The organism is Acinetobacter sp. V89_4, assembly GCF_029967875.1.
Taxonomy (GTDB): Bacteria; Pseudomonadota; Gammaproteobacteria; order Pseudomonadales; family Moraxellaceae; genus Acinetobacter; species Acinetobacter oleivorans.
In genome coordinates this window covers 115,343-230,685 of record NZ_JASCAI010000016.1, presented here as the reverse complement: position 1 = coordinate 230,685, position 115,343 = coordinate 115,343, and the positions used below count along the sequence as shown (strand labels likewise).

At 39.9% G+C, this 115,343-nt stretch carries 106 protein-coding genes and 2 pseudogenes (2 of these 108 running past the window's edge); 56 read left to right on the top strand and 52 right to left on the bottom strand.

Annotated elements, in window-relative coordinates; genetic code table 11:
* Positions 1-2,180: the 5' portion of an Rne/Rng family ribonuclease gene (locus QLG01_RS05405; RefSeq protein WP_282495982.1), read on the bottom strand. The gene continues 1,171 nt to the left of window position 1, outside the view; 2,180 of the gene's 3,351 nt are visible here — the first part of the coding sequence; it begins with the start codon at positions 2,178-2,180; its stop codon lies beyond the left edge, outside the window.
* A 721-nt stretch (positions 2,181-2,901) separates the two neighbouring features.
* Between QLG01_RS05405 and QLG01_RS05400 the strand changes: the two genes are divergently transcribed.
* The 4 genes from QLG01_RS05400 to QLG01_RS05385 all read left to right on the top strand — a co-directional run bounded on the left by QLG01_RS05400 (position 2,902) and on the right by QLG01_RS05385 (position 5,922).
* Entirely contained in the window at positions 2,902-3,834 is a 933-nt protein-coding gene (locus QLG01_RS05400) for an RluA family pseudouridine synthase (RefSeq protein WP_282495981.1), read from the top strand.
* Positions 3,831-4,505 carry an HAD-IA family hydrolase gene (locus QLG01_RS05395; RefSeq protein ID WP_282495980.1) on the top strand — a complete coding sequence of 225 codons (675 nt, stop codon included), beginning with the start codon at positions 3,831-3,833 and terminating at the stop codon, positions 4,503-4,505. The genes QLG01_RS05400 and QLG01_RS05395 overlap by 4 nt, the downstream gene beginning before the upstream one ends.
* 69 nt (positions 4,506-4,574) lie before the next feature.
* Positions 4,575-5,267, top strand: coding sequence for a YafY family protein (locus QLG01_RS05390; protein WP_192455166.1), 693 nt, complete (start codon positions 4,575-4,577; stop codon positions 5,265-5,267).
* Positions 5,268-5,316: 49 nt separating this feature from the next.
* Positions 5,317-5,922: a glutathione S-transferase family protein gene (locus tag QLG01_RS05385; protein WP_151988878.1), complete on the top strand. Its 606-nt coding sequence runs from the start codon at positions 5,317-5,319 to the stop codon at positions 5,920-5,922.
* A 58-nt stretch (positions 5,923-5,980) separates the two neighbouring features.
* On the opposite strand, the gene QLG01_RS05380 is transcribed toward QLG01_RS05385, so the two are convergent.
* Positions 5,981-6,658 carry a DUF1345 domain-containing protein gene (locus QLG01_RS05380; RefSeq protein ID WP_049837944.1) on the bottom strand — a complete coding sequence of 226 codons (678 nt, stop codon included), beginning with the start codon at positions 6,656-6,658 and terminating at the stop codon, positions 5,981-5,983.
* Positions 6,659-6,924: 266 nt separating this feature from the next.
* On the bottom strand, positions 6,925-7,830 hold the full coding sequence (gene hcaR / locus QLG01_RS05375) for a DNA-binding transcriptional regulator HcaR (RefSeq protein WP_004794873.1): 906 nt from the start codon (positions 7,828-7,830) through the stop codon (positions 6,925-6,927).
* A 644-nt stretch (positions 7,831-8,474) separates the two neighbouring features.
* Here hcaR and QLG01_RS05370 point away from each other — a divergent pair.
* Complete coding sequence (locus QLG01_RS05370; protein ID WP_282495979.1) at positions 8,475-9,527, top strand: MBL fold metallo-hydrolase; 1,053 nt, start codon at positions 8,475-8,477, stop codon at positions 9,525-9,527.
* 71 nt (positions 9,528-9,598) lie between these two features.
* Here QLG01_RS05370 and katG read toward each other — a convergent pair whose 3' ends face one another.
* The 3 genes from katG to QLG01_RS05355 form a co-directional block, all read right to left on the bottom strand.
* Positions 9,599-11,755 (bottom strand): catalase/peroxidase HPI, encoded by a 2,157-nt coding sequence (gene katG, locus QLG01_RS05365; RefSeq protein WP_282495978.1) that lies wholly within the window; start codon positions 11,753-11,755, stop codon positions 9,599-9,601.
* A 516-nt stretch (positions 11,756-12,271) separates the two neighbouring features.
* Positions 12,272-14,566, bottom strand: coding sequence for a phosphoenolpyruvate--protein phosphotransferase (gene ptsP, locus QLG01_RS05360; protein ID WP_004794867.1), 2,295 nt, complete (start codon positions 14,564-14,566; stop codon positions 12,272-12,274).
* A gap of 85 nt (positions 14,567-14,651) precedes the next feature.
* Positions 14,652-15,137, bottom strand: a complete 486-nt coding sequence (locus QLG01_RS05355; protein WP_004794866.1) for an RNA pyrophosphohydrolase — start codon at positions 15,135-15,137, stop codon at positions 14,652-14,654.
* A 182-nt stretch (positions 15,138-15,319) separates the two neighbouring features.
* Between QLG01_RS05355 and QLG01_RS05350 the strand changes: the two genes are divergently transcribed.
* Positions 15,320-15,970, top strand: coding sequence for an HAD family hydrolase (locus QLG01_RS05350; protein WP_151988875.1), 651 nt, complete (start codon positions 15,320-15,322; stop codon positions 15,968-15,970).
* Positions 15,971-16,024: 54 nt separating this feature from the next.
* Here QLG01_RS05350 and QLG01_RS05345 read toward each other — a convergent pair whose 3' ends face one another.
* A complete protein-coding gene (locus QLG01_RS05345) occupies positions 16,025-16,621 on the bottom strand; it encodes a hypothetical protein (RefSeq protein ID WP_282495977.1) in 597 nt (198 codons plus the stop codon).
* Positions 16,622-16,716: 95 nt separating this feature from the next.
* Here QLG01_RS05345 and QLG01_RS05340 point away from each other — a divergent pair, with 95 nt between their 5' ends.
* Positions 16,717-16,953 carry a hypothetical protein gene (locus QLG01_RS05340; RefSeq protein WP_282495976.1) on the top strand — a complete coding sequence of 79 codons (237 nt, stop codon included), beginning with the start codon at positions 16,717-16,719 and terminating at the stop codon, positions 16,951-16,953.
* 12 nt (positions 16,954-16,965) lie between these two features.
* Here the strand turns inward: QLG01_RS05340 and QLG01_RS05335 are convergent, their stop codons facing one another.
* Entirely contained in the window at positions 16,966-17,826 is an 861-nt protein-coding gene (locus QLG01_RS05335) for a LysR family transcriptional regulator (protein ID WP_049837940.1), read from the bottom strand.
* Between the two features lie 115 nt (positions 17,827-17,941).
* A complete protein-coding gene (locus QLG01_RS05330; protein ID WP_282495975.1) occupies positions 17,942-18,196 on the bottom strand; it encodes a DUF2061 domain-containing protein in 255 nt (84 codons plus the stop codon).
* 236 nt (positions 18,197-18,432) lie between these two features.
* On the opposite strand from QLG01_RS05330, the gene leuC reads away from it, so the two are divergent.
* From leuC to leuB, 4 genes are all read left to right on the top strand, one after another.
* Positions 18,433-19,851: a 3-isopropylmalate dehydratase large subunit gene (leuC, locus tag QLG01_RS05325; protein ID WP_282495974.1), complete on the top strand. Its 1,419-nt coding sequence runs from the start codon at positions 18,433-18,435 to the stop codon at positions 19,849-19,851.
* Between the two features lie 18 nt (positions 19,852-19,869).
* Complete coding sequence (gene leuD, locus QLG01_RS05320) at positions 19,870-20,517, top strand: 3-isopropylmalate dehydratase small subunit (RefSeq protein WP_003654711.1); 648 nt, start codon at positions 19,870-19,872, stop codon at positions 20,515-20,517.
* Between the two features lie 112 nt (positions 20,518-20,629).
* Positions 20,630-21,214, top strand: coding sequence for a hypothetical protein (locus tag QLG01_RS05315; protein WP_005302052.1), 585 nt, complete (start codon positions 20,630-20,632; stop codon positions 21,212-21,214).
* A gap of 38 nt (positions 21,215-21,252) precedes the next feature.
* The gene (gene leuB, locus QLG01_RS05310) at positions 21,253-22,332 is read left to right on the top strand and encodes a 3-isopropylmalate dehydrogenase (RefSeq protein WP_004640985.1); all 1,080 of its coding nucleotides are present in this window, start codon (positions 21,253-21,255) and stop codon (positions 22,330-22,332) included.
* Positions 22,333-22,388: 56 nt separating this feature from the next.
* On the opposite strand, the gene QLG01_RS05305 is transcribed toward leuB, so the two are convergent.
* Positions 22,389-22,796, bottom strand: a complete 408-nt coding sequence (locus QLG01_RS05305) for a hypothetical protein (RefSeq protein ID WP_250374821.1) — start codon at positions 22,794-22,796, stop codon at positions 22,389-22,391.
* Positions 22,797-22,970: 174 nt separating this feature from the next.
* On the opposite strand from QLG01_RS05305, the gene QLG01_RS05300 reads away from it, so the two are divergent.
* The gene (locus tag QLG01_RS05300; RefSeq protein WP_151988871.1) at positions 22,971-23,342 is read left to right on the top strand and encodes a lysozyme inhibitor LprI family protein; all 372 of its coding nucleotides are present in this window, start codon (positions 22,971-22,973) and stop codon (positions 23,340-23,342) included.
* 51 nt (positions 23,343-23,393) lie between these two features.
* On the opposite strand, the gene infA is transcribed toward QLG01_RS05300, so the two are convergent.
* Entirely contained in the window at positions 23,394-23,615 is a 222-nt protein-coding gene (gene infA / locus QLG01_RS05295; protein WP_001284370.1) for a translation initiation factor IF-1, read from the bottom strand.
* A 263-nt stretch (positions 23,616-23,878) separates the two neighbouring features.
* Here infA and QLG01_RS05290 point away from each other — a divergent pair, with 263 nt between their 5' ends.
* Complete coding sequence (locus QLG01_RS05290) at positions 23,879-24,889, top strand: AraC family transcriptional regulator (RefSeq protein ID WP_005302061.1); 1,011 nt, start codon at positions 23,879-23,881, stop codon at positions 24,887-24,889.
* Positions 24,890-25,155: 266 nt separating this feature from the next.
* Here QLG01_RS05290 and truA read toward each other — a convergent pair whose 3' ends face one another.
* The 5 genes from truA to asd form a co-directional block, all read right to left on the bottom strand.
* Positions 25,156-25,953, bottom strand: a complete 798-nt coding sequence (gene truA / locus QLG01_RS05285; RefSeq protein WP_192835799.1) for a tRNA pseudouridine(38-40) synthase TruA — start codon at positions 25,951-25,953, stop codon at positions 25,156-25,158.
* 14 nt (positions 25,954-25,967) lie between these two features.
* On the bottom strand, positions 25,968-26,939 hold the full coding sequence (locus tag QLG01_RS05280; protein WP_282495973.1) for an asparaginase: 972 nt from the start codon (positions 26,937-26,939) through the stop codon (positions 25,968-25,970).
* A gap of 55 nt (positions 26,940-26,994) precedes the next feature.
* The gene (locus QLG01_RS05275; protein ID WP_282495972.1) at positions 26,995-28,287 is read right to left on the bottom strand and encodes a hypothetical protein; all 1,293 of its coding nucleotides are present in this window, start codon (positions 28,285-28,287) and stop codon (positions 26,995-26,997) included.
* 59 nt (positions 28,288-28,346) lie between these two features.
* Complete coding sequence (locus QLG01_RS05270; protein WP_282495971.1) at positions 28,347-29,696, bottom strand: hypothetical protein; 1,350 nt, start codon at positions 29,694-29,696, stop codon at positions 28,347-28,349.
* Positions 29,697-29,844: 148 nt separating this feature from the next.
* Positions 29,845-30,963, bottom strand: coding sequence for an aspartate-semialdehyde dehydrogenase (gene asd, locus QLG01_RS05265; protein WP_004794839.1), 1,119 nt, complete (start codon positions 30,961-30,963; stop codon positions 29,845-29,847).
* Between the two features lie 187 nt (positions 30,964-31,150).
* On the opposite strand from asd, the gene QLG01_RS05260 reads away from it, so the two are divergent.
* Complete coding sequence (locus QLG01_RS05260; protein WP_282495970.1) at positions 31,151-32,260, top strand: endonuclease/exonuclease/phosphatase family protein; 1,110 nt, start codon at positions 31,151-31,153, stop codon at positions 32,258-32,260.
* 688 nt (positions 32,261-32,948) lie between these two features.
* A complete protein-coding gene (gltP, locus tag QLG01_RS05255) occupies positions 32,949-34,235 on the top strand; it encodes a glutamate/aspartate:proton symporter GltP (RefSeq protein WP_004794835.1) in 1,287 nt (428 codons plus the stop codon).
* 58 nt (positions 34,236-34,293) lie between these two features.
* On the opposite strand, the gene QLG01_RS05250 is transcribed toward gltP, so the two are convergent.
* From QLG01_RS05250 to QLG01_RS05235, 4 genes are all read right to left on the bottom strand, one after another.
* Positions 34,294-35,394 carry a glycosyltransferase family 4 protein gene (locus QLG01_RS05250; RefSeq protein ID WP_282495969.1) on the bottom strand — a complete coding sequence of 367 codons (1,101 nt, stop codon included), beginning with the start codon at positions 35,392-35,394 and terminating at the stop codon, positions 34,294-34,296.
* 265 nt (positions 35,395-35,659) lie between these two features.
* Positions 35,660-36,595, bottom strand: a complete 936-nt coding sequence (locus QLG01_RS05245; RefSeq protein WP_013199017.1) for a lauroyl acyltransferase — start codon at positions 36,593-36,595, stop codon at positions 35,660-35,662.
* Between the two features lie 116 nt (positions 36,596-36,711).
* Positions 36,712-37,344 carry a LysE family translocator gene (locus QLG01_RS05240; protein ID WP_282495968.1) on the bottom strand — a complete coding sequence of 211 codons (633 nt, stop codon included), beginning with the start codon at positions 37,342-37,344 and terminating at the stop codon, positions 36,712-36,714.
* Positions 37,345-37,580: 236 nt separating this feature from the next.
* Positions 37,581-39,491 carry an ATP-binding cassette domain-containing protein gene (locus QLG01_RS05235; RefSeq protein WP_111855546.1) on the bottom strand — a complete coding sequence of 637 codons (1,911 nt, stop codon included), beginning with the start codon at positions 39,489-39,491 and terminating at the stop codon, positions 37,581-37,583.
* Positions 39,492-39,523: 32 nt separating this feature from the next.
* Here QLG01_RS05235 and QLG01_RS05230 point away from each other — a divergent pair, with 32 nt between their 5' ends.
* Positions 39,524-39,769, top strand: coding sequence for a SlyX family protein (locus tag QLG01_RS05230; RefSeq protein WP_005302092.1), 246 nt, complete (start codon positions 39,524-39,526; stop codon positions 39,767-39,769).
* A 55-nt stretch (positions 39,770-39,824) separates the two neighbouring features.
* On the opposite strand, the gene QLG01_RS05225 is transcribed toward QLG01_RS05230, so the two are convergent.
* Positions 39,825-40,835, bottom strand: a complete 1,011-nt coding sequence (locus QLG01_RS05225; protein ID WP_005302094.1) for a zinc-binding alcohol dehydrogenase family protein — start codon at positions 40,833-40,835, stop codon at positions 39,825-39,827.
* 99 nt (positions 40,836-40,934) lie between these two features.
* Between QLG01_RS05225 and QLG01_RS05220 the strand changes: the two genes are divergently transcribed.
* The 10 genes from QLG01_RS05220 (at position 40,935) to QLG01_RS05175 (ending at position 49,892) form a co-directional block, all read left to right on the top strand.
* Complete coding sequence (locus tag QLG01_RS05220; protein WP_005302097.1) at positions 40,935-41,312, top strand: helix-turn-helix domain-containing protein; 378 nt, start codon at positions 40,935-40,937, stop codon at positions 41,310-41,312.
* A gap of 148 nt (positions 41,313-41,460) precedes the next feature.
* Entirely contained in the window at positions 41,461-41,910 is a 450-nt protein-coding gene (locus QLG01_RS05215) for a hypothetical protein (RefSeq protein WP_004794821.1), read from the top strand.
* A 35-nt stretch (positions 41,911-41,945) separates the two neighbouring features.
* The gene (gene topA, locus QLG01_RS05210) at positions 41,946-44,582 is read left to right on the top strand and encodes a type I DNA topoisomerase (RefSeq protein WP_282495967.1); all 2,637 of its coding nucleotides are present in this window, start codon (positions 41,946-41,948) and stop codon (positions 44,580-44,582) included.
* An 88-nt stretch (positions 44,583-44,670) separates the two neighbouring features.
* A complete protein-coding gene (locus tag QLG01_RS05205) occupies positions 44,671-45,429 on the top strand; it encodes a hypothetical protein (RefSeq protein WP_282495966.1) in 759 nt (252 codons plus the stop codon).
* A gap of 135 nt (positions 45,430-45,564) precedes the next feature.
* Complete coding sequence (locus QLG01_RS05200; protein WP_034596457.1) at positions 45,565-46,137, top strand: HdeD family acid-resistance protein; 573 nt, start codon at positions 45,565-45,567, stop codon at positions 46,135-46,137.
* Between the two features lie 115 nt (positions 46,138-46,252).
* Entirely contained in the window at positions 46,253-48,232 is a 1,980-nt protein-coding gene (locus QLG01_RS05195; RefSeq protein ID WP_282495965.1) for an ATP-dependent helicase, read from the top strand.
* A 72-nt stretch (positions 48,233-48,304) separates the two neighbouring features.
* A complete protein-coding gene (locus tag QLG01_RS05190; protein WP_282495964.1) occupies positions 48,305-48,544 on the top strand; it encodes an RNA-binding protein in 240 nt (79 codons plus the stop codon).
* Positions 48,545-48,553: 9 nt separating this feature from the next.
* On the top strand, positions 48,554-48,916 hold the full coding sequence (locus QLG01_RS05185; protein WP_282495963.1) for an ASCH domain-containing protein: 363 nt from the start codon (positions 48,554-48,556) through the stop codon (positions 48,914-48,916).
* Positions 48,917-48,997: 81 nt separating this feature from the next.
* Positions 48,998-49,501, top strand: coding sequence for a DUF6586 family protein (locus QLG01_RS05180; protein WP_004794811.1), 504 nt, complete (start codon positions 48,998-49,000; stop codon positions 49,499-49,501).
* Between the two features lie 112 nt (positions 49,502-49,613).
* Positions 49,614-49,892 (top strand): hypothetical protein, encoded by a 279-nt coding sequence (locus tag QLG01_RS05175; RefSeq protein WP_002114792.1) that lies wholly within the window; start codon positions 49,614-49,616, stop codon positions 49,890-49,892.
* 35 nt (positions 49,893-49,927) lie between these two features.
* Here the strand turns inward: QLG01_RS05175 and QLG01_RS05170 are convergent, their stop codons facing one another.
* The 4 genes from QLG01_RS05170 to QLG01_RS05155 all read right to left on the bottom strand — a co-directional run bounded on the left by QLG01_RS05170 (position 49,928) and on the right by QLG01_RS05155 (position 53,809).
* Positions 49,928-51,637: a cation:proton antiporter gene (locus tag QLG01_RS05170; RefSeq protein ID WP_013199008.1), complete on the bottom strand. Its 1,710-nt coding sequence runs from the start codon at positions 51,635-51,637 to the stop codon at positions 49,928-49,930.
* Between the two features lie 151 nt (positions 51,638-51,788).
* Positions 51,789-51,944, bottom strand: a complete 156-nt coding sequence (rpmG, locus tag QLG01_RS05165) for a 50S ribosomal protein L33 (protein WP_003654787.1) — start codon at positions 51,942-51,944, stop codon at positions 51,789-51,791.
* A gap of 12 nt (positions 51,945-51,956) precedes the next feature.
* Positions 51,957-52,193, bottom strand: coding sequence for a 50S ribosomal protein L28 (gene rpmB, locus QLG01_RS05160; protein WP_000048256.1), 237 nt, complete (start codon positions 52,191-52,193; stop codon positions 51,957-51,959).
* Positions 52,194-52,360: 167 nt separating this feature from the next.
* Positions 52,361-53,809 carry a coniferyl aldehyde dehydrogenase gene (locus tag QLG01_RS05155; protein WP_049837925.1) on the bottom strand — a complete coding sequence of 483 codons (1,449 nt, stop codon included), beginning with the start codon at positions 53,807-53,809 and terminating at the stop codon, positions 52,361-52,363.
* A gap of 112 nt (positions 53,810-53,921) precedes the next feature.
* Between QLG01_RS05155 and QLG01_RS05150 the strand changes: the two genes are divergently transcribed.
* The 5 genes from QLG01_RS05150 (at position 53,922) to QLG01_RS05130 (ending at position 57,749) form a co-directional block, all read left to right on the top strand.
* Positions 53,922-54,614, top strand: a complete 693-nt coding sequence (locus QLG01_RS05150; protein WP_005302132.1) for a TetR/AcrR family transcriptional regulator — start codon at positions 53,922-53,924, stop codon at positions 54,612-54,614.
* 75 nt (positions 54,615-54,689) lie between these two features.
* Positions 54,690-55,553, top strand: a complete 864-nt coding sequence (gene purU, locus QLG01_RS05145; protein WP_004794803.1) for a formyltetrahydrofolate deformylase — start codon at positions 54,690-54,692, stop codon at positions 55,551-55,553.
* Positions 55,554-55,932: 379 nt separating this feature from the next.
* Entirely contained in the window at positions 55,933-56,682 is a 750-nt protein-coding gene (locus tag QLG01_RS05140; RefSeq protein ID WP_013199006.1) for an energy transducer TonB, read from the top strand.
* A 42-nt stretch (positions 56,683-56,724) separates the two neighbouring features.
* Positions 56,725-57,345 carry a MotA/TolQ/ExbB proton channel family protein gene (locus tag QLG01_RS05135; RefSeq protein WP_198307495.1) on the top strand — a complete coding sequence of 207 codons (621 nt, stop codon included), beginning with the start codon at positions 56,725-56,727 and terminating at the stop codon, positions 57,343-57,345.
* Positions 57,345-57,749 carry a biopolymer transporter ExbD gene (locus tag QLG01_RS05130; RefSeq protein ID WP_003654800.1) on the top strand — a complete coding sequence of 135 codons (405 nt, stop codon included), beginning with the start codon at positions 57,345-57,347 and terminating at the stop codon, positions 57,747-57,749. Before QLG01_RS05135 ends, QLG01_RS05130 begins: the two co-directional genes overlap by 1 nt.
* A 57-nt stretch (positions 57,750-57,806) precedes the next feature.
* On the opposite strand, the gene msrA is transcribed toward QLG01_RS05130, so the two are convergent.
* The 7 genes and pseudogenes from msrA to lgt form a co-directional block, all read right to left on the bottom strand.
* Positions 57,807-58,331: a peptide-methionine (S)-S-oxide reductase MsrA gene (gene msrA, locus QLG01_RS05125; protein WP_151821250.1), complete on the bottom strand. Its 525-nt coding sequence runs from the start codon at positions 58,329-58,331 to the stop codon at positions 57,807-57,809.
* A gap of 100 nt (positions 58,332-58,431) precedes the next feature.
* Positions 58,432-59,487, bottom strand: a complete 1,056-nt coding sequence (locus QLG01_RS05120) for a DUF4105 domain-containing protein (RefSeq protein WP_282495962.1) — start codon at positions 59,485-59,487, stop codon at positions 58,432-58,434.
* A 14-nt stretch (positions 59,488-59,501) separates the two neighbouring features.
* Positions 59,502-60,011, bottom strand: a complete 510-nt coding sequence (locus QLG01_RS05115; RefSeq protein WP_004794794.1) for a dihydrofolate reductase — start codon at positions 60,009-60,011, stop codon at positions 59,502-59,504.
* Between the two features lie 44 nt (positions 60,012-60,055).
* Positions 60,056-60,898 carry a thymidylate synthase gene (gene thyA, locus QLG01_RS05110; RefSeq protein WP_005302144.1) on the bottom strand — a complete coding sequence of 281 codons (843 nt, stop codon included), beginning with the start codon at positions 60,896-60,898 and terminating at the stop codon, positions 60,056-60,058.
* Between the two features lie 47 nt (positions 60,899-60,945).
* Positions 60,946-61,378: pseudogene (locus tag QLG01_RS05105) on the bottom strand (hypothetical protein).
* Positions 61,379-61,389: 11 nt separating this feature from the next.
* Positions 61,390-61,749, bottom strand: coding sequence for a hypothetical protein (locus QLG01_RS05100; RefSeq protein WP_009392979.1), 360 nt, complete (start codon positions 61,747-61,749; stop codon positions 61,390-61,392).
* Between the two features lie 79 nt (positions 61,750-61,828).
* Positions 61,829-62,647, bottom strand: coding sequence for a prolipoprotein diacylglyceryl transferase (lgt, locus tag QLG01_RS05095; protein ID WP_282495961.1), 819 nt, complete (start codon positions 62,645-62,647; stop codon positions 61,829-61,831).
* Positions 62,648-62,740: 93 nt separating this feature from the next.
* On the opposite strand from lgt, the gene QLG01_RS05090 reads away from it, so the two are divergent.
* Positions 62,741-63,520 carry an NRDE family protein gene (locus QLG01_RS05090; RefSeq protein ID WP_282495986.1) on the top strand — a complete coding sequence of 260 codons (780 nt, stop codon included), beginning with the start codon at positions 62,741-62,743 and terminating at the stop codon, positions 63,518-63,520.
* A gap of 49 nt (positions 63,521-63,569) precedes the next feature.
* Here the strand turns inward: QLG01_RS05090 and QLG01_RS05085 are convergent, their stop codons facing one another.
* From QLG01_RS05085 to QLG01_RS05065, 5 genes are all read right to left on the bottom strand, one after another.
* Positions 63,570-65,903: a PhoX family phosphatase gene (locus QLG01_RS05085; protein ID WP_282495960.1), complete on the bottom strand. Its 2,334-nt coding sequence runs from the start codon at positions 65,901-65,903 to the stop codon at positions 63,570-63,572.
* Between the two features lie 177 nt (positions 65,904-66,080).
* Positions 66,081-68,261: an alkaline phosphatase PhoX gene (locus QLG01_RS05080; RefSeq protein ID WP_282495959.1), complete on the bottom strand. Its 2,181-nt coding sequence runs from the start codon at positions 68,259-68,261 to the stop codon at positions 66,081-66,083.
* A 175-nt stretch (positions 68,262-68,436) separates the two neighbouring features.
* Positions 68,437-69,207, bottom strand: a complete 771-nt coding sequence (gene tatC, locus QLG01_RS05075) for a twin-arginine translocase subunit TatC (protein WP_005302163.1) — start codon at positions 69,205-69,207, stop codon at positions 68,437-68,439.
* Complete coding sequence (gene tatB, locus QLG01_RS05070; RefSeq protein ID WP_005302167.1) at positions 69,204-69,638, bottom strand: Sec-independent protein translocase protein TatB; 435 nt, start codon at positions 69,636-69,638, stop codon at positions 69,204-69,206. The genes tatC and tatB overlap by 4 nt, the downstream gene beginning before the upstream one ends.
* A gap of 12 nt (positions 69,639-69,650) precedes the next feature.
* Complete coding sequence (locus tag QLG01_RS05065) at positions 69,651-69,869, bottom strand: Sec-independent protein translocase subunit TatA (protein WP_004794775.1); 219 nt, start codon at positions 69,867-69,869, stop codon at positions 69,651-69,653.
* Positions 69,870-70,120: 251 nt separating this feature from the next.
* Between QLG01_RS05065 and QLG01_RS05060 the strand changes: the two genes are divergently transcribed.
* Positions 70,121-70,996 carry a permease gene (locus QLG01_RS05060; RefSeq protein WP_282495958.1) on the top strand — a complete coding sequence of 292 codons (876 nt, stop codon included), beginning with the start codon at positions 70,121-70,123 and terminating at the stop codon, positions 70,994-70,996.
* Between the two features lie 189 nt (positions 70,997-71,185).
* Here the strand turns inward: QLG01_RS05060 and rdgB are convergent, their stop codons facing one another.
* From rdgB to QLG01_RS05025, 7 genes are all read right to left on the bottom strand, one after another.
* Entirely contained in the window at positions 71,186-71,812 is a 627-nt protein-coding gene (gene rdgB, locus QLG01_RS05055) for an RdgB/HAM1 family non-canonical purine NTP pyrophosphatase (RefSeq protein ID WP_282495957.1), read from the bottom strand.
* 174 nt (positions 71,813-71,986) lie between these two features.
* Positions 71,987-72,574, bottom strand: coding sequence for a tetratricopeptide repeat protein (locus QLG01_RS05050; protein ID WP_013198993.1), 588 nt, complete (start codon positions 72,572-72,574; stop codon positions 71,987-71,989).
* A complete protein-coding gene (metW, locus tag QLG01_RS05045) occupies positions 72,571-73,164 on the bottom strand; it encodes a methionine biosynthesis protein MetW (RefSeq protein WP_001217230.1) in 594 nt (197 codons plus the stop codon). The genes QLG01_RS05050 and metW overlap by 4 nt, the downstream gene beginning before the upstream one ends.
* On the bottom strand, positions 73,164-74,324 hold the full coding sequence (locus QLG01_RS05040; RefSeq protein WP_049837917.1) for a homoserine O-acetyltransferase: 1,161 nt from the start codon (positions 74,322-74,324) through the stop codon (positions 73,164-73,166). The genes metW and QLG01_RS05040 overlap by 1 nt, the downstream gene beginning before the upstream one ends.
* Before the next feature lie 83 nt (positions 74,325-74,407).
* The gene (gene leuA / locus QLG01_RS05035; protein ID WP_282495956.1) at positions 74,408-76,105 is read right to left on the bottom strand and encodes a 2-isopropylmalate synthase; all 1,698 of its coding nucleotides are present in this window, start codon (positions 76,103-76,105) and stop codon (positions 74,408-74,410) included.
* Positions 76,106-76,563: 458 nt separating this feature from the next.
* Positions 76,564-77,247 carry a Fe2+-dependent dioxygenase gene (locus tag QLG01_RS05030; RefSeq protein WP_199943599.1) on the bottom strand — a complete coding sequence of 228 codons (684 nt, stop codon included), beginning with the start codon at positions 77,245-77,247 and terminating at the stop codon, positions 76,564-76,566.
* A 107-nt stretch (positions 77,248-77,354) separates the two neighbouring features.
* A complete protein-coding gene (locus tag QLG01_RS05025) occupies positions 77,355-79,643 on the bottom strand; it encodes a TonB-dependent siderophore receptor (protein WP_282495955.1) in 2,289 nt (762 codons plus the stop codon).
* A gap of 414 nt (positions 79,644-80,057) precedes the next feature.
* On the opposite strand from QLG01_RS05025, the gene tig reads away from it, so the two are divergent.
* From tig to QLG01_RS05005, 4 genes are all read left to right on the top strand, one after another.
* The gene (gene tig, locus QLG01_RS05020; RefSeq protein WP_151821260.1) at positions 80,058-81,392 is read left to right on the top strand and encodes a trigger factor; all 1,335 of its coding nucleotides are present in this window, start codon (positions 80,058-80,060) and stop codon (positions 81,390-81,392) included.
* A gap of 192 nt (positions 81,393-81,584) precedes the next feature.
* Positions 81,585-82,190 carry an ATP-dependent Clp endopeptidase proteolytic subunit ClpP gene (gene clpP / locus QLG01_RS05015; RefSeq protein WP_003654845.1) on the top strand — a complete coding sequence of 202 codons (606 nt, stop codon included), beginning with the start codon at positions 81,585-81,587 and terminating at the stop codon, positions 82,188-82,190.
* Between the two features lie 105 nt (positions 82,191-82,295).
* A complete protein-coding gene (gene clpX / locus QLG01_RS05010; protein WP_005302193.1) occupies positions 82,296-83,609 on the top strand; it encodes an ATP-dependent Clp protease ATP-binding subunit ClpX in 1,314 nt (437 codons plus the stop codon).
* Between the two features lie 152 nt (positions 83,610-83,761).
* Positions 83,762-84,478 carry a DUF2846 domain-containing protein gene (locus tag QLG01_RS05005; RefSeq protein WP_282495954.1) on the top strand — a complete coding sequence of 239 codons (717 nt, stop codon included), beginning with the start codon at positions 83,762-83,764 and terminating at the stop codon, positions 84,476-84,478.
* Between the two features lie 24 nt (positions 84,479-84,502).
* Here the strand turns inward: QLG01_RS05005 and QLG01_RS05000 are convergent, their stop codons facing one another.
* The 5 genes and pseudogenes from QLG01_RS05000 to QLG01_RS04980 all read right to left on the bottom strand — a co-directional run bounded on the left by QLG01_RS05000 (position 84,503) and on the right by QLG01_RS04980 (position 90,446).
* Complete coding sequence (locus QLG01_RS05000; RefSeq protein ID WP_151768602.1) at positions 84,503-85,057, bottom strand: DUF2059 domain-containing protein; 555 nt, start codon at positions 85,055-85,057, stop codon at positions 84,503-84,505.
* A gap of 143 nt (positions 85,058-85,200) precedes the next feature.
* The gene (locus tag QLG01_RS04995; protein ID WP_005302199.1) at positions 85,201-86,727 is read right to left on the bottom strand and encodes a fumarate hydratase; all 1,527 of its coding nucleotides are present in this window, start codon (positions 86,725-86,727) and stop codon (positions 85,201-85,203) included.
* Between the two features lie 228 nt (positions 86,728-86,955).
* A complete protein-coding gene (pta, locus tag QLG01_RS04990; protein ID WP_005302202.1) occupies positions 86,956-89,100 on the bottom strand; it encodes a phosphate acetyltransferase in 2,145 nt (714 codons plus the stop codon).
* A 41-nt stretch (positions 89,101-89,141) separates the two neighbouring features.
* Entirely contained in the window at positions 89,142-90,344 is a 1,203-nt protein-coding gene (locus QLG01_RS04985; RefSeq protein ID WP_005302205.1) for an acetate kinase, read from the bottom strand.
* Positions 90,326-90,446: pseudogene (locus tag QLG01_RS04980) on the bottom strand (hypothetical protein). The gene QLG01_RS04985 and the pseudogene QLG01_RS04980 overlap by 19 nt, the downstream one beginning before the upstream one ends.
* A gap of 659 nt (positions 90,447-91,105) precedes the next feature.
* On the opposite strand from QLG01_RS04980, the gene edd reads away from it, so the two are divergent.
* The 4 genes from edd to QLG01_RS04960 all read left to right on the top strand — a co-directional run bounded on the left by edd (position 91,106) and on the right by QLG01_RS04960 (position 95,684).
* Complete coding sequence (gene edd, locus QLG01_RS04975) at positions 91,106-92,959, top strand: phosphogluconate dehydratase (RefSeq protein WP_282495953.1); 1,854 nt, start codon at positions 91,106-91,108, stop codon at positions 92,957-92,959.
* Between the two features lie 20 nt (positions 92,960-92,979).
* A complete protein-coding gene (gene eda / locus QLG01_RS04970) occupies positions 92,980-93,609 on the top strand; it encodes a bifunctional 4-hydroxy-2-oxoglutarate aldolase/2-dehydro-3-deoxy-phosphogluconate aldolase (protein WP_005302210.1) in 630 nt (209 codons plus the stop codon).
* Positions 93,610-93,795: 186 nt separating this feature from the next.
* The gene (locus QLG01_RS04965; protein ID WP_151988847.1) at positions 93,796-95,154 is read left to right on the top strand and encodes a gluconate:H+ symporter; all 1,359 of its coding nucleotides are present in this window, start codon (positions 93,796-93,798) and stop codon (positions 95,152-95,154) included.
* A 17-nt stretch (positions 95,155-95,171) separates the two neighbouring features.
* Complete coding sequence (locus QLG01_RS04960; RefSeq protein WP_005302215.1) at positions 95,172-95,684, top strand: gluconokinase; 513 nt, start codon at positions 95,172-95,174, stop codon at positions 95,682-95,684.
* A gap of 70 nt (positions 95,685-95,754) precedes the next feature.
* Here the strand turns inward: QLG01_RS04960 and QLG01_RS04955 are convergent, their stop codons facing one another.
* A complete protein-coding gene (locus QLG01_RS04955) occupies positions 95,755-97,020 on the bottom strand; it encodes a glutamate-5-semialdehyde dehydrogenase (RefSeq protein ID WP_151767324.1) in 1,266 nt (421 codons plus the stop codon).
* A 299-nt stretch (positions 97,021-97,319) separates the two neighbouring features.
* On the opposite strand from QLG01_RS04955, the gene QLG01_RS04950 reads away from it, so the two are divergent.
* Positions 97,320-98,633, top strand: coding sequence for an alpha/beta hydrolase (locus tag QLG01_RS04950; RefSeq protein WP_282495952.1), 1,314 nt, complete (start codon positions 97,320-97,322; stop codon positions 98,631-98,633).
* Between the two features lie 56 nt (positions 98,634-98,689).
* On the opposite strand, the gene QLG01_RS04945 is transcribed toward QLG01_RS04950, so the two are convergent.
* Together QLG01_RS04945 and nagZ are read right to left on the bottom strand one after the other, a co-directional pair.
* Positions 98,690-99,532, bottom strand: coding sequence for a class I SAM-dependent methyltransferase (locus tag QLG01_RS04945; protein WP_224973925.1), 843 nt, complete (start codon positions 99,530-99,532; stop codon positions 98,690-98,692).
* A 360-nt stretch (positions 99,533-99,892) separates the two neighbouring features.
* Positions 99,893-100,912, bottom strand: a complete 1,020-nt coding sequence (nagZ, locus tag QLG01_RS04940) for a beta-N-acetylhexosaminidase (RefSeq protein WP_282495951.1) — start codon at positions 100,910-100,912, stop codon at positions 99,893-99,895.
* Between the two features lie 192 nt (positions 100,913-101,104).
* Between nagZ and QLG01_RS04935 the strand changes: the two genes are divergently transcribed.
* From QLG01_RS04935 to QLG01_RS04870, 14 genes are all read left to right on the top strand, one after another.
* Positions 101,105-103,288 carry a carboxy terminal-processing peptidase gene (locus QLG01_RS04935; protein ID WP_004794726.1) on the top strand — a complete coding sequence of 728 codons (2,184 nt, stop codon included), beginning with the start codon at positions 101,105-101,107 and terminating at the stop codon, positions 103,286-103,288.
* Positions 103,289-103,426: 138 nt separating this feature from the next.
* Positions 103,427-104,716, top strand: coding sequence for a glycosyltransferase family 1 protein (locus tag QLG01_RS04930; protein WP_282495985.1), 1,290 nt, complete (start codon positions 103,427-103,429; stop codon positions 104,714-104,716).
* 24 nt (positions 104,717-104,740) lie between these two features.
* On the top strand, positions 104,741-105,292 hold the full coding sequence (locus QLG01_RS04925) for a phosphatase PAP2 family protein (RefSeq protein WP_005302237.1): 552 nt from the start codon (positions 104,741-104,743) through the stop codon (positions 105,290-105,292).
* Positions 105,293-105,391: 99 nt separating this feature from the next.
* Positions 105,392-105,592, top strand: coding sequence for a Fe-S cluster assembly protein IscX (gene iscX / locus QLG01_RS04920; RefSeq protein WP_003654869.1), 201 nt, complete (start codon positions 105,392-105,394; stop codon positions 105,590-105,592).
* 113 nt (positions 105,593-105,705) lie between these two features.
* Positions 105,706-106,137, top strand: a complete 432-nt coding sequence (gene ndk, locus QLG01_RS04915; protein ID WP_003654870.1) for a nucleoside-diphosphate kinase — start codon at positions 105,706-105,708, stop codon at positions 106,135-106,137.
* Positions 106,138-106,260: 123 nt separating this feature from the next.
* Entirely contained in the window at positions 106,261-107,496 is a 1,236-nt protein-coding gene (gene rlmN / locus QLG01_RS04910; RefSeq protein WP_199943620.1) for a 23S rRNA (adenine(2503)-C(2))-methyltransferase RlmN, read from the top strand.
* A gap of 15 nt (positions 107,497-107,511) precedes the next feature.
* Positions 107,512-108,312, top strand: a complete 801-nt coding sequence (pilW, locus tag QLG01_RS04905; RefSeq protein ID WP_198307475.1) for a type IV pilus biogenesis/stability protein PilW — start codon at positions 107,512-107,514, stop codon at positions 108,310-108,312.
* Positions 108,303-109,094 carry a helix-turn-helix domain-containing protein gene (locus QLG01_RS04900; protein WP_005302244.1) on the top strand — a complete coding sequence of 264 codons (792 nt, stop codon included), beginning with the start codon at positions 108,303-108,305 and terminating at the stop codon, positions 109,092-109,094. The genes pilW and QLG01_RS04900 overlap by 10 nt, the downstream gene beginning before the upstream one ends.
* Positions 109,095-109,115: 21 nt before the next feature.
* Complete coding sequence (gene ispG / locus QLG01_RS04895; RefSeq protein WP_004698760.1) at positions 109,116-110,231, top strand: flavodoxin-dependent (E)-4-hydroxy-3-methylbut-2-enyl-diphosphate synthase; 1,116 nt, start codon at positions 109,116-109,118, stop codon at positions 110,229-110,231.
* Positions 110,228-111,520, top strand: coding sequence for a histidine--tRNA ligase (gene hisS, locus QLG01_RS04890; protein ID WP_013198977.1), 1,293 nt, complete (start codon positions 110,228-110,230; stop codon positions 111,518-111,520). Before ispG ends, hisS begins: the two co-directional genes overlap by 4 nt.
* A 27-nt stretch (positions 111,521-111,547) precedes the next feature.
* Entirely contained in the window at positions 111,548-112,246 is a 699-nt protein-coding gene (locus QLG01_RS04885; RefSeq protein WP_004794712.1) for a tetratricopeptide repeat protein, read from the top strand.
* Positions 112,246-113,391: an outer membrane protein assembly factor BamB gene (gene bamB / locus QLG01_RS04880; protein WP_049837905.1), complete on the top strand. Its 1,146-nt coding sequence runs from the start codon at positions 112,246-112,248 to the stop codon at positions 113,389-113,391. The genes QLG01_RS04885 and bamB overlap by 1 nt, the downstream gene beginning before the upstream one ends.
* A gap of 187 nt (positions 113,392-113,578) precedes the next feature.
* A complete protein-coding gene (gene der, locus QLG01_RS04875; protein ID WP_004794708.1) occupies positions 113,579-114,988 on the top strand; it encodes a ribosome biogenesis GTPase Der in 1,410 nt (469 codons plus the stop codon).
* A 197-nt stretch (positions 114,989-115,185) separates the two neighbouring features.
* Positions 115,186-115,343, top strand: the beginning of a protein-coding gene (locus QLG01_RS04870) for a beta-ketoacyl synthase chain length factor (protein WP_151988840.1). The gene runs 457 nt beyond the window's last position; 158 of the gene's 615 nt are visible here — the first part of the coding sequence; the start codon lies at positions 115,186-115,188; the stop codon falls past the right edge of the window.

The following is a 115,343-nucleotide window of genomic DNA, read 5'->3' as shown; positions in this document are numbered from 1 at the left end:
GGACGTTGTTGATTATTACGGTCACGACGCGGCACGGCATTTTCAGTTTGTTGTCCATCATTTTGATGTTGTTGATGTGACTGATCTGGGTGCTGACGTTTTTGTTGACGTTTTAACTCACGTTGTTCTTGACGTGATAACTGTACAACTTCTTCGTGGACCTGTTGTGGTTGTTGCTGTTGTTGTGGCTCTTGAGCATGGTGATGTTGTTCACGTTGCTCTTTGTGCTTACGTTTTTTGTTGTTTGGACGTTGTTGTACTTTATCGTCTTTTTCAACATTTTCACGAACTTCCTGTTTAGCAGGAGACTGTGAAATGTAAGCATTATTAGATGGAGCTGCAACAGTTTCAGCAACTGACGGTACTGCAACTTGTCCAAACTGGCCACGGCTTACAGCGCCAGTATTGACCATTTGTTCAATTGTCGCAGCAGCATTTTGTGCTGAACGAGATTGATCAATAGTTTTAGCTTGTTTTTGAACAAAAAGGTTCTCTAACCATGCAAGAGGGCTTGCTGCTTTTTGAGTGCTTGGCTGAGCAGCAGAAGGTTGAGCTGCTTGATTTGCTTTCTTTTGACCAGCCGCGTTATTTGCAGCAGGTGCTGCATGAGCATGGCCATGGTCAGCTTCTTCTAAATGCCATTCAGAAGATTCATAACCTAACTCTTTCTCACTTGAGCGAGTTGCTTCAGTACGCTCATAGCTAGATGGTGCAAATCCATCTGGATTGTACTGAATTTCATAGTGAGGTGTTTCTAAGTGCGGGTGAGGTAAAACAGTCACACGAACACCAGAAGTTTGTTCTAAATAAACAAGGCTATGGCGTTTTTCATTGAGTAAGAACGCTGCAATTTCAACAGGAACTTCTACTTGTACTTCACCGTGACGTTCACGAAGCGCAATTTCTTCTACTTTACGCATAATTGAAAGCGAAAGTGAACGTAAGTCACGCACCATACCCGTGCCATGACAGCGTGGGCAAACATATCCAGTTGCTTCTTCAAGTGATGGGCGTAAGCGTTGACGGCTCATTTCCATTAAGCCAAAGCGAGAGAGTTGGCCAAACTGGATTCGTGCACGGTCGCTTTGTGTTGCTTCACGAAGTTTTGCTTCAACCATGCGTTGGTTGCGTTCTTTAGTCATATCGATAAAGTCGATAACAACTAAACCGCCAATGTCACGAAGACGAAGTTGGCGAGCAATTTCTTCTGCTGCTTCTAGGTTTGTATTAAGTGCAGTTTCTTCAACGTCATGTCCACGAGTCGATTTCGCAGAGTTAATGTCGATTGAAACTAAAGCTTCAGTCTGGTCAATTACAATAGAACCACCAGAAGGAAGTTTTACTTCACGCTCGTAAGCAGTTTGAATTTGGCTTTCAATACCAAAATGAGCAAACAACGGCTCGTTTAAAGTATAAGTTTTAAGTTTGTCTAATTGACGTGGCATAACTGCTTTAACAAAGTTATACGCTTCGTTATAAGCTTGTTCGCTATCAATTAAAATTTCTGCAACGTCATCACGTAAGTAATCGCGGATAGCACGAGTAACTACGCCAGCTTCTTGGTGAACAAGCATTGGAGACGGACCAGAACTTGCAGTGCCTTGGATTTGTGCCCAGAGGTCAAGCAAATGCTGTAAATCTAACTGTAATTCTTCTTGAGTACGGCCAATACCTGCGGTACGCACAATAACACTCATGCCGCGAGGTAAATTTAAAGAAGCTAAAATTTCTTTTAACTCTTCACGTACAGAACCTGAAATTTGACGGCTAATACCACCGCCTTTCGGGTTGTTTGGCATAAGAACCAAATAACGTCCTGCTAGTGAGATGAATGTAGAAAGGGCAGCGCCTTTGTTACCACGTTCTTCTTTTTCAACCTGAACAAGTAATTCAGTACCTTCAGTGATGAGTTCACGAATGTTTGAAGTTTGTCGCGGGTCTGCTTGGAAATAACTATTCGCAATTTCGCGCATAGACAAGAAGCCTTGACGGCCTGCGCCATATTCAACAAACACAGCTTCTAAAGAAGGTTCTACGCGGGTTACATGGCCTTTATAGATATTGGATTTTTTCTGTTCTCGGGTACGATTTTCTAAATCAAAATCGTAAAGACGATTACCAGTGATAAGTGCAACGCGGACTTCTTCTGCGTGAGTTGCATTAATCAACATACGTTTCATGGGTGTGACACCTAATAGTGACCCACACAAACATATCGCACAAACTTAAAGGTTCTGAACGAACATCGAACATGACGGATCATTTCCCAGATCTCAAAATATTTGTGGTCTGAGTCATCTGTTACCGGCTACATTTAGCCTTAACTTCGATTCTCGTCTGTGATGTAGGCAATACTGCTTCAACCTTTAAATCGGACTTCCTTAGTGCTTCACTGGCGGGTGAGCGGTACATTGGTTAATGACTTTCACTGTCATTGAGCGCGAAGTGACTTCTTTTTGGAAGTTTGATACGGAATGTTCATCGTATCGGTGCTTTCGGCAGTTCCAATGCATCAACGCTTTAGCCTGAAGACAACATTAAGGAGCGATTTGTCTGATGTGTATCAGTTTACGTTCCATAACCAACTAGAGTTGGTAACATATTTTTTTGAACAAACTGAATTAAACGCAACAGTTTGTCATTTTGCCGATATAATAAGCCTTCGGCGTCGGCATAATTCTTTAGGACCTATCCGAGCTGATGGTGAAAGCATCATTTTGATTGAGGTTTCAATCAGGGAAATTCCCTATTAGATGTTCACTTACGGCGGTATCCGTGCGCTGACTATATCAAACCTTGCAGCATCTGCCTATGGGCTAAGCTTAGATTTCTTGTGAAAAAACTAAGCTAAACGGTCATTTATTAATCAAATTTAGCAAAATTTCAGGTTTAAATATTAGTATGAATTCTACACAGCAATGGCAAAGTGTCACTTGGTTTGAGGTGGATGAACATCAAGCAGGACAGCGAATTGATAATTTCCTGTTCTCGCGTTTAAAAGGTGTACCTAAAAGTCGTATTTATCGTTTGATTCGTGAAAGTCAGGTTCGAGTAAATAAAAAACGTGTTAAAGCTGAGACTAAACTTGAGATTGGTGATCAGATTCGTGTTGCTCCAATTCGTTACGAACAAAAAGACGAAACAGCTGCTCCTGTCAGTGACAGTGTGGCACAAGGTCTATTAAGCCGTGTGGTCTATGAAGATGAAGGTTTGTTAGTTGTAAATAAACCTTCAGGTATTGCTGTCCATGGTGGTAGTGGTATGGCGTATGGTTTGATTGAGGCACTACGTGCAGCGACAGGCAAAAAATATTTAGAACTTATTCATCGTATTGACCGTGATACTTCTGGTCTGGTCATGATTAGTAAAAAACGTAGCACATTAAAACAACTACAAGATATGTTGCGTGAGCACAAAATTCGTAAAACCTATGCAGCGATTGTTAAAGGGCAAGTGAGCTTAGATAAACAGCTGATTGATGCACCTTTATTGAGATATGAGTTGGCAAATGGCGAGCGTCGTGTACGTGTGACTAAAGATGGTAAACCAAGTAAAACCGAATGGGTTGTAGCAGAGCGCTTTAAAAATGCGACTCTGGTTCATGCATCACCTTTATCTGGCCGTACTCATCAGATTCGTGTGCATGGTTTAAGCATTGGACACCCTTTGATTGGTGACGATAAATATGGGCACACGACTGAGTACACTGGCCCTGAAGCACGTCGTCTATGTTTACATGCGATGCGTTTAGAGATTCCAGGTTATCCACCGATTGAAGCACCTTTACCAGAAGACATGGCCCAGTTATTAAAGGCTTTGAGAGTGGCAAAATGAGTCTAAAAACCGAATTAGTTATTTTCGACTGGGATGGGACTTTATATAACTCTGTTGGGCAGATTGTTGCTAGCTTGCAACATGCAGCAGAACAACATGAATTGCCTTTAACAGATGAAGCAGCAAAAAGCATTATTGGTTTAGGCTTGCCTGAAGTTATGCAAACCCTATTTCCAGAAGCACCTGAGTTACATGACTCAATTTTAAAAGCATATGGCGATCACTATATTGCAAACTCTACAAATGATGCATGGTTCGATGGTATTGCTGAGCTACTACATGATTTAAAAGCGCAAGGTTTAAAACTTGCAGTCGCAACAGGTAAAAACCGTCGTGGGCTAGATCGTGTAATCGCAAAAACACAGAGTACTCATCTTTTTGATGTGACTCGAGCAGCCAATGAAACTCGATCGAAACCAGATCCGCTAATGTTGCAAGAAATCTTAACAATCACTGGAGTGAGTGTTGAACGTGCAGTAATGATTGGTGATAGTAGCTATGATCTTGAGATGGCTCAGCGGTTAAACATGCCACGAATTGGTGTGGGCTATGGTGTGCATTCGATCGAAATTCTACAACAGTTTCAGCCTTTAACGATTGCTAAAGATGTACCTGAGCTGCACAACTTTTTAAGAGAGTATGCAAAGTTATCTACGGTAGATGTTGCATAATTTAGAATAATATAAGAAGGGGGATTTATTCCCTCTTATTGTATGTCTAATAACAATAAGAAGAGAAAAATGAGTCGTTCTATTCGTCTATTAAATCTTTTACAACAACTTCGAGAAGCCCGTTATCCAATCACTGCACAAGTTCTCGCTGAACGTATGGGAATTAGTGTCCGAAGTGTCTATCGCGATATCGATAGCTTACGTGAGCAGGGTGTAGCAATTGAGGCATCGGCAGGTATAGGTTTTCAACTTAAAGAAGATATTGTACTGCCACCAATGACACTTAATGAAAATGAAGTCGAAGCTATTTTTCTGGCATTGTATTGGTTAAAGAGTGTGCCAGATCAATCGTTACAATCGGCATCTACATCTGTATTAGCTAAATTGAATTCTGTTTTGCCCGAGCATCGACAATATTTATTACAGCACACGACTTTAAGAGCGTTTAACACGTGGTTGCCTGTAGATGAAAATCGAGTCGAGCAGGTGCGTTTAGCTATTCGGCAGCAAGTTAAAATTTCGCTGCATTATCATGATGAGCAGCAACGAAGTAGTGTCCGAACCTTGTGGCCTTTTGCCTTGGGATATTTTAATGACAAAATTTTATTGGCTGCATGGTGTGAACTCAGGCAGGATTTTAGACATTTTAGACTCGATCGTATTCAACAGCTGAGTTTAAGCCAAGAATTATATCCCTCATTTAAGCAAAAACTATTTGAGCAGTGGTGGGCACAAGAGTCAAAGACTACTGACAAAAACTGACAAAGAGGTTTTGTAGACTAGGTTCCACGATAAACAAGGAGCCATAAAAATGAGCCTTAAACTTTATACTAACAAAGAATCACGTGGTGTTGTGGTCGACTGGCTTTTAGTCGAATTAGGTGTTGAGTGTGAACGTATTGAAGTCGAATACAAGACTGAAATGAAAACACCGGAATATCTAAAAATTAATCCTTTTGGAAAAGTGCCAGTATTGGTAGATGGTGATGTCGTGATTTATGAGCTAGGTGCAATCTGTGCTTATCTTGCTGATAAATTTTTCGATAAAGGTTTAGCTCCTGCATTAGATGATCCTAAACGTGGTTTGTACTATCGCTGGTTATTTTTGATGGCAGGCCCATGGGAAGCTGCTGGTGTTGATAAAGCCCTCGGAATAGATGTATCCCCTGAGCAAAAAATGTTTGTGGGTTATGGTGATTACAACGATGCCTACCAAGCTTTAGTACAAGGGCTTAATGAAGCAAATCCGTATGTGTGTGGCGAACAGTTTACCGTCGCAGATGTAAGCGTGGGAGCAATGCTGTTATGGCAATTGAAAATGGGAGCGATTGAATCTCATCCTGCTATTACGCGTTATGTTGAAACCATCAAGCAACGTGAAGGCTTAAAACAAAGCACGATGGGCTCATTGTTGTAAACCTCTGCTGTTTAGAGTCACCCATTTGGGTGACTTTTTTATTTCCTAAATGCAAGTTTTAGTTGGTAAGAAAACCAGCAGCAACGTTAATACAGATCGCTAAAATGGTGGTATTAAACCCAAAAGACAACACCGCGTGAAATAAGTTTAAAAGACGCATGTGTTTGGTGGTAATCGAAACGTCGGCAGTTTGGGCAGAGGTGCCAATAATATAACTAAAATATAGAAAATCAGGATAAGTGGGTTGTTTTGTTCCCGGAAAATCTAGACCACCATTTTCTTCATTTCTAGATAAAGCCATATAAAAATCATGGGCATAATGTAGTGCAAAAACGGTATGCATAAAAAGCCATGCAGAAACAATAGTGAGTAAAGCTAAAGCCACATGGCCTAACTTTGCAGAATGATCAGAAGGAAGCTGTGAGAGCTGTATTAAAATAGCAACTAGACACATGGTTAAAGCCAATAGAACAATCAGCATAATGACCCATTTGCTTTCATCTTGTTTTTTGGCTTGCTGCTGCATTTGTGAATGATCAGCACTTTTCATGAGCTGCCAAACATGTAGTAAATATATACTAATCGAAGTATTCCAGCTGACTAATAAAATAGTTGACCATTTCCATGAAGTGAACCATGTGAGAATACTCGCTGTGATAAATCCTATAAATAAAGCAATAAAGAAATGAGGGCGGTTTAGTACACTACGTCCAAGATGTTGAAATACTGCAACCATTTTCCTAATCTCCTTTTACTAAATGGTAAATATATTATTTTTTATTAAATGGTGAAAATAATATCCAGTTTTATATAGATTTTATTCCAAGTTTTTAAATTGTATTTAAGAGATATTTGCTTTTACCGAGTAGGTAAAATAGAACAAAAGCGCGGGCTAAACTGTTTATAAAAAGTATAAAATAAATAAAAAATATTATTTACTTATACCTTTTATAAAGGTGCCCTTATTAATCATAGGCTTAAAATAAAATATAGCTTCTCTGATTAGGTGTGAGTTAAGTTTTTATCCAGATGAAATACTTTAGTGAGTTGATCAATAAATTTTTGAACCCCTAAAGACTGTGAATTTCTACGGTAATTTACGAATAAATCCAATGTCGGTAACTCGACATCAAGAGGGCGGACTACTGTATTTTTGATGCCTAAAGGTGCAACGTAAGCAGGTAAAATTGTACAACCTAATCCAGAACCAAGAGAGTTAATATTAAACAACATGCTATCTGCTTTTTGAACAATATTGAGGTCAATATTGTGAGTTTTGGCAAAGTCTAAAATCGTGTTATGTAATGTTTGTGACTGCTCGGCAGCAGGAATAATAAAGTCAACGCCTTGTAACGCATGAACAGGAATTCGTTCATATTGAGTAAGTGGATGATTTTTAGGAAGTAAAAAAATCAAGGGTTCAGTCAAAACAAATTGGCTTTGGATCTCATCACTATCTGTATTTTCTCGAGTAAAGGTAATGTCTAACTCACCTTTTTTTAAGGATTTAAGTTGTTCAGTATTATTTAGATTAGATAGTTCAATGATGAGATCGGGGTGTTGTAATCGCAGATTAGGAAGAACGTAAGGAAAAATTTTCATTTCTGCAATGGGAACAAAACCGATACGGAGCAGTTGCTGTTTAGCCTTAGAAACCTGTCGTGCCAGAGCAACTGCTTTTTCAGCTTGAGCAAGGGTTAGACGAGCATGTTCTAAAAAGACTTCACCTTCTTCGGTTAATTCAACTTTACGTTTAGTGCGATTTAAAAGTCGTACACCAACATCTTCTTCTAAATCTTTAATCTGTTGGCTAAGGGAGGGTTGTGCGGTAAAAAGTTTAAGGGCGGCTTTACTAAAATTTAATTCTTCAGCAACGGTAATGAAATATCGGAGATGGCGTAGTTCCATAAGACTAATCCAAAAAATGTCTTACTATGATTTATGTGAAGTATAAAGCATAAAGGGATATAGCGTGAAGGTACTTTAGGTATTTATAAAATAAATGGAATTTTAATTTTCATTAAACATTTAATATATAAATCTAAGTTCAAGTAATTCATAAAATATATTAATTAGGGGAGTTTAAATACATTATTTTTACTTAATCAAAGAAATATTTAAATGTTTTAAATATTAGTATAGGTGATTCTCATAATATGCAAAAATGAAGAAATATAAAATATAAATTCTTTAAGAATGAGTTGGATTTAAGTGTTACTAAATATTTTGTTCTATAAGCTGGCAAAACGTTTGAAGTTGGAAAAGTAGGGCTCACCAAAGCAAAAACAAGTAACTCACCCACAATTTCACGTGACTAATTATTGTTATGTTATACAAGCACTCTTAATAAGAATGGTAATTATCGACGCATAAACCCAACACATCTATGTATTTTTTATGGCAATCTAATTCAACTTATGTTGGCTGTGACCACAATAAAAGGGATATTTATATGATAAATAAGTGTAAGTGCCATAGCTTAATTTGTTTTAATTGTTAAGATAGAAACCTGAACACATCCATTCTGCCGATGCTAAAACATAGAAAAGCCCATGAAAGACAAGCCGACATTAACATATCAATTGCCGACTCAGTCCTGTTGGACGCATACATGGATAAAACCTCCTTTTTATCATCCCGAGTCAGGGCGTGAATCTGATACACGTTTTTATAACCAACAGCCTAAATCACCGGCTAGAGGCTCAAAAGAGCTATTACGTTGGTTAGTTACACGTGAGTCTTTTACATGGAAAGTTGATATTCAAAATGAATACGATACTCGTGTAAATACGGCTGTGGCCTTGCCTCAAAATCGTCCTCAGGCAGATTTAGATGACTGGCAAGTTTGGTTTGTTGGACATGCAACGGTATTGATTCAGATTGGGCCTTATAACTTTATTACCGATCCCGTATGGTGTGATTATGTAAGCCCTTCACAGGGTCGTGGACCTCGTCGTGTGTGTCCAGCAGGTTTTGCACTAGAACAATTGCCGACGATTCATGGTGTTCTACTCAGCCATAATCATTATGATCATATGGATTTGGCTACCCTTGAGTGGCTACATAAAAAATTCGCAATGCCGATTTACACTGGACTCGGGAATGGCTTTTACCTACCCAAAGAGTTTCATGTGATTGAGATGGATTGGTGGCAAGAAATTCCCTATCACGAACTAAGAATAATCTATACACCTGCACAGCATGGTTCTGGACGTGGCTTACGTGACCAGAATAAAGCACTCTGGGGCGGCTTTTCGGTTGTAGCGAAAACAGGGCATTGTTTCTTTGCTGGTGATACGGGTTATGCGGGGCATTTTAAGCAAATTCATGCTCGTTATGGCGCACCACGTGTTGCTTTGCTTCCGATCGGAGCTTATGAACCTCGCAAGTTAATGAGTTATGTTCATATGAACCCTCAAGATGCTGTACATGCACATTTAGATTTGCAAGCTCATCGTTCTGTTGCGATTCATTATCGAACTTTCCAGTTGACCGACGAAGACCGAGAAGATCCTGAACATGCGCTAGCTCAAGCAATTAAAGCTTCATCGAAACTTGCGAATCCTTTTTATTGCATTCGAGAAGGACATAAATTGACTGTATAAAATTACATCATTTTATATTTAATTAAAAAAGCCAGTTCAATTTGAACTGGCTTTTTTAACTTTGACTTAAATTAAGCTAAGTCAAAACGATCAAGATTCGTGACTTTAGTCCATGCCGCTACAAAGTCTTGAACAAATTTTTCTTTACCATCGGCCTGAGCATAAACTTCTACCAGTGCACGTAAGATTGAGTTTGAACCGAATACTAAATCATTACGCGTTGCAGTAAATTTTACAGTGCCTGTTTTACGGTCTTTGCCTTCAAATACTTCACTTGTTGAATCAACAGGTGCCCATACAGTAGACATGTCGAGTAAGTTCGTGAAGAAGTCTGTGCTGAGTACGCCAACCTGCTGAGTGAATACGCCGTGTTGCGAACCATCCCAGTTAGTGCCTAGAACACGTAAACCACCAACCAATGCAGTTAACTCTGGTGCAGTTAAAGTCAGTTGCTGTGCTTTATCAATTAATAAAGCTTCTGTTGCTGCATTGACACCCTCTTTTTTCCAGTTTCTAAAACCATCGGCAAGGCCGCGGAGCAATTGGAAAGATTCGACATCAGTTTGACTTTGTAATGCATCAACACGACCAGAGGCAAATGGAACGCTAATGTTGAAACCTGCCGCTTGAGCAGCTTGCTCTACACCAACGTTACCTGCTAACACAATGAGATCAGCCAATGACAGTTGAGTTGAGGCTTTGATTTCTTCAATTTTAGTTAAAGTTTCAACAGCTTTTTGGTTTACTTCCCAATCACGTTGCGGTGATAAGGCAATACGTGCGCCGTTTGCTCCGCCACGCTTGTCTCCACCACGGAAAGTTGACGCTGAAGCCCAACCAAGAGAAACCAACTCGCCAGCAGATAGCCCTAGTGCAACAATTTTTGCTTTTGCATCAGCAATGCTGGCAGCCGATGGTGCAGCGCTAGCAGCAGGTAATGGATCTTGCCAAATTAAATCTTCAGCTGGAACTTCAGGACCTAGATAACGTGCTTTTGGTCCCATATCGCGGTGAGTTAATTTGAACCATGCACGGGCAAAAGCATTGGCGAAAGCTTGTGGATCGTTAAGGAAGCGGCGAGAGATTTTTTCAAACTCAGGATCAAAACGTAAGGTCAAATCTGTAGTCAGCATTGTTGGCTTACGTTTAATTGATGGATCGAATGGATCAGGAATGATCGCTTCAGCATCTGCTGCTACCCATTGAATTGCGCCAGCAGGTGAGCGTTCTTGTACCCACTCATATTTGAATAGGTTTTCAAAGAAGTAATTGCTCCATTGTGTTGGCGTTTGTGACCAAATGACTTCTAAGCCAGAAGTGATCGCGTCTTTACCAACGCCTGTACCAAAGCTATTTGACCAGCCAAAGCCCATTTGTTCAATTGGAGCACCTTCAGGATCAGCCTGAACATGGTCAGCAGAGCCAGCACCATGGGTTTTACCTAAGGTATGGCCGCCTGCAATCAATGCAACAATTTCTTCGTCATCCATTGCCATGTTGCCGAAAGTCGCACGAATAAATGGTGCAGCCGATTTTGGATCACCACTGGCTTGCGGACCTTCAGGGTTTACATAAATTAGACCCATTTCGGTTGCAGCGAGATTACTGCCTTCCAATGCTTCAGAGTTTCGATGAGCTAACCATTCTTTTTCATCGCCCCAGTTTACATCGTTGTCTGGTTCCCAAACGTCTTCACGACCCGCACCAAAACCAAAGGTACGGAAGCCAGAAGACTCAAGCGCAATGTTACCGGCAAGAATAAATAAATCTGCCCACGATATTTTTTGACCGTATTTTTGTTTAACTGGCCATAGCAAACGGCGTGCTTTATCTAAGCTCGCATTGTCAGGCCAACTATTTAATGGCGCAAAACGTTGCTGACCGCGACCAGCACCACCACGGCCATCGCCCATACGATATGTGCCGGCAGCATGCCATGCTAAACGAATAAATAAGCCTGTATAATTTCCCCAATCGGCTGGCCACCAATCTTGAGAATCGGTTAATACATTTTTGATATCAGCTTTGAGGGTATAGTAGTCGAGTTTTTTAAACTCTTGACGATAATTAAAATCTTTACCGAGTGGATTAGAACGTTCTGAATGTTGGTTGAGTAGGTCGACGCGTAGTTGTTTTGGCCACCAGTGTAAACTAGGCGTACCACCACCGACCGTTACCTCTGGTTTTGATTTATGGCCTGAAAAAGGGCATTTTGATTCGTCTGACATGATTATATTCTCTCTGGGTAATAATTATTGAGCTCTTGATAAAGTAGTAGGGCTCATTTTCCTGGACTTCTGGTTTAAAAACTCATGTTTATCAAATAAAGAAATGAGTGAGCAAATGATGAGAGAAACCGTTTAAAAAGTCTTTTCATCAAGATTTCGGCTCATTATTTTTAATTTAATAATGCATCCGATTCCTTTAGTTGTTATTCCTCCAATTTACTGTATGAAGGTTAAAAAACAAGAGGAAAAATAAGATGAAGTTTGAAAATAATGATGCATAGAATTACCTCTTCAATTGCTGGAACAACTTAAGATCTTTGAATAACGCTCTTTAAATATAGTAGAAGTAGAGGACTTATTTTTCAAATGGATTAAATTGCAAATATTAATTTGAAAAACCGATTGAAGTTTCGTTTAAAAAGTTGGATATAAGAGAGAGAAAAGAAATTTTTATATTTAGTTCTATTAAGTTATTTGAAAGAAAAAAGGAGAGCATGACTCTCCTTTTTTTAAATATTAAACATTTACGATTCGATTTGATTTGACCATGTCGGCTAGGCCGTGAGTTTTAAAATAGTACTCAAGCCAGCTTTTCACAATGAGTGGATTATTCATTTTCATAACATCATCAAGTAATTTTTGTGCATCTGTCATAGGTACATGACAAATTGCTTTTCGTACTCGCAAAATGTTACTCGAACTCATCGAAAGGGTATTAAAGCCCATCGCCATGAGTAAAATTGCCGATAATGGGTCACCTGCCATTTCACCACAAATACTGATTGGTTTTTTGTGGTCATGGCATTCTTTAACCAAGCGAGATAAAGCACGTAAAATGGATGGGTGGAAATGCGAGTAAACGTTTGCTACATGTGGATTATTACGATCAACCGCGAGTAAGTATTGGGTTAAGTCATTTGAACCGACTGAGAAGAAATCGACGAGTTCAGCAAACTCATCAATTTGTAGCAATACGCTTGGCACCTCAACCATAATTCCAATTTTAGGCTTAGTAATTTTAACTTGCTCTTCTTCTTGCACCGCAATCCAGTCACGCTCAAGTAAATAAAGTACTTCTTCGACCTCACTTACTGTAGTGACCATTGGCAATAAAATATGCAAATTATTTAGCCCAATACTGGCTTTGAGCATGGCGCGAATTTGTGACGAGAAAATCTCAGGATGATCAAGCGTGAAACGAATACCGCGCCAGCCTAATGCCGAGTTTTCTTCTTCGATACTGAAATACGGTAAGTCTTTATCGGCACCAATATCGAGAGTTCGCATCACCACAGGTTTGTTGGCAAAGTGGCTCAACTGTTGACGATAAATTGCACGTTGTTCTTCTTCACCCGGGAAGCGTTCCCGTAACATGAATGGAATTTCGCTTCGGTATAGACCCACGCCTTGTGCGCCACGTTGTACTCCGCGGACGACATCAATCATGAGACCCGTATTCACATAAAGCTGAACAGATACACCATCTGGCGTAATCGCTTCTTTGGTCTCATATTGTTTGAGATCTTTTGCGATCTGTTCATCTTCTTTTTGAATTTCTTTATAACGTTGGCGTAAACGACGTGGAGGATTAACAAAAACACGGCCCTGATAGGCATCCACAATCATTTCCGCATCATCAAGTGTGTTAACAGGCAGTTCGGTTACACCAACTACGGTTGGAATACCTAATGCACGAGCCACAATCACCATATGTGAGTTGGCTGCACCTTCTGATGTCACAATTGCTGCAATATTGTCTACTGGCAGCTCTACGAGTGCCGCAGTACTAATTTCTTCACCAATTAAAATACTGTCTGGGCTCAGTTCACGGTGGCTAGAATCTTCTTCTTGCAACGAAGCTAAAATACGTCGGCCTAAATCTTTAAGATCAGAAACTCGCTCACGAAGATAGTCGTCTTCCATTTGTGCAAATAGGGCAGTATGTTTTTCAATGACACGGCGTACTGCACCTTGTGCCCAATGCCCGTCACGAATAAGTTCCTTAATTTCGGCTGGTAATGCATTTTCATCAAGCATCCGTAAGAAAACACTAAATAAAGCGCGTTCTTCTGCCATTAATGAATCATGCATTTTTTCATCTAAAGAACGAATCTCTGAACGAACTGATGAAATGGCTTGATCTAGAAGTCGAAGTTCATGACTAATATCTTCTGCTTCACGGTCAGGTACTGAGGCTAAATCGGCAGGTGGATATAAAATAATAGCGCGACCTAAAGCAACACCGCCTGCACCTGAAGCACCTTGAAAGGTTTTATAGGCAGGGCCATTACTTGGTTTACGAAATACGTCAATATTTCCAACCGCGTGAGCGTGTGCAATAACCCCAGAAAGCTGAGCACACAGAGTGACTAAAAATGACTCGGCTGCTTCGCTAAAATCTTGAGGAAGTTTGTTTTGTACAACCAAAACGCCCATAACCTTACGGCGATACATGACAGGTACGCCAAGGAATGAGTTATAAATTTCTTCGCCCGTTTCAGGTAAATACAAGAAACGCTCATGCTTTGGTGCGTTGTCAAGGTTAACAATTTCTTCACGTTGCCCAACCAGACCGACCAAGCCTTCACCGAGTTGAAGTGAAACATGGCCCACAGATTCTGGATTTAAGCCTTTAGAGGCCATCAAAACATAGCGCTGGTTGCGTTCATCGAGTAAATAAATAGAGCAAACATCCACTTTCATGGCTTCAGCAACCTGATTGACCATGATGTCTAACGATTCATGCAAACTGACGGACGCATTAACCTCTTGGACAATGCGCCGTAAAGTGTCGAGTTGCATGTTTGACATGGATGTATACTCCAGTATTTTTTTAGACTATGAATGTATTTATAACAGCACTTTTAATAAAAATCATTTGCTAGATAAATGATTTTTAGGGTAATTGTTGCATCGGCAACTGTGTACACAACTCCACCATGGCTTTGCGATAAACATCACGCTTGAAGTTCACCACTTGTCCAAGGGGATACCAATAGCTAACCCACTGCCATTCATCGAATTCGGGTGGGTCGGAGAGGTTTAACTGAATATTTTTTGCATGTGCAGTTAATTTCAGTAAAAACCATTTTTGTTTCTGTCCGATACATACGGGGTCAGAGTCTGACCGAATGTACCGATGTGGCAAACGATAACGCAGCCATCCTTTGGTTTGCGCAATAATCTGGACATGTTCGGGCAATAAGCCGATTTCTTCTCTCAGTTCTCGAAAAAGTGCCTGTTCAGGAGTTTCTCCAAACTGAATGCCTCCTTGTGGAAATTGCCAAGCATTGTGACCAATGCGCTTTGCCCATAAAACCTGTCCATCATCGTTTGCCAAAATGATCCCGACATTCGGTCGGAAACCTTCTGAGTCGATCATTTGGCTACCTAAATATTGTCTATATCGTTGACTTTAATCGCGGGGACAAACACTTTTTTATGTCCAGCTCGAAAAGATCAAAGTAAAATGTTTAAATTGCTACGATCTTAACGAATTTCTATCGACTAGCGGAGATAGATTTACATTTTTTTTCTTAAATTTCAGTTTAAACGAGAATTTTCATGAAACTGGCGTTGTTTGATTTAGACCATACCTTGTTAAATACCGATTCAGACCACTCGTGGGGTGAATTTTTAGTCAATGAAGGTTTGGTTGATCCGGTTCATCATCGTCAGATGAATGATAAATTTTATGAAGATTACAAAGCAGGGCAACTTGACCCATATGCTTATAACGAATTTGTCTTTGGATTTTTAACAAAGCACGACAATAATTATTTAACCGAACTTCACCAGTTGTTCATGCAAAAAGTGATTCGCCCACAAATGCGTCCTAAGGGTTTTGATGCAATCAAAAAACATCAAGATTTAGGTCATACGATTGTCGGAATTACTGCAACAAGTGATTTTATTACTGCACCAATTTTCCGTGAATTTGGAATTACAGAAATTTTGGCAACCAATGCTGAAGTTGCTGAGGGGAAATATACAGGTAAAGTTGCTGGTTTGGCGTGTTACCAAAAGGGCAAACTTGCACGTCTAGATGACTGGTTAGCTGGGCGCAGCGTCTCTGAGTCTTGGGCGTATTCAGATTCAATCAATGACCGTTTTTTACTTGAATATGCAACCCATGCGATTGCGGTAAATCCTGATGATCGTCTAGAAAAGTTAGCTCAAGAGCACAACTGGGAAATTCAGGACTGGTCGATTTAATTTAAAAGCAAGAGCTTCTTGGAAAAAATAAGTTTTTAGAAGCTCTTTAATAAATTACTTAACTTTCTCTGTAGTATGCCAAATATTTGGGTCAGGGTTTTGTTGATGCCAAAGCTTAAATTGAGTCCGCCATTGTTGAAAGGGTGCCGTTAACTTAGGGCGTGGGTCATCACTTAAACTATAAGCCATGCCTTCTACTAGCCATTTGGGTTTAGTCAGCATTGCTATATTTCCCCATTCTTCGGCTTGACGGTGATGAATAAGCTCATGGGTGATGTAGAAATCTTTCCAGCCACGCGGTGCAACCAATAAACCCAAATTACCAACAGCTTTAGCGGCTGCTTTTTCCATACCAAAGGTATTTGCACATTGTGGAGTTGAGCAAAAAACCATAGTGGGTTGTTGATGAAAAGCACCTACTTTATCTTGGGTCTCTTTTAATGCCTGATTATAAAGTATCTTTGCAAGAGGCTCTGTCTTTGGATCATCTACACATATCTGACCATCACACTGTAACAATAACAGGTGATGGGCGAAAACAACACGTATCGGTTTAAACCAAATAAATGTAACTAGAACTAACACAGCTAAAGTTATGAAGCCGTATAAACTGATTTTAATTATCTTTGAATATTGATTCTTCACGATCATGAATCTTAAGTGAAAAGTATAATGATAGTAGAGAAAAGGATATATATTTACAGTATTATTTCTAATCAATATATAACTTTATTAATTAAAATAGCATGGCTAAAGACAAGCGCACTAAAAATGAAAGTAGTAGTGGTTTCTTTCAAGAGTTTATAGATCAGCTCATTACCGCTATTTTTGGTGAATTACTTATTTATCTCATTGCTTTACTGTTTATGAGTACATTTGGCGGAATTATTTTCGCTGCTATATGTTTCAGTTGGGGCGTTCTGTTTTTGCTGCTGCCTTTTGCTGTTTTAATTTATATCCTTTTTAAAAAATATAGTCGTTAATTCAATTACTCCTTATTCCTGCATCATTTTAATGAGTTCTTGCATAGCTCTAGATTGAGTACGTGCAGGATGCCACACCATGCCTAATTGGCGATTCATTTCTACATCTAAATCAAGTTGCTGCATATCTTGATTCAGTAGAGTTTTTGGTAGTACTGACCAACCTAAACCAATCGACACCAACATGCGAATAGACTCAAGAGGGTTATTACTCATGGTGATTTTTGGTTTAAGCCCTTGTTTTTCAAACTCGGCTAATGTGATTTGAGCTGTGTAAGTTTGTGCAGCGGGCAATAGGCTTGGATATTCAATTAAATCTTGTAAGGTCAGATGCTCTTTTTGTGCAAGTGGGTGAAATGGCGCAGCAACAAAAACTAAAGGATCATTCCAGATTGTAATGTAGTTAAGGCGCTCATCACCTGAAGGCGGAAGTGTTAAGAATGCTAACTCTAAATCACCAGCAAGTACTTGTTCATGAGCTTGTTCTGAATCAACAAAATGCACATCTAAAGTAACCTGCGGAAATTGTTGAACAAAGTGTTTAAGTGGGGACGGTAAATGATGCAAGCCAATATGGTGACTAGTACCGACTTTTAAGCGGCCTTGTACCTGAGTTTGTTCATGGCTAAGCGTATGGTGAATATCCCCAAGCTCATTTAACCAGTTTTTAACCTTTGGTAATAATGAATGTGCAGCATGAGTTGCCTGTACACCTCGGCCTGCGGACTCAAATAGTTTTACACCAAAATATTCTTCTAAGCTGTGAATCCGTTTGGTAACAGCAGGTTGAGTAATAAATAATTGATCTGCTGCCACAGAGATAGACCCTGTTTCCATAACTTTTACAAAAGCTTCAAAGGCTGCAAGATTCATAATACAACTCAACTTGGAATAGAAAAATCGAGGGGCTAAAGTTGCCGAGCCAAAATCGTATCATGCTTGCAGCAAAACCAGTGAGAAAGTTGTGAATTACCGCACTAATCTTAGCCTAAGCCGTTGTTTCTTTTTCGGCTAAGGCTGATACGCGGCGATCTTTAGCTGCCCAAACTTTTTCATGGAAGAAAAAAGCAAAGGCTTGTACGGTTGGTTCGAGCATGCTTAGAGTCAAAGCCATCCAGATATTACCTGTTACAAAGTATGCAACTGTCATTGCTACGCTAATATGCATAATGTAATAGCTGAAGGTTTTCTTTAAGGTACGTTGATTATTTATAACGAATTTTTGGATATTAGCCATGATCATTCTCTTTAGCCACTTTGATATTTTTAGTATAGAGATGAGAGTATAAGATTAAAAATTGATTATGCAAATGATAATCATTAACAAAAACGATTTATTAAATTTGCGATACCTCAAAGGAATTATAATTTATTCCAAAAAGTTTTCTAATTTATAAAAATGATAAATTAGATTTATGTGAAACTCTGGCTATAATCGAAGAAAGATTAGAATTACCCAGTCCAATGGAGCAAGACGACATGGCAGGCAAAACTTTATATGACAAATTGTGGGATGACCACGTTGTTTCACAGCGTGATGATGGCTCATGTTTACTTTATATTGACCGTCATTTATTGCATGAAGTGACTAGTCCACAAGCATTTGAAGGTTTGCAACTTGCAGGTCGTCAACCATGGCGTTTAAGTGCAAACGTTGCTACACCGGACCATAACGTTCCAACCTCTAAAAAAGAACGTGACCAAGGTATCGCAGGTATTGAAGATGATACGTCTCGTATTCAAGTTCAAACCTTAGATGACAATTGTAAAGCCTTTAATATTGTTGAATTCAGCATTAATGATATCCGTCAGGGGATTGTGCATGTCGTTGGGCCTGAACAGGGCTTAACTTTACCGGGCATGACAGTCGTATGTGGTGATTCACATACAGCTACTCACGGCGCTTTCGGTTGCTTGGCGCATGGTATTGGGACATCTGAAGTTGAACATGTGTTAGCAACACAATGTTTGATCCAGAAAAAATCTAAAAACATGTTAGTACGTGTAGATGGTGTATTAGGCAAAGGCGTCACACCAAAAGATGTTGTTTTGGCAATCATTGCTAAAATTGGTACTGCTGGTGGTACAGGCTATGCAATCGAGTTCGGTGGCCAAGTTTTCCGTGATATGTCGATTGAAGGACGTATGACGGTATGCAACATGGCGATTGAAGCTGGTGCTCGTGTCGGTATGGTTGCTGTTGATGACAAAACTATTGAATATGTGAAAGGCCGTAGCTACGCACCAAAAGGCGAGCAATGGGAACAAGCAGTTGCTTACTGGGACACTTTGCATTCAGATGAAGATGCAGTGTTTGATGCAGTCGTTGAATTAAATGGCGCAGAGATCGAGCCACAAGTGTCTTGGGGAACTTCACCTGAGATGGTTATTCCGGTCACAGAAGCTGTCCCAACTTTAGAACAAGCGAAAGATGACGTTCAACGTAATGACTGGACGCGTGCTTATCAATATATGGGTTTAAATGCAGGCCAAGCATTAGCTGATATTCAACTTGATCGTGTCTTTATTGGTTCTTGTACTAACTCTCGTATTGAAGATATTCGTGCTGCGGCTGAAGTGATTAAAGGTCGTAAAGTAGCCTCTAGCATTAAGCAAGCCATGATTGTTCCGGGTTCAGGTTTAGTGAAACAACAGGCAGAAAAAGAAGGCTTGGATAAAATCTTCTTGGAAGCTGGTTTTGAATGGCGTGAACCGGGTTGTTCAATGTGTTTAGCAATGAATGCAGATAAATTACAACCGGGTGAACACTGTGCATCGACGTCTAACCGTAACTTTGAAGGTCGTCAAGGCAATGGCGGTCGCACTCACTTGGTGAGCCCAGCAATGGCGGCAGCAGCTGCAATCGCAGGTCACTTTGTTGATGTTCGTTCATTTTAATTCGGTCTGGAGCAAACCATGAAAGCTTATACAGTTGAACAAGGTATCGTTGCACCATTAGATCGTGCCAATGTTGATACAGATTTAATTATTCCAAAACAGTTTTTGAAATCAATCAAACGTACTGGTTTTGGTGATAACTTATTTGATGAACTTCGTTATTTAGATGAAGGTTATCCCGGACAAGATAACTCGGTACGTCCAAAAAATCCGGATTTCGTTTTGAACCAGCCACGTTATCAAGGCGCAAATGTTTTAATTGCTCGTACTAACTTTGGTTGTGGTTCAAGTCGTGAGCATGCGCCTTGGGCATTAAATGAATACGGTTTTCGTACTGTTATTGCCCCAAGCTTTGCTGATATTTTCTTTAATAACTGTTTTAAAAATGGCATGTTACCTGTCATTTTGTCAGAAGAAATTGTTGATCAGTTATTTAAAGAATGTGCGGCAAATGAAGGATATCAATTAACAATTGATTTAGCTGCTCAGGAAGTTCGTACGCCAACAGGTGAAGCTTTTAAATTTGAAGTTGACCCATTTCGCAAGCATTGCTTGTTAAATGGCTTGGATGATATTGGTTTAACCCTTCAAAATGCCGATGCAATTCGTGCTTATGAAGAAAAAACTAAACAAGTTCGTCCTTGGGTATTCCAAGAGTTAAATTAACCTTTTGGTACATTTTAAACATAGCCATGGCGTAGTGTTCAAACTCTTGCTAACATGCTAAAGCATAAAAACACCTTAAAATTATGCACTAGATGAGGATTGGGCTTGAACAATGAAGAGGAACGTTACTCATAGCTTTTTGTTGAGCCTGTGCGCAATAACACTCAGTGCTTGTCAGAGCACGTACAATGTAGTGGATACTGTCCGTATTAAGCAGGCTGAACAAGAAAATTTGGGGCAGAATGCAGCAATATATTGTTCGGGCGCGAAGAGTTGTGAATTTGAACGACTAAATGATATTACTGTAGTGGATGCGCAAACACGACGAATTAGTAATCAGGCAATTCATCAAGGAATTGTAAGATTGCACGGTTCAGTGCTTGGTCAAACCAACAGTTTATATTTATCTGTGCCCGCTAAACAATATGAAGTGGTGATCCGTTTCTATCCGATTTCTCCAGATCGGGCAGAAACATTTCATGTGATTCACCAGTTTAATGCCAACCATCGCTATACATTTAAAATGTACCGAGACAAATCTAACCGTTCGGGTAGTTTGCTCAATGTTTCTGTACCAGATCCATTATGTGTCGATTTAGATCAGGATGGGCGTGTAATTCGCCGTTTTTGTCGACCATTTGATGTAACAACAGGGCTAGGCGAGTTCCTTGAACAGAAAAAACTAACACCGCGGTAAATATAACGCTGCTTGTTTTTGGAAAATGGAAAAAGTTCATGTCTAAACAGATTTTAATTTTAGCTGGTGATGGTATTGGTCCTGAAATTGTTGGGGCAGCAGAAAAAGTATTAAATACAGTAAATGAAAAATTTAATTTATCGTTAACTTGGGAGCACGGCCTATTGGGCGGTGCTGCAATTGATGCGCATGGTGAACCGTATCCAGCTGTAACGAGTGAACAAGCAAAAAAAGCTGATGCAATTTTATTAGGGGCGGTAGGCGGACCAAAATGGGATGCGATTGAGCGTTCTATTCGTCCTGAACGTGGTCTTTTAAAAATTCGTAGTGAACTTAACTTGTTTGCTAACTTGCGCCCAGCGATTTTATATCCGCAATTAGCAGATGCTTCTAGCTTAAAACCTGAAATCGTTGCTGGCTTAGATATTTTAATTGTTCGTGAATTGACTGGTGGTATCTATTTCGGTCAGCCACGTGGTATTCGTGAACTCGAAAACGGCGAAAAACAAGGCTATAACACAGACGTTTATTCTGAAAGCGAAATTAAGCGCATTGCAAAAGTGGCTTTTGAACTTGCAGGTTTACGTGGTGGTAAAGTTTGTTCGGTTGATAAAGCCAACGTTTTGGAAGTTACAGAACTTTGGAAGCAAACAGTTACTGATTTACAGCAAGCAAGTTATTCAAACATTCAGCTTTCACATATGTATGTCGACAATGCTGCAATGCAACTTGTACGTGCGCCTAAACAGTTTGACGTGATCGTAACGGGTAACTTATTTGGCGATATTTTATCTGATGAAGCAGCAATGCTTACAGGTTCAATCGGTATGTTGCCATCTGCATCGTTAGATGAAAATGGCAAAGGTATGTATGAGCCTTGTCATGGTTCTGCACCTGACATCGCGGGTCAAAATGTGGCTAACCCATTAGCAACGATTCTTTCTGTTGCAATGATGCTTCGCTATACATTCCGTGAAGAAGCTGCTGCAAAAGCAATTGAAGACGCTGTAGGTCAAGTACTTGATCAAGGCTTGCGTACAGCAGATATTATGTCTGAAGGTATGACAAAAGTTGGTACAGCTGAGATGGGTGAGGCAGTTGTCGCTGCTCTTGCTTAATCGCTACTTTACTAAAAAAACGCAGCCTAATCGCTGCGTTTTTTTGTGCCTATGTTTTAGCAGGCTTTACCTTCATATTGAATAGACTCGGCAATATCATTCTTCAGCTGGAAAATAACTTTGCAGTTGAAATTTAAATCGTAAGAATTACCACCCAGATTACCTGATTGTATAGCGACAGAATTACCTCTCATGTCGACATTAGTCACCATCGGGATTGGAATGTTTAATGGCCGTAAAATCGTATAGATGAGTTGATTGGATGTTTTCTGTGGAGTATTTGCGACTTGAAAACCAAGACTTCGTAGATTGATATCTTGCCGAATGGTGTTCGATGATTTGCCTAGAAAGCCCTTTAAGTATTCTTGTAAATCTATAGATTGGCGTGGATGGCTAGTACAAGCGCTCATATTCATGACGATTAAACAAAGTAGACCAATTTTACATCGGGTAGCTGTATTCATTTTTATCTCAATAAAAAATTATATTTATTATTAAAGAACAATAGGTTGGATTTGAATGCTTGTAAAGTAAAAAAGGAAGATTATGATAAATAGAAGGTAAATTTGTCTTGCGATTTATCATTACATAGAAATCGTTTTAATAATAATTTCATAGAAAACTTAAGGAAGAAAAGTATGAAAAAAATAGTTTTTGCTTTTTTATGCAGCTTTGGAATGACTGCGGTCTATGCAGATAACTGCGATAGTGCCCGAAATACTTACGATGATATTTACTGTACAAATAAAATTTATGCGAGTGCGGATGCAGATCTGAATAAGAACTATCAAGCATTGAGAGTAAAATTAAATACGGCGCAAAAAAATATTCTTAAAAAATCTCAACTCGCGTGGATACGTCAACGTGATGCAGATTGTACAGATTCAAATAGGAATAGCGTAGACGTGCAATGTCGTTTACAGACAACGCAAGAAAGAAACCATTGGCTGCAAGAAAGACTGCGTGAATGCCAAACGGTAGGATGTAAAACCAGTCGCTTAAGTGAATAAACAACGCAATAAAAAAGCCACATCATAAAGTGGCTTTTTTGCATTCACTAATTAGCGAGCACGGTACGTAATACGACCTTTAGTGAGGTCATATGGAGTCATTTCGACTTTTACACTGTCGCCAGTAAGAATACGAATATAGTGTTTACGCATTTTACCAGAAATGTGTGCAATAACTTCGTGACCGTTTTCAAGACGTACACGGAACATCGTATTAGGAAGCGTTTCGGTGACAACGCCTTCGAACTCAATGAGTTCCTCTTTATTGGCCATAGCCTACCTGATGATCAAATTGGAAAGGCGCAAATTATAGTCAATTTATTTAAAAAAAACAAGATAGACATCCTTTTGCTAAAGCATCTGGTTAAAGTATGACTAATAAAAAAAGATGTAATTTTTTTCATAAAAGAAGAGTAATTCTGTTGTCAGTTTGGTCAATCAACGCTAATCTAAAATCATAGTTATTAGGGACTGTTAATTGCGTAAAGGTCAACAGCCCTAAATATCAATGAAGTATCTACATGGAAGGGCACTGCGTGGGTCAGCTAACAGATGCATCAGTTGTATTACGCTTTGGCTATCAAGCGATTCGTCGTGCGGGTTTGCCAACAGAAGAAATATTAACCAAAGCGGGAGTTGCTTTAAATCAGGTTGATACAAATGCACGTACACCGTTAAGTGCACAGTACGCCTTTTGGACTGCCGCTCAGGAAGTCAGTAAAGATCCAGATATCGGTCTGCATTTAGGCGAGCATTTGCCTTTATACCGTGGTCAGGTCATTGAACATCTATTTATTAGTAGTGAAACTTTTGGTGAAGGTCTAAAACGGGCCTTGGCTTATCAGCGACTCATTAGTGATGCTTTTGATGCAAAACTAGTCATTGAGGAAGGGCGTTGTTATTTAACCAATGGCCAACAGATCGGTGCTGATAATCTTGTTAATCGACATTTCTCTGAATGTGCAATTTCGGGCATCCTTAGATTTTTTAAATTTATTACCGAAGGGCAATTTCATCCCATCTTCATCGATTTTAATTTTAGCGAAGGTGCTTCTGAGGATGAATATTTCCGAGTATATGGCTGTCCGGTCAGTTTAGGCCAAAAAGAGACACGTTTATATTTTGATCCAGCTATTCTAGATTTTCAGCTTTGGCAAGCAGAGCCTGAGTTATTGCAGTTGCATGAGCAGCTTGCAATTGAAAAATTACAGGAATTGGCTCGTTATGATTTAGTGGGTGAAGTTCGTCGCGCAATTGGTTCAACGTTGGAAAGTGGAGAAACAACCTTAGAAACGGTTGCTGCTCAGTTGAATATTACTCCACGTCGCTTACGTACTCAGCTAAGCGAAGCCAATACTAGTTTTCAGCAAATCTTGTCAGATTATCGTTGTCGATTAGCTAAAAAACTTTTGGCAAATACCAACGAGAGTGTTGAGCGTATTGTCTATTTAACTGGCTTCTCTGAACCGAGTACGTTCTACCGCGCATTTAAGCGTTGGACGAATGAGACACCGGTTGAATACCGTAAACGTAAACAACACCGTTAATTTATTCTATGTCATGGCGGAGTCGTGCCATTGAGGCTTTAATAACTGGATTGGCTTTCAGCTAGAGTTACTTTTCTTTCGGGATGAAGAGCGCAAGCTCTGCAAGAGCAAAAGCTTGTGGCATGGTAAAGAATAATCATTCTTACCGTGTCACAAGATGAAAAATGTATTGAACTACGCACTTCGTTTGTCTTGCACTGCGGTTAAAGTACACTTTAACCTTGTTCAGGTTGCGTATGACTTTGTCGAGTATCTTATTTAATGTTTTAATCTGGTAAATTAAGCCAATGTGGTCCAAGCGGTGGTTGTGGCAAATCAAACTGCTCAGGATAATTACACTGAATAAAATAAAGACCGTCGGGTGGGGCTGTTACTCCTGCCGCTTTACGATCCTGTGCAGCAAACATTGTATCGATATGATCAATTTCATACATACCTTGACCAATTTCAAGTAAGCATCCAACAATGTTGCGAACCATATGGTGTAAAAAACCATCTGCTTCAATATCTAAAACCAAATAGCGCCCGTGTTCAAATAAGCGGCAATGTTTTACATGTCGAACAGGTTGATTTGATTGGCACGCTGCTGCGCGGAAGCTTTCAAAGTTATGAGTGCCTTCAAATTTACTTGCCGCTTCAATCATCTTTTTCACATCTAACTTTTGGTAAACGTGAGTAACCTGTTTATGCAGGAGTGCAGGGCGATGAGGCGTGTTATATATAATGTAGCGGTAACGTCGAGCAGTCGCTTTAAAACGGGCATGAAAACTTTCATCCATCAGCTTAATCCACTGAATGGAAATATCTTTAGGTAGCTGGCTATTTGCCCCTCTTAACCACCCTGTTTCTGGACGAATGGCATGAGTGTCGAAGTGTGCCACCATATTTGTCGCATGTACTCCTGCATCGGTACGACCAGCACCATGGAGTGCTATAGGTTCATTTGCGACTTTGCTAAGCACACGTTCAATCGTTTCTTGTACGCTGGCAACGCCTGGCTGTTGTGTTTGCCAACCTCGATATTGAACTCCGCTAAATTCAATACCGACTGCATAACGTTGCATGGCTTTACCTCTATTTAATGCAAATTTTCGTTCCAATGGCTGAACCATTGTTCTGGGGTTGGGTATTTTAAATAGATTTGAAGTGCTTTTGCATAAAGATCTGCATGACTATGCGCATCATTAATGACAATTTTTGCAGTTTTGGCCCAAGCACTAATTGCATAACGTTGGTCAATGCCGCCAAAGGTCACCTGTGTCGCCAAGATTGGAACGCAGCCATGAGCATACAGTTCATCTAAGGTTGCCAATAATTCAGGGTTTACTGCGATATTGCCTGTACCAAAGCCTTGTAACACCAAGAAGTGTGGTGGGGCAGGAAGTAAGTGACGTAATTGCTGTACCAAGTGCTGTGTTGCAATCGGTTGCATCATCCAGTTTAAAATCTGGAATGAAGCCGCTTTTTCAATTTGAGCATCTTGTACGATCAATTCATTTTGCTGAGGCGTAAACTCAACTTCACTACTTAAACCTGAAAATGCATCGAGTTCAGTCGTATGCGTTTTTAATGCAGTTTGTGCATGGAATACTTGATGATGGAATGCAAGATACGCACCTACAGGTAGGGCAATCACTTGTTCTAATGCAAGATATAAGTTCTCAATTGCATCAGTAAATTCACGAGTATTATCACCCTGAACATTGAGTAACGGGTATTGGCTACCAGTAATCACAATATGACAGCTTTGGCCTAAAAAGCGAGCTAGGGTTGCAGCAGCATAACTAAGAGTATCTGTACCATGAATAACGACGAAGTGCTGATAACCTTCGAGTTGGAGCTGTTGTATACGTTGAATAAGACTTAGCCAATCGGGCGCTGTACAAGCGCTGCTATCTACAATATTTGGGGCAGCAAAACAGTCAACCGTTAAGTGGGGTGGTATAACTTTTTCAAGTTGAGGCAAGAATTGGTCATATGGCATAGGCGCTAAAGGTTCACCTACACAGCCAAAAGTACCACCCATATAAAATAAGGCAATTTTTTTCATCTTTTTCAGGCACAAAAGCAGTCATCTTTGACTGCTTATGGTAAAACGATCGGCCTTAAGAAGCTATGCGATTTAGTAGATTTTTCGCGCGTTGTTGTTGCTCTGTGTTGAATTTTTGCTCATTACTTGCTAACAAGGCGTGTGCTGCTGGGTAAGCACCTAATTTGATGTATTGTTCTGCAAGTTGTAAGTCGAGTTCATTTTCATCTAACTGTTTTAATTCTGGAAATGCGTCTAGAAGTGGATCCTCTATTTGAGTTTGAGTCGCCTCTTCATTGACTGCCTCTATATGGTTTAGAGTTTCAGTCTCTGGTGTTGTAACTAAAGCTGGCTCATCTAACGAAAACTCAAGAGGGGTAATAGAAGTTGCTTCTAATGGCACTTGTTCTACGAGTGTAAGTTCATCTAATGATGGAACTTGTTCAACAGATTTTGTCTCTGAACTTGAAGGATTTAAGTCAAGGTTAAAATCTAATGCATTGACGCTATTTTCTTGATCTGCTTTTACCTCTACTGCTTGAGTTTTTTCCTCAGTTTCATGCAGAGGTGCCAAGTCAAAAGAAAACTCTAAATCAGCTAGCTCATTTGTTTCTTGAGATGACGATAATTCTGGTACTTGCTGAGATGTTGATACTTCTGGTTCATGTATAGGTTGGCTGGTAGTTTCTGTAGCAGCAGTTTTTTCGAGTGAAAAGTTAAATTCTAAAGGTTTAACTTCAACAGCAGGTTCTTGTTTTACAGGTGTATAGTCTTTCTGCAAGTCATCAAAAGAAGCTTCAGAAGAACTTGTTGTTAACTGATCAAACTGAGCTGTAGTGTCTGGTGTATTTTTTGGTTCTTCATATGTTTGAGCTTGAGGAAAATCGATGGCATCAGGTTGTCTTGATGACTCATATTCTTTTTGTCTAGTTTCTGCTTGAGTCGCTATTTCATTTAATGCCAAGCTACGAATATGGCCAATCAGTTGTGTTATAGCAAACTCATCTTTCTGTGCAATATGAACTTCAAGTAATAATAAATAAAGCGCATGCTGAGTATTGTCTTTTTTTAACGCCTGATTGACTTGAGCTTCAGCAGCTGAATATTGCTTTTCTTGAATGAGCTGTTGAATTTTTTGACGTACAGCTTCTGGAACAGGAGTGCTTTGTGGAACAGGTGGAAGAATGTCTTCTACTACATTTACTTTGCTTTTTTCACGCGAGCTTTTACTCGATTTAGAGTTCGCTTTTTTATTGGTTTTTTTGTTTACCGTTTTAGGAGAAGTGGCCTCTTGTTTCTGGCTATTCTCGCGTTTTTTAAAAATAACAGCGACCACGAGTAATATGATGAACGGAATCACATATAACATTACTTTCCCCTTAAAAAATAAATATTTGCAATATAAAGCAAACTAACTCTGGTTTTAACTTAATGTCTTTGTTTGTGAGTTTGTTGCTGTGCTTTTAACTGCTGTTGTAACTCTGCCAAGCGTGCATTCAAAAGTTGAATACGCTGGTCTTTTAAACGTAAAGTTTGATTTAGTTTGGTTACATTCCTTTGTAATGTAACGTTTTTTTCTCTTTTTGTCATAACTTTTACTGCTAACTCAGTATTGTTTTGACTTTGTTGTGTGCTCTTTTTAGCACTTCCATGTGTAGAATTTTGGCTGTTTTCAGCCACGATAATCATTTCTGCTTGTTGCAATCGGTATTTAGCTTGGCCAGAAGATGATTTTGCAGTATGTGTTATTTCTGTTTTTGATTTATTTTGCTGAGTTTTAGCGACAGGAGGGTGTGTGAGTTTTAGAGAAATTCCCTGACGTAAACGGTTTACATCACCTTGAATAAAAGCATGCTGGTTTTGTTTTTGGATATCATTCATGACCTTTGCAACTGGCTGTTTGGTTTTCGCTGCAATACGATTAGCAATGCTCCATAAAGATTCATTATGTTGTACTACATATTTACCTGAAGTTACTGGTCCTTTAGATGGACTTAGGGTTTGTTTCTTTGCAGTATTTTGACTGATATTTTTGGATGGAACAGGCTTCTTTTGTCCTGCTAAATTTTTAACGGTTGTCTTTGGCGAAGTATGGGCATTTGACTTAGTGATAGTGGGTTTGGTTTGTGCCTGATCGGGCGCCGTACCTGTTACAACTTGTTGAGCTGCTAGAGCTGAAGCGTTTTCACTAAGTGATGGTGTTGAATTCGTATTTAATGCAGAGGCAGTGCCAGAGCTGATATTAAGATTTTGTTCACTATTAGAGTTTGTTGTAGTTGGGGTCGAAGTTGATGAAGCATATTGGGTGCTTTCTGGCAGATTTAATGCAATATCCTTTTCATTAACAACAAACTGAGGAGATAAAGTACTTTCGTTATTTTCAGTCTTTTTTATCGGAGAAGGTTTAATTACAGTTTTAATATGCTGTAAACGCGTTGCAGAACCTTCACTGATTTTCACAACAATATTGAGCTCAGGATCATTAACAGGTCGGGATGAGGTAATCACAATAACCCCAGAACCTTGACCATTTTGGCGTGTATAAAAATTAAGATTTCCCGGAGGCTGATGAGTTACACCCAAAGCGCTTAAATCTTCAGGAGTCGCTAAACTCACTTGTAATGTAGCGTTGGGGTCAGCTTGTTGGAAATTCATTTCTGCATATAACAAATCCCCGGGCGCAGACTGAATTTGTATAGGGTCTAATGTAATCGCATAAAGAGAAGGCGAAGACATAATGGTGAAAATGGCAATTTTTAATTTGTTATAAACAGTCATCTCAATCCATGACCTAATAAGTCGTAAAGTCGTTCAAAATTATACAATAATGAAATGTAAATAAATTGTAAAATTTTTACAAACCAGTTACGAAAAAGCCGATCTAATGTGATCGGCTTTTCGTTTTGACTGAATAATTCAGACCAAATTATGAGCTCTTGTATTCTACTAAGATACGTAACATACGACGTAAAGGTTCAGCAGCACCCCAAAGTAACTGATCACCTACTGTGAATGCGCCTAAATATTCTTTACCCATATTAAGTTTGCGCAAACGGCCAACAGGTACAGTTAAGGTACCAGTTACAGCAACAGGTGTAAGGTCAGTCATAGACGCTTCACGAGTGTTTGGTACAACTTTCGCCCATTGGTTTGAAGTACGGATCATATCTTCGATTTCATCAAGCGGAACATCTTTTTTCAACTTGATTGTCAATGCTTGAGAGTGACAACGCATCGCGCCAATACGGACACAGTGGCCATCGATTGGAACAATTTGTGAGTTACCCAAGATCTTGTTGGTTTCAACCTGACCTTTCCACTCTTCTTTTGACTGACCGCTTTCGAGCTGTTTATCAATATAAGGAATCAACGATCCAGCTAATGGCACGCCAAAGTTAGCAGATGGGAAACCTTCGCCACGTTGTAACTCAGCAACTTGACGATCGATATCCAAAATTGCAGATTTAGGATCATCTAACAATGTTTTGGTATTGTTATATAAGTAGCCCATACCAGTAATTAGCTCACGCATGTTTTGTGCGCCAGCGCCTGATGCCGCTTGATAAGTCATAGCAGTCATCCACTCCACCAAATTGTTTTGGAAAAGTGAACCTACACCCATCAACATAAGCGATACTGTACAGTTACCACCTACGAAAGTTTTGGTGCCGTTAACCAAGCCGTCTTTAATAACGTTAAGGTTTACTGGGTCAAGAACGATGATCGCATCATCTGACATACGTAAAGTAGAGGCTGCATCAATCCAGTAGCCATCCCAACCAGTCGCTTTTAACTGTGGGAAAACTTCAGACGTATAGTCACCACCTTGACAGGTAATAATGACATCCATTTGCTTCAGACTATTAATGTCTGTAGCTTCCATAAGTGCTGGGGCAGTCTTACCACCAAATGAAGGAGCTTCACCACCTGCATTACTGGTAGAGAAATAAAATGGCTCAATATGAGCAAAATCATTCTCTTCAACCATTCGTTGCATAAGGACGGAACCGACCATCCCGCGCCAACCGACCAGACCTACTTTCATGTCATTTTGCCTCGGTGCGTTAAAATTGTTAGGGGGAGTTGAGTGTATCAAAAGTGTCCACAACTGCAAGCGTTACAGAAACAAAACACCATGTTTATTGAGTAGAATATCTTGTTTATGTTACATACAAAATTGATAAAGATGACAAAAAATTTAAAAACCAAATCATCTTAAAAGAGAAAATTCAATGATTTATGTCGAAGTTCTAGCTGGTCTGGTGATTTGGTTAAGTTTCTGGTCACTTATTCCTCGTGATGAGTGGTGGTTTCGTGGTGCCGATTTTCCTCGTTTGCAGATTCTATTTGTTGGTCTATTAGCCTTTGTTGGTATGCTGTTTTGGCCTAGCGAATGGAATCTATGGCGTGAAATAGTGCTTGCTGTGCTTATGGCGGCCATCGCCTATCAGCTTAAAATGGTTTTGCCTTATACCTTGCTCTGGAAAAAACAGGTGAAACAGGTCAAATCATCTCAGTTAGACCAACAAAAGCAAATTTCATTAATTGTATCGAATGTTCTAACCCCAAATGATAAATATCATTTACTGCTTGAACAGATCAGGACATTAAAACCAGATTTGTTACTTACATTGGAAAGTGATAAGACGTGGGAAAAGGCTTTAAAAGAAATTGAAGAAGATTATCCTTATCGCGTTCCCGTGCCTTTAGATAATTTATACGGCATGCATTTATATAGTCGATTACCTCTATCGAATACTGAAGTTAAATTTATTTTAAGTGATGAAATTCCCTCTATTCATACTACTGTGACCTTACGATCTGGTATGCCAGTTCAACTCTATTGTTTGCATCCTAAACCACCGAGTCCAACCGAGGCGAAAGATTCGACTTTACGTGATGCAGAGCTTTTAATTGTTGGCGACCAGATTAAAGACTTAGATGAAAGCTGTATTGTGATGGGCGATTTAAATGATGTAGCGTGGTCACGTACTACGCGGCTGTTCCAGCGGATTAGTGGGCTACTTGACCCACGAGTTGGGCGACATTTCATTAATACGTTTCATGCAGATTATCCATTGCTGCGTTGGTCTTTAGATCATATTTTTCATAGTACCGATTTTGGTTTAGTTAAAATGCAGCGTTTACCACATATTGGATCTGATCATTTTCCTGTATATGTTGTTTTGCAGACTGGCCGAATATTTGAACATATTCAAGAGGAATTAGAACAAACTCAAACCGATGAAGAAGAGGCTCAAAGCGCCATACAAGAAGGGATTGCAAAGGCTGAAAAAGAAGAAAAAATTGTGACTGATAAAATTGCACAGCCTTATAAATAAAAAGAATATAAAAATTGATGTAAGCAATATCGTACAAAGATTTGAGTCTAGGGCGAATAGGCAGGGGGGGATAAAAACCTTATTCTACATTCATCGGCACACGGAAACGGGAATGGACAATCCCACGTAAGGATACACAAAGCTGATATGGAATAGCATCACGGATTAGATGTTGGAACGGAAACGATAAAAATAACGATTAACCTGAAAGCACAACCTCATTTACCCGAGTTTTGCAGGACGCAGAACTCGGGTTAATATTTTATATATACAATATTTAATTTATCGTAAAAAAAGAAATATTTTTAAGTTAATCTTAATTTTAAAATCTATCTAATGATAGGTAAGCACTCATGTATATCTAAGTAATTTTCAATGAAAATAGATACAATTTTTTTTTCAGATAAGTTTCTGTTTTTATAGATTATTGATGAATAAATATGGGTTTTCATCTGTTTAGAGATAAATTGGGGTTGTTTAATTAGCAAATCTCAATAGAATGTGCCGATCGTTGACATGTTGGATCGTCAACAGGCATTGTTGTTTATCTCGTCAGATCGGCGAGTTGTGATTTGTTTGTGCATTTAAATTTCTGTTTGGAAATTACTGTACATATTGAGGTTTCACTCTTAGTTAGTGGTCTTCTCCCTCTCATATTTGATACTTTGCGGTGCATAAGGATTGTCTTATGAAGAATTTTAAATTTAGCCTTGCTTGGCAAATTTTAATTGCTTTAATCCTAGGGATAGTTGTCGGGGCTGTTTTACATAACCAGCCTGAAATCAAAGACAGTATTGTAACTAATGTTCTTACGCCACTTGGTAAGATTTTCATTAGCCTGATTAAAATGATTGTTATTCCAATCGTTTTCTCTACCTTAATTTTAGGTATTGCAGGTGTTGGCAGTACGAAAAGTTTAGGGCGACTTGGTTTTAAAACCATTCTCTATTTTGAAATTATTACCACTATTGCTATTTTGGTGGGCTTAGTTGCAGCGAATATCTTCCATCCAGGTTCAGGCATTGATATGTCTCAACTGGTTCAAACTGATATTTCTCAATATAAGCATACAACTGAAGAAGTTCAGTCACAGTCTCATGGCATCATGCAGACAATATTATCGCTTATCCCAACGAACATTATTAGTTCAATGGCGCATGGTGAAATGTTACCTGTGATTTTCTTTGCTGTGTTATTTGGTATTGGTTTGTCTTCATTACCAGCAACAACTAAAGATCCATTATTAAACGTATTTCATGCTGTATCGGAAACAATGTTCCGTGTAACGCACATCATCATGAAATATGCGCCAGTGGGTGTGTTTGGTTTGATTGCAGTAACGGTTGCAAACTTCGGTTTCGCTTCGCTTATTCCTTTAGGCAAGTTAGTCGTGTTGGTATATGGCGCGATCTTGTTCTTTGCTTTGGTGGTACTTGGTTTAACTGCAAAAATGTTCAGCATCAATATCTTTACTTTGTTTAAGATTTTGAAAGATGAATTAATTTTGGCATATTCAACTGCAAGCTCTGAAACAGTTTTACCGCGTATTATGCAAAAGATGGAAGCTTATGGCGCGCCTAAAGCAATTTCTAGTTTTGTAATCCCAACAGGTTATTCATTTAACCTTGACGGTTCTACGCTTTACCAAAGTATCGCGGCAATCTTTATTGCACAGCTTTACGGTATTGAAATGTCAATTAGCCAACAGGTCATTTTAGTTGTAACTTTAATGATTACTTCTAAAGGTATTGCGGGTGTTCCTGGCGTATCGTTTGTTGTGTTATTAGCAACATTAGGTAGTGTTGGTATTCCTGTAGAAGGCTTGGCATTTATTGCTGGTGTTGACCGTATCATGGATATGGCACGTACCGCATTGAACGTTGTAGGTAATGCACTTGCAGTACTTGTGATTAGTAAATGGGAAAAACAATACGACTATGAAAAAGCAGCAGCTTATGAAGCATCGCTTAAATAAAGCTGATTTTTTATTGTTGTAATAAAAACCCGCGTTGATCGCGGGTTTTTTTATGGGGTTATTTCAGTACAGATTCATATAGTGCCAGTGTCTGATCACACATGTCTTTCAGGCTAAACATAGTAACAGGGGCAACGACTTGAGGCTGTTCAATATGCTGTCTAACTGTTTCCAATAATGCCTTTTCATTTCCTACTTCAACAAGACCTTGTGGATAGACATTCGATAAAATCTCGGCCACGCCTCCACGATTCCAGCCAATGACTGGAGTACCGACTGAGAGCGCTTCTAATGCTGTTCTACCGAATGTTTCTGCTTGATTGGATAGAGAGAGCACGATGTCGCTAAAAGCGAGCCATTCGCGAATATCTGAGCGATGTCCTACAAAGGTAATTTTATCTGCGAGTCCTTTGCTTTGAATGGTACTCTGCAACTCGCTTAAATAGGCCTGTTTTTTTGCATCGGCACCACCAACAACCACAGCATGTAGTTGAGGATATTGTTCACCTAGTTTTTGCATCAATTCAATTAAGCTTTCATGTCCTTTTAAACGCGTAATACGGCCAGGTAAGCATAGTAAGAATTTATTTTCGAGTTCAGGAAAGTCATTAAAAACTTGATTAAACCATTGTGCTGATGGCTGATAATTATGTGGAAACGCGGCTGGGTCAATTCCTCGATAAATTCGAACAATATCTTGGGGAGGGCAGTTTTTATAATGGTCAGTGATGTATTTAACTACACTGTCTGAAACAGCAATCACTTTTTCGGCCTGCGTCATAATTGCACTATAACGATTGACTGAATAAAAGCCATGCACCGTGCTAATGAGGTGAGGGCGTTTGTTCGCAGGTATTTTTCTTAAAGCAAAGTGAGTCAGCCAAGCAGGTACACGTGAACGTACATGAACAATATCGGGTTGATGCTGTTCAATTAGCTGACGTAATGGACGGATTTGCCACAAGCTTGAAAGTGATTTTTTGTGAATGGGTAGCGTTAAATGAGTAGAACCTTCAGCTTCGAGCTGTGAGACTAAGCGTCCGCCGTTTGAAACAACTAGTGATTGATGGCCTTGTGCAACGAGCGCACGTGCAATTTCTAGTGTGCCGCGTTCTACGCCACCGCTGTTGAGTTCTGGGAGAAGTTGCATCACTTTCATTGTTTTTTGCCTTATCCATTCATAAAAGATGGACCATCCACAGATCCATCATTTCAAACTAAATCATTATCCGGAATTTACTATCGTGATAGCGACATGGATGTCGCTGTTTCGCTGTGTTACAAGGAAGTAACATCAGCGGAACATAGGATTTTTGCTTACTTTTTATCCCTAAAAAGTAAGGTCTGCCTATTCGAAAGTATTTGAATCTTGCTTTAAATCGCGGCTGTGCCTGTCACCAATTTAAAATCATTACAGCTTTATCTTAATAGATCTCTTCATATCCCTCAGGACGTGTCTTAAATCGACGGTGGAACCACATATATTGAGTCGGTGCGATGCGAAGTTGATTTTCAATAATTTTATTGACGCGTGTTGCATCATCAACTTCGTCTTCACTTGGCATATTGTCGACTGCAGGTTCAATCAGAACGTGATATTTGGGGTTCTTAATATCTCCATGGCGATAGAAATATAAAGGCACGGCGACTGCTTTTGAGATTTTTAATAAACGGCGATGTGCAGTTACTGTGGCAGCAGGTACGCCAAAGAATGGCGCCATAACACCTTGTTTAAGTCCAAAGTCTTGGTCGGGGCTATACCAAATTGCATCGCCATCTTTAAGGTGACGAATTAAACCACGCATATCATCATGGTCGATTTGTGCTTTATAAATCGTGCCACGGCAACGATAAATGAGCATATCGAGCAATGGGTTATTTTGAGGTCGATAGACAACATCTGGTTCAAAATACTGAGCACAAACATAGCCGCCTGCATCAAGAAGCGTGCTGTGAGTCCCCAGTAATAAAACACCTTTGCCCTGAGCTTGGGCATTGGTAATGTGCTCTAAACCTTCAATCGTGACTCGATTTTTAAACCAGCGTGGGCTGTACCATGCATTTAAGGTTTCAAACACCCCAAGCATCATATCGACGAAAACTTGTTGAGCTTGTTGTTGAACCTTATCGGCAGACCATTCAGGAAAGCAGACTTCTAAATTACGAATAGTGGTTTTACGGCGTGATTTTAGATATTTCCAAGCCAGATGAGCTACACCATGCGCCAGACGCCATTGTATGGCCCAAGGTAAAATAGCCAAAAGCATTAAAAAGACAATAGCAATCCAAACACCCCAATATTTAGGCAATAAAAAGGACCATTGAAATTCACCGGGCGTATAAGGCTGCTTTTGGCTCATAACGATATAAAGAGTTCAAAAAGTTAAAACAGGCAAAAGTGTATCACGAACTGAAATTATCGTCGTAATACACTGTTCAATTGAGTGTTAAGAAGGGATGCAATAAGAAGGTTGAGTTATCGGCGATTTTCTAAAAGAATTTTAACAGCGAGTCCTGCTAATACTGTTCCCATGAGCCAGCGTTGTATATTTGCCCAAAGAGGTTTTTGTTGTAGAAAAAGGGCAATGCTACCCGCAGAAAGTACAATAAGCGCATTTACTGAAACACTGACAAAAATTTGAATCGTACCGAGTTGAATTGATTGCCATAAAATACTGCCTTGTTGTGGATGAATAAACTGTGGCAGTAAAGATAAATACATAATGGCAATTTTCGGATTAAGCAGGTTGGTCGCAAAACCCATTAGAAAGAGTTTAGCTGGGGAGTCTACTGATAAATCTTTTACATTAAAAATTGGAGCGGCATTTGGACGTAGGGCTTTCCATGCAAGCCAGAGTAAATAAATCGCACCAGCAATACGAATAGTATCGTAAGCATAAGGAACAGCTACAATTAACGCCGTAATACCAAAAGATGCGCAAAGCATATAAAAGATAAAGCCTACAGCTACGCCACCTAAAGAGATAAATCCAGCGGTTTTCCCTTGGCAAATTGAGCGGGAAATAAGGTAAATCATATTGGGACCAGGAGTGACTACCATCGCCAAACAAATTAGTCCAAATGCCAAAATTTGAGAAAGCTCCAGCATGCCAAAACACTCCAATATTATTATGTTGTTAGATATAGCATAATTATTTTTATAAGTCCTATATTCAAGCACAAGGCTATTTTAAAATACTAAAAATAGCCAAGATATAATCCATGATAGGAATGTGATTTATAAGCTTTAAGTTTTTAAAAAGCTTATATTCACAATATAAAAAAAGAGCCTGCTTAATTTAAGAAGGCTCTTTTTTTAGACGCTTTTTTGGAAAGTAAAACGAATTAGTTTCCTTTACTCATTTGTTCAAGCACGTCCCAACGTTCCAATTTTTCAAGCAGTAATTCTTCAATTTCTGCTAGGCGTTGGCTTGCTTGGGTCGCAGCATCTGCATCTTTAACAAACCATGAACCATCTGCAAGTTTCTCAGAAAGTTCTGCTTGTTCCTTTTCTAAGTTTTCAATTTCAGCGGGTAATTGTTCAAGTTCACGCTGATCTTTATAACTCAGTTTGACCTTTTTAACGGTACTTTGGGCAGCAGCTTTTTCCGCTTCAGCTTTCGCCTGAGCTTTTTTAACATCAGATTTTTGATCGACTACTTTGTCATCTGGACGTTGCTGCAAATAGTCTTGGTAGCCACCGATGTATTCTGCAATATTGCCTTTACCATCAAATACCCACGTAGATGTTACTACGTTATCCATAAATGCACGGTCATGGCTAATGAGAAGCAACGTGCCTTTGTAATCAGACAACATTTCTTCTAGAAGCTCTAGAGTCACCATATCCAAGTCATTGGTTGGCTCATCCATTACAATTAGATTCGATGGTTTGAGTAGCAGTTTAGCCAGTAAGATTCGATTTCGTTCACCACCAGAAAGTGCTTTTACTGGAGTACGAGCACGTTCAGGTGAAAATAGGAAGTCTTGAAGGTAGCTGTAAATATGACGACGGTTGCCATTTACATCAACGAAGTCAGAGCCTTCTGAAACGTTTGCCATTACCGTTTTTTCAAGGTCTAAGGCATTACGTAATTGGTCAAAATAGGCAACTTCTAACTGTGTACCTGTTTTAACTGAACCGCCATGTTCGATTTCACCTAAAATGGCTTTAATTAACGTGGTTTTACCAACGCCATTATCACCTACCAAGCCAATACGATCACCACGCATGACAAGGGTAGAGAAATCTTTGATCAGTAAATTATCATCGTAAGCGACACTTAAATGTTCGATATCAAATACTAATTTACCTGAACGATTTGCGTCTTGAGTTGCCATACTCACTTTGCCTTGTTGTGAGCGGCGTGCTTTCGATTCTTCACGTAAAGCTTTTAAAGCACGAACACGGCCTTCATTACGGGTACGACGTGCTTTAATCCCTTGGCGAATCCAAGCCTCTTCTTCAGCTAACTTTTTATCAAATAAAGCATTCTGTTTTTCTTCTGCTTCCATTTGCTGAGCTTTGAGCTCTAAATAGCGAGAATAATTGCCTTCATAACCTCGTAAAATACCGCGGTCGAGTTCCACAATTCGAGTTGCAATGCTATCTACAAAAGAACGGTCATGCGAAATAAATAGAAGCGTTAAATTATTTTGATCGAGTAAGAATTTTTCTAACCATTCAATACTTTCAACATCTAAATGGTTCGTTGGTTCATCTAGAAGTAATACGTCTGGCTGTGTTAAAAGAGCGCGTGCGAGTAAGACGCGGCGTTTACGTCCACCTGACAAGTCTGCCAAATCTGCGTTTGGATCAAGCCCCATTTTACTTAAAAGAGCATTTACCTTATTTTCTAGTGCCCAACCATCTAGTTGGTCTAGCTTATGCTGAAGGTTACCCATGCGATCACAGGCTTCCATATCTCCTAACATACAAGCGTCGGTTGCTTCATGATAAGCTCTGAGTACTTCAGAAGCTTCTCCTGCACCATCTGCCACAATGTCAGCTACTTTGCCAGAATCCATTGGAACGTCTTGGGCTAACATTGAAACAGTTAGACCATTTTGAATGGAAACTTCACCAGAATCTGGTAATAGGCTTCCCTCGATCAGTTTAAGTAAAGTAGACTTACCTTCACCATTACGCCCAATTAAACAGACTCGTTCGCCACGTTCTAGATTAAAGTTCGCGCCATCGAGTAGGGCAGGTCCGCCAAAAGCAAGTTGGACATCCCTTAGGGTAATATAGGCCATAATGTTTTCCAGAATCTCAAATGAGGATTTAAATGACTAAACCACCATATCATGATGATCAAGCGTCATTGTCCGCACCCATTGAAGATTTGCAAGTGCGAATTACATTTTTGGATGATTTAGTTGAAGAATTAAATCAACAACTCGCTATTCAGACCCAAGAAATAGCTGATTTAAAAAAACAAATGCAATTTCTTTATCAACGTGTGGAATCATCGGATTTATCGGAAGGTATTGCACCTTTTGACCCATTAACCAATAAACCTCCTCACTATTAATAAAATGGCAAGTTCAATACTTGCCATTTTATTAGGGAATATTTTTCAATTTTACTTAAAAACCATGTAATACGATTTTCCCTTTTGTTGTACCGCTTTCAATTTGCTGATGAACTCGTTTTAAATTTTCAGCATTAATTGGACTTATAACCTCGGTTACGGTCGTCTTGATTTTTCCTTCGTCAACTAGTTTGCTGACTTCATTTAATAGTTCACTTTGTTTTTGCATATCATCAGTCTGGAACATTGAACGTGTAAACATAAATTCCCAATGCACCGATACAGACTTCGATTTAAAAGGCTTAATATCTAACTGAGCTGGATCATCAATTAAGCCAAAATGACCTTGTGGCGCAATCAACTCTACGATATCTGATAAATGCTGATCTGTTTGAGTCGTTGAGAATACATATAAAGGTGCAGTTAAGCCTAATTGCTTGATTTGGGCTGCTAAAGGCTCTCGATGATCTAATACATAGTCGGCACCAAGTTGCTTAACCCATTCTTTAGTTTCGGCTCGTGAAGCTGTCGCAATAATAGTTAGGTTAGTCAACTGTTTAAGAAGTTGAATTGTGATTGAACCTACACCACCAGCTCCGCCAATTACTAATATTGATGTATTTTCTGGAGCAGCTTTGGGTACTTGTAACCGATCAAATAGCATTTCCCATGCCGTGATAGCAGTTAAAGGAAGAGCAGCTGCTTCAGTTGCTTCTAAAGTTTTTGGTTTATGCCCCACAATACGTTCATCAACCAACTGCAATTCACTATTACTGCCTTGGCGATTGAGTGCGCCTGCATACCAGACTGCATCTCCGACTTTAAATTGTGAAACTTGATCTCCAATTGATTCAACGACACCTACTGCATCCCAACCAAGAGTTTTCCATTGATTATTCTCTGGGCTTACATTGTTGCGAATTTTTGTATCAACTGGATTAACTGAAATCGCCTGAACACGAACAAGTAAATCACGACCTTCTGCAACGGGAGTGTCGAGTTCAATATCAACGAGTGCTTCTGGTGACGTAATGAGACCTGCTTTTTGATATGCCACAGCTTTCATAATAATAATTCCTCTTGTTGAGAGTTTGATCATAACGTAAGCTTAAATTTAGTGACTACAGACAAATAACGCTCATAGTGTCAAAAAGGATACTGTAAAATGGCAAAATTACGACATTCAAGTTTTGATTGCTCTCCGGGTTGTTCAGTGGAGGCGGCCATTAGTTTGATTGACGGAAAGTGGAAATGCGTCATTCTTTGGCATTTATTTAATGAAGGCACCTTACGGTTTAATGAAATTCGAAAGCGTGTTCCGAGCATTACTCAAAGAATGCTGACAAATCAGTTACGTGAGTTAGAGCAAGACGGAATTATTCATCGGGAAGTTTACCCTCAGGTCCCACCTAAAGTGGAATATTGCCTGACCGAATTAGGGCAAAGTCTTGAGCAAATTCTATTTGCTTTAAAACTGTGGGGTGATGCCCATCTTGACCGATTTGGAAAGTTGACACTTGTTAATGATGGTCAGAACTCTTAACTATATTTGAGTGACAACATTGCAATTTGCACCGTGAAATACTGATATTTTAGTTCTTGCGATCTTATCGGGCATTATTTTTCTGATGTAACTTGCGTTTTCTGGTCAGCTTATGCAACTCTAATAAAAGAGATTAATAGGTTTTGCTATGGACAATATGGGAATTTGGGTTACCGTTATCATTGTTCTTTTCGTACTAGGCTCCATTTTTGGTTTAAGAGTGAGCCCACGTGAAAAGGCACTTGGTATTATGCGTGATAAAGCCCGAAAAATAGGGTTACATCCACGTGTAATAGTTGCACCTGAATGGACACATGTTCCAATGGCTACTGAAAAACGTGCCAGCATGGTTGCTTATTATAGTGTATTGATTCCTGATGCCCGTTTATCCTTAATGCGTGCTCGTGTTATAGACGGCAAGTTAAAAGTGGTTCAGGGCGATGAGAAATTTAATGATTCTCCCATTGCATTAAAAGGGATTTATGCTATTGATATGCAGGCAAACTGTGTAGGGCTTTATTGGGATGAGGAATCAGACCTAAGAGCAACACAATTAGATGAGATGAAGGCTTATCTGTTGACCTTGGCTAAAGCCTGATTTTTAAATTTATTGGTATAGGAATAACATTTTATATGGCGAATACCTCGCGCTCTGCATCTCAAAGCACAGCATCTACTGCACCTGCTGCACATAAACGTGCCTTAGTGATTGTGGAGTCGCCTGCCAAAGCGAAAACCATCAATAAATATTTGGGTTCGCAATTCATTGTAAAGTCTTCTGTAGGTCACGTACGTGACTTGCCAACAGGCGGCAGTAAATCAACAGAGAAAAAGCCGGCTGCCCGGACTAAACTCACCGAAGCCGAAAAAGAACAAAAAGCTAGTCAGGCTTTAGTTAATCGTATGGGCGTTGATCCTGAGCATGGTTGGGAAGCTCATTACGAAGTTCTGCCTGGTAAAGAAAATGTTGTAGCTGAACTCAAAAAACTCGCCAAAGATGCCGATGCAATCTATCTCGCAACGGACTTGGATAGAGAAGGGGAAGCTATTGCTTGGCACCTAAGAGAAGTGATTGGTGGCGATGACAGCCGTTATCACCGCGTGGTATTTAACGAAATTACTAAAAATGCCATTCAAGAAGCATTTAAACAGCCAACACGTCTAGATTTAAACCGTGTAAATGCTCAGCAAGCACGTCGTTTCTTAGACCGTGTCGTGGGCTTTATGGTTTCGCCATTACTTTGGGAAAAAATTGCCCGTGGTTTATCTGCTGGACGTGTGCAGTCAGTAGCAGTAAAACTGGTTGTAGAGCGTGAGCGAGAAATTCGTGCTTTTATTCCAGAAGAATATTGGCAAGTTTTTGCAGATACTCAAGCGAAAAAAGATGACATACGTCTTGAAGCATTTAGACAGGCTGGTAAAACCCTTAAACTGAAAAATAAAGCTGAAACTGATGCTGTATTAGATGTTTTAAAAGGTGCTGAATATAAAGTTGCACAGCGTGAAGATAAACCAACTAAGGTTAATCCAAGTGCACCTTACATTACTTCAACTCTGCAACAGGCTGCGAGTACACGTTTAGGCTTTTCTGTAAAGAAAACCATGATGTTGGCTCAGCGTTTATATGAAGCTGGTTTTATTACCTATATGCGTACTGACTCAACTTTCTTGAGTGATGATGCAGTAAGCATGGTACGTGCGCATATTGAAAGCCAATATGGTGAAAAATATTTACCGGCAAAGCCAAACCGCTATGGGAACAAAGCGGGTGCTCAAGAAGCCCATGAGGCGATTCGTCCATCAAATGTTGCACTTACAGGTGATCAGCTTGCAGGTGTAGAGCGTGATGCTCAACGTCTATATGATTTGATCTGGCGTCAGTTTGTTGCGTGTCAAATGACGCCAGCAGAATATTTGTCTTCTACGTTGATTGTTGAAGCAGCGAATGTTGAGCTAAAGGCGAAAGGCCGTACGCTTGTATTTGAAGGCTTTACTAAAGTACGTGGCGCGAATAAGTCAGATGACGATATTATTTTACCTGCTATTAAAGTAGGCGAAATCTTAAAGTTAGAAAAGTTAGATCCAAGTCAGCACTTTACTAAACCACCTGCACGTTTTACTGAAGCATCTTTGGTTAAAGAGCTTGAAAAACGTAGTATTGGTCGTCCTTCGACTTATGCAGCTATTATTTCTACTATTCAGGAACGTGGTTACGTTAAGTTAGAAAACCGTCGTCTTTTCGCCGAAAAAATGGGTGAGATTGTGACGGATCGTCTGGATGAAAGTTTTAATAACTTGATGAACTATGCCTTTACGGCAGACCTTGAAGGACAGCTTGATAAAGTTGCAACAGGCGAGCGTAACTGGAAAGAGTTACTCGATACTTTCTACGGCGATTTTAAGAAACGTCTGACCAATGCTCAAGGCGAGCATGGCATGCGCCGTAACCAACCAGTTGAAGTACCAGCAGTACATTGCCCTGAATGTTCACGCCCAATGCAAATTCGTACAGGTACAACTGGTGTATTCTTAGGATGTTCTGGCTATAACTTGCCGCCTAAAGAGCGTTGTAAGGGTACATTGAACTTAACACCTGTTGAGTCTTTGGCTGCACTATCTGATGATGATGGTGCTGAAACTGCTGACTTGATGTCAAAGCATCGCTGTGCAAAATGTGGCACTGCCATGGACAGCTATGTGATTGATGGTGGTCGTAAACTGCACGTATGTGGTAATAACCCTGACTGCGATGGTTTTGAGCTTGAAGAAGGTGAGTTCAAGATTAAGGGTTATGATGGGCCAACGATCCCATGTGATAAATGTGATGGTGAAATGCAGCTTAAGACTGGTCGTTTTGGCCCGTATTTCGCTTGTACAAGCTGTGACAATACCCGTAAAGTCTTGAAAAGTGGTCAACCTGCACCTCCACGTGTAGAACCGATCAAGATGGAACATTTACGTTCGGCGAAACATGATGACTTCTTTGTGTTGCGTGACGGTGCAGCTGGCTTATTCTTGGCAGCGAGTAAATTCCCGAAAATTCGTGAAACACGTGCACCAAAAGTTGCAGAGTTACGTAGTGTGGCAGCTCAGCTTGATCCAAAATATCAATTTATTTTACAAGCGCCAGATGTAGACCCTGAAGGTAATCCAACAATTGTGAAATTCAGTCGTAAGAATCAATCACAGTATGTCGGCTCAGAAACCCCTGAAGGTAAACAAACCAAATGGAGCCTAGTTTACCAAGATGGTAAATGGGTTGAGGGCTAATTAAGTCCAACATAAAAAATGCTAGCTCAGCTAGCATTTTTTATGTCTAAAACAATAAAAGAAAATTTTAATTTTATGGGGAATAAGAATGTGGAAAAACATTCGGGTCTTATGTTTATTAATTATTTTATTGATTGTTGCTGTTCAAGCATGGCGAGATCAAAATCAAGATTGGAATCGACCAGTTGTAGTCGTTTTACATCCTATTAATACAGATGGTTTAGAGACAACACAGGCCTATATTCATCAGTTGAAAAATGAAGATTTTTGGGCAATTAATAGCTATTTAAGTGAGTGGTTACAACATTATCGTGGGCAATCAGGAAACTTTATAATCCGCTTAGGACAACAGTTGCAGCAACGACCGCCAGAGGTTCCTCAAAATGCTAATATTTTGCATGTTATGTGGTGGAGCTTAAAATTTCGTTTCTATGCATGGCGACAAAAACAGCCCGAAGACAGTGGAGCATCACTCAAACTTTATTTAAATTATTATGATCCGAATTATCAGAAAGTCTTAATCCATTCGACTGCTTTAGAAAAAGGTCGCATTGGTAGTGTGAATTTATTTGCGACTAAAACACAAGCTTTACAAAATCAGATCGTGATTGTTCATGAGCTATTACATGGCTTTGGGGCACAAGACAAATATGATTTAAAAACAGGACAACCTATTTACCCTTTAGGTTATGCTCAACCTGAAAAAGTGCCTCTATATCCACAAACTGATGCTGAAATCATGGGTGGTCGAACGCCTTTGTCTGAGCAGAGCAGTAAAATGCCGAATGGCTTACATGAAACAATAATAGGTTTACCTACAGCTCAAGAAATTGGTTGGGTGAAATAAAACTGTGGATAAATACTGCTTTATCCATATCAATTGTTAAGAAACGATGCAGATTTTATACAGACAAAAAATGTGAAGTACATCACTATTATTAGGTAGATGAAATTCTAATACCTGATAATAAGAGTAGCCATGATGAAAACTGTAGGTAATGATTTAGTACGTAATCAGTTACATGCTGACCGTAAATGGTATTTGATATTGGGCTTTGTGCTTATTGGTTTTGGCCTGATTTTATTTAGTTCATTACCATTTGCGACTTTTTCTGTCGTTTTTTTATTTGGAATACTCATGATGGTCGGCGGTGTTTTGCATCTCGTCGCAGCTATGAGTGTTTTTAAAGGCGCAAGCCGATGGTTATGGGCACTATTTGGTGTACTTTATTTAATGGCTGGTTATTATGCGTTTTCTACTCCAGTCACTACAGCAGTAGTGCTGACAAGCCTATTATCTATAGCGCTGATCATAGCTGGTGCTATACGTACTATAAATGCAATTTTACTTAAGCCAATTACTGGATGGGGCTGGACCCTGTTTTCAGGTTTATTGACGCTCGCTACAGGTATTTTAATTTTAGTTTCTAAAGATTCACCTTTTTGGGTGTTAGGAATGTTCCTTGCTATTGATATTTTATTTCAGGGAATTAACTTTCTAGGTTTGGCTTCAGCCATTAAGCATCTTCCTTCTAGTTCAAAAACAGTATCTTAAAAAATAATATTCGACCAAAGAGCACTTTAAGTGCTCTTTTTGTTTTTAGGATAGGCAGACCCATCTGTTGCCTCGGTCTGTTAAACTATGTCTTGGTGTTTTAGCGATATGTGTTATGAGTCTTGCAAAATTAATTAATGAACTAAATGCTCAGCAAAAAAAAGCAGCCACTACGTCTGCGCAAAACTGTTTAGTTTTGGCGGGCGCTGGTTGTGGCAAGACTAAAACTATTGTTGCTCGTGCAGCTTATTTAATTGATCAGGGCTTGCCAGCGAACCAAATCCAGATTTTAACGTTCACGCGCCGTGCTGCGAGTGAAATTGTTGCGAGAGTAGAACAACATGTGGGAGCACAGGCAAAGGGTCTGCGAGCTTCAACTTTTCATACTTTTTGTATGTATTTACTGCGCCGTAACCCACAAGCTTTTGGATTAAATCAATTTAGTATTATTGATCGTGATGATCAGTTGCTTATGTTTCGCTTATTAAGAGGCAAAGATAAAGATAACGTGTTGCCCAAAGCCGCAGAGCTGTGTGATTTATATTCTTATGCGAGAAATACTCAAACAAAGCTTTCTGAGGCATTAATTAAACAGCTTCCAGATGCATATGAGCATAAGACTCAAATTGCAGATTTAATGAAAACTTATGAGCAACGTAAAAGAGAGCGTAATTTTTTAGATTACGACGATATCTTGTCAATTGTGGCTGTCCATTTACAAAATTCAGAAGCCTTAACGAATTGGGTAGCAGGTTTCTGTCAGGCATTGCTAGTTGATGAAATGCAAGATACCAATCCTTTGCAATGGGCTTTATTACAACCATTGATTGGCAAAGTGAAGCTATTTTGTGTTGGCGATGATGCCCAGTCGATTTATGGTTTTCGCGGTGCAGACTTTGAAAATATCCATTCTTTTAAAGAGCGGATACCCGACGCAGTTATTCATACACTGGATTTAAATTATCGTTCGACTCAAGAAATCTTGGATTTATCAAACTGGTTGTTGGCCCACAGCCCAATTGATTATCAAAAACAACTACAAGCACATCGTGGGCAAGGGCAAAAGCCTCAGCTGCACCTATTTGGTAATGAGTATGAAGAAGCAAACTGGATTGCACAGGACTTAATAACGCGACATCAGCAAGGTGCAAGCTGGTACGACCATATGGTTTTGGTCCGTTCGGGCTATAGTGCACGATATCTGGAAGGGGCTTTTATTGCTGCCGAAGTACCTTATCGTTTTATTGGTGGGGTAAAACTTCTTGAATCTGCACACGTGAAAGACGTGCTTAGCTTGCTACGTATTGTGAGCAATCCTCACGATGATTTGGCGTGGATGCGTTTTTTAACCTTGTGGGATGGTATTGGTGACGTTGGTGCAAGTAAGCTCGCGCAAGAGTTGATGGGAATTGTTGACGTTGAGGAGCGCTGCAATCGTCTAGAACGTCATGGGAAAGTCCCTTTACAAGCGATTTTAATTTTAAAACAGTTAGATGTATTACAGCAGCATGTTGAAGCCAGCATTGGCTTGGCACTCGATGCTTTAGGTGAACAACTGGAGCAAAATTATAAAACTAAAGATTGGTCACGCCGATTAAAAGACTTTGATTTGGTCAAGCAACTTGCACGTAAACATGCATCTTTAGGTGAATTCCTCGAAGAATATGTTCTTGAACCTATTTCAGTTTCAGAAATTGAGAAAGCCGCTGATCAGGATTTAGTGACGTTAATTACGATTCATTCAGCTAAAGGTGCCGAACAGAAAGTTTGCTATGTACCTCATGTATCGCCAAATCAATATCCTTATGCAAGGGCACAGGGGGATTTTGATGATGTCGAGGAAGAGCGCCGTGTATTGTATGTTGCATTAACACGTGCAGAGAATGAATTAATTTTGACCAAGCAAAATCTCAATACATGGTCAGAAGACAATTATGACGAACAAGGTCGTAAAATCGAAAGTTATTTCCTAAATGACCTTCCTGCACATTTGGTTCAGGCAAAGATTCATAGGCAAGTACCTCAGCCATTTGCTAAAAAGCAATGGAACCGTTCACCTGCAGTAAATTTAGGTTTTGGTATCGATCTGGATTAAACTACTGTATAAGACACTGTGATTACTTAAATATATTGGCTACTCCCTTTAATTGCCAATTAAGGTTAGAAAATGAAGATATTAGTTCGTAATTTAGATCGTGCTGTGAGTGAAACTGAAATTTTAGAGTTATTCAAAGCATTTGGTAAAGTTGAAACGTGTGTTCTTGTTACTGATAAAAATACAGGCAAATCAAAAGGTTTTGGTTTTGTTGAAATGCCTAACCCACGTGAAGCAATTAAGGCAATTAAAGGCTTAAACCTGCTTAAAGTTAAAGGTAATGGAATTCGCGTTAAAGCAGCTGAAGAATAAGACTTCAGTGTGAAAAGACAGTTTTTAGCTCTTTCGATTGTAACGCCAAATGGCACTCGTATCGCTGAAGGTATCAAAACACTTGAAGTGCGTTCATGGGTACCCACAAAACTGCCAATCAAAGATCTATTAATTGTCGAGAACCAAAAATTTTTGGTTAAAGATACAGATGAAGAAGAGGGAGTTGCTGTCGCTTTGGTTGATGTCGACTCTATTCATCCTTGGCGAAATGATGAAATTGAGCCAGCATGTGCAACTGCTTGGGACGAAGGGTATTTTGCTTGGGTTGTAAGTAACGTTCGTCCTATAAAGCAGCCACTAAAAGTTTTAGCGAAACGTAAAATTTATCAAGTTGAGCTGGATTTACCATAAATAACGTTGATTTTATTAATGGAGTCGTTAAGCTAAAGAATAGCTGTTGCAATAGCGATTTTAGAACAGGAAAGTTTAGTTATGTCACGTGTTGCTCGTTATCATGCCGATCGTACCAATCAGAAGCTCTATTTTGCGCGCTTAGCGTGTCAACAGGCAGAACAGACCGATCATGTGCAGCAGATACAAGCTTATCGTGAAGCAGCTGTATTTCATTTACATGGTGCAATGTTAGCTTTCTTACAAGAACTCGTACGTTATTACCGTTTAAATGAATTGCAACCTACTTTAAAATCTATTGAAGAACATATGGCGGCAAAAGGACAAGTTTCTCCAGAAGTGTCCGTTTTGCAACAATTGGCGAAAGATGGTTTTGTTGCAGAGCTCAAACGAGCTTACCGTATGTGTCAATATGCACCAGAACCTAAAGAGCCGACCCCAGAAGAAGAAACTTCTTCTAATCTCATTATCAAAGTAACTCAAGGTCCTCAATCTTGGTTGCCAGATGTTAAGATTTTGCGTGAATGGCATCGTGAATTAAGCCATTTAATTGATGGTTTTCGTAATGAAATGGTCGAGTTCTAAAATTAAACTGCCCGAACGCTTGAAATTTAATCCGGGTGTGCCTATATAAATAAGACAAGAGATGCAAAGTGCAAGGGTGCTTTGCCACCATGTTGAAACATGGAGGAAATATATGTCTATACAGCAATTGAAAGAGTTATTTGGAAATCAAGAAGCCGTTTTGGAATTAGTCCAACTCGAAGGTGGCGAACTCGCCTTGCGCAATGCAGGTTCTGAGAATGAACCCTTGGTTAAAATTCAATTTAGCGATGAAGTAAAAGCAATCTTGGGGGAGCAAACTCCAGTTGTTGCTCAGCATATGATTCAGGCTGCACTATTTGGACTGCTCGAAAAGCAGGTAAATGAATGGCAAGCTGAGGTACTAGACGAACAGCCTAAATTCTTAAGTTAAAAAAAGCGTACTCTTGAGTACGCTTTTTATATGGGTTAATGAATAGTTGACTGATGGGCAAGCTCGATCTGATTTAATATATGATGACTCATATTCTTTGCCATTTCCTCTTTGGCATAGAACACTTCACCAATATTCTCATCTCTGATTACTGCCGCTTCTTCTTTACTTTCTGCGCAAATTAACACCTGAATTTGAGGGTTTAATTGCTTAGCGATCGCCACAATACGGTGAATATCTAAAATATCCATAGGTGAGATCACCAAGAGTCTTGCATGCATGATGTGTGCTTGAATTAAAACACCTGGTTCGGTTGCAACACCACTCACAGCAGCAATATTCGATTGACGTAGCTTTTCTACGATTTCACGATTCTCTTCAGCAATAACGACTTTAATATTTTCATTAATTAAATTTTCAGTAATACGTCGTCCCACACCACCATATCCAACAATGACAACCTGATCGCGTAAGTAAGCCTGATCAACTTCATCGGGTAACATGGCTAATGGGTCACCACTACGTTCAAGAAGTCGGGCTAGGTGAGAGCGCTCGCGAATCCAGCGTTGTACAGGCTCAATGGCAGAGAATATAAAAGAGTTCAGCGTTATCGAAAATAAAGCACCAGCTAAAATCAGATTTTGTGCTTCTAAGCTTAATAAACCTAATGAGACGCCGAGAGTCGCTAAAATAAATGAGAATTCACCAATTTGGGCCAAACTAGCGCCAACTGTAAGCGCTGTATTAATTGGATAGCGAAAGAATAAAACCAAAGCCATTGCAGCAAGTGTTTTACCTATCATAATAATTGCGATAACGGCCAAAATATGGAGTGGACGTTCAACAAGAATATGTGGGTCAAACAGCATACCCACAGAAACAAAAAACAGAATTGAGAAAATTTCACGTAGTGGAAGTGTTTCTTCTTCTGCGCGGTGGCTAAAGTCTGATTCTTTAACAACCATCCCTGCAAAGAAAGCCCCTAATGCCATTGAAACCCCAAAAATGGCATAAGACCCGTAGGCAATTGAAACAGCAGCGGCAACAACAGTAAGGGTGAATAACTCTCTTGAACCTAAACGAGCAACAAACTGCATAATAATAGGAACGACACGTTTACCTACAATCAGCATAAAGGCAATAAAGCCAATTACTTTTAATAAAGTGAGTCCAAGGGTTAACCAGATATTACCATCTGCACCTTCTGGTGCTTTCCCACCGAGTAAAACCGCTGTAGCTGGAAGAAGTACTAAAACAAGTACCATCACTAAATCTTCGACTAACAGCCAACCCACAGCAATTTTGCCGTTAACTGAGTCTAAAAGACCTCGGTCTCCTAAAGCTTTTAATAATACAACAGTACTCGCACACGACAGGCTTAAGCCAAAAACGAGTGCAGAACCAAAGCTCCACCCCCAGAGCATGGATACACCGACCCCTAATAGGGTAGCGACCGCAATTTGTAAAATCGCACCTGGTACAGCAATACGTCGAACCAGCAGCAAGTCATTTAATGAAAAGTGCATGCCTACACCAAACATCAGGAACATGACCCCGAGTTCTGCAAGCTGGTTAGCAAGATGAATATCTGCTTCTATGCCGGGTGTATTTGGGCTAATAATAATTCCGGCAATTAAATAGCCGATAAGAGGGGGAAGTCGCAATCGGGCTGCAAGATAACCAAAAAAGAGGGCAACACCGAAACCAACAGCAAGTAAAACAATTAAATCTACGTCATGCGGCACTAAAAACTCCTTTTACGTGAGTTAGGCTAAAGACAAGCATAAAAAATGCCAAGGCGAAATATCTGGAAAGTTTAACAAAAAAAAGCGAGCTATAAAAAAAATGCAAAAAAAAACGACTTCATTGTGAAGTCGTTTTTTCTCGAGGCTAAAATTATTTGATTTTAGCTTCTTTGAAAATCACGTGTTGACGGATTTTTGGATCAAATTTTTTGATTTCCATTTTTTCCGGCATAGTACGTTTGTTTTTAGTCGTGGTATAGAAATAACCTGTACCAGCTGTAGAAACGAGACGAATCTTATCACGCATTGTTCAGACTCCTTAGATCTTTTGACCTTGAGCACGAAGGTCTGCAACAACCTTTTCGATACCCAATTTGTCAATAATACGCATACCTTTAGTGGTTAAACGAAGACGTACAAAACGTTTTTCGCTTTCTAACCAGAAACGGTGGTGGTGCAGGTTCGGCTCGAACCGGCGCTTGGTTTTGTTGTTGGCGTGTGAGACGTTGTTACCAACGACTGGACGCTTGCCGGTAACTTGGCAAACCTTAGACATGGTGTAACTCCATTGATTCAGCCAACAGCAAATCTGTGGCCAGTCATACTAAATGTAAACGGATGAATTCATTCAAGGGGCGTTTTATACCAAAAATACGATTAAAAGACAAGCGGAATTGGTAAAAACGAGGCATGATTTAGTATAACAGATCATGCCTTGATCAGTTAGCGCAACAAGGTTTTCGAAATGAAACGATGAATGGGCTTATTGAACGGTGGAAGAATGTATTTAAGGCTATAAAGTTTTGGATTAGACATCACCGAACGTTCATGAGAAAGGCTAAAAAAGCCCTCTGGTCCGTGATATTTACCCATACCTGATGCACCAATTCCCCCAAACGGTAAATCATCTTGAGCCACATGGGTAATCACCATGTTGATTCCGAAGTGCCCTGAATGGGTATGCTGTGCAATATAGTCAGCACGTGCCTGATCATAGTCAAAATAATACATCGCTAAAGGACGCGGGCGACTATTAATGAATTCGATAACTTCTTCTATTTGGTCATATTCTAAAATTGGTAGGATCGGACCAAAAATTTCATTTTGCATAATATCCATTGCAGTCGTTACGCCTGTAACTAAAGTCGGCGCAATTTTACGGACATCATCTAAAATCTCATTTTGTGGATTAATTTCAATAATACGAGCACCTTGATCACGGGCATTTTCAAGATAGCCCTGAATGCGGTTGTATTGCTTGTCATTAATAATAGACGTGTAATCTTGATTGTTGCGGAAATGCGGATACATGCCAGCCACAATCAATTTAAAGTTTTCGATGAACTCGGCAGTTTTCCCCCGTGGCAAGAAAATATGGTCAGGTGCAACACACGTTTGACCCGCGTTCCACAATTTACCTACAGCAATACGTTGAGCCACATCTTTCATATCCATAGATGCATGCACAAGGGCAGGAGATTTTCCGCCTAATTCAAGAATAACAGGAACCAGATTTTGAGCTGCGGCTGCCATCACTGTTTTACCAACAGAAGTTGAGCCTGTGAAAATCATTTTGTCAAAAGGCAAATGACTAAAAGCATCTGAAATAACGCCGCCACCATTTACTACAGCAACTAATTCTTGTGGGAACGCTTCTGCTAATGCACTTTCAAGAACTCGTCCAAAGTTAGGAGAGGCACTCGAAATTTTGATCATGGCATGGTTGCCCGCTGCCAGTGCACAAATTAATGGCCCAACTGAAAGAAGTAATGGGTAATTCCATGGTGTAATAATACCAATTACACCCATAGGTTGATATTGTACCCAACCTTTTGCTGGCTGATGTAATACACTGATATGGCGTTTTGAAGGTTTCATCCACGCTGTCAGATGTTTACTGTAATATTTGATTTGTTCCAAACTGGTGAGTAGCTCACCAATTTTTGTTTCCATAACTGCACGATTGCCATAATCAAGGTTAATTGCGTCGGCAATCTGATCTTGATATTTTACCAAGACTCTTTTAAGACGAGCTAAACGATCAATACGCTCTTTAGCAGTGGGTACCGGATGACGTAAATAAGCAAGCTTTTGTTGTTCAAGCAAATCATGTAAATGCTTAACATCATAAGGGAGCTGAGTCTCTGGATTTGTTTTTGTTTGACTGTTCATCGGTACTTACCAAATACATTGATATATTTATTTTTTAGAGTAAATACTCTAAATAGTCAAGTCAGTTTATGTGTTCAAGTCTTAACCATGTGAATTATTAAAGGTTATTAAAATGTCTCAACCTAAAGCTCTGAAGACAAAAGACCGGATTTTACAAATCAGTTTGCAGCTTTTTAACGAGCGAGGTGAACGGTCAGTTACAACCAATCATATTGCTGCGGAGTTGGGTATCAGTCCTGGAAATTTGTATTATCATTTTCGGAATAAGCATGAAATCATTAAGGAATTAATGTATCAATATCAGGCCGAGACATTGGAAGTGCTTTCTTTACCTGACGACAGACCATTAACGACCAATGATAAAATTAACTATTTTCAGGTGCTCAGCGGCCAATTATGGAGCTACCGTTTTATTCATCGTGATGTTTATCATTTAGTTGAAAGTAACGAAGACTTTAAAAAGATTTATCCGCGTTTTGCTGGGCAGGTGATGCAGCAGGGGCAAAAGATTTATCAAGCTTTTGTAGATGCAGGTCTTATGAAAATGACGGCATCGGAAATTGAAGCCCTCATTATTAACCTCTGGATTGTATTAACAAACTGGACAAACTTTTTGTATATGTCTGGTCATATTAGTGACAATAACCATTTAGAAGAAAAATGGGTTTGGCAAGCATTACGCCAAATGGTTTTCCTTGAAGGTCCTTATCTTATGGGGGAGAGCCGAGCAACTTATGAGCAGTTGCTTGAATCTCTTGGCCCTTCAGATCTATTTGCCAGCTTATCGTCCTTAAAAGACGAATAGTTGTGCTTGTTTATTTAGGGCGCTAGAATACTCGGCCTATTAAAAGATTTATCTCAATTAAGTGATATTAACCAAATGAATATGACCACTGCCAATACAGCCCGTTTACTGATTACTTGTGAAGACAAGCCAGGGATCGTACAAGCGGTATCGAGCTTTTTGTATCACCAAGGTGCAAACATTACCGCGCTTGATCAGTATGCGACGGAAGCTCAGGGCGGACGTTATTTCATGCGTGTTGAATTTGAACTTGATCATTTACAGTCGCGTAAAGATGCATTAATTCAAACTTTTGCTGCGAACGTTGCTGAGCGTTACGGCATGCAATGGCGTCTTGCTTTCGTTAACGATGTTAAAAAAGTTGGTATTTTAGTTTCTAAAGTTGACCATGCATTGCTTGAGTTGTTATGGCGTCATGCACGTGGTTCGTTACCTTGCGAAATTACTCATGTCATTTCTAATCATGAAGATTTACGTGAATCTGTTGAAAACTTCGGTATTCCATTTACTGTAATTAAAGTCACTAAAGACAATAAAGCTGAAGCTTATGCGCAAATTGATGAAATGATGCAAGGCAATGATTTATTAGTTCTTGCACGTTATATGCAGATTTTAAGCGAAGATTTTGTTGCGAAATGGGAAATGAAAATCATCAATATTCACCATTCTTTCTTGCCAGCTTTCGTGGGTGCCAATCCATATAAGCAAGCTTATGAAAAAGGTGTGAAGTTGATTGGTGCGACAGCTCACTATGTGACAGCTGACCTTGACCAAGGTCCAATTATTGAGCAAGACGTTGAGCGTGTGAGCCACGACTATAATGTTGAGCAATTACGTGAGCTAGGTGAAGATGTAGAGCGTAATGTGTTGGCTCGTGCAGTGAAATGGCATTTAGAAGATCGTATTATTGTTGATGGTAATAAGACTGTTGTTTTTTAAATAACGGTTATTTTAAAAAAGCACGCTTCTTGCGTGTTTTTTTATATTTAAAATAAAATTGAAATAATATAACATATCAATAATAAGTGGGATTATCATAAGAATAGATCTGTTCATGTTGTAAATAGCCCAGCTATTTAAGTTTGGTTAAACAAATTGTGAACATGGGTGTCTATTGATGTAACTATGAGAAAACTAAAGCAAAGACGCTCAGCAGGCACAAAGCTATGGCACAGAGTAAATGTTTTTCTCAAAAAATAGTTGCAAATGAAAACACTTCTCATTTATTATTGTGGCACTTTATTGTTCTATCCGATGTTTGAAATCGTTTCTATAAATAGAAATCTGAAATCATCATCCATTAGGTAATTAGATTCTTATGAGTCAATCTTCCGCAGCCTTAAACGCTCCCAATCCGATGAAAAAGAAAGTCATCACAGCACTAATTGCAGTTGCAATTGGTCATATCGGGGTCTTATGGGCAGTTAGCCATATTAAGCCTGCTGAATTAAAGCCAATCGATAAGAAACCTTTACAGGTACGTTTCGTAAAAATTCAAGAGCAACCTAAACCACTACCTCCTAAACCAAAGGAACCGCCTAAAAAGCCGGAACCTAAGAAAGAGGTAAAAGAAGTTAAAGTTGTTGAAAAGCCTGTGACACCACCGAAAAAAGTGGAAAAAATTCAACAGGTGAAAAAGGCTGAAACACCAAAAGAAACAGTAAAGACAGAACCTAAAGTTGAAACCAAAGTGGTGACAACGACTGTTTCTGAAAAAGTCGTTGAAAAACCAAAGCCAGTAGTACAAGAAGCACCTAAAGCTCAACCCGCTCCAGATCCATCACCAAAACGAGTTTCAATTGGTGGTTCGGGTGTACAGTGGAGTCGTTCACCACGTTTAACAGTTTCTTCAAAAGATTTACAAGGCGAAGCACGCTCTGTCATGGTACTGATTGAAGCCGATGAAAAAGGCAAGATTATTAATGTACGAGTGACGAGAAGTAGTGGTATTCCAAGTCTAGATGACAAAGTTGTCCGTGCTGTTCGCGGTGCGAAATTTAAACCTTATATGGAAAATGGTGTTGCTTATCCAATTAAAGCAGAGCAACCCTTTGATTTAACCCCTTAAATGAATTTGAGTCCCAACGGCTAACCTTAATCAGGAGTTCATATGAACTTTTCAATCTATTGGCAACATGCAGATGCAGTGAGTAAAACCCTGTATTTCATCTTATTGGCAATGTCGATTGCTACCTGGACAGTTTTCATCTTACGTTTGATGGGGACTCGCCAATTAAAGCAACAAGCTTATGCTCAACTTTCTCAGGCTATCGCTTCGCTAAAAGCAAAGTTACAACCTTTAAGTTTTGAGCAGCGTAAAGCGGTTGCGGAGCAGGCTCTACTTCGTCAAATTTCTGCTGAAAAAGTCAATGCTGAAAAAGGTATTTCTGTTTTAGGAACAATTGCTTCAATTGCACCATTCGTTGGTTTGTTTGGTACGGTATGGGGTATTTTCCATGCACTTGTTGCAGTCGGTAAAAGTGGACAAGCAGGTTTGGCTCAAGTGGCTACACCAGTAGGTGAGGCGCTTATTATGACGGGCCTTGGTCTTGCAGTTGCGATTCCTGCGGTATTGGCTTATAACATTTGTGTACGCGCTAACCGTGGTCTTGCTCATGATTTACAAGATCAAGCGCACAGCTTATTAATTGATACGATGTTGCAGCAAGACTCAACTGTAAAGTCTGATGTTAAAACTGCACAGCAAAGTTATGTTGGAGGTCAAGCTTAATGGCTTTTCAATTGGGTGAAGACCACGATAGTGGCATAAATGAGATGAACCTCATTCCGCTAATCGACATTATGTTGGTGTTAATGATCATCTTTTTGGTCACAGCAACAGTTGCCAACCCATCGATTCCATTAACGCTTCCTAAAACAACTGCTGAAATTATTGATCCACCACCAAAAGCAATTACGATTAGTATTAATGCAAATGGTGAAGTGGCTTGGGATACTCAAGTAATTAGCCTTGATGAGCTTCAAAAACGTTTTCAAGAAGCAGGTCAAGGTGATGTTAAACCAACAGTTCAGCTTCGTGCAGATAAAGAGTCGAAGTACGATACTGTTGCACAGGTAATGTCTCGCGCCAGTGAAGCCGGACTGAGCGATATTGCCTTTGTCAGTGAAAACTAAAATTTAGTTTACCTAATAAAAAAGCAACCAAATCGGTTGCTTTTTTATTGCTCTAATTTATTGATCTTTCATAAGATGCTGGAATTTACTATATAGCTTGAGCAACTTAGGTGGAATCGCAAAGTTGCAATAACCTTGTGAAGGATTCTTTGCATAGTAATTCTGATGATATTCTTCGGCTGAATAGAACGTCGGAACAGGAGACAATTCAGTCACAATATCAAGATCATCATCTTTTAGTGTTTGAATCGTATGTTCCGCAGCCTGCTTTTGCTCTTCATTATAATAATAAATAACAGAGCGGTATTGCGTGCCGATATCATTACCTTGGCGATTTAAAGTCGTTGGATCGTGAGTCGCGAAGAATACATCGAGTAACTGGGAGTATGTTACTTGCTCTTCATCAAAATCAACCAAGATCACCTCAGCGTGCTGAGTATCTCCTTGACATACTTGCTCGTAGGTAGGGTTAATCGTGTGCCCACCTGCGTAACCACTAGTTACTTTTTCTACACCGCGTATTTGTAAAAATACAGCTTCGACGCACCAAAAACAGCCGCCGCCAAATAATGCCTGTTGCATTGTTTTTCCCTCTATTTCCTGCCTATTACAATAGGGTTTATGTATTTAAAATACAAAGTAAAGCATGTATAAAAAAGTAAAGAAAAGTGCATTACTTATTTCATTTAGCTTTAGGTAAACCTTGTCGAACGATTTGAGAGAAGTGTTCACTACTCTGATCTGAAAACTGTTCAAAATTTTCAGTACGTGGATTGATATGTGCAATTTGATACCACTGTTTTAAACTGACATTTTGATTAAGAGCTTTAAGATCATATAAATAATTAGGTAAGTAACCTGAAGCAATTAGACGATAATCTTTAGGAAGTTGATATGGGTTAATCGCTTGAACCATATCAAAAATTAGAGTTGTACAGTTACTCGTGAGCGTATTGTACCACTCTGGTTTTGTACGCAACTCATCTGATTTTTTAAGATATTCTAAAAATAAAGCTTTTTGCTCAGATCGTGGCATATTGATAGGAAAATTATAAACTTGCTCTTTGCGGATATTGCTACGCGTATAGACAATATCTTTTTCATCAGAAGCAATTAAGCTCAGTTCATATTTTCTAAAAAAACCGCCGATTGCCGAAAACTCTTCAGTTTTTTCTTTGCGAATCTCGATTGAGAAGACCAAAGGTTGTTGGTGTGCAAATTCGAAGCTGACCAGCGTATGGGCAATTTGTGGTCCCATCCAGTAAGAGGCAATGATGTTTATGCCATTTAACTGGTTGAGGTCAAAAGTTCGAGTTTCCCAGCGAACATCATAGGTTCCATCGGGATGCCAATTGAAGTTACGGACATTATGCAAAGTGACTACATCGCCGTGCTTTTCATAGCTCAGCATATTGGCAACTTCAGGGTTCCAGTCACGGTCTTGACGTGCAGTAATCGAAAAATACCAAACGAGAGAGCAAGCAAATGCTAAAAGGTAAATTAGGATGTCTGTACGTCTGCTAACAAGATGGCCTTCAACATATAGGCCCGCCATACTCAGTGCAAAAGCAATCCAGATGCCAATGAGTATGCGGCTGCCTAACCAGCCACAAGGCTGTTGAACCCAGAGTGCTACACATACCCAAATACTAGAGAACACAATAAACAGCGTGAATAGACTATGTAACAGCCCAAAAAGTAGAGCAATAATAAATTCACGTGTTCCGATATTGTGCATAGGCATCCATAGAATTATTTTTTATAAGTGGCAAACTCGAATGAAGTTCCTGATTTTTCATCAACTTGCTGTTCACTTGCAGTTTTATGAAATTCACTCGGTATTGTTGGATAATGTGCATCACCTTGCACATCTAAGTCAACATGAGTAAGTTCAAGACGGTCTGCAATTGACAAAGTTTGCTTGAAGATCTCGCCGCCACCAATGATGAACAATGCCTGCTTTTCAGTATTTTTTACATCTTCTAAAGCTGCATTTAAAGCATCTTCAATTGAATAGGCAATTTTAACACCGTCAAATTGCCAGTTAATGTCACGGGTAATGATCCAGTTCACACGGTTTGGTAGCGCACGGCCCATAGACTCAAGAGTTTTACGACCCATCACGACCACACCGCCTTGGGTGATTTCTTTAAAGTGTTTTAAGTCGGCAGAAATATGCCATGGCAACGCATTGCCTTTACCAATACAGTGGTTTTTGTCCATTGCCACAACGTGAACAACTTCTACATTTTGCCATGCCATAATCTTATTCTCTAAACCGTAACTTAATGAAATTTGAGTCGTCGTTATACTGCAACTGGTGCTTTAATTGCAGGATGTGACTCATAACCTACAATTTCAACATCTTCAAATTTGAAATCAAATAAGTCTTTTATTTCTGGATTTAGTTTCAATTGGCAGAGTGGTAAAGGCTCACGTGTCAATTGAAGTTGTGCTTGCTCAAAATGATTGGCATAAAGATGTGTATCACCACCAGTCCATACAAAATCACCGACTCCTAAACCGCACACTTGAGCAATCATATGGGTGAGTAGAGCATAGCTTGCAATGTTAAAAGGCACACCTAAAAACACGTCTGCGCTACGTTGATAAAGTTGGCATGACAATTTGTTATCTTGTACGAAAAATTGAAAAAGCGTGTGGCAAGGTGGTAAGGCTACTTGTCCAGCTTCGTTCGGGTTCCAACCAGAGATAATTAAACGACGCGAGTTTGGGTTGGTTTTAATTTCATTAATTAACCATTTAATCTGGTCAAAACCATCTTGGTTATAAGTACCATCCGCATTTTTGGTTGCACCGAAATTACGCCATTGATGACCATAGACTGGACCAAGCTCATGCTCTGGGCGGCCAAAACGAGCAGTTTGTTCTGCTGTTGCCCATTCGTCCCAAATTGAAACTTTATTATCTTTTAGATATTGGACGTTGGTGTCGCCTTTTAAAAACCAAAGTAACTCAATCACAATAGAACGAAAGTGAACTTTTTTTGTGGTGAGTAAAGGAAAACCTTTAGAGAGATCAAAACGCATTTGATGACCAAATACAGAACGGGTTCCTGTGCCTGTACGGTCGCCTTTGTCACCGCCATTATCAAGGATATGTTGTAGTAGGTCTAAATATGCACGCATAACACTCTCGAGTTCGGATTAATTCCATAAAATAAAAGGGAGACGGTTCATGGATCAATAAACCGTGGAAGATAATAGCATGCTTTGGGAATAGTAAAAACGAGCTAAACTTTATGCTTAAAAACGCTTGGCACGATTTTGATAAATTGAAACCAGAAAAAAGCCAACCAATACAAAACCTAAAGCTTGTATAGCAAGAATCCATTTATGCTGAGCAGGAAGTAGATACATCAAAATAACAACGATCAAAATAGGATAGATTTTGATTAAAAGTCTAAAGCTCGATTTGTCTGATGTGTTATTTGGAATTTTGCTATTTAAGTAATGTCCAACATGTAAACCAAAACCGAAAATAAGGCTAAGAATAGTATAAGTCGGCGATAAAGGCTGGATTTGATTGGCTACATAAATTGCAGCACAAACCGCAATAATGAAAATGAGTTTGATATGGCGCGGAGCGTTGTACCAATAAGCCAACATGAAAACCAAACCTATTTCTTAAAAAGCGATTGAGGTGAAAAAATAAAAGCAGCAAGTGCCATAAAAGCAATTCCTTGCACACCCCAGATCAGCAAGTTCGGCATCGCTTTAACAAAAATAAGGGCAAACAAAAGGGCAATAGGGATCCAAGTAAATAGACGGTAGAGTAAACCAGTCGGGTTGCTTTGAGCGAAATGCAATTTAAAGTAACGACAGATTAAAAAAATTACCCCAGTTCCAGTAAACATTAGAATCGTATCTAAAGGCAGTGGTTGGTATTGATATAGCGCAATACAAATAAGTAGCGTAATAATCAAAATCACTAGTTTTTTAAATGTTGGGACTTGCGTGTTAAACCAGAATTCCAGCATGGTATATCTTCATCTTGGGAGAGTAAAAACTGTAGTATAAAAAAAGAAAAGAGGAGCCGAAACTCCTCTAATTTAAATATTAACTATTCTTTTGTGGACCCCAGTCATAAATTTTCTTTTGATAGGCATACCACATCATCCAAAGGCCAATCAGCAACATTGGAATTGTTAGAATCTGTCCTTTTGTCATCCAACCCAATAGAATAAAACCTTGGTCGGCATCTGGTTGGCGGAAGAATTCCATAACAAAGCGGGCAACGCCATATCCCATTAAGAATAGGGCAGAAACGGCCATACGAGGACGTGGTTTTGAACTAAACCACCACAGAACAATGAATAGAATCAAACCTTCACAAAGTGCTTGATAGATTTGTGATGGATGGCGAACTAGGTGTAACGGATCTGTTGGGAAGATCATACCGAATGGATAATTCGGGTCAGTTACCGCACGACCATATAACTCTCCACCAATAAAGTTACCAATGCGTCCAAACATTAAGCCAGTCGGTACACAAGGGGCAATAAAGTCGAGCGTTTGGAACCATGTTTTTTGGTATTTTTTACACCAAAATAGCATAGCAACCATAACACCGAGAAAGCCGCCGTGAAAACTCATGCCACCTGTCCAGACTTGGAATAACCAAATCGGATTTTCGAGGAATTTATCAAACTCATAGAAAAGGACATAGCCGATACGACCGCCCAGAACAACACCTAGGGCACCATAGAACACTAGGTCGGAAACCATTTCTGATGTCCAGCCATCACGTTGTTTGGCACGGTAGGAAGCAAGCCCCCAAGCACATAAAAATGCCAATAAATACATGAGTCCATACCAATGGACTTGAAGAGGTCCTAGATGTATTGCGACCGGATCGATATTAGGATAGGTCAGCATTGCTGCTCCTTGATCTTACGTTTTGACAGATTGTAGCGGAATGATGTGAAAAATGTTGTACATTCAATGTGTAAAGATAGGGAACAAGAATCAATGTGTATTGTGGCTTTAGCATGGCATGTTCTGGATGATATGCCCTTGTGTCTTATGTCAAATCGGGATGAGTTTTATCATCGTCCAACGGCTTTATTGCATCAGTGGGAACATACCCCCATTGTTGCAGGACAAGATTTGCAGTCGGGTGGCACGTGGATGGGCGTTACACCTCAAGGTCGATGGGCTGTTTTAACCAACTTCCGTGATGGGCGAGATCAAAAGTCTTATGAGACTTCTCGGGGGCATTTGGTTCAGGCTTTTTTAGAATCTGATTTAATGCCGATTCGATTTGCTCAACAATTGGAACAGCAACAACAGAGTTTTGCTGGCTTTAACTTGTTTATGGGAAATGCTGATCAAGCGGTTTATATGAGTAACCGTGGTGAAGCTCCGCAAGTATTGGCTAACGGTGTGTATGTGGTTTCGAATGGTTTGATGTCTGAACATTGGGAAAAAACTAAACATTTACGAACACGTTTTACGCAAGAGTTTTTGCCTATGCTTCAGCATCAGACAGAAGAGTTAACTTTGCAACATGCGGCGTGGGATATTTTGGAAGATGAGCGCAAAGTCACAACTGCTTTATTACCCAATACTGGTATTCAAGCTGAGCTGGAAGAGTTATTGTCATCTACCTTTATTCAAAGTCCTGTGTATGGCACACGCTGTTCGAATTTTCTAAGAATGACCAATAATGAATGGCTTTGGTTTGAAAAGACCCAACAAGGTGAGCACAGCGGTCAAATTGTAGAGCAGCACATTCTTTTAAATCGATAGCAATAAAAATGCCGATCAATTGACCGGCATTTTTATTGGCATAAACGAATTAGCCTGCGATCACACCGCCGTCTTTACGGGTAATCACAACAGTTGCTGAACGTGGACGTGCTGTTTTATTGTTTGGATCTTTCTGGGTTGCTGGCCAGTTACTGTCTGGTGTTGCGTAACTTTTCGAGTCTTCACCAGGGTGTTGAACATTAATAAAAATAGCTTTGTGATCAGGTGTCATGGCAATACCTGTAATTTCACATTGCTTTGGTCCAACTAAGAAACGGCGTAGTGTTGAGTCTGTAACTTTAGCACCGACTAGCGTTTGTTGGCCATTTGATGTAGTGGCAGCGGCACCATCACCAATTTGGCCCGGTAGTGCGGCAAGCATCATACAGTTAGTGACATCGGTGTAAGCACCATCATCTGTTTGAATCCAAAGTACGCCACGTGGGTCAAACCACATTCCGTCAGGAGAAGACAAATCATTGTTGTCTGTTAAGCCAGATAAGTTGATGTTTGAGGCCATAGATGCTTCTGCACCAAATAGGTAGATATCCCATTTGAAGGTTTCAGCAGTGGTTTTGTCATCAGTTTCTTTAAAACGGATAATATGACCGTTAACGTTACCCTTTTGCTCTTTAGTGCCGTTGTAGAGGTCTGTGTAGTTACGTGGGTTTGCAGCATCGGTCGCGTAATCTTTACCACGATTTGAGTTGTTGGTTAGGGTGACATAGACTTCGCCGTTTACTGGGTTAACCGTACACCATTCTGGACGGTCCATTTTGGTAGCGCCGACTGCATCACCCGCCAAACGTGCAAACGTAACAACGTCTGCCTGAGATTTGAAAGGGTAAGTAGTGTTACTTTCATTTAAGCCATTTTTGCCGTAGGCAAGTTCAATCCATTGACCTGAACCATCATTATTAAATTTGGCAACATACAATTTACCCGCGTTCATGTATTTGTCACCAGCTGTATAGCCACCGTTTACATCTTTGACATCCCACACTGCGGTAGAGACGAATTTATAGATGTATTCACCGCGAGAATCATCGCCCATATAAAATGCTAATGGTTGACCTGCTACGGCACGGCAGGCACTATCTTCATGTGCAAAACGACCCAGCGATGTTCTTTTTACTGGGTTTAGGCGGTTATCAAATGGATCAATCTCGACCATCCAGCCGAATGTATTAGGTCCATTGCGGTAGTCTTGTGTTGCCTGTGCAGCTTTTACATCTGCATTCCAGCGGTCATATAAGTCTTGTGACTCAACTTGACCAATTGCTGTTTCCCAGCCATAACGAGAGCTTGTACCTAAATAAATTTGTCGCCCTTGTTCATCAACGTTAGGGATTAACTCACCATTTTTATCTTTTAAATAAATAACCTTGCCATCTTTATCTTTTTTAGGCGCACCTTTTTCATCTTTCTCGTAAAGATATGGTTCATCTTTTTTAACGCCTAAACCGTAACGTTTTAATGCAATTTTTTCTGCATCTGTACGTGCATATTCATCGCTACCTGAACGTTGGAAATAACCAATAAAGTTTTCTTCGGTAGTTAAATATGTGCCCCAAGGGGTATAACCATTACCGCAGTTATTATGTGTGCCTCGAGTTTGACGGCCAGCAGGCGAGAAACGAGTTGCAAGTAGGCTAGAACCAGCAGCAGCACCTGCAAACTCCATCTCTGTTGATGCTGTAATACGTCGGTTAAAAATAGATTTTTTATCAATTACTACTTTTTGAGTTGCTGCATCTTTTTTGATATGAACGACAGATACGCCGTGTGCATTTGTCTCACGAATGACTTCATCTTCAGGGCGGCGTCCATTAACTTTTGTTGGGCCTTTTGGGTGAAGGAAGGTCTGGTTGATATATTCGTGATTCATCACCAACAAACCTTCAGCCGAAACACTTTCATCAAAGTTGTTTTTTGACGTATTTAAACCAAAGAAATGCATACCGTCATGGCAATCGCCCGAGCGAAACTGGAAGCTTGGACCAGATGGAATATTATTGTCGTCCCAGTCACCAAAAGCAGGGTTGATTGAATCACCTAAAGCGTAAATGACATTGGCTTCATAGCCTTCTGGTACAGTCACGATGTCGTTATGGTTTTTTGCAACTGCTGTAAAAGTTAATTTCTCTGGTTTTTTATTTGGATCTACAGGTGGGATTCCACCGTTGTTAGAACCTGAGTCATCATTACTATCATTACAGCCTGTTAAAGTAGAGGCTAAAGTCAGAGCTACTGCACCACTTGCAGCTTTGGTGATTAAACTACGGCGACTTACATGTTGTTCTAAAATGTCACGGAAGTGGATATTGTCAGAAGTATTATTGTCCAGTTCTTGATCTTCATGATATGGCGTCAGCTCTGTCATGGGAAATTCCTAAGTAAGTAAAGAAATAAAGAGATTGTTCTAAAAATCTTCATTAGCTTAGTTGGGGAGTGTGACGAGGCTTTGACGTTTTGATGATAGGTTTGTGAAATAATTGATCGTTTAGTCAAAAAAAAGAAACCTGCATAAGGCAGGTTTCTTTTATTTTGGTGAAAGAGATTATTTTTTCACAACAGATGGAGCAATTGGGTCGGCAGTGATATAGCCAACCGCTGCTGCAAATTTATTGCTGTAGTTTGTATTAATCGCAGTATCAATTTGCGAAAGTAAATCTGCACTGATACCAGTACGAACACCGTTAGTTTCTTTATAGAAACGATTCCATTCATCACCTGGATGTTGAAAGTTACTCATGATGTAAGTCCAACCGTTTACTTCATCAACTGCATGTAGACCAGTTGATTCTGCACCTGCTGGTGTAGACAAGATACGGATGAGCTGTTTAGTGTCGACATTGTAAGCCCATAAGAAGTTATTTAAGTGGTTACCAGAGTCTTCACCGATAAATAGCGTACGTAGCTTTTCAGAGAACTTCAAGTTGTCAGGGCTAGCAATCTGTTCTGGATCAGCAGTGTTACCTAAGCTGTCAAAGCTAATGTCTTTACCTTTAATGAGAAGACTAGATTGGCTAGGTACCCATTCACTGTTAATTGCTACATTTGAGCTGTCTTTTTGGCCGCCTGTCAGTTTATGCTCCAAAATACCACCAGCCGTGATTTTCGGGAATTTAACGTTGTGCTCAGCAAGGTAGCCGCTACCACCTTCAACCATTGAATCAACAATGTTAGCTAAAGCTGAATATGCGCGTTTATCTGCAATATTTACAGTCGTACCTTCGTTCTTGGTCAATGCCATTGAAGCGCCAACGTAAGCAGCATAACGGTGTGTCTCAAGGAAAGCCGCAGCAAGTTTAGTTTTGTCGCTGTTATCTTTAAGCTTGAGATAAACACCAGTTTTGCTCAAATAAGTAAATTTAAAACCTTGAGCTTCTAATTCTGCTTTTTGAGCAGCTTGTTGTAGTTTTAAACGATCTTTCGCAGCTTTTGCTAAAACTTGTTGTTCAGGTGTACCTTTATCTCCAGCATCAATAGCTTCAACTTCTGCTGTCGTTGCATCGCTTGGATATTTGGCAATTTGTAGAACCGATTCGAAAATATCAGTTCCTTTGATACCGCTCTTGATTAGGTTTTCAATCTCTACACTTGTTGCATGACCAAGTTTGATCCATGAGATCTGACCCGTCGTTGTATCTGTAAGTACTGTTGTATATTTTGCAACGTAAAGTGTGCCGGCAGATAGGTCTTTCTCTTTATCTGCAACGAACATGAAGAGACCACCATTGGTATAGTCGTCACCCATCAAAACTGTACGGTTATCTGGGAAAACTTGTACAAGCTCATGTGAAATACGGCCTAAACAGTAGTGCTTTGTTACACGACCTGTACCATCTGCATTTACGGTAATTTCTGGTAAATGACCGTAGTTATATGGGTTAGCCGCATTTTCATCACCATACACATTTTTACTGAATGCTTTAAGTGTTGAAAGTGATTGACCTAACTTTTGGTTGAAAGCATCTGGCTCATATTCTTCACTCGATAAATGAGTTCCCCATGGTGACAAGCTTGCACCACAAGTAATCCATAAACCATGTGCACTTGAAGTGTCTACATTGTGATATTTAATTAAAGTCAAATGACCAGTTTTCGGGTCTTGATCTAAAGTAAGCACTGCAATCGGAGATGATAATTTACCGTAAGTATCACCACCATTTTGGTCTTTTGATAAATATTCAAACTGAACCACATGGAACACTGGGTTACCAGTTACACCTAATGCTTTCTTGTCTGCATCTGTGAAATCTTTGCCAGTCGCTTGTTTAAAGCTAATCAGAGAACTACCATCTGGACAGTCAGAAAAGAATTGACGTTCTTTACCTGCAACTGATTTATCAATAATTGGCTTATTATTAATGTCAACATAACCACCCGCGATAATCTTTCCGCCTTTACCATCAGGAACTTCTGTACCTGTTAAGAAGAATGGTTTGTAAGCAAGTTGATATTCAGTTTTACTGCCATCTTCCCATGAAATAGCAAGCTTTGATGCACATGCTGTCGTGGCAATATCAGCTACAACGGAAGGAGCAGGCATTGACGTGAACGTTGCATTTTTAAAGTTAATTGGTTTTGATGGAGTGGTAACGTCTGAATCATCATTACTATCGTTACATCCTGCTAACGTTGCTGCCGTAGCCATCGCACCTAATGGAAGAAAAGGAATCCCCGTAAACCATTTTAAAATATCGCGACGTGTTGGGTGGTTAGAAGCAGTTGTCATAATAAATCCGTAACTTTTGTGAGTATATTTGTTGAGTTGATTCTATGGACTGTAAATGACACTTTTCTTACATTTTTAAGTCACTTTGAAGACAGTTTATGGCTTTGTAGATTAAAAAGTGACCTAGATAAAAAAGCCTGAACTTAGAGGTTCAGGCTTTTTCTTAGATATCATTTTATTCAGCAGATTGAGCTTTTCTTTTCTCAAGAATTTTACCGAACAATAATCCAAGTTCGAAAAGCAACCACATCGGTATTGCCAACATCACCATAGAAATTGCATCTGGTGGGGTAATGAACATGGCTACAAAAAAACAGCCCACAATGATAAAACGTCTTTTTTCAGCAAGACTTTTTGTATTTACCACACCAATTAAAATCAGTAGAAGCGTCGCGATTGGAATTTCAAAAGTGACACCAAAAACTAAAAACAGCTTTAAGCAAAAGCTTAGGTAGCTATTAATATCCGTCATAGGTGCAACAGTTTCAGGCGATACACTAATAAAGAAATGTAAAATCGCAGGAAGTGTAATGTAGTATGCAAAGGCAACTCCGGCATAAAACAAAACGATACTACCGATGAGTAATGGCAGCGCTAAATGACGTTCTTTTTGATATAACGCTGGGCGGACAAAAGTCCAGATTTCATAAAGAATAAATGGCATTGCCAGCACAAGCGCGACAAATAAATTGAGCTTAAACGGCGCCATAAAGGTTGCAGTTACATCTGTTGCAATCATTGACGATGATGCTGGAAGTTGCAGCCTTAAAGGTTCAGATAATAATTGGTAAGTATGGTTTCGAAAGGGTAATAAGCAAAAGAATAAAAATAATGTTACCCCGACAATCCTAAATAAATGACGTCTTAAAACGACCAAATGATTCATGATTGGCATTTGGTCTAAATTTTCTTGCGTATTTACAGTCGTTGAAGGCAGTTGGTTCATACGGCGATCTTCAATTTAACGGGAGGTGTTTCTAAAGTGTCGCTTTCAGATACCAAAGGTGTAAATTTGGCAAGAAAGGGCACTTCATAATGACCCGATACAGGGGAGTACATCGTAGACTGAGATATAGTTTCAGCTACCTCAGTTTTTTCTGAATTGTCTGAAGTAGTCTGTTTTTGTATTTCTTCAAGTTGTTGTTGTACTTTGCGTTCTAGTGCTTCAATGCGGTTGAGTTCTTCTTGCATTTCTTTTCGAAATTCAGAAAGACGCAACTCTTGATCAATCTCATTTTGCAAATTGGTAATATAACGTTTTAGGCGAACATACCAGCGACCAGCAAAGCGTGCGGCTTCTGGTAGTTTATCTGGGCCTAAAACTAAAATTGCAATAATTGCAAAACAGAGTAGCTCTGTCATTCCTACATCAAGCATGGTGGAAAACCTTTAGCTTTTCACTGATGTGCTGTCAGGGGTTTTGACTTGGGCATCAATTGTACGTGGAGTATTAAGAGCAGCAGTTTCGTCTTCTTCACGAACTGATTTTTTAAAGTCTTTTACTGCACCGCCTACGTCTTTACCGATATTTTTTAATTTAGATGTACCGAATAATAAAATAACGACAATTGCAAAAATAACGACGTGCCAAATAGATAAACCGGCCATGATCTTATACCTCTTTTCAGTTTGCTTTATATCAACAGGTTGCCATGACAACAATGTGACATTTATATGTCATTTTTAAGACAATAAACGTCAGTCAAAATCTAAAAGGGTAGTTTTATAAAGGCTGTATTGGATTTTTATTTTAGAGAGAGCTGAGAAAGTGAAGCTTAAATTACTTGAAATGGAGAGTACATTTCACTTTGAAAAGGTGTAGCATAACAAACTGATTTTGATGGGTGAGAGTAGAAAACGTGGCGTTATTATTGCCAATATTGGCGTTTATCACTGGACTTTTACTTGCTCAGACTTCTTTTTCAGAAACGATAAAACCTGTTCTTTCAGCTTGGCTTGCCCGCTTACTAATTCCAGTTGTGATTATTTACAACATGGTATTTTATCAGCCGGGTAGTTTGAGTTTGATGCTCTTTAGCTTCGGTTCAGCATTTCTTATTTTCTTTGCATATTTAGCTTTATTTAAAGACAGATTATTAGCGCTTTGCGTTAGTTATACCAACATGGGCTGGCTCGGTTTTCCTTTTGCCATGGCTTTATTTGGCCCTGATGCTACGGCCCCAATTGTTGCGTTATATATTGGAATGTCTCTTTTTGGAAATGCATGGGCTGTTACGGCAGTCACTACTGCACCACAAAGTAAGCTCAATATATTAAAAAAAGTTTTAACTTCTCCACCTTGTATTTCAATCTTTTGCGCGCTTGTGCTCAGGTTGTTAGGTGCTCAGCATATCGAGCATTCTGCCATACATTGGGTATATGAGGTTGCCAAGTTCGCAATGACATTTGCTGGAATGTGTGTATTGGGAATGTGGTTATGTCGTACTAGAGTGCATTTAAAAGACTTAATCTACAGCACCAAAGCTCAAGCATTTAAGGTGGTGTGTGGACTTATTCTTTGTGGCTTAACTTATAGATTTCTACCGATTCCAAATATAAGTCAGCAAATTGGAGTCATGTTTTTAATGTTCTGTCTGCCACCAGCAGCCAATATTGTAGCGCTAGAAACACATTATCAAGGAACAGGAAGATCTGCGGCTTATATTGCTTCTGGGACGATTGTGAGTTGTGTATGTATTGCGATTTATGCAGTATTTTTGCATCTTTATTTCTAAGTAAGATAATTAGATTAGGCTGCCTTTGAATAGTGGTTATATGCTTATTTTGTGTATGTAAGCAATACTTTACTTTTGTTTCGTCAAAAGCAACAAAACCATTTGTCGAACTGACGACACATCCGTGATGTCGCAGTTCGACGGGCGACATCCATGTCGCCTAGCACGATAGCAAATGGCTTTAAAGTTTTACTTCTGCAAACTTTCTCTAAATAACTGCATCGCTTGTCCACGATGACTAATCTTATTCTTGTCTTCTTTAGAAAGTTCAGCGCTAGAAATTTGTAGCTCAGGTAACCAGAACAGTGGGTCATAACCAAAGCCATTTTCACCACGTGCAGCTTCTAAAATTTCGCCGTGCCAGATGCCTTGGAAAATTTGTGGCAAAGGATCTTCAGCATGTGTTACTAGAGCAAGTACACACACAAACATGCCTTCAATCACTTCACCATTTTTACGAAATGGCAAAAGATCATTTAATAATTTGGCATTGTTCGCTGCATCGTCACCGTGTTCTCCAGCATAGCGTGCAGAGTAAATGCCAGGTGCACCATCTAAAACAGGAACACAAATGCCTGAGTCGTCAGCCATAGCAGGTTTACCTGAAATTTTAGAGGCATGACGAGCTTTAATAATGGCATTTTCAATAAAGCTTAAGCCATCTTCAATTGCATCGGGAATATTAAGGCGACCTTGAGGAATAATTTCTACAGGTAACTTAAGCTGTTCAAAAAGTTTTTCAAACTCAGCGACTTTACCTTTGTTATTGCTGGCAAGAACTAAACTGCCCTGATCAAACCAATGTGGGGTAGACATAATAAAACCAAACTTTATAGCTAATATCGAACGTGAGTTATGTTACGTGTTTTTTAAGAGGGGATATAGAGGGAAATAAATAGAATATAAAATGGGATAACCTAAACTAAAGCCACCTTGTAGAGCATACAAGGTGGCTTTAGTCGAGTAAGGTTTTTTACGGATGAACCGTTATTATTGTGCTTGAATCCATTTGTCTGCACGGTCACGCGCTGTACGGATTTGTTCTTGAGTTAAGTTCGCCGCTAGAGCAGTTTTCTTACCTTCAGATAGGCTAATCACTTTATTGTCGAGCATGCCATCACGAGTTGAAAGCTCATACCACTGGTAAGCACCAACGTAGTTTTTCTTTTGCTCTTCCATCATCGCAAGGTTGTAGCTTGCACGGTTATCACCATTGCTTGCTGCTTTTTCAAAGTATTTACGAGCCATTGACTCATCTTTTCTAACACCAATACCGTCGGCGTACATACGACCCACGTTGAGTTGTGCTGGCGATAAACCTTGATCAGCTGCTGCTTTAAACCATGCGAAAGCTTGTTTTTCGTCTTTTTCTACATCTTTACCATATTGGTAGTGTGTACCAAGGTAAAATTGCGCGCCTGCTTGACCAGCTTTTGCAGCTTTCTGAAGGTCATTAACCCCCATTGTTGAAAAGCGTGCAGCCTGACTCGCAACCGATTGTGGCTGGGCGATATAATCTGCATGAGCCTGCATACTTAGCAGTCCTGCAAATAGTGTGCTAAATAATGTCTTTTTCATAGTGCACTCACTCGATAAATAGCGACTTCACCAAACAAATTAGGAACATGTTTGCTTAACAGGCTTCCCTGCTGATTTCCATTGACGGCGAGTCGATTAATAATTTGTATCTGATTTTCAGCACAGAGTGCTTCGAAATCTTTAAATGTACATAAATGAATATTGGGGGTGTTATACCACATATATGGTAAAGCATCCGATACAGGCATCATTCCTTTTAATGCAAGAAAAGAACGAGTCTTCCAATGCGCAAAGTTTGGAAAAGTAATAATTGCCTGTTTACCCACACGCACCATGTCTCTTAATAAAACATCCGGTGCATCTACGGCTTGCAAAGCCTGTGCCATAACCACATAGTCAAAAGACTGGTCGGCAAAACGGCTCAAACCGAGATTCAAATCTTGTTGAATAATATTTAACCCGCGACTGACGGCAATTGCAATCTTTTCTTGATCAATTTCTAAACCATAAGCACGAATTTGATGCTTTTGGCTCATATGAGCGAGTAATTCACCATCACCACACCCTAAATCGAGTACGCTTGAGCCGGGTTTAATCCACTTTTCTGCCAGTTGTTGATCAATACGCATTAACTTGCCTCCAGTGATGTCGATTTTAAGTGTTCTTCACCGCCTAAGAAAGCGCGCATGGTTTTGACATACAGTGGAATCGGGAATAAGAACGAGTCATGGCCTTGCTCAGCATCAATATCGAGATAACTTACAGGCTTATGATTGGTAATAAGTGCATCTACAATTTCTTGAGAGCGACTAGGGGCAAAACGCCAGTCTGTTGTAAATGAGACAATCAGGAACTGACATTTGGTTTTACCCATCGCTTCTGTTAACGAATGATTGTATTCACGTGATGGGTCAAAATAATCTAAAGCTTTGGTCATGATGAGATAAGTATTGGCATCAAAGTTACGGCTAAACTGTTCGCCTTGATAACGAAGATAGCTTTCGACTTGAAACTCGACATCAAAACCATACATAAATTTGCCAGATTTTAAATCACGGCCAAATTTTTGTTTCATGGCTTCTTCTGAAAGATAGGTGATATGACCGACCATGCGAGCCAAAATCAGGCCACGTTTCGGGTAGCTATCATTTTCTAAATAACGACCATGATGGAAGTCTGGATCAGACAAGATCGACTGACGCGCAACCTCGTTAAATGCAATATTTTGTGCTGAAAGCTTTGGTGCGCTGGCAATAATCACACACTTTTGTAAGCGGTCAGGATAATCGACTGACCATTGTAGTGCTTGCATGCCTCCTAATGATCCACCCACAACTGCATACCAAGCATCTACGCCTAAAAGGTCAGAAAGCATGGCTTGAGTTTTGACCCAGTCGCGTACCGTTACTAACGGGAAATCCGGTCCATAAGGGCGATTATCATTTTCAGGATTTGGTGACGTTGGGCCAGTTGAGCCGCTACATCCACCAATATTATTGAGCGAAACTACAAAAAACTTATTCGTGTCGATTGCTTTACCCGGGCCAATACAGCTATCCCACCATCCAGCTTTTTTATCATCTTCATGGTGATAACCTGCTGCATGATGATGTCCGGAAAGAGCATGACAGATTAAAATGGCATTTGATTTATCTGCATTTAAAGTGCCGTAAGTTTCAACCATTAATTCAAAACGTGGTAAAACACGCCCACATTCAAGATGTAATGGTTCTTCAAATTGGAACTTTTGCGGAGTGACTAACCCCACTGAATCAGCTGGAAAAGACACGGGAACATTTCGCCTTTTAAATCTTTCAGGAATAAAAAGAAAGGATACCAAGCTAGGTATCCTTTCAAAAGAGTTTTTTTAAATTAAACAGCGGCGGCAACTACCTGATCTGTACTTAAAACGCCTTGATCAATCAAACGGTTAGTACATGCAATAATTGCTTCAATCGATGAGGTGACTGTATTGTCATGAACACCCGCACCAAATGAACCTTTACCTGTACCTTTGACTTGAAGTTCGATCAAGGTTAATGCTTTCGCATTTGCACCTGAACTAATGCTACGTTCTTCATAGTTCAATACGTCAATTGGTAATTGAAGCGCATTTAAGAATGCAGAGATTGGTCCATTACCTTCACCGCGAAGTTGTTGTGTTTCACCTTCAACATCAACATCAAGTTCGATGATTTGAGTGCCATTAATATCAGATAATCTGTAGTTTTTGACTGTGTAATGGTGGTTTTTCACATCAACATAAGTATCTTTAAACAAGGTCCAGATTTCTTTTGCATTAATTTCTGTACCATTATCATCAGCATATTGTTGAACAACTTGACTGAATTCGATTTGTAAACGACGAGGCAATACAACGTTGTAGTTCGCTTCTAATAAGTAAGCGATACCACCTTTTCCAGACTGACTATTTACACGAATAACTGCGTCATAGTCGCGGCCCAAATCTTTCGGGTCGATTGGCAAGTAAGGCATATCCCAGATTTCTTCGTTTTTCTGGTACTCGAAGCCTTTTTTGATTGCATCCTGATGTGAACCAGAGAATGCAGTAAATACCAAGTCACCTGCATATGGATGGCGAGGGTGTACCGGTAAACCAGTACATTCTTCAACCGTTGCAATCACTTCATTAATGTTAGAGAAATCTAACTCTGGCGCTACACCTTGGGTGTACATGTTCAATGCAATCGCTGCAACGTCAACGTTACCTGTACGTTCACCATTACCGAACACACAACCTTCAACACGGTCAGCACCCGCCATAATCGCAAGTTCTGATGCAGCAATACCACAGCCGCGGTCATTGTGACAGTGAACAGAAATGATCACGCCATCGCGACGTGCCAAATTACGATGCATCCATTCAATTTGGTCTGCATAAACATTTGGTGTAGAAACTTCTACAGTCGCGGGTAAGTTTAAAATCACTTTATGGTCTGGACGTGCATCCCAAATTTCTGTGACGGCATCACAGACATCTTTAGCGACTTCTAATTCAGTTGCAGAGAAACACTCTGGGCTGTACTGGAAAATCCAGTCAGTTTGAGGATATTGCGCTGCATACTCTTTAACTTTTTGAGCAGCATTAATTGCTAATTGTTTTGCGCCATCAACATCTACATTCAACACCTTTTGACGGAAGGTTGGAGAGTTAGAGTTATAAATATGCACAATTGCGCGTTTAGCACCTACCAAAGATTCAAAAGTACGTTCAATTAAATGATCACGTGCTTGAACCAAAACCTCAATATATACGTCATCAGGAATATGATTTTCTTCAATCAACATGCGAGTAAAATCGAAGTCAATTTGAGACGCAGAAGGGAAACCGATTTCAATATGTTTAAAACCGATTTTTACAAGCATTTTGAACATTTTGAATTTTTGTTCCATGTTCATCGGTTCAAAAATTGCTTGGTTACCGTCACGTAAATCAGTACTCATCCAGATTGGCGCTTTTGTAATTTCTTTATTTGGCCATTGGCGATCTGGTAAATCCACTCGTTGGTACATACGGCGGTATTTTTTGCTTGGGTCAGCCAACATCATGAGAAAACTCCTTGTCTCGTAGCGCAGTTGCTCTGGATATATTTAAAAGGCAACGTCTCTACTTAATATATGGTATCTAATTCAGAAAAATTAAAGGGAACTTCAAAGTGCTGCTTTAGAAAGCAGACAAAATTTTTATACGCGCGCTTGGCGCAGCATCAGGAGTTGCGGATGATGTCTTGCTTGAGTAGGCTGGGCAAACAAGTAATTCGTTTTCATCTCTAGACCGTGAAATAATAAGTTTGATGGTTTGCTGGTAATCTTGATATTTAGATATATCACATCTAAACAATGATTACACCTTGTGCAAAATTCTTATCGTAATTTTAATCTCAGAAATTAGAAAATAATTTTCTAATTTTGCGCAGTTTTATATTTATTAGAAAATAATTTTCATATTTTTGCCAAATTGAGGTAAAAGAAGTTATATGATCTCAATAAGGCAAAAATAAATGTAGTTATAGCTCTGACCACATTCGAATTAAATTATGATAAATGTTGGTGAGCTTCATGACTTCTGGATAGTTGTCGCCGTGTGTTTTACGTAATTCTCTAATACTTTCATCTAAGTTAAATAAAAGATGGCGTTTACTATCGTCGCGTACCAAACTTTGAACCCAAAAGAAAGAAGCAAAACGAGTACCTGAAGTAATACTACTAACTTCATGCAGGCTAGTAGACGGGTAGAGCACCACATCACCTGCGGGTAATTTGACTTCGTGATAACCATAAGTGTCTTCAATAACGAGGTCACCGCCTTCATATTCATCAGGTTCACTTAAAAATAGCGTACAAGATAAATCGGTGCGGAGCTGCTCAGAAGTACCACGGATAAGACGAATTGAGTTGTCCACGTGAAAACCGAAGCTTTCATGTTCATCATAACGATTAAAAAGTGGTGGAATAATTTTGTGGGGTAGAGCCGCAGCCTGAAACACTGGATTTTGCCAAATTGCTTTAATGACAATATCACTTAAATGATGAGTAAGCGGGTCTTGTTCAGAAAGCTGCTGATTTCTTTTAACAGAAGCAGATAAGGTGCCAGCAGTTACTTTTCCACCTACCCAGTTGGCATCTTCCATGAGTTTACGAAACTCGGCAACTTGCTCTTTGCTTAAAACATTGGGGATATGATGAATCACAGCAAACACCTTTTAATATAGATACTTCATTTGTAAAAATAGCCTCGTTATGAGGCTATTTTATATGAACTTTAATTAATTCCATAAATAAATTATGGAATTTAACCTTAGTACTTAAAGTTAATCGCTAAGACAGCATTACGGCCATTACCTTCAAACGCGTAGTGAGCTGCATGTGCACTTGTGAAATAACGCTTATCAGAAATATTATTAATATTAAGCTGTAAGTTTACGTTCTTGTTCACGTCGTATTTAGCCATCGCGTTGTAAATAGTGTAGGTTGGCAAGTATTTCGGAGCAGTTGTGTTCACAAAAACTTGATCACGATATTCAACACCGGCACCTAAAGTCAATTGAGGCATAACTTTATACGTAGACCATAAAGTTGCGCTGTTTTTTGCTACGAATGGAAGCGGTTTACCTTCTTGAGCAACGGCATTGTATGCAGCTTCAGTGATTTCGCTATCTAAATAGCTATAGCCTGTAGATACATCCCATTTGTCAGTAATCTTTCCGTTCAAGCTAATTTCAAATCCATCAACTTTACTTTTACCTGCATTTGCAGTTGTTGTAGGATCGATTTGGATGCGAGTATTTTGCTTTTCAGTACGGAAAACTGCTGCTGTTAAGTTCGCACGATTATTAAACAAATCCCATTTTGTTCCAAGTTCAAAAGTACGAGCTTCTTCTGGTTTTAGATCATTTGCACTCGCACTTGCAGCACCTGAGTCGCTAATAGAATCTGAACCTGTATCACCTTCAGCGAGCACACCTACTGGGTTTGCTGACGTAGCATAGCTTAAATAAATACTACCATCTTCTGTTGGTTTAAAAACTAAACCAGCTTGGTAAGAGAAGTAATCTGTATCACTTTCTAGTTTATCGCCAGCTTTATGAGGTGTACGTCCACCTACGTCTTTATTGTATTTTTTCTCAGTTTCAAATTTATCCCAACGCACACCTAAGTTAAGTAACCATTGTGGATTAAATTCGATACTATCTAAAGCATATACGCCTACATTATGACTACGAGTGGTCGATTGTGCTGTAATCGTTCCACGTTTGTCTGTGAATGCACCATTTCCTGGATTATTTAAACTCGTACACCAGCCATTTGCTACAGCAGCGGCTGAAGTACAGTTTTGAATGTTGCTGTCTAAAATGGTTGAGGTAGTTTCACCAGCAGCATTAGTAAATGTATGTACACCTTGATCAGTTTCTTGGAAGCTCCATTCAGTACCGACATTAAAAGAATGTTTTAATGAACCAGTATTAAATTTACCTCTTAAAGAAAGTTGATCGCTATAAGCATCGCTATCCAAAATACGACTTAAAGCACGACGAGCAATTGTGCCTCTGTAAATATTACCCTTAGAGTCATCAGCATTCGTATAAACATAATCAGATTTAGATTTGTTGTAAGTTGCTATATTTGACAAAGTAAGATTTTCATTAAAATCATGTTCTAATTTAAACGTACCAATATGGTTCTCACGTTTATCGAAATCACGTGCTTTCCAGCCATAGTAGGTACCCGCTTTTACATCAACAGGTTTACCATCACCAGGAGTTACAGTAACTCCAGCTGGAGGAGTCGTTGGATTTGCGTTGTTAAACGGAATACCTGCATCAGGTTCATCATTACTACGTAAATAGTAGTAACTCAGTGTTCCGCGAGTTGCAGTATCTAGGCCAAATGCAAGACTTGATGCAATACCAGCACGAGCATATTCTGCGCCGTTACTTTGACCAGCTTTTTCATTTTCATGACCCATAATAACAACACGACCAGCAACTCCGTTACCAAAGTCTTTGTTTGCATCGAGTTGGATATGACGATAGTTGTCAGTACCACCTTGAACACTACCTTGGTAAACGTCACCTTCATGAGCAACTTTAGGGATTAAGTTGATACTTCCACCCACGCTACCACCACCACCAAGGGCAGAAGAAGAGCCCTTAATAACTTCAACTTGTTCGATGGCAAACATATCGCGGCTTTGTGAAGTAGTATTGCGGACACCATCAACATAAATAGAAGATTGACCGCTATAACCACGAATGTAAGGCATATCTGTAAACGGGGTACCGCCTTCACCTGCACCTAGCGTAATACCAGGTTCATAGCGTAATGCTTCGAGTAGGGTATTAGAGTTTGTATCTTTAATTAATTTTTGAGAAAGAATAGAGACTGATTTTGGTGTGTCTTTGAGGGGAGCCACGAATTTAGAGTTTGCTGACTGATCTACTTTTAAAGATTCTTCTTGAGTCGCTTGAGTATGAATCGTTGGTAATTGTGAAATTGCTTCTTGTGCCATGGCTGTTGTTGCAATCATTGATAACGAAGAAGCTATCGCAGAAGAAACAATTTTTTTACGTGTTCTAATCAAAGACATGACTTCAGGACTCTAAAACTAAAAGGTTATGCGAATAATAATAATTCTTATTTATATGTACAGTTTGTGTTAATTGGATTTGCCAATTGAATTATGAAGAAAAAGTGAATGATTGAATGGTTAATTGTACTTTTATTTAGCTAATCTACTGATTCTTAGTAATTGTTTGTAAAAGCGATTAAATTTAGATTTTGATTGTAATTTTAGATTTATGAGGAATAACTAAAAAATTAGTTTTACTTAATGCTTTCTGAAAAATATTTAAAGAATCATAAAATTACTGTGAAATTTACGAGAATAACGATGCTAACTTAAATGAAGTGATCGGTTAATTTTGTATATCTTGAAAGTTGTCATATAATACAGCACTTTTAAAAAAACTGTTCCTACTCACTAATTTTTATCGAGGAAGCCATGCAAGTAACGACTGAAGCGGTTTCGGGCGTTGCCCGTCGTTTAAATGTGTCTGTACCGACGAGCCGTATTAACGAGCAATTTGAAGCTCGTTTGAAACGCACTGCCAAAACTGTGAAGATCAACGGCTTCCGTCCAGGTAAAGTACCTGAAAACGTTGTTCGCCGCGAATACGGTGCAAGCATTTATCAAGAAGTTGTAAATGACATCATTCGTGATAGCGTTTTTGAAGCAATTCAACAAGAAAAAATCAATGCGGTAGGTATGCCGAACATTGATAAAGTTGAACATAAAGAAGATGCTTTAGTTTTTGAAGCGACTGTAGAAGTTTATCCAGAAGTTGCAGTACAAGCATTCGACGGTTTAGAAGTTGAACGTAAAACAGCTGAAATTAAAGATGCTGACGTTGATGCTATGATCGAAAACTTGCAAAAACAACGTCAAACTTGGGCTGTTACCAAGGGCATGGCGAAAAAAGACATGCAAGTGACTTTTGACTTTGAAGGCACTATCGACGGTGAAAAGTTTGAAGGCGGTTCTGCTGAAGACTTTAAACTCGTATTAGGTTCAGGTCGTATGATTCCTGGCTTTGAAGACGGCATCGTTGGTATGAAAGCTGGTGAAGAGAAAGTAATTGATGTTACTTTCCCAGAAGATTACCAAGCTGAAAACTTGGCTGGTAAAGCAGCTCAGTTCAAAATCACTGTGAAGCAAGTTGAAAAATCAAAACTTCCAGAAATTGATGCTGAATTCTTGAAAATCTTCGGTGTAACTGAAGAAGAAGGCGTTGAGAAATTAAAAGCTGACGTTCGTAAGAATATGGAGCGTGAAGTTCGCAATGGTTTACGTAACCAAGTTAAACAAGCTGCTTTTGATGCACTTGTTGCTGCGAACGAAGTTGAAGTTCCAACTGCAATGGTTGCTCAAGAAATTGACCGCCAACGTCAACAAATGGTTCAACAATTCACTCAACAGTTCGGTGGTGCAGGCGCGCAATCTTTTGACAAGAGCATGCTTCCTGACGAATTGTTCAAAGAACAAGCAGAGCGTTCTGTTAAGCTTGGCGTATTGGTAAGCAAAGTTTTAGCTGATGCTAAACTTGAAGTTGACCAAGCTCGCGTTGATGCTTACATCGACGACATGGCTTCTTCTTACGAAGATCCAACTGAAGTGATTGAATACTTCAAAAATGATGCTCAACAACGTGCTCAAATCGAAGCAGTTGTATTAGAAGATCAAGTTGTTGATCACATCTTAGCTGGTGCTAAAGTGACTGACAAAGCTGTATCTTATGATGACTTATTGAAAGAACAACAAGCTCGCCGTATGGGCTAATCTTTTTAGAAGTTAGAAAAAGGCGCTTAGGCGCCTTTTTTGTTTTTCTTTATGTGGTCAATTTGAGTGCGACATTAAGTACTTAGGTATAAATAATATAATATTTCAGTGCGAACCTTTTGCAATTTGAGAAATTATCCCGCATATTGTTGCCATAGGTTAAGTCACAAAAAATTTAGGAATAAATAACGTATGTATGTTCCAACAATTGAAAATGCTTTAGTTCCTGTTGTGGTTGAACAATCTTCTCGCGGCGAACGTTCTTTTGATATTTATTCACGACTTTTACGTGAGCGCGTCATTTTTTTAACAGGTGAAGTTGAAGATAACATGGCAAATCTAATTGTTGCCCAAATGTTGTTTTTAGAAGCTGAAAATCCTGATAAAGATATCCACCTTTATATCAACTCTCCAGGTGGATCTGTGACAGCGGGCATGGCTATTTATGACACGATGCAGTTTATTAAACCTGATGTCGTGACATATTGTATGGGCCAAGCTGCTTCAATGGGTGCATTCTTATTAAATGCTGGTGCTAAAGGCAAACGCTATTGTCTAGAAAATGCCCGTGTCATGATTCACCAACCATTAGGTGGTTTCCGCGGTCAAGCATCGGATATTGAAATTCATGCGCGTGAAATTCTATTTATTAAAGAACGTTTAAACCGCTTAATGGCAGAGCATAGTGGTCAAGACTACGAAACTGTTGCTCGTGATACTGACCGTGATAATTTTATGACAGCACAGTCTGCTAAAGAATATGGTTTGGTTGATCAGGTGTTAAGTAAGCGTCCATAAGGACCTTCTTATATAAATAACTTGAGATGTTGAAAAAGATCTCCATTTAGTTATTTATGCAGTGCATCTTGCCCTAATATTTAAGATTCTATTTGTGGAGTGAATATGTCCGAACATCCTCAAGGACAAAAACATTGTTCATTTTGCGGTAAAACGCAGTCTGAAGTCGGGAAACTGATTGCAGGTGAGGACGCATATATTTGTAATGAGTGTGTGGATGTCTGCTTAGACCTTGTACAAACCAGCCAACAGGTTGAAGCAGGGGACTGGGCGAGTAAGGCATTGCCAAAACCACATGAAATACGTGCTGCGCTTGATCAATATGTGATTGGTCAAGATCTTGCCAAAAAGACATTATCTGTTGCGGTTTATAATCATTATAAACGCCTAAAAGTTGGTCATAATGGCCATGTGTCTAAAGAAGTAGAAATTGCTAAAAGTAATATTCTATTAATTGGACCTACAGGTTCGGGTAAAACTTTACTTGCGCAAACATTGGCTCGCCTTTTAGACGTTCCATTTGCAATGGCAGATGCAACGACATTAACCGAAGCTGGTTATGTCGGCGAAGACGTTGAAAATATTGTACAAAAACTTTTGCAAAAAGCGGACTACGATGTAGAGAAAGCTCAGAAGGGCATTATCTATATTGACGAGATTGACAAGATTACTCGTAAATCTGAAAACCCGTCAATTACTCGTGATGTTTCTGGTGAAGGTGTACAACAAGCATTGTTAAAAATGATTGAAGGTACAGTGGCTTCTATTCCTCCGCAAGGTGGACGTAAGCATCCGCAGCAAGAGTTTATTCAAATTGACACCTCGAATATCTTGTTTATTTGTGGTGGTGCATTTTCTGGTTTGGAAAAAATTGTACAGCAGCGTCAAGAGAAAGGCGGTATTGGTTTTACAGCTGATGTTAAAAACAAAGATGAAACCAAAAAACTTGCTGAATTGTTCCGTCAGGTTGAGCCAACCGACTTAGTGAAATTTGGTTTAATTCCAGAATTCATTGGTCGTTTACCAGTGATTGCGACACTTGAAGAGTTGGATGAAGAAGCATTAATGCAAATTTTGACTGAGCCAAAAAATGCATTAACTCGCCAGTATCAATATCTTTTCACTATGGAAAATGTTGATCTGATCTTTGAAGATTCTGCATTGCGTGCTATCGCGAAGAAAGCACTTGAACGCAATACGGGTGCGCGTGGTTTACGTTCTATTATGGAGAACGTGCTGCTTGAAACCATGTACGATTTACCAAGTCGTACTGATGTTGGAACAGTCATTATTAATGAAGCAGTCATTAATGGTGAAGCAGAACCTGTTTATAAAGCAGAGCGTCAACCTAAAGAAGCTGCAACGCATGAAAGTGTTGCTAAGGCAGATTTAAAGGTTATTGATTCGAAGTCTGCATAGATTTCATTCATCTAAAAAGCATGAATCGCGCGAGTGATTCATGCTTTTTTTGTTTTCAATTTATGTGCGTGGTGTTAATCTTAAAAATACAAAATACGCATAGTTTTGCGTTGTAAAAAATAAATCAAAAACAAAACGCTTTGAGGGATGCCATGCGTTATTTAATCGTATCTTTGTGCTGTGCCGGACTGTTTGTGGGCTGTCAAAGTTCATCTCATTTAGAAAAAAATACTGGTGAATTGACGGCAACCTTACCTAAAGTTGATGTTGAAAAAGAACCAGGTTTATTTGATCAATATCATGTGGGTGGTTTTGCTGTAGGTGGTTGGGTTAATCAAAAATTGGGTCAGACTTTTGTTCCAGTCAAACCACAAAATCAACAAGCTGCTGTTGTTTATCTTTACCGACCAGACACGAAATGGAACCGTCAGGAAATTGCAGCGATAAATCTCTTTGTGAATGGCAAGCGCATTCCGAGTCTATTACATAATCATTATTACTGGATTGAATTGCCAGCAGGCACTTATCGTCTTTCTGCGAGCCGCCCTCTACTTGGTATTCATTTTCAAGAACCGAAATATATTGATATCACTGTTGAGGCGGGAACGTCTTATTATTTGAAATATGATGAAGAGAACAAAATGGACCGTGGTGAACACACTGGCCCATTTATGTTAATGCAAGACAATATTGGACGTAAAGAGATAGCGTTTACTGAGCTTAAATCTTCTAGCTACAACTTTGTGGCTGAAGATGCTTCAGGAAAGATACGTCATAAACCACAAGAATTAAAGCCTGCCAAATATGATGAAAAATCAGATGTACATCTGATTAAGCCATTTAAATTATGGAATCCTTTAACTTGGTAATGGACTGCAAAAGATAAAGAAAAATTAAGACTTTTCTTTATCTTTCATGAGTGGGGCAAGAATTTTAAGCATCTCTTCTTGCATATGATCCCTTGCTTTAGGGTCATTAAAGGTCTGTTGTCCCAACTCCATCATATATTCTGAAATTTGCCCCATAATTTGCACGTTCTTGCGTGTAATTGATTGGCCTTCTGGAGTTTTCAAAAACTTCAAATTTGCTTGAACTTCCTCTTCAGTATAAGTCTTTAGGTAAATATCCTGTAAGGCTTGCGTGGTTTTAGGATTGCTAATGAGTTGATTGCTCGAATCTTTTAATAGTAAACCTAACTTTTTCGCGGCCTCTTTTTCTTTTGGACCTAAAGTTTTGATACCTGTGATATTACTAACGATCTGTTCTGCCTGTTGATCATAGTAAGGCGTTAATTCATTAATTGATTCTTTAAGTAGGTAATCAATTTGGCTCATTTGCATGAGTTCTTTTACTGAACTTAATTTGGCAGGAGAAGCAAATAAGCTTGTTGTAATACAGCTTAAGCAGAGACTGATTGAAAGATTTTTAAGAATAGGGCGAATAGTCATGAAATGACCTATATTCAATATATGGCGAGAGAGTGCATTTATTAATAGCACAGATTGAAGAAGTAATTGTTACAATTCTTTTCAGATTTTAAAATAAAAAAAGAATGCAAAAAAAAAAGCACCGAATTCGGTGCTTTTCTTGATTAGCCAGCTGCTGCATCGACTACTGGAATTTTTCCAATTTTCGCTTGCCAGATTTTTGGAGCTACTGCGTGAATTGAAGTACCGTTTACATCAACTGCAACAGAAACAGGCATATCTTCAACTACGAATTTGTAGATTGCTTCCATACCTAAGTCTGCAAACGCAACAACTTCAGCTTCGCGAACAGCTTTAGATACGAGGTAAGCCGCACCACCAACTGCCATTAAGTAAGTTGCTTTGTTGTCTTTGATTGCTTCAATTGCTGTAGGGCCACGATCAGCTTTACCAATCATACCGAATAGACCAGTATGTTCGAGTACTTTACGTGTGAATTTGTCCATACGTGTTGCAGTTGTAGGGCCAGCAGGACCAACGACTTCATCACCCACTGGATCAACAGGACCAACGTAGTAAATAAATTTACCTTTAAGATCAACTGGTAATTCTTCACCGTTGTCGATCATTTCAACCATACGTTTGTGCGCAGCATCACGACCTGTGTACATTGTTCCGCTAAGAAGTAATGTGTCGCCTGGTTTCCAAGAATCCATTTCTGCTTGAGTAATGGTATCAAGGTTTACGCGCTTAGATTGTGAAGAGTCCCAAGTTACTGAAGGGTAGTCTTCAAGTTTTGGTGCTTGAATATGAGCTACACCTGTACCATCAAGCTGGAAGTGAGCATGACGAGTAGCAGCACAGTTAGGAATCATACCTACTGGTTTACCAGCAGCATGACATGGGTAGTCTTTGATTTTAATATCAAGAACAGTCGTTAAACCACCAAGACCTTGAGCACCAATACCAAGTGCGTTTACTTTTTCAAAGATTTCGATACGAAGTTCTTCGATTTTGTTCTCTGGTCCACGGCGAAGTAATTCGTCCATGTTGATTTCTTCCATGAGTGCTTCTTTAGCAAGCATCATGGCTTTTTCAGCAGTACCACCAATACCGATACCGAGCATACCTGGAGGACACCAGCCTGCACCCATTGTTGGAACAGTTTTAAGAACCCAGTCAACAATCGAGTCAGATGGGTTAAGCATTGCAAGTTTAGATTTGTTTTCTGAACCGCCACCTTTAGCAGCAACAGTAATATCTACTTTGTTACCCGGAACGAGTTTGTAGTGAATTACAGCAGGGGTATTATCTTTTGTATTTTTGCGACCAAATGCTGGGTCAGCAAGTACAGATGCACGAAGAACGTTGCTGTTTTCAAGGTAACCTTGGCGAACACCTTCGTTTACCGCATCGTCTAAACTCATTGTTAAATCAAATTTAACATCTAAGCCCACTTCAAGGAAAACGTTAACAATACCAGTATCTTGGCAAATTGGACGATGACCTTCCGCACACATGCGAGAGTTAATTAGAATCTGTGCAATTGCATCCTTTGCGGCTTTGTTTTCTTCGCGATCATAAGCACGGCTCATCGCTTGGATAAAGTCTTGCGGGTGATAGTACGAAATAAACTGTAGGGCGTCCTTGATCGATGTAATCAAGTCATCTTGTTTGATAATCGTTGTCATACCAGAAAATCTCTTGAGCGGGCTGTTAGCTAGCGGGCTAAATTATATGACAAAAAGACAGTGTTGTGGGAGATTGGTTGATCTTTTGACCGAAAGTCGCATAAGAACATATTGAGGTGATTTAAAAGCCAGAAATCGAAAAATTATTTATTCTTGAATGACTAAAATAAAAAAAGCCATTTGAGCGGACATCAAATGGCGAGAGGTAGTAAAGGTTAATTATATTAATTATTTGGCAGCGGCTTGCTGTTCTGCCTGAATTGCGGTTAATGCAATGGTAAAGACGATGTCATCTACCAAAGCTCCACGAGACAAGTCATTAACAGGCTTGTTTAGACCTTGCAGCATTGGTCCAACGCTCACAACATTTGCAGCACGCTGTACTGCTTTGTAAGTGGTATTACCCGTATTTAAATCTGGGAAAATAAATACATTGGCACGGCCAGCAACGCGTGAGTCTGGTGCCTTTTGTCGTCCCACACTTTCAACGGAAGCTGCATCGTATTGAAGTGGACCATCAATGAGTAAGTCCGGGCGACGTTGCTGGGCAATTTGAGTTGCTTGCTGTACTTTTTCAACATCAGCACCTGTTCCCGAAGTACCAGTTGAGTAGCTGATCATGGCAATACGTGGGTCAATTCCAAATGCTTTCGCTGAGTCAGCCGACTGAATTGCAATTTCAGCAAGTTGCTCTGCTGTCGGGTCTGGGTTAATTGCACAGTCACCGTAGACATAGACTTCATCTGGTAAAAGCATAAAGAAGATTGATGAAACCAGTGAATAATCAGGGGCTGTTTTGATGAGCTGGAATGCTGGACGAACCGTATTGGCCGTGGTGTGTACCGCACCTGAAACTAAACCGTCGACTTGATCTAAAGCTAACATCATGGTGCCAAGCACTACGGTATCTTGAAGCTGTTCTTTCGCTTGAAGTTCGTTGAGTTTACCTTTACGTAGCTCAACCATTGGTGCAACGTATTGGTCACGAATACTATCAGGGTCGACAATTGCCAGCTCAGCAGGCAATTCAATACCACGTGCTTTTGCAACATCCTGTACGACATCTGGTTTAGCCAGCAAAATACAGTCAGCAATACCACGTGCTTGACAGATTGCCGCAGCTTGTATGGTGCGTGGTTCATCACCTTCAGGTAGTACAATTCGTTTTTTCGCTGCAATTGATTTTTGCACCAGTTCATGACGGAAAGCCGATGGCGACAGGCGAGGGGTAGCTGCATTGTTGCTGTGCTGTTTAAGCCATTCAACATCAATATGACTTGAAACAAATCGGGTCACTTGCTCAGCACGTTCAGTATCGTCGGTTGGAATTTCATTGCCAAAATTAGATAAACGCTGTGCAGTTTCAAGTGTGTTTAAACGGGTATGTAAAATCGGCAACCCTTGTTTAATCGCACTTTGACAAAACTCTAAAAGCTCGGGTGCTGGAGCTTCTCGTTCTGTAAGTACTAAACCCGCTAGAGGAATACCATTACTAGTTGCTAAACTACTTGCGAGTAAAACGTCGGTACGCTCAGATGCACTAATAATCAACTCGCCTGCAATAAACTTATTCAGTTCATATTCAATGCTTGAAGCAATTAAACTCGAATGCAAAATACGACGTGTTTTCGCTTCACCTTGATGTACCCATTGCCCATCAATGACATTTGCAATATCGAGAGTTCTTGGTACGCTTAGCGTGTTACTAAATGGAACCAGTCCAATGATTGGTAAATCGCTTGAGCCGAAATAGCGATTATATTTTTGCAGTTCGGTCGTAAATTTTGCGATTTCTTCAGTCGGTCGTAACGATGGATCAAACGCAACAGGAATTTGTGCTGTTTCTTCAGTTAATCCACGGGTACGCATAAAGAGTACACCAGCAGTACGATTTGACGCTGCTCCACCAAACTGGCGTAAATGAGCATCTACTTTTTCTGCGGCTTTTTTCGGGTTTTGAATATCTGCTGTGCTGACCAATACGACTTCTGCATCAAGCGCTTGTGCAAGACTTGCGTTGAGCTCACTGGCGAAGTGGTCTTGTCCGTTAGGTAATAAGCCTTCCACAATAATGACATCGTGGTCTGCTGCAACGCTACGGTGAAGACTAACAGCTTCTTCAAGTAATTCATCTACTTCCCCAGCGGCAATAAGCTGAGTTAATTTTTCATGTGAAATAGATTGAACGGTTTTACTTTGAAATAAGTGACCAAATAATGAAGTGGTTCGGTCAAGATGCTCTTGGTCTTCTTGAGAAAATGGTTTTAAAAAGCCAGCTTTAATCCCGTTGCAATCAAGTGCGTAAATCATGCCTAAACAAGCAGAGGTTAAGCCAACCCCTTCGCCTGTAGGAATCAATAAAATTGTATTCATATAAACCTATAAATAAATATCGAGTTTTCGCTGAGCTCTAATTAAGCAAGGCTTGCTACAGATGCTGTATTTTCTGCCGCTTCAACAACTTGACGAGTTTCTTTGGCAATACGACCTTCTTCATCTGTAGGAATGACCCAAATTTGAGGGCCAGTTCCATTGTCGATTCGCCCTTCAGTGCCACGTTTTAAGTTGTTGTTTTGATCTTTATCAAGCTGCAAACCAAAATGAGGTAAATAAGCTAAGGTTTTTTCACGAATATAAGCCGAGTTTTCGCCAATACCACCCGTGAAGATTAAGCCGTCTAAAGTTGGTAAGCCACAGCTTAATGCAGCAAGTGATTTTGCAAGGCGATAGCTAAACACTTCAATTGCAAGACAAGCATCTTCATTACCATTTTCAGCAGCTTCAATCACTGTACGCATGTCATTAGACAGTTGAGATAAGCCTAGTAAGCCACTTTCATTATTTAAAACTTTATCAATTTTTGCTAAATCCCAACCGAGGTTTTTCGCAAGGAAGCTATGTAAGCTTGGGTCGACGTCGCCACTACGTGTTCCCATCACCACACCTTCAAGTGGAGTAAGGCCCATAGATGTGTCAACACTTTGTCCATTCCATACTGCGCAAGTTGAACTGCCGTTTCCTAGATGCGCTGTTAACCATCCACCTTTTTTCAGGTTGCCTGAGAGCTCACTTGCTTTATCAGATACATAGGCGTGGCTCGTACCATGGAAGCCATAACGGCGGACATTGTGGTCAGTATATAAAAACTTAGGAATTGCATAACGGTATGCATGCGGTGGCATGGTCTGATGGAATGCAGTATCAAATACGGCAACTTGAGGTAATTCAGGAAATAGGCGTACGGTTGCGTCAATACCAATTAAATGTGCTGGGTTATGAAGCGGAGCCAAAGGCGTTGCTGCACGAATACGTTCAATAATTTCAGGAGTGAGTAATTCTGCTTTGGTTAAACTACCACCGTGTACAACACGATGTCCGATGGCTTGCGGTTTGTAGTTGGCAAGACGTGCAAGTAAAGTTTCTAAAGCTTTGGCATGGTCAGCATAAGGAATTGAAAGTTCAAGTGGTTCACCACCAACTGTAACTCCCTTAATACGAGCGTCAGCTGCCCCCAAGTTTTCTGCTAAACCGTAAATACGGTCTTCACGACGCTCTGAAACCAGTGCGTATTTAATAGATGAAGAGCCGCAATTGATAACTAATACTGATATAGCCACGTTGAAATACCCAAGTCCTGATTTAAAATAGTTTTCCTAACTTCCTGTTCAAGATGTATTATTTTTTTCATACAGATTGAACGGGTTGTCATGTTTTAACATGTGTTGTTTTTCTGTCCAAGATAGACTTTAGCCCATTAGACTTAAGCACTATCGACCATCAAATTATTTGTAACTAATATTTGTCCAGTATAAAGCTTAACCACTGTATTCCTTGTTTTTTTATATGCTTAGAAACGAGTTTTTTGTATATATTTATGAAAAAATAAACCTGAATGAAGGATGAATTTTAAATGGTAGAAACCAAACCGTTATTGAATAAGTGAGCTGGTTCTTTAAGTTAAATTTTAAGCATATATTACAAATAATATACGTAATTGAAATTAAGTTTTGATGGTATTAAGGGCGTGAAAAAAGAACCTAATATGGATTTATAAGTACTAAAAATTAGAATGAAAAGCTCATCATTTATATATTGTTAAATATATTTTATTATGTTGATTTACAATAAATTTACCGTATTTTTGAGATTTGGTTTAGCTGTAAATATACCTAAATATTAAATAAGTTTTTTGTCTAAAAGATAAACTCGTTATGTCTTTAAAGCTTGTACTGAGGCCATTACAGCAGCATTGGCTGGGGTTGCATGTCGCTTTTTGCCTGAATAATATTGTTCATCCTTTTTTCAAATGATCATAAAAAATATATCATTTGGTCTATTTTTCTTTTCCGGCTTATCCGGTTGTACAGGAGCGTCCAGCATGGACTTGCCGAATCCAATATTGGCAAAAGTGACCGAGCGTGTAATCGCCCGTAGTCAAAAAACTCGTTCTGCATATTTACAACGTATTGAACATGCACAAGGCAAATTTCCTGCTCGTGGGGCACTTTCATGTGCCAATCTGGCTCATGGTTTTGCCAGCATGGATGACAATGAAAAATTAATTATTAAAGTAGGTCGTGAACCAAATATTGGCATTGTGTCGTCATATAACGAAATGTTGTCGGCTCATGCACCCTATAAAACATTTCCAGATTTAATTAAAACAGCCGCTCGTGAAAATGGTGGCGTGGCACAGTTTGCAGGTGGTGTTCCTGCGATGTGTGACGGTATTACCCAAGGTAATGCTGGTATGGAACTCTCATTGTTCTCTCGTGAAACGATTGCAATGAGCACAGCAATTGCACTTTCTCATAACATGTTTGACGCAGCTTTGTGTCTAGGTGTTTGCGACAAGATTGTACCAGGCTTACTCATTGGGGCTTTGCAGTTCGGCTATTTACCTACTATTTTTGTGCCAGCTGGCCCAATGACTAGTGGGCTATCTAACGATGAGAAAGCTAAAATTCGCCAGCAATTTGCAACGGGTCAAGTTGGTCGAGATGCTTTGCTAGAAGCTGAGTCAGCTGCTTATCACGGACAAGGGACTTGTACTTTTTACGGTACAGCCAACAGTAACCAGATGCTGATGGAAGTCATGGGCTTACATTTGCCAAGCGCTGCATTTGTTCATCCTCACACACCATTACGTGATGCACTTACCGCAGAAGCTGCGATTCGTGTACTTGATTTAACAGTTGAGCGTGGAAACTACACGCCGATTGGTCATGTTGTCGATGAAAAAGCAATTATAAACGGCATTGTGGCGTTACTCGCTACAGGTGGTTCAACCAACCATACTTTGCATTTGATTGCGATTGCTCGTGCCGCTGGCGTTTTGATTGACTGGGATGACTTCGATGAATTGTCGGCTGTTGTTCCATTGCTCGCAAAAATCTATCCAAATGGTAAGGCCGATGTAAACCATTTCCAAGCTGCGGGTGGGGTTGCTTTCCTTATTCGTAACTTACTTGAAGCTAGCTTGTTGCATAACGATGTAACGACAGTGGCTGGTAGAGGTTTGCAGCATTACACCAAAGAACCAAAACTGATTGATGGCAAGCTCACTTGGATTGATGGTGTTGTTCAAAGCCTTGATGACAAAGTTCTACGTAGCATTGATGCGCCGTTTCAACCAGATGGCGGCTTGCGTTTAATGCAAGGTCGACTTGGTCGTGGTGTTATCAAGATTTCTGCTGTTGCGCCAGAGCACCGTAAAGTTAAAGCTCCAGCAATCGTGTTTGATTCTCAAGAAGCAGTACAAGCAGCATTTGATCGTGGTGAGTTACACCGAGATTTTATTGCAGTCGTTCGTTTCCAAGGTGCGCGTGCTAACGGTATGCCTGAATTGCATCGCTTAACGCCTGTGTTGGGTGTTTTACAAGATCAAGGTTTCCACGTTGCATTAGTAACCGATGGTCGTATGTCTGGTGCTTCAGGCAAAGTTCCTGCGGTGATTCATTTATCTCCTGAGGCCTTATTAAATGGGCCGATTGCTAAAGTTCAAACAGGCGATATGTTGATTATTGATGCTGAGGCCGGCGTACTCGATGTCGAAATAGATGAACAGACTTGGCTGTCGCGTCCTGTTGCACAGCCAGAACATCAGGCAGAAAACGAAGTTGGTTTTGGCCGTGAATTATTTGGTGTTTTCCGTGCTGCTGCTGCGCCAGCTGAACATGGAGCATCTGTATTTGGTGCATTGGTTGGTGAAACTTCACCAGAGCAGATTTGAGTCAAAGGAACTGAAAAATAATGATTAAAATTGAAGATATCGTCAAATTAGGCCCAGTCATTCCTGTATTGGCATTTGATTCTGCTGAGCAAGGTGAAGATGTATCACGTGCGTTGCATGCAGGTGGTGTAAAAGTCCTTGAAATTACATTGCGTACCGCTGCAGGTCTTGCTGCTATTGAGCGTGCGAGCCAATTGGCGGATGACATTGTGGTGGGGGTGGGGACGATTACCAAGCCAGAACATTGTGCTCAAGCTAAAAAAGCAGGCGCTCAATTTGGTGTATCTCCTGGTTTGACTAAAGATCTGCATTTGGCTGCACAAGATGCTGGCTTACCTTTACTACCGGGTGTGATGACACCAAGTGATCTGATTCAGGCGATTGAGTTGGGTTATGAGATTGTGAAGTTCTTCCCAGCTCAACAGGCAGGTGGAGTTGAGATGCTAAAAGCATTTTATGGTCCATTTCCAAACTTACGTTTTTGCCCGACTGGCGGAATTACGGCAGAATCAGCGCCAGATTTCTTAAAGCAACCAAACGTAGTGTGTGTAGGTGGTTCATGGTTAACGCCTAAAGCTGCTGTAGCTGCACAAGATTGGGCTGAAATTACTCGCTTAGCGCAAATTGCGAGTCAGTTGAGAGCACTGTAAATGTAGTCAATATTTATAAAAAATGAAGTGCATTCTATGTGCTTTAAGGCTGTATTGAGGTGGCCAGTTTGTGCTGGTCACACCTAAATATAAAAATTTAGTGTCTTAACAGTAGGAATTACTGTGGTTGAAGACCTTTGTTTGGGCAGTGTGCCTAAATAGTATTATTCCAAGGAGAAGTATCACATGGAGACCGTTCAGGGTGGCATGTTGCTTATCTACACTGTAATCGCGATTATTGCATTGGTTGTCATGATCGCGAAGTTCAGAATTTATCCATTTCTTGTTCTTATTATTGTTTCACTCGGTTTGGCTTTAGCTGTTGGCATGCCAATGGGCGATATTGTTAAGTCATATGAAGCTGGTACTGGTAAAACCTTGGGCCACCTTGCGATTGTAATCGCACTGGGAACGATGCTCGGTAAAATGATGGCCGAGTCGGGTGGCGCTGAGCGAATAGCAATTACTTTAATTAAATGGTTTGGTGAGAAAAATATTCACTGGGCCATGATGTTTATTGCGCTGATTGTTGGTCTTCCCGTATTTTTCGAAGTCGGTTTCGTTCTACTCATTCCAATTGCGTTCAACATTGCTAAGCGGACTGGCAAATCTTTACTGGTTGTTGGCTTGCCAATGGTTGCTGGTTTATCGGTTGTGCATGGTTTAATTCCACCACATCCCGCGGCATTGTTGGCAGTACAAGCCTATCATGCTGATATTGGTAAAACGATTGCTTACAGCTTAATCGTCGGTGTGCCAACGGCTATTGTTGCTGGGCCATTGTATGCACTTTGGATTAATAAGTACGTCAAATTGCCTGAAAATAACCCGTTAGCAAAACAGTTTATTGAAGCAGATACAAATAGAACTCGTGATTTGCCAAGCTTTGGGATTACCTTATTTACGATTATGCTACCAGTAGTGTTGATGTTAATCGGAAGTTGGGCAGATCTTTTCTTTGCACCACAGACTTTCGCAAATGATTTACTACGTTTCATTGGTACTTCTGATATCGCATTGCTTATTGCTGTACTGGTCAGCTTTATTACTTTTGGTACGATGCAAGGCTTTAACCGTGAACAAATTGAAAAATTCTGCGGCGGATGTTTAGCTTCTATTGCCGGAATTATGTTGATTGTTGGTGCTGGTGGTGGTTTTGGTGGCATTTTACGTGACACAGGGATTTCTAATGAGATTGTGTCCACAGCCTTGAAAGCAAATTTGTCGCCGTTATTGTTGGGCTGGTTTGTTGCAGCATTGATTCGTTTGGCAACAGGTTCTGCAACGGTTGCTATGGCTACCGCTTGTAGCATTGTTGCTCCAATTGCAGCTACGGCTGGTGTTGCTGTTAGGCCAGAACTTTTAGTACTTGCTACAGGCTCAGGCTCATTGGTTTTCTCACATGTAAATGATGCGGGATTTTGGTTAATCAAAGAATATTTTGGTATGACCGTGGGGCAGACACTCAAGACTTGGTCGGTATTGGAAACGATCATTTCCGTGTTGGGTTTATCTTTCACGCTACTGCTTAGCACTATTTTATAATTAAAGGTGAGTAATCCATGATTGTGATTGCAATGGGTGTCTGTGGAACAGGTAAAACCCTGATTGGTGAATTATTATCAGAGCGTTTGGCTTGTGAATTTCTCGACGGTGATACGCTTCATTCGGCAGCAAATAAAAGTAAGATGAGCCAAGGAATTCCTTTAACTGATGATGATCGTCTGCCATGGTTACAGGCGATTCGTCAGGTGATTGAAACCAAACAAAGAGATGGTGAAACAGCTGTATTTACATGCTCATCTTTAAAACGCATGTATCGCGATATTTTAAGAGGGCAAGATCAAAATATTAAGTTCGTCTACCTCAAAGGCTCTTATGAGTTATTGGAGCAAAGACTTGCGGCAAGATCAGGTCATTTCTTTGATCCATCATTGCTACAAACCCAGCTTGATACATTAGAAGAACCAGATCTTCACGAAGCAATAACGATTGATATTGCTTTGACACCTGAGCAGATTGTTGCGCAAGTCATGCAGCAACTTGGTGTAGTTAGTGATGTCTGCCAAGAATAATCATAGAAAAGTTTAAATGATAAAAAAACGCCTGATATTGATCAGGCGTTTTTTTGAATTGTTAAATCGGTTATTGGCGAATTTGACCGTCACCCAACACAATCCATTTCTGAGAAGTTAAACCTTCTAAACCAACTGGACCGCGGGCATGAATTTTATCTGTAGAGATACCAATTTCTGCGCCGAGGCCATATTCAAAACCATCAGCAAAACGAGTTGATGCATTGATTACAACTGAGCTTGAATCTACACGAGCTAAGAACTGACGAGCCAAAGTGTAATTTTCAGTCACGATTGCATCGGTGTGATGTGAACCATATTTGTTGATATGGTCAATTGCTTCATCAATGCCACTAACAACTTTAACAGCAAGAATTGGCCCCAAATATTCGGTATACCAATCTTCCTCTGTCGCTGGTTTTACAGAGGTACCCAAAATGCGACGTGTTTCTGGACACCCGCGAAGCTCAACTTGTTTTTCAGCATAGAGTTCAGCAATGCGTGGTAAGAAAACATCTGCAATTTTTTCATCAACAAGCAGAGTTTCCATCGCATTACAAACGCCATAACGATGTGTTTTTGCATTTAATGTAATTGGTAAAGCTTTTTGCAAATCTGCTTGTGCTTCAACAAATACATGGCAGTTACCATCAAGATGCTTAATAACAGGAATGCGCGCTTCGTTAGTTACACGCTCAATTAAGCTTTTTCCACCACGTGGAACGATTACATCTACATATTCAGCCATGGTAATAAGATGACCAACTGCCGCGCGGTCAGAAGTGTTAATCACTTGAACTGAATCTTCAGGTAAGCCAGCAACTTTTAAGCCATGCTTAATCGCTTCAGCAATTGCTTTATTTGACTCGAGTGCTTCTGAACCACCACGTAAAATAATGGCGTTGCCCGATTTAATGGCCAAAGATGCAGCTTCAAGGGTTACGTTTGGACGTGATTCGTAAATCATCCCAACAACACCTAAAGGCACACGCATTTTACCAATTTGAATGCCTGTGGGGCGATATGCAAGATCCGTAATTTCCCCAATTGGATCGACAAGTGCAATCACATCTTTTAGACCTTGCAACATTCCTTTAAAACGTGCGGGCGTAAGTTCAAGACGATCAAGCAATGCGCTGTCGAGCTGATTGCTACGACCTTTATCCATGTCGATTTGATTCGCTGCCAAAATTGCTGCCTGATTATTTTCTAAAGCAGTATAAATAGCAGAGAGTGCATGGTTTTTTAGTGAGGTTGAAGCACTTGTAAGGACACGAGAGGCCTGACGTGCTTGTTGCCCAACTGTTTGCATATATTGTTCAATTGAATCTTGCATAGCATTTTTTAATCATTTACCAATGAGTAAGATAGTAGCAGTCAAATGCGGAACAATGAATGGCTTTTTTTGAAAAATGTGACCGCCATAAAAAAACATTTAAATATTTTGCAAACTATTAGCGACTTAAACAAGATGAGCGGTCATTTGAGCGATTGCGTATATTTCACACAATTGTTTAGAATGTTATTGTGCAATACAAACTAATACAAATTTTAAAGTTTTGTGCATAAAAGATTACGTGTTCAAGAAGGAACTCTTGCAGCATAAAAAAATTACAGCAAGGAGGAAGCAAGGATATGAATTCCATTATTCAAATGGATTCGGAGATCAACCAAGCTTATGCCGGTTTTGGCTTTTTCGATATCTACCATAGAGATAGTTTTAAACAACCTGCTCGTACCACATGGATTGACGGCTGGAAAATTGAATATATGGCGATTGCCGACCCAAAAACGATTCACAATACGCCAATTGTGATTGTGGGCGGAGCTTTCCAGAATTTTAATTCTTATAAATATTGTGTTGAACAATTGTTTGAAAGTGGTCCGGTCATATTAATTGATTTACCTTCTATGGGCGCAAATCAGCAAATTACCAATCGGGACACAGGAGTATCAGCAGGTACTTTAGAGCTACCTGATTTGTCTAAAATGTTGGGACGCTGGTTAGATATTGTGGGACTACAAAAAGTTTCTGTGATGGGAATGTCTTTGGGGTCAGTGATTGCTTCTTGCTTTGCTTATCACCGTCCAGAATTAATGGATCGCATGATTTTAATGGGGGTTATGCAAAAGACCCGAAAAAGTTGGCGAATGATTTTGGAAGAGTCGCTCAAGCTCATGCAAGAAAACCGCATGGAAGAGTTTGGGCAAGCTGTAATTTTATATTTAGTTAATCATGCAAAATTAGATAAAACCCGCATGTCACCAACAGCCAAAAAATTATTTTTTAGGCAAATGGCTGAGTTTACGGGTACAGAGCGAGAACGTTATGAAATTAACTGTAATCGTCTTTTGCGGTTAACTGATGTACCCATTCCAGAGTGTAAAACGCTGGTTGCAGCAGGGCAGTACGATAGTTTTACTCTGCCTCATGAAAATGCGAATTTTGCTTTGCAATGCCCAGATATGGAATTTGCCCTTATTGCAAATGCGGACCATGTGCCACAGTTGCAGCGTCGTAAAGAAACCATGAGTTTGTTCACTTCATTTTTAAAAGGTGAATCTATCCAAAATTTGGATGGCATTATTCCTATGACACGTGAACAAATGCAAAACATGGAGCGCCGTGGGGAAGAGCGAGTTCGGGTTTTGCAGCCAAAAACCCAACTTACTCACCGAGAGTCTGATGTAGAGGTACCTGTAACGATTGTTGATATCACTTTCTTCGGTATATATTTAAAAATGGATGATGTTTCGCAGCTTGATTTTGTGAATGATCATCCACGTGATTTAGCACTACATTTAGAAGATGAAGAAGGTAGCTTTGCAATTGAGTGCTTAATTTTTGAAAGTACAGAGCAGGGTATTCGAGCTTTATTTAAACATGGTAGTTTCGAACTTGCTGATCGTTTAAGCCGTTTTATTGCTCGTCAAAAACAAGCAGTTTAATAATATAGTTAGAGATGGAAGCTCGTTTATTTCGAGCTTCCATTTTTTTATATTTGTTATTTTATTTGCGCGTGTATGGTCCAGACCAAGTCCCCTAAATGTTGTTCATGACTGTCTTGAGACGCTTGTCCAAAGAAAATTTGTGGTTGTTCCACGCTAACTTGATCGAACTCTGTATCTTTAAAAAAGTCTTCAACTTCTTTGGGATTTTTGAAGTGAAAACTAAACGAGCTTCGAGACATTAATTTCAATAATTTACTGCTATTCCAGATGATGCTGGCAAGTTTGTTTTTAACTGGTTCAGGGTAGAGGTCAGTTAAATAATGAAAATTTTTAAAAGAAGCGCCATAGTGAGCAATCGATTGAATCAGCTGTTTTAATAAATCTTTATCAAAGTAATTAATTAAACCTTCACTAATCACAACCAGTGGGCGGTTCGGGTCAAATACTTCAAATGCTTGTGCAAAAGCTTCTGTAAATAAATCAACTGATAAAACTTCAGGTGCATTTTTTTCAATTTGTTGTAACGCATTTTGTTTGGTTTGTGCCATATCGGGTAAATCAAGCTCCCGATAGGTAATCGAAGGGTAATGCTGTCTAAACCACCAGCCACGTGGAGACAGGCCACATGCTATTTCTAGAACTTGTAAATCAGGACTTTCTTGAATGAGTTGTTCTAAGTGATGATCAAGCATGGTGTGACGTTGTTTGAGCGTCGTGCGCATGCTACCCCCCACATATTTCTCTGCCCAAGACTCTATCGGATGAACCAAATATGCTAGTGATTTGCCTTTGGCTGTAGCAAGTGCTTCATGAGAGATCCCCATTTGATACCAGATATAGCCTGTATAGTGGGCTGTAAAAGAGATATGGCGGTGTTTTGAAAGTTGTTGTGTCATTCGTCCTGAGCTCGATTTATTGTTTTTCTGTGATCTTCATTGCCTAAGCGCTATAAGATCTTGAATTGAAATTACGTCATTTAAGTTGATTAATACATTACGGCGGAGTTTTGCTATTTTAAATGTTTCATATCGGGATTAACCTTCGGTTCGACCTACCTTGCGAAACGATGTTTCTCATTTGGCAAAAGTAGGCAAAACCTGAGGTACGAATAGCAAAGATTAATTATCTTTGCCGTACCGTAAAACGAAAGCTATGCTTTAGTAAATGCTACGCACTTCGTTTGTCTTGCGCAATGCGAAAGCGCTAACGCTTTTGCATTGCTCAGGTTGCAGATGACGCTTCTACGTATTCATAATTTAGATCGAATTTTTAAAGTCTTCAATGGCTGTTTTGACAGCTTGCCATTCATTTCCAAGCGATAAAGTTTCGCCAATCTGAATTTGTGGAATTTGGCCACGCATACGTTCAAGGCGTTCTTGATTTGGTAGCTCTAAGTTTGCAATACCTTCAAGTGCTGTACATGCTGCACTACGGTCGTTACACACAAGTCCCATATCACAACCAGCAGTTAAAGCAGCTTGAATACGTGCATCTGCGCCACCTGCTACACATGCGGCTTGCATGCTTAAGTCATCAGAGAAAAGTACACCATCAAACTTCAAACGGTTGCGTAGAATTTCTTGAATCCAGAACGGTGAAAAACCTGCTGGATTTGGATCGATCTGATCATAAATCACATGTGCAGGCATGAGCGCATCAAGCTGAGGCATAAGCTTAATGAAGCTTTGCATGTCATGGTTGTAAATTTCGTCATAGCTACGGCTATCGATTGCAGCTGCAACATGAGAGTCTGCTTTTACTGAACCGTGGCCCGGGAAGTGTTTGCCCGTGTTTGCCATTCCAGCTTTTTTCATGCCTTGCATAAACGCGCCAGCAAGCGGTGCGATATCCTCAATATTTCTAGAGAAACCACGGTCACCGATCACATCACTAATTGCATTGAGGTCTAAAACGGGTGCAAAACTAAAATCGATACCTACAGCCAAGACTTCAGTTGCCATGAGCCAGCCGCACTGTTCAGCCAGTTCAAGTGCTTTCTGAGGTTGAGTGATATAGAGTTCACCAAAACGACCCATGGCCGGTAATAAGGTAAAACCTGATCTTAGGCGCTGAACTCGCCCACCTTCTTGGTCGACAGCAATTAAAATATCTGGACGAATTTGACGCATGTGGTCCGTTAATGCACGGACTTGTTGTGGAGATTCAATATTTCGTGCAAATAAAATCATGCCACCGACTTGCGGAGCGCGTAATAGTTCAATATCTTCTTGAGTAAGTTCTGTGCCGGCGATGTCCAGCATCAATGCGCCAATCATATTGGTTCCATTTGAATTTTGATTGAAAAACAATAAGCGAATTTTGCAATGTTTTGCTACATTTTGTCAGTACAGAATATGATAAAACTACACGGTATAAACAATTTAGTTGGTTAAGATTTTGAATCTGCTTAGTTCATATCGAAAACAGAGCGTGTAAGATAGGAACACCCAAGGAAGTATTAAAAATTTATGAAACTTCAAACTATAGCTTGTGCAGTAGCGATCGCGACTGGCGGTTTATTCTTCACTCATACGATGAATGAAGCGAGAGCAGCAACCAATACTGCTGTGGTTTCTCAATCGATCCAGCCAACGCAAGAACAGGCTTTGGTGGCTCGCCAACTGGCAACTTTAGTTGATCGCCAACATTATTTAAATATGCGTCTGGATGCGACGACATCAAATCGTATTCTTGATATGTATTTAGATAGTCTTGATCCGGATCACTCTCTATTTTTAGACGCTGAAGTTCAAAATTATAAAAAACTATATGGTTCAAATTTTGGTGCTTCTTTAAAAGCGGGGAATTTGACTGGACCGTTTGCCATTCACCAGCAATATCGTGAACGCTTAAAACAATTTTATGAGTTCATGTTAGCTGAGCTGAAACAGCAGCAAAATTTAAAACAGCCAAATAGCTATATTGAAGTAGATCGCGAAAAAGCGCCGTATTTTAAAACATCGGCTGAGCAACAAAATCACTGGCGTAAAATGTTGGTTTCACAGTTAATCAACTTAACCATTAGCCGTGAAGAAGAGCAGGCGAAACAAAAAGCGCTTAAAGAAAACCCATCACTTGCTGATGGTCAAGATTTAACTGGCCCAGAAGATTTAACACCAGCTCAGACTTTAACTAAACGTTATACGCGTCAGCTTGAAAGAATTAGTCGTGTGAAAAGCGATGATGTGTTGGACAAAACATTGAACGCCATGTTGGCGACTTATGATCCACACAGTAACTATTACCCACCAATCGATGCGATAGAATTGAATCGCCAAACGACCTTGCAGCTTGAAGGTATTGGTGTGTCGATTCGTCCAGAGCGTGGCAATGAAGATTACACCAAGATTGAAACCATTGTAGAAGGTGGTCCTGCAAGTAAGTCTGGCCAAGTGAAATCAGGAGATCGAATCGTTGGAGTCGCCCAAGAAGGCGAGAAAATGATTGATGTGGTTGGTTGGACAAGTTCTGAAATTGTTGGACTCATTCGTGGTAAGCGTGGAACCAAAGTCACGTTAAAACTTCTTGGTGCTGGCGCATCAATGAGTCAAGCACGTAATGTGACCTTAGTGCGTGATGTGATTCAAGAAGAAGATGCTGGTGTTCGTTCACGTACAGTTGAAGTGACACGTGATGGTAAAAAGCATGTGTTGGGCGTGATTGAAATTCCATCATTCTATTTTGACTATCGTTCACGTCGTGCGGGTCAACAATATCGTTCAGTTTCTGAAGATACAGCAAATGCTTTTGAAGCGTTAAAAGCGAAAAAAGTAGAAGGTATTATTATCGACTTGCGTAATGACCCAGGTGGTTCATTAGAAGAAGTTGCACGTATGCTGGGTCAAGTGATTAAGTCAGGTCCAGTGGTTCAAATTCGTGATGGCAATGGCAACGTAAGTGTTTTTGAAGACAACGATGGTGGCCAGCAAGTTTACACAGGTCCACTCGCTGTAATGGTGAACTTGGCATCGGCATCTGCAAGTGAGATTTACTCTGCTGCAATCCAAGACTATGAGCGCGGTATTATTATTGGTAGTACAACGACTGGTAAGGGTACAGCTCAGGTACAACTTGATACTCTGGCATACGGTCAAGCGACTTTAACTCAGCGTAAGTTCTACCGTATTACAGGTGGTAGTACACAAAATAAAGGTGTAGTGCCAGACATTAAACTCGTCGATATCTATAACGAAGAGTTTGGTGAACGTAAATCGAAGAATGCGTTGAAGTGGGACACAATTCCTACAGCACCATTTAAACGTGAAGGCTCTGTGCAACCTTATGTGGCCAAGTTGTCTCAATTCTCTGAACAACGTGTTGCTAATGATGCCCAGTTTAAATATCTAAATAAACGTACCGCGATTGCCAAAGTTACGAGTGATCAGAAACAAGTGGTGCTTGATATTGATAAACGCCGTGCTGAATTACTTGGTCTAGAGAAACAAACTTTAGATGCAGAAAATGAACGCCGTGCTGCAACTGGTCAAAAGCCTTTTGCAAACTGGGAAAGCTATCAAGCTTCATTAGATGCTCTAGCTGAATCTCGCGCTAAAATGAAAGCATCTCAACGCCCTGCATTACCAGAGGAAGAAACTTTTGTGACTGAAGCTGCAAATGTACTCATGGACTATGCAAAATTGCAAAATCGCTAAGTATTACTAGGTTTTAAGAGAAAAGCATGCTGTTATCAGTGTGCTTTTTTTATTTTTCATGTCAGTAAACTGTCACGCATTTATCATCAAAATGTCAAAAAAACTGCTTAATCTTTAAGCATGAAAATAAATACATTGATGGATGGCGCTATGCAAAGCTCATACGCGACAGCACTATTAAAACAACAGCAACTTCCTGAAAGCTTCCAATTCTTTTTTAAACAAAAGCAGCAGCTATCTAATACGCATTCATTGCATGATTTGGTGCGCCCACGTTTAAAAATTGCGATTGTGACGGAAACTTGGCCACCTGAAATTAATGGTGTAGCACTTTCATTATTAAAACTATGCCAAGGTTTACAGAAACAGGGGCATAAGATTTTACTGATTCGTCCAGAGCAAAAAGCAAAATGCCATGACTTTACGCCAGAGCAAGAATGTCTGGTGATGTCGCAGGCGATTCCAAAATATCCGACTTTGCAGTTTGGTTGGCCACAATATCTAAAAGTATCGAAAGCTTTTGAAAAGTTTGTACCAGATGTAGTGCACATTGTGACCGAAGGACCATTAGGTTTAACTGCCATGCAAGCTGCTAAGGCAAAAGCTATTCCGGTTTCTAGTGGTTTTCATTCGCCATTTCAAGATTTTAGTCGATTCTTCGATTTGGCTTTTTTAGTTAAACCGATTCAAAAATACCTGTGCTGGTTTCATAACAATACTCAAGTGACTTGTGTGCCAAGTAAAGATACACAAGAAGCATTACGCGGTTTTGGTATTACTTGCCCGCTGGTTGTTGTTGGGCGCGGCGTAGACACAACGAGATTTTCACCAAAGCATCGCTCTGAAAATTTACGAAAGCAATGGGATGCCGATGAGAATACTCGCGTTATGCTTTATGTCGGGCGTTTGTCTCCCGAAAAAGAAGTGCAAGTGCTCATTGATAGTTATTCTAACTTACAAACTGTTCAGCCACATAAAACGAAATTGGTTATTGTGGGAGATGGCCCAGATTTTGCTCGTTTAAAGTCACTACCTGAAGCGAAGGGTGTTATCTTTACCGGAAGTCTGAGAGGTCAAGATTTGGCTGCTGCATATGCGAGTGCAGACGTATTCGTATTTGCGAGTCAAGTTGAAACGTTTGGTAACGTAGTTTTAGAGGCAATGGCAAGCGGTTTACCAGTTATAGCGTATGATTATGCATGTGCACATCAATACTTAACACATGGTGTGAATGGCTGGTTAAGCCCACTTGGACAAAAAAGCCACTTTATACAACAAATTTATCAGCTTCCTTCAGTACAACAACTTAGAGAAATGGGCGTGCAAGCCTGTCATAAAGTACAGCAAAGCGGTTGGCAACTTCCGGTTCAGCAATTGGAGCAGGCATTTTATCAGGTAGTGAAGGAGCCCTCGGTGGACTTCACCTAAGTATCCTAAAATAGGAGAATGACCATGAAATTTAAGAATGCAAAAATAAAAATACTCGATTTAGATTTAAGAGGCTGTTTATATCTGAACAATTTCTCTCACTCACAGCGTGTTGCCCTTTTCTTCAAAATCATCAGTCGTGTGGGTGACGGTCCATTTTGGTATCTAATGCTGGCAATCGTGTGGGGGATGCAAGGCATCACCTATAGCCTGCAAATCATCTACTTGTTATTAGGTGGTTCTGTTGGGACCGCGATCTATAAATTTTTAAAACATAAGACAACACGACCTCGTCCTTATCAAGTGCATCAGGTGATTGTGCTCGGTGAGAGACCACTTGATCATTTTAGCTTTCCATCGGGTCATACACTTCATGCAGTGATGGTGACAATTGTGTTGGGTTATATCCAGCCCGCTTTGCTTGCGGCGATGTTTCCTTTCATGGTGCTTGTAGCCTTGTCTCGTATGGTGCTTGGTCTTCATTACCCAAGTGATGTGATTGTCGGTGCACTTATTGGCGCGGCGGTCGCGGGTATGATTATCTTTATGGCTCCACTATTGAATATCGCTTTATAAGTATCGGTAATTTTTATCAGCTTAAGCTATCGATTAGGTTTGTGGATTTGCTAAAGTACACAGTTCGTGATTTAGCAGATTAAACAGATAGGAGCCGCTATGGGCTTACGTTGGACAGATACGATTGATATTGCCATTGAATTGTCAGAAGCACATCCAGAAGTTGATCCGCAATGGATTCGTTTTACCGATTTACATGCATGGGTGTGCGCATTACCAGACTTCAATGATGACCCAAATAAATCGACAGAAGGATTGCTAGAAGGGATTCAAATGGCCTGGATAGACGAAGTTCGCTAAAAACAGTAGAAAAAATCGCAACTTTTACACATTCAAAGCTGATTATTGCCTATGACATCGGTATAATGCGGCAAATTTTTCAATGTTTAAATTTTAAAATAAAGGAGCCACTCATGGCTATTGAACGTACTTTGTCTATCGTAAAACCTGATGCAGTTTCTAAAAACCACATCGGTGATATTTTTGCTCGTTTTGAAAAAGCGGGTTTAAAAATTGTTGCGACTAAAATGAAACACCTTTCTCAAGCTGATGCTGAAGGTTTCTATGCTGAGCATAAAGAACGTGGTTTCTTTGGTGACTTAGTTGCATTCATGACTTCTGGTCCAGTTGTAGTATCTGTTCTTGAAGGCGAAAATGCAGTTCTTGCACACCGTGAAATCTTAGGCGCTACAAACCCTAAAGAAGCTGCTCCTGGCACTATCCGTGCTGACTTTGCTGTAAGCATCGACGAAAACGCTGCTCACGGTTCTGACTCAGTTGCTTCTGCAGAGCGTGAAATTGCTTACTTCTTTGCTGACAACGAGATCTGCCCACGCACTCGTTAATCGAAAGCATTCAAACCAGATAAGTGGTATACTACTTATCTGGTTTTTTTATTCTCTCAAGAGAATATTGTTTGATTCTTGAACAATATCTTCAGTTTTTTGACATGGTTTAGGTAAATACACATGAGTTCTGCAGAGGTCGTTTCATCTGAAAATCTTGATGGACAGCAGCAATCTTCGTCCACGCTGGTAATTCCTGCTGCCGAAAATAAAGTGAATTTACTCGGCATGTCTCGTACTGAGTTAGAAAAATTCTTTGAAGATATTGGCGAGAAAAAGTTTCGTGCCGGACAGGTCATGAAATGGATACATCAATACTTCATTACTGATTTTGCTGAAATGACCAATATTTCAGGGAAATTGCGTGCGAAGCTTGAACAGATTTGTGAAATCAAAGCTCCTGAAGTGGTTCACCGTCACTATTCAAAAGATGGTACACGTAAGTGGGTTTTTCGTGTGGGCGATGGTGCAGGTTCTTTAGTTGAAACTGTATTAATTCCTGCCGAAGATAAAACAGGCTTGCGTAAGACGTTGTGTATTTCGTCACAAGTCGGTTGTGCATTAGACTGCTCATTTTGTTCAACAGGCAAACAAGGTTTCCAACGTGATTTAACGCCAGATGAAATCATTGGACAACTTTGGATGGCAAACTATTCTTATATGGAAGAAGTGCCCGTTGCCGAGCGCGAGCGTTCAGTGACCAATGTCGTGATGATGGGTATGGGTGAACCATTGCTCAACTATGATGCAGTATTAAGCTCAATGCAAATCATGCTTGATGACTTTGCTTATGGTATGTCTAAGCGTCGTGTGACTTTATCAACATCAGGTGTTGTACCTAAAATTGATCAGCTTGCAAAAGACATTGATGTTGCTTTAGCAATTTCTTTACATGCACCAAACGATGAATTACGTAATGAATTAGTGCCAATTAATAAAAAATATCCATTGGCTCAGTTGATTGCAGCATGTCAGCGTTATATTGCCAAAGATGGTAATGAAAGTACGCGTAAACATGTGACCATTGAATATGTGATGTTAGAGGGTGTAAATGATCAGCCTGAACATGCACAGCAAATGATTAAATTATTAAAAAACCTACCAAGTAAAATTAATTTAATTCCATTTAACCCGTTCCCGCATGCACCATATGGTCGCTCAAGCCGAAATCGAATTATCTCGTTCCAAAAAGCTTTGTCTGATGCTGGATTTGTGTGTACGATTCGTCAAACACGTGGTGATGATATTGATGCTGCATGTGGACAGTTAGTCGGTCAAGTGGCCGATAGAACTCGTCGTGCTGAACAGTGGCAGAAGAAAGTCACACAGCGTCAAGAGATTTTGCGTACACAGGGATAAAATTGAGGGCAGGCTTTGAGTACTCCAAAGTTAAAAACGGTATTATGTATGGGGGTTGCAGTTGCATTTCTGGTAAGTGGTTGCCAGACAACGCATGTGCAAAAGAAAGACCCAGAAAAAGCGGTAAAAGTGCGTACACAACTTGCTGCTGAACATATCCGTTCGGGTGACTTGGATTCGGCAAAGCGAGCTCTTGATCAAGCTTTAAGTGTAGATAGCCGCGATGCAACGGCAAATATGATGATGGGCATTTTGCTACAGCAAGAAGGTAGTAAGCCGAACTTAGAAAAAGCAGAACATTACTTTAAACGAGCAATTTCATCTGAACCAGATAATGCTCAAGCACATAATAACTATGGTACGTACTTGTATCAAATGGAACGCTATAATGATGCGATCGAGCAATTTCGTATTGCTGGTACAACATTAGGTTATGACCAACGCTATCAGGCGTTAGAAAATCTAGGGCGTATTTATTTAAAATTGGGTGATGTTGCGAATGCTGAAAAAACATTCAAACAAGCACTCCTTGCTAACCGCGACTCTTATATTTCAATGTTAGAGTTAGCGGAAATTTTTTATTTGCAGCAGCAGATTCCGGCTGCTACACAAATGTATGAGCAATATGTTCATACAGTGGGGCAGAAAAATCAGGGTGCGAGAGCACTTTGGATTGGTGTAAGAGTGGCTCGAGCCAATGCGGATAAAATGGGAATGCAAGTGTTAGTAAACCAGTTACGTGCTTTGTTCCCGGAAAGTCCAGAATATCAACGTTATTTGCAATTACAGTATAGTACTGAGGCCGTATGGAAATAAATCCTAATTCACAGCAGCCAACTGGCTCAAGCTTACCGACTTCTGCTTTAGGAAATATTCAACGTCCTGGTGAGTATTTACGTCAAATTCGAGTTGCTCAGAATAAAGAGTTAGGGCAAGTTTCTTCAGATTTAAACATGCCGGTTAAGACTCTAACTGCTTTAGAGCAAGATGATTACAAGTCATTGCCAGAAGCGACTTTTATCAAGGGTTATTACCGTTCATATGCAAAATATTTAAATACAGATGCGACGGCAATTATTCAGCGCTTTGATGAAATTTATGCAAATGATACCGGGCTTTTACCAAACCATGCCTTAAACAACTCACCGATTAAAATCATGGGTAAACTCCCAGGTTCTAATAGTGACCGTAATAAGAAATGGTTGAAGCGTGCACTTCTTGCAATTGTGGTTATTGCTGTTGTGTCATTGATTGTCATGGGTATTCAAAAATGGACTTCTAAGAAAGAAGATGCTGATTTACCTAAAGTAAATCAATCTAGTGTTGAAGTTTTGCCTATGAAAGGAAATGCCACCTCAACAGTGGGTGATCAATTGGTGCTAAACTTTAACCGTCCAACGTCTGTTCATATTGTTGATGCAACAGGTAAAGTTTTGGCGACAGGCCGTCAGTCATCAACTTTAAACTTAAATGGCGAGTCTCCATTTCAGATTCGTCTTGATGATGCAACTGCGGTGTCATTAAGTTTAAACCAAGAACAGATTTCATTGTCTCCATATACGGTAAACGGTAAAGCTGAATTCCGTTTATCCCGCTAATACCATGAGTTGAGCGATACAATGATAGAGAACCCAATTAAACGTCGACCAACACGCAAAATTCGTGTTGGGTCGGTGTATGTCGGTGGCGATGCACCTATTAGTGTGCAAAGTATGACAAACACTGAAACTTGCGATGTTGATGCAACCGTTGCTCAGATTGAGCGTTGCGTTGATGCAGGTGCTGATATTATGCGTGTTTCGGTCCCATCTATGGAGGCTGCTGAGGCATTTGGCGCAATTCGTAAGCGCGTTTCAGTACCATTAGTTGCCGATATTCATTTTGACCATAGAATTGCCTTAGCAGTTGCAGATTATGGTGCAGACTGTTTGCGTATTAATCCGGGTAATATCGGGTCAGACCAGAAAGTTCGTGAGGTCGTTGCTGCGGCACGTCATCATGGTATTTCAATGCGTATTGGTGTGAATGCAGGTTCTCTAGAAAAAGATTTACAGAAAAAATATGGCGAGCCTACAGGGCAAGCACTTCTTGAATCAGCTTTACGTCACATTGATATTTTAGACCGCCTTGATTTCCATGAGTTTAAAGTTAGCGTAAAAGCCTCAAATGTGTTTTTAACCATGGATGCTTATCGCTTGCTTTCTCAGCAAATTGATAATCCATTACACCTTGGTGTTACCGAAGCGGGTATTTACCGTACGGGTACTGTGAAATCAGCGATTGCCCTTGGCGGATTATTGATGGAAGGCATTGGCGATACAATGCGTATTTCGCTTGCTGCCGAACCGGAAGATGAAATCAAGATTGGTTTTGATATCTTAAAATCGCTTGGTCTACGCTCTAACGGGATTAACTTTATTGCTTGTCCGAGTTGTTCTCGCCAAGAGTTTAATGTTATTCAAGTGATGCAAGCTTTGGAAGAACGTTTAGAAGATATTCGTACTCCAATGGATGTGTCAGTGATTGGTTGTAAGGTAAATGGCCCGGGTGAAGCAAAAGAAGCTGATATCGGAGTTGTTGGGGCTGCGCCTCGCTCATTGGTTTATCGTAATGGTGAGAAAAGCCATTTAATCGATACCGATCAATTGGTTGATGAAATCGAAACAATGGTTCGTCAACGTGTCCAAGAGCTTGAAGAAGCTAAATCTAAAGAAATTATTCGTAGTTCATCATGAGTTCAATTGTCGCAATCAAAGGTTTTAATGACGTCTTACCAACGCAAACAGTAGCGTGGAGACGTCTTGAGCAACATTTAGCATCGTTAATGGATGCTTATGGTTATCAACAAATTCGTTTACCAATCGTTGAACAAACGGGCTTGTTTAAACGTGCTATTGGTGATGCCACTGATATTGTTGAAAAAGAAATGTATACCTTTTTCGATAAAGGCAACCCACCAGAGTCATTAACTTTACGTCCAGAAGGTACAGCTGGTTGTGTTCGTGCCTTGGTTGAACATAATTTGTTGCGTGGCGCTACACCACGTGTGTGGTATATGGGACCTATGTTCCGTTATGAAAAACCACAAAAAGGGCGTTACCGTCAGTTCCACCAGTTTGGTGTAGAAACTTTTGGCGTTGCGACTCCTGACATTGATGCTGAATTGATTATGTTGACAGCTCGCTTATGGAAACGTATGGGCGTTGCTGATAAGGTTCAGCTTGAGTTGAATACTTTAGGCGAAACTGATGAGCGTACAGAGTATCGCAATGCATTAGTTGCTTTTTTAAATGAGCATAAAGATGCGTTGGATGAAGATTCTCAGCGTCGCTTAACAACAAATCCATTACGCATTTTAGATTCTAAAATTGAATCTACCCAGAAAATTCTGGAAAATGCGCCGAAATTGCATGATTTCTTAAAAGAAGATAGTTTGGATCATTTTAAGCAGTTACAAGATTATTTGACTGCTGCTGGCATCCAGTTTGTAATTAACCAGAAGTTGGTACGTGGTCTGGACTATTACAACAAGACTGTTTTTGAATGGACGACTACAGCACTCGGTTCGCAAGGCACAGTATGTGCTGGTGGACGCTACGACGGTTTAGTTGGTCAATTAAAAGGTAAGCCAGATCAATCTGTACCAGCTGTTGGTTTTGCGATGGGTATGGAGCGTTTATTGCTTCTGCTTGAGCAAGTTGAACAAGCTGAAGTTATTCGCGATTGTGAAGTCTTTTTGGTTGCAGAACCTGCTTATCAAACAAATGCTTTGATTTTAGCGGAACAATTACGTGACCAGTTAGAAGCTGCAAATAGCAGTATTCGAATCAAAACAGGTTCACAAGGCAGCATGAAAAGCCAGATGAAAAAAGCTGATCAGGCTGGAGCAATCTTTGCTTTGATTTTAGGGGAACGAGAGTGGGAAGCGCAGCAGTTTGCTATTAAAGAGTTAGCAACAGCTGAACAGTCACAAGTCGCAATTGCTGACCTCGTACCATTTTTAATCCAAAAATTTACAAAATAAACTGAACATCTGGAAAAGGACAATCACATGAGCTTAAGTGATGAAGAACAATTCGACAGCTTAAAGTCGTTCGCCAAAAAATATGGTTCTGCCATGATTAGCGGAATTCTCATTGCGTTGATTGCCTTTTTTGGGTGGACATACTGGCAAAAAAAGAATCTGGCAACTAGTCAGGTAGAAACTGCAAAAGTACAGCAGTTAATGGATGAGGCAAATGCGAGTGCCGATAATCCGAATGCTTTAAGTTCAGTAACTGCATCAGCAGATAAAATTGTAAAAGATGATATCGACTCTGTTCAGGCTATACAGACTCAGTTTGTATTGGCAAAATTAGCCTATGAAAAACAAGATTATGCTGCTGCTGAGAAAGCCTTAAAGAAAGTTGAAAATTCAAAAGTTAAAGATGAAGGTTTGATTCAAGTTGTAAAATTGCGTTTAGCAGATGCACAATTGGCGCAAAACAAATATGATGAAGCACTAAAAACTCTGTCTGGTAACGTCGATCCTGCATTTAAAGCAACGGTAGAAGAGTTACGTGGCGATATCTTTGTTGCTAAGAAAGATGTTGATTCTGCTAAAAAAGCGTATCAGGCAGCTTGGAATTCGTTACTAGAACGTAAACAAGAGCGACAAATTTTACAAATTAAACTCGAAAGTGTTGGCGTTTTAGTTGAAGATCCACAGATTGAGCGCCCAATTTTGGAAACACAGGTGGAAGAGTCTTAATGAATCAGAAATTCAAACTGCCTTTGGCAATTGCAATCGCATCGGCTGTACTGGTGGGATGTTCTAGTAATAAAGTAAAAGAAGTTAAACCAAATCCTCTACCGAAATTGACCGAGTCGAAAAAGACCTTAACGCCAGTGTTTTCGCGTAGTGTTTCTTCTACTGATAAAGCTGATCCATTACGTTTGCAACTTGATGCAAACGATGGTGTGGTTTTCACTCTTGATCCAAAAGGTGAAGTAGCTGCATATCGTGGTAAACAACGCATTTGGGAAAAGAAAGTCAGCAAATTAGGCTTGAGCTCTGGTGTTGAAGCTGCTGAAGGAATTGTTGTTGTTGGTAACAGTAAAGGTCAACTCTTTGCACTAGATCAGGCAACAGGCGAACAGAAGTGGACTGCACAGTTATCTGGCGCATTGTTAAGCCCGTCATTGGTTCAATCTGGACGTGTTATTACTATTGCGAATGATGGTACTGTATTTGCTCATGATGCTACTTCAGGCCAACAAGTTTGGGCTTATAAGTTACCGAATGTCCAATTTAGTTTGCGTGGGCAGGCATCACCAGTGAGCCTTGACCCTCGTACTGTATTAATTGCTTCTGCGAATGCATATGTTTATGCAATTGATACCATTAGTGGTATTCCACGTTTCCAACGTCGTGTTGCGGTAAGTGAAGGTCGTTCTGATATTCAACGTTTAATTGATATCGATGGTGATCCTACTGTAGCTGGACAGTTTATGGTAACGACCAGTTTCCAAGGTCAAGTGACTGTAACCGATCTTGCTTCTCAACGTGTCGTTTGGAGTGAAGATTCGAGCAGTACTAAACGTCCAGAAGTTTATGACAATAAAGTATTTGTCTCTTCAACAGATGGTAAGTTAACAGCTTACGATTTAGCGTCTGGTGAAAAAATCTGGGAAAATGATAGTTTGTTAAACCGTCATTTAAGTAATCCAGTTGTGCTGGGACAAGATCTTGTTGTAGGTGATTTAGATGGCGTATTACATCTTGTTGAACCAACAACAGGTAAGTTAATTGGTCGTTCAAAAACAAGTGGTGAAGTTAATACATTACGTGTTATCGAGAATCAACTTTATGTTTCGACCCGAAAAGGCGATTTAAGTATTTGGCAGAATCGTTAATTTCGTTCGCTTGTGCTAAAATAAGCGCTTAACAAATTATGCTGTTAAAAATATCGGGGTGTTTGAATTAAATCAGTTCAAAGCCCCGTCTTTTATTATGGTCATCTCTGACCTTAAAATATATCTCCTGTACTGTTTTTAATGCTCATGCCATGAGATATGGCTGGTCTTGAATTAAGGTTATTGTATGAAACCCGTTATTGCGCTCATTGGTCGTCCGAATGTCGGAAAATCAACGTTATTTAACCAGATTACCAAGAGTCGTGATGCACTTGTAGCCGACTTCGCGGGCCTGACTCGTGACCGTAAATATGGTGATGCGACTTATCAGAATAAGTCTTTCATTGTCGTTGATACTGGCGGTATTGGTGAAAATGAGGGCGGTATTGATAACTACATGGCCGAGCAGTCAAAAACAGCAATCAATGAAGCAGATATCATTATTTTTGTGGTTGATGCTCGTGCTGGTTTATTGGCTTCAGATGAGCAAATTGCCCGTGAACTACGTACTTTGGGCAAGAAAATTTATCTTGTTGCGAACAAGGTAGATGGAGTTCATGCAGAAGCGGCTTTGGTTGAATTCTACAAACTTGGTATGGGTGAACCTTTACAAGTTGCTGCCAGCCATGGTCGTGGCGTGCAGCAAATGCTTGAAGATGTTCTTGAGAATGTTCCTGAAGACGAAAGTGAAGAAGAACATGATAAAGCAACAGGTTTACGTTTAGCTATTATTGGCCGTCCAAACGTTGGTAAATCTACCTTGGTCAATCGATTACTGGGCGAAGATCGTGTAGTAGCATTTGACCAACCTGGTACAACCCGCGATTCGATTTATATTCCTTTTGAGCGTGATGGTCGTCAATACACATTAATTGACACAGCTGGTGTGCGTCGTAAGGGTAAAGTAGAAGAAATGATTGAGAAATTCTCAATTGTGAAAACGCTACAAGCAATTAAAGATGCGCATGTGGTTGTGGTAGTTCTCGATGCTCGTGAAGGGGTTGTTGAGCAAGATTTACATTTAATTGGTTATGCGCTTGAAGCTGGGCGTGCCATGATGATTGCCATTAATAAATGGGATAACATGACCGAATATGATCGCAAACAATGTAAATTGGATGTTGATCGTCGTTTTGACTTTATTCCATGGGCGAAAGTACACCTTATTTCTGCATTGCATGGTACGGGTGTAGGGGATATGTACCCAACTATTCACCGTGCTTATGACTCATCGCATTTAAAAGTTTCACCTGCGAAATTAACCCAAATTTTGAATGATGCTACAGATGCACATCAACCGCCAATGGTGAGTGGAAAACGTATTAAAATGCGTTACGCGCATATGGGGGGACAAAACCCACCAACGATTGTGATCCATGGTAATAAGGTTGATAAGACTCCTGCGGATTATCGTCGTTACTTAGAAAACGTGTTCCGTAAAGTATATAAACTTGAAGGTACACCAGTTCGTATTGACTTTAAAACTTCTGAAAACCCGTTTGAAGGTCGTAAGAGTCAAATTGATGAACGTACTGCTGCGCGTCGTCGTCGCTACATTCAGAAATTTAAAAAAGCAGAGAAAAAATTTAATCGTTAAGCTTTTTAACGTTCAAAAACCCAAAGTTTTCTTTGGGTTTTTTATTGCAAATAAATGAGCACGTGCCAAGAGTTATGAAAAAGTGTGAGTAATAAACGTAATTTTTTGTAAATTTTATAACGAATGCTATAATCAGCATCTTTATAAAATAATTTATATTTCGACAGAATAACGCGGCTTAGGGTTCATTTTTTAGCATGGTAACATTACATCTTGCTCAGCTTATATTTACACATGCTCAGCCCTCCTACGCAGCTCTCGACTGCATTCCCGCGATTCAGCGTAGACGGTTATCGCCTTTAGCTAAACTTGCTTTAAATAGCGCGATCGGTGCATTAGATGGTAATAAAGCCGA

Bases quoted from the DNA above. Each gene is read 5' to 3' on its own strand.
- QLG01_RS05400 (WP_282495981.1), top strand. From the start codon at position 2,902: ATGAATTCTACACAGCAATGGCAAAGTGTCACTTGGTTTGAGGTGGAT.
- QLG01_RS05395 (WP_282495980.1), top strand. From the start codon at position 3,831: ATGAGTCTAAAAACCGAATTAGTTATTTTCGACTGGGATGGGACTTTA.
- QLG01_RS05390 (WP_192455166.1), top strand. From the start codon at position 4,575: ATGAGTCGTTCTATTCGTCTATTAAATCTTTTACAACAACTTCGAGAA.
- QLG01_RS05385 (WP_151988878.1), top strand. From the start codon at position 5,317: ATGAGCCTTAAACTTTATACTAACAAAGAATCACGTGGTGTTGTGGTC.
- QLG01_RS05380 (WP_049837944.1), bottom strand. From the start codon at position 6,658: ATGGTTGCAGTATTTCAACATCTTGGACGTAGTGTACTAAACCGCCCT.
- hcaR (WP_004794873.1), bottom strand. From the start codon at position 7,830: ATGGAACTACGCCATCTCCGATATTTCATTACCGTTGCTGAAGAATTA.
- QLG01_RS05370 (WP_282495979.1), top strand. From the start codon at position 8,475: ATGAAAGACAAGCCGACATTAACATATCAATTGCCGACTCAGTCCTGT.
- katG (WP_282495978.1), bottom strand. From the start codon at position 11,755: ATGTCAGACGAATCAAAATGCCCTTTTTCAGGCCATAAATCAAAACCA.
- ptsP (WP_004794867.1), bottom strand. From the start codon at position 14,566: ATGTCAAACATGCAACTCGACACTTTACGGCGCATTGTCCAAGAGGTT.
- QLG01_RS05355 (WP_004794866.1), bottom strand. From the start codon at position 15,137: ATGATCGACTCAGAAGGTTTCCGACCGAATGTCGGGATCATTTTGGCA.
- QLG01_RS05350 (WP_151988875.1), top strand. From the start codon at position 15,320: ATGAAACTGGCGTTGTTTGATTTAGACCATACCTTGTTAAATACCGAT.
- QLG01_RS05345 (WP_282495977.1), bottom strand. From the start codon at position 16,621: ATGATCGTGAAGAATCAATATTCAAAGATAATTAAAATCAGTTTATAC.
- QLG01_RS05340 (WP_282495976.1), top strand. From the start codon at position 16,717: ATGGCTAAAGACAAGCGCACTAAAAATGAAAGTAGTAGTGGTTTCTTT.
- QLG01_RS05335 (WP_049837940.1), bottom strand. From the start codon at position 17,826: ATGAATCTTGCAGCCTTTGAAGCTTTTGTAAAAGTTATGGAAACAGGG.
- QLG01_RS05330 (WP_282495975.1), bottom strand. From the start codon at position 18,196: ATGATCATGGCTAATATCCAAAAATTCGTTATAAATAATCAACGTACC.
- leuC (WP_282495974.1), top strand. From the start codon at position 18,433: ATGGCAGGCAAAACTTTATATGACAAATTGTGGGATGACCACGTTGTT.
- leuD (WP_003654711.1), top strand. From the start codon at position 19,870: ATGAAAGCTTATACAGTTGAACAAGGTATCGTTGCACCATTAGATCGT.
- QLG01_RS05315 (WP_005302052.1), top strand. From the start codon at position 20,630: ATGAAGAGGAACGTTACTCATAGCTTTTTGTTGAGCCTGTGCGCAATA.
- leuB (WP_004640985.1), top strand. From the start codon at position 21,253: ATGTCTAAACAGATTTTAATTTTAGCTGGTGATGGTATTGGTCCTGAA.
- QLG01_RS05305 (WP_250374821.1), bottom strand. From the start codon at position 22,796: ATGAATACAGCTACCCGATGTAAAATTGGTCTACTTTGTTTAATCGTC.
- QLG01_RS05300 (WP_151988871.1), top strand. From the start codon at position 22,971: ATGAAAAAAATAGTTTTTGCTTTTTTATGCAGCTTTGGAATGACTGCG.
- infA (WP_001284370.1), bottom strand. From the start codon at position 23,615: ATGGCCAATAAAGAGGAACTCATTGAGTTCGAAGGCGTTGTCACCGAA.
- truA (WP_192835799.1), bottom strand. From the start codon at position 25,953: ATGCAACGTTATGCAGTCGGTATTGAATTTAGCGGAGTTCAATATCGA.
- QLG01_RS05280 (WP_282495973.1), bottom strand. From the start codon at position 26,939: ATGAAAAAAATTGCCTTATTTTATATGGGTGGTACTTTTGGCTGTGTA.
- QLG01_RS05275 (WP_282495972.1), bottom strand. From the start codon at position 28,287: ATGTTATATGTGATTCCGTTCATCATATTACTCGTGGTCGCTGTTATT.
- QLG01_RS05270 (WP_282495971.1), bottom strand. From the start codon at position 29,696: ATGACTGTTTATAACAAATTAAAAATTGCCATTTTCACCATTATGTCT.
- asd (WP_004794839.1), bottom strand. From the start codon at position 30,963: ATGAAAGTAGGTCTGGTCGGTTGGCGCGGGATGGTCGGTTCCGTCCTT.
- QLG01_RS05260 (WP_282495970.1), top strand. From the start codon at position 31,151: ATGATTTATGTCGAAGTTCTAGCTGGTCTGGTGATTTGGTTAAGTTTC.
- gltP (WP_004794835.1), top strand. From the start codon at position 32,949: ATGAAGAATTTTAAATTTAGCCTTGCTTGGCAAATTTTAATTGCTTTA.
- QLG01_RS05250 (WP_282495969.1), bottom strand. From the start codon at position 35,394: ATGAAAGTGATGCAACTTCTCCCAGAACTCAACAGCGGTGGCGTAGAA.
- QLG01_RS05245 (WP_013199017.1), bottom strand. From the start codon at position 36,595: ATGAGCCAAAAGCAGCCTTATACGCCCGGTGAATTTCAATGGTCCTTT.
- QLG01_RS05240 (WP_282495968.1), bottom strand. From the start codon at position 37,344: ATGCTGGAGCTTTCTCAAATTTTGGCATTTGGACTAATTTGTTTGGCG.
- QLG01_RS05235 (WP_111855546.1), bottom strand. From the start codon at position 39,491: ATGGCCTATATTACCCTAAGGGATGTCCAACTTGCTTTTGGCGGACCT.
- QLG01_RS05230 (WP_005302092.1), top strand. From the start codon at position 39,524: ATGACTAAACCACCATATCATGATGATCAAGCGTCATTGTCCGCACCC.
- QLG01_RS05225 (WP_005302094.1), bottom strand. From the start codon at position 40,835: ATGAAAGCTGTGGCATATCAAAAAGCAGGTCTCATTACGTCACCAGAA.
- QLG01_RS05220 (WP_005302097.1), top strand. From the start codon at position 40,935: ATGGCAAAATTACGACATTCAAGTTTTGATTGCTCTCCGGGTTGTTCA.
- QLG01_RS05215 (WP_004794821.1), top strand. From the start codon at position 41,461: ATGGACAATATGGGAATTTGGGTTACCGTTATCATTGTTCTTTTCGTA.
- topA (WP_282495967.1), top strand. From the start codon at position 41,946: ATGGCGAATACCTCGCGCTCTGCATCTCAAAGCACAGCATCTACTGCA.
- QLG01_RS05205 (WP_282495966.1), top strand. From the start codon at position 44,671: ATGTGGAAAAACATTCGGGTCTTATGTTTATTAATTATTTTATTGATT.
- QLG01_RS05200 (WP_034596457.1), top strand. From the start codon at position 45,565: ATGAAAACTGTAGGTAATGATTTAGTACGTAATCAGTTACATGCTGAC.
- QLG01_RS05195 (WP_282495965.1), top strand. From the start codon at position 46,253: ATGAGTCTTGCAAAATTAATTAATGAACTAAATGCTCAGCAAAAAAAA.
- QLG01_RS05190 (WP_282495964.1), top strand. From the start codon at position 48,305: ATGAAGATATTAGTTCGTAATTTAGATCGTGCTGTGAGTGAAACTGAA.
- QLG01_RS05180 (WP_004794811.1), top strand. From the start codon at position 48,998: ATGTCACGTGTTGCTCGTTATCATGCCGATCGTACCAATCAGAAGCTC.
- QLG01_RS05175 (WP_002114792.1), top strand. From the start codon at position 49,614: ATGTCTATACAGCAATTGAAAGAGTTATTTGGAAATCAAGAAGCCGTT.
- rpmG (WP_003654787.1), bottom strand. From the start codon at position 51,944: ATGCGTGATAAGATTCGTCTCGTTTCTACAGCTGGTACAGGTTATTTC.
- rpmB (WP_000048256.1), bottom strand. From the start codon at position 52,193: ATGTCTAAGGTTTGCCAAGTTACCGGCAAGCGTCCAGTCGTTGGTAAC.
- QLG01_RS05155 (WP_049837925.1), bottom strand. From the start codon at position 53,809: ATGAACAGTCAAACAAAAACAAATCCAGAGACTCAGCTCCCTTATGAT.
- QLG01_RS05150 (WP_005302132.1), top strand. From the start codon at position 53,922: ATGTCTCAACCTAAAGCTCTGAAGACAAAAGACCGGATTTTACAAATC.
- purU (WP_004794803.1), top strand. From the start codon at position 54,690: ATGAATATGACCACTGCCAATACAGCCCGTTTACTGATTACTTGTGAA.
- QLG01_RS05140 (WP_013199006.1), top strand. From the start codon at position 55,933: ATGAGTCAATCTTCCGCAGCCTTAAACGCTCCCAATCCGATGAAAAAG.
- QLG01_RS05135 (WP_198307495.1), top strand. From the start codon at position 56,725: ATGAACTTTTCAATCTATTGGCAACATGCAGATGCAGTGAGTAAAACC.
- QLG01_RS05130 (WP_003654800.1), top strand. From the start codon at position 57,345: ATGGCTTTTCAATTGGGTGAAGACCACGATAGTGGCATAAATGAGATG.
- msrA (WP_151821250.1), bottom strand. From the start codon at position 58,331: ATGCAACAGGCATTATTTGGCGGCGGCTGTTTTTGGTGCGTCGAAGCT.
- QLG01_RS05120 (WP_282495962.1), bottom strand. From the start codon at position 59,487: ATGCACAATATCGGAACACGTGAATTTATTATTGCTCTACTTTTTGGG.
- QLG01_RS05115 (WP_004794794.1), bottom strand. From the start codon at position 60,011: ATGGCATGGCAAAATGTAGAAGTTGTTCACGTTGTGGCAATGGACAAA.
- thyA (WP_005302144.1), bottom strand. From the start codon at position 60,898: ATGCGTGCATATTTAGACCTACTACAACATATCCTTGATAATGGCGGT.
- QLG01_RS05100 (WP_009392979.1), bottom strand. From the start codon at position 61,749: ATGCTGGAATTCTGGTTTAACACGCAAGTCCCAACATTTAAAAAACTA.
- lgt (WP_282495961.1), bottom strand. From the start codon at position 62,647: ATGCTGACCTATCCTAATATCGATCCGGTCGCAATACATCTAGGACCT.
- QLG01_RS05090 (WP_282495986.1), top strand. From the start codon at position 62,741: ATGTGTATTGTGGCTTTAGCATGGCATGTTCTGGATGATATGCCCTTG.
- QLG01_RS05085 (WP_282495960.1), bottom strand. From the start codon at position 65,903: ATGACAGAGCTGACGCCATATCATGAAGATCAAGAACTGGACAATAAT.
- QLG01_RS05080 (WP_282495959.1), bottom strand. From the start codon at position 68,261: ATGACAACTGCTTCTAACCACCCAACACGTCGCGATATTTTAAAATGG.
- tatC (WP_005302163.1), bottom strand. From the start codon at position 69,207: ATGAACCAACTGCCTTCAACGACTGTAAATACGCAAGAAAATTTAGAC.
- tatB (WP_005302167.1), bottom strand. From the start codon at position 69,638: ATGCTTGATGTAGGAATGACAGAGCTACTCTGTTTTGCAATTATTGCA.
- QLG01_RS05065 (WP_004794775.1), bottom strand. From the start codon at position 69,869: ATGGCCGGTTTATCTATTTGGCACGTCGTTATTTTTGCAATTGTCGTT.
- rdgB (WP_282495957.1), bottom strand. From the start codon at position 71,812: ATGTCTACCCCACATTGGTTTGATCAGGGCAGTTTAGTTCTTGCCAGC.
- QLG01_RS05050 (WP_013198993.1), bottom strand. From the start codon at position 72,574: ATGAAAAAGACATTATTTAGCACACTATTTGCAGGACTGCTAAGTATG.
- metW (WP_001217230.1), bottom strand. From the start codon at position 73,164: ATGCGTATTGATCAACAACTGGCAGAAAAGTGGATTAAACCCGGCTCA.
- leuA (WP_282495956.1), bottom strand. From the start codon at position 76,105: ATGATGTTGGCTGACCCAAGCAAAAAATACCGCCGTATGTACCAACGA.
- QLG01_RS05025 (WP_282495955.1), bottom strand. From the start codon at position 79,643: ATGTCTTTGATTAGAACACGTAAAAAAATTGTTTCTTCTGCGATAGCT.
- tig (WP_151821260.1), top strand. From the start codon at position 80,058: ATGCAAGTAACGACTGAAGCGGTTTCGGGCGTTGCCCGTCGTTTAAAT.
- clpP (WP_003654845.1), top strand. From the start codon at position 81,585: ATGTATGTTCCAACAATTGAAAATGCTTTAGTTCCTGTTGTGGTTGAA.
- clpX (WP_005302193.1), top strand. From the start codon at position 82,296: ATGTCCGAACATCCTCAAGGACAAAAACATTGTTCATTTTGCGGTAAA.
- QLG01_RS05005 (WP_282495954.1), top strand. From the start codon at position 83,762: ATGCGTTATTTAATCGTATCTTTGTGCTGTGCCGGACTGTTTGTGGGC.
- QLG01_RS05000 (WP_151768602.1), bottom strand. From the start codon at position 85,057: ATGACTATTCGCCCTATTCTTAAAAATCTTTCAATCAGTCTCTGCTTA.
- QLG01_RS04995 (WP_005302199.1), bottom strand. From the start codon at position 86,727: ATGACAACGATTATCAAACAAGATGACTTGATTACATCGATCAAGGAC.
- pta (WP_005302202.1), bottom strand. From the start codon at position 89,100: ATGAATACAATTTTATTGATTCCTACAGGCGAAGGGGTTGGCTTAACC.
- edd (WP_282495953.1), top strand. From the start codon at position 91,106: ATGGACTTGCCGAATCCAATATTGGCAAAAGTGACCGAGCGTGTAATC.
- eda (WP_005302210.1), top strand. From the start codon at position 92,980: ATGATTAAAATTGAAGATATCGTCAAATTAGGCCCAGTCATTCCTGTA.
- QLG01_RS04965 (WP_151988847.1), top strand. From the start codon at position 93,796: ATGGAGACCGTTCAGGGTGGCATGTTGCTTATCTACACTGTAATCGCG.
- QLG01_RS04960 (WP_005302215.1), top strand. From the start codon at position 95,172: ATGATTGTGATTGCAATGGGTGTCTGTGGAACAGGTAAAACCCTGATT.
- QLG01_RS04955 (WP_151767324.1), bottom strand. From the start codon at position 97,020: ATGCAAGATTCAATTGAACAATATATGCAAACAGTTGGGCAACAAGCA.
- QLG01_RS04950 (WP_282495952.1), top strand. From the start codon at position 97,320: ATGAATTCCATTATTCAAATGGATTCGGAGATCAACCAAGCTTATGCC.
- QLG01_RS04945 (WP_224973925.1), bottom strand. From the start codon at position 99,532: ATGACACAACAACTTTCAAAACACCGCCATATCTCTTTTACAGCCCAC.
- nagZ (WP_282495951.1), bottom strand. From the start codon at position 100,912: ATGATTGGCGCATTGATGCTGGACATCGCCGGCACAGAACTTACTCAA.
- QLG01_RS04935 (WP_004794726.1), top strand. From the start codon at position 101,105: ATGAAACTTCAAACTATAGCTTGTGCAGTAGCGATCGCGACTGGCGGT.
- QLG01_RS04930 (WP_282495985.1), top strand. From the start codon at position 103,427: ATGGATGGCGCTATGCAAAGCTCATACGCGACAGCACTATTAAAACAA.
- QLG01_RS04925 (WP_005302237.1), top strand. From the start codon at position 104,741: ATGAAATTTAAGAATGCAAAAATAAAAATACTCGATTTAGATTTAAGA.
- iscX (WP_003654869.1), top strand. From the start codon at position 105,392: ATGGGCTTACGTTGGACAGATACGATTGATATTGCCATTGAATTGTCA.
- ndk (WP_003654870.1), top strand. From the start codon at position 105,706: ATGGCTATTGAACGTACTTTGTCTATCGTAAAACCTGATGCAGTTTCT.
- rlmN (WP_199943620.1), top strand. From the start codon at position 106,261: ATGAGTTCTGCAGAGGTCGTTTCATCTGAAAATCTTGATGGACAGCAG.
- QLG01_RS04900 (WP_005302244.1), top strand. From the start codon at position 108,303: ATGGAAATAAATCCTAATTCACAGCAGCCAACTGGCTCAAGCTTACCG.
- ispG (WP_004698760.1), top strand. From the start codon at position 109,116: ATGATAGAGAACCCAATTAAACGTCGACCAACACGCAAAATTCGTGTT.
- hisS (WP_013198977.1), top strand. From the start codon at position 110,228: ATGAGTTCAATTGTCGCAATCAAAGGTTTTAATGACGTCTTACCAACG.
- QLG01_RS04885 (WP_004794712.1), top strand. From the start codon at position 111,548: ATGAGCTTAAGTGATGAAGAACAATTCGACAGCTTAAAGTCGTTCGCC.
- bamB (WP_049837905.1), top strand. From the start codon at position 112,246: ATGAATCAGAAATTCAAACTGCCTTTGGCAATTGCAATCGCATCGGCT.
- der (WP_004794708.1), top strand. From the start codon at position 113,579: ATGAAACCCGTTATTGCGCTCATTGGTCGTCCGAATGTCGGAAAATCA.